86 protein-coding genes, 1 pseudogene and 1 other annotated feature are annotated in these 91,338 nt (G+C 37.9%); of the genes and pseudogenes, 29 read left to right on the top strand and 58 right to left on the bottom strand.

Features of this window, described 5'->3' with window-relative positions:
- Positions 1-161: 161 nt before the first annotated feature.
- Positions 162-674 (top strand): annotated as a pseudogene (locus tag CKK03_RS24185) (peptidoglycan recognition protein family protein); the annotation flags it as partial.
- Positions 675-740: 66 nt separating this feature from the next.
- Complete coding sequence (locus CKK03_RS24180) at positions 741-1,211, top strand: peptidoglycan-binding domain-containing protein (RefSeq protein WP_281254533.1); 471 nt, start codon at positions 741-743, stop codon at positions 1,209-1,211.
- Between the two features lie 113 nt (positions 1,212-1,324).
- Here the strand turns inward: CKK03_RS24180 and larC2 are convergent, their stop codons facing one another.
- The 5 genes from larC2 to CKK03_RS19035 all read right to left on the bottom strand — a co-directional run bounded on the left by larC2 (position 1,325) and on the right by CKK03_RS19035 (position 6,518).
- Positions 1,325-1,798: a nickel pincer cofactor biosynthesis protein LarC2 gene (gene larC2, locus CKK03_RS19055; protein WP_099364105.1), complete on the bottom strand. Its 474-nt coding sequence runs from the start codon at positions 1,796-1,798 to the stop codon at positions 1,325-1,327.
- A 96-nt stretch (positions 1,799-1,894) separates the two neighbouring features.
- A complete protein-coding gene (gene uxaC, locus CKK03_RS19050) occupies positions 1,895-3,295 on the bottom strand; it encodes a glucuronate isomerase (RefSeq protein ID WP_099364104.1) in 1,401 nt (466 codons plus the stop codon).
- Positions 3,296-3,435: 140 nt separating this feature from the next.
- Positions 3,436-4,716: a TRAP transporter large permease gene (locus tag CKK03_RS19045; protein ID WP_099364103.1), complete on the bottom strand. Its 1,281-nt coding sequence runs from the start codon at positions 4,714-4,716 to the stop codon at positions 3,436-3,438.
- A gap of 7 nt (positions 4,717-4,723) precedes the next feature.
- Positions 4,724-5,221, bottom strand: coding sequence for a TRAP transporter small permease (locus CKK03_RS19040; protein ID WP_099364102.1), 498 nt, complete (start codon positions 5,219-5,221; stop codon positions 4,724-4,726).
- A gap of 268 nt (positions 5,222-5,489) precedes the next feature.
- Positions 5,490-6,518 (bottom strand): TRAP transporter substrate-binding protein, encoded by a 1,029-nt coding sequence (locus CKK03_RS19035; protein WP_099364101.1) that lies wholly within the window; start codon positions 6,516-6,518, stop codon positions 5,490-5,492.
- Positions 6,519-6,894: 376 nt separating this feature from the next.
- On the opposite strand from CKK03_RS19035, the gene CKK03_RS19030 reads away from it, so the two are divergent.
- Together CKK03_RS19030 and CKK03_RS19025 are read left to right on the top strand one after the other, a co-directional pair.
- On the top strand, positions 6,895-7,884 hold the full coding sequence (locus CKK03_RS19030) for a LacI family DNA-binding transcriptional regulator (RefSeq protein WP_099364100.1): 990 nt from the start codon (positions 6,895-6,897) through the stop codon (positions 7,882-7,884).
- 54 nt (positions 7,885-7,938) lie between these two features.
- Complete coding sequence (locus tag CKK03_RS19025; RefSeq protein WP_099364099.1) at positions 7,939-9,285, top strand: hypothetical protein; 1,347 nt, start codon at positions 7,939-7,941, stop codon at positions 9,283-9,285.
- Between the two features lie 51 nt (positions 9,286-9,336).
- On the opposite strand, the gene CKK03_RS19020 is transcribed toward CKK03_RS19025, so the two are convergent.
- From CKK03_RS19020 to CKK03_RS18980, 9 genes are all read right to left on the bottom strand, one after another.
- Positions 9,337-10,377 carry a TRAP transporter substrate-binding protein gene (locus CKK03_RS19020; RefSeq protein WP_099364098.1) on the bottom strand — a complete coding sequence of 347 codons (1,041 nt, stop codon included), beginning with the start codon at positions 10,375-10,377 and terminating at the stop codon, positions 9,337-9,339.
- A gap of 257 nt (positions 10,378-10,634) precedes the next feature.
- Complete coding sequence (locus CKK03_RS19015) at positions 10,635-11,660, bottom strand: Gfo/Idh/MocA family protein (RefSeq protein ID WP_099364097.1); 1,026 nt, start codon at positions 11,658-11,660, stop codon at positions 10,635-10,637.
- Positions 11,661-11,760: 100 nt separating this feature from the next.
- Positions 11,761-12,951, bottom strand: a complete 1,191-nt coding sequence (locus tag CKK03_RS19010) for a DEAD/DEAH box helicase (RefSeq protein WP_099364096.1) — start codon at positions 12,949-12,951, stop codon at positions 11,761-11,763.
- A 193-nt stretch (positions 12,952-13,144) separates the two neighbouring features.
- Positions 13,145-13,870 (bottom strand): polymer-forming cytoskeletal protein, encoded by a 726-nt coding sequence (locus CKK03_RS19005; RefSeq protein WP_099364095.1) that lies wholly within the window; start codon positions 13,868-13,870, stop codon positions 13,145-13,147.
- A complete protein-coding gene (locus tag CKK03_RS19000) occupies positions 13,864-14,511 on the bottom strand; it encodes a YhbD family protein (RefSeq protein WP_099364094.1) in 648 nt (215 codons plus the stop codon). Before CKK03_RS19000 ends, CKK03_RS19005 begins: the two co-directional genes overlap by 7 nt.
- Before the next feature lie 156 nt (positions 14,512-14,667).
- Positions 14,668-15,450: a 2-dehydro-3-deoxy-D-gluconate 5-dehydrogenase KduD gene (kduD, locus tag CKK03_RS18995; protein WP_099364093.1), complete on the bottom strand. Its 783-nt coding sequence runs from the start codon at positions 15,448-15,450 to the stop codon at positions 14,668-14,670.
- Between the two features lie 20 nt (positions 15,451-15,470).
- Positions 15,471-16,301: a 5-dehydro-4-deoxy-D-glucuronate isomerase gene (gene kduI / locus CKK03_RS18990; RefSeq protein WP_099364117.1), complete on the bottom strand. Its 831-nt coding sequence runs from the start codon at positions 16,299-16,301 to the stop codon at positions 15,471-15,473.
- 54 nt (positions 16,302-16,355) lie between these two features.
- Positions 16,356-17,372 (bottom strand): sugar kinase, encoded by a 1,017-nt coding sequence (locus tag CKK03_RS18985; protein WP_099364092.1) that lies wholly within the window; start codon positions 17,370-17,372, stop codon positions 16,356-16,358.
- Positions 17,373-17,375: 3 nt separating this feature from the next.
- Positions 17,376-18,020, bottom strand: coding sequence for a bifunctional 4-hydroxy-2-oxoglutarate aldolase/2-dehydro-3-deoxy-phosphogluconate aldolase (locus tag CKK03_RS18980; protein WP_099364091.1), 645 nt, complete (start codon positions 18,018-18,020; stop codon positions 17,376-17,378).
- A 370-nt stretch (positions 18,021-18,390) separates the two neighbouring features.
- Between CKK03_RS18980 and CKK03_RS18975 the strand changes: the two genes are divergently transcribed.
- From CKK03_RS18975 to CKK03_RS18955, 5 genes are all read left to right on the top strand, one after another.
- The gene (locus CKK03_RS18975) at positions 18,391-19,155 is read left to right on the top strand and encodes an IclR family transcriptional regulator (protein WP_099364090.1); all 765 of its coding nucleotides are present in this window, start codon (positions 18,391-18,393) and stop codon (positions 19,153-19,155) included.
- A 146-nt stretch (positions 19,156-19,301) separates the two neighbouring features.
- Positions 19,302-19,548: a binding site (T-box leader), on the top strand.
- Positions 19,549-19,636: 88 nt separating this feature from the next.
- The gene (gene brnQ, locus CKK03_RS18970; protein ID WP_099364089.1) at positions 19,637-20,971 is read left to right on the top strand and encodes a branched-chain amino acid transport system II carrier protein; all 1,335 of its coding nucleotides are present in this window, start codon (positions 19,637-19,639) and stop codon (positions 20,969-20,971) included.
- A gap of 162 nt (positions 20,972-21,133) precedes the next feature.
- On the top strand, positions 21,134-22,129 hold the full coding sequence (locus CKK03_RS18965) for a TRAP transporter substrate-binding protein (protein WP_099364088.1): 996 nt from the start codon (positions 21,134-21,136) through the stop codon (positions 22,127-22,129).
- Positions 22,122-22,604, top strand: a complete 483-nt coding sequence (locus tag CKK03_RS18960; RefSeq protein WP_099364087.1) for a TRAP transporter small permease — start codon at positions 22,122-22,124, stop codon at positions 22,602-22,604. The genes CKK03_RS18965 and CKK03_RS18960 overlap by 8 nt, the downstream gene beginning before the upstream one ends.
- Entirely contained in the window at positions 22,604-23,899 is a 1,296-nt protein-coding gene (locus CKK03_RS18955) for a TRAP transporter large permease (RefSeq protein WP_099364086.1), read from the top strand. Before CKK03_RS18960 ends, CKK03_RS18955 begins: the two co-directional genes overlap by 1 nt.
- 109 nt (positions 23,900-24,008) lie before the next feature.
- Here CKK03_RS18955 and CKK03_RS18950 read toward each other — a convergent pair whose 3' ends face one another.
- Together CKK03_RS18950 and CKK03_RS18945 are read right to left on the bottom strand one after the other, a co-directional pair.
- A complete protein-coding gene (locus CKK03_RS18950; RefSeq protein WP_180271312.1) occupies positions 24,009-25,193 on the bottom strand; it encodes a toxic anion resistance protein in 1,185 nt (394 codons plus the stop codon).
- A gap of 6 nt (positions 25,194-25,199) precedes the next feature.
- On the bottom strand, positions 25,200-25,850 hold the full coding sequence (locus CKK03_RS18945; protein WP_099364084.1) for a 5-bromo-4-chloroindolyl phosphate hydrolysis family protein: 651 nt from the start codon (positions 25,848-25,850) through the stop codon (positions 25,200-25,202).
- A 685-nt stretch (positions 25,851-26,535) separates the two neighbouring features.
- Here CKK03_RS18945 and CKK03_RS18940 point away from each other — a divergent pair.
- Genes CKK03_RS18940 through CKK03_RS18925 form a run of 4 tightly spaced genes read left to right on the top strand, consistent with a single transcriptional unit; the run spans position 26,536 to position 29,227 of the window.
- On the top strand, positions 26,536-26,931 hold the full coding sequence (locus CKK03_RS18940) for a GntR family transcriptional regulator (protein WP_099364083.1): 396 nt from the start codon (positions 26,536-26,538) through the stop codon (positions 26,929-26,931).
- A complete protein-coding gene (locus CKK03_RS18935; RefSeq protein ID WP_099364082.1) occupies positions 26,918-27,814 on the top strand; it encodes an ABC transporter ATP-binding protein in 897 nt (298 codons plus the stop codon). Before CKK03_RS18940 ends, CKK03_RS18935 begins: the two co-directional genes overlap by 14 nt.
- Positions 27,801-28,529: a hypothetical protein gene (locus tag CKK03_RS18930; protein WP_099364081.1), complete on the top strand. Its 729-nt coding sequence runs from the start codon at positions 27,801-27,803 to the stop codon at positions 28,527-28,529. Before CKK03_RS18935 ends, CKK03_RS18930 begins: the two co-directional genes overlap by 14 nt.
- On the top strand, positions 28,529-29,227 hold the full coding sequence (locus CKK03_RS18925) for a hypothetical protein (protein WP_099364080.1): 699 nt from the start codon (positions 28,529-28,531) through the stop codon (positions 29,225-29,227). Before CKK03_RS18930 ends, CKK03_RS18925 begins: the two co-directional genes overlap by 1 nt.
- A 36-nt stretch (positions 29,228-29,263) precedes the next feature.
- On the opposite strand, the gene CKK03_RS18920 is transcribed toward CKK03_RS18925, so the two are convergent.
- The 4 genes from CKK03_RS18920 to CKK03_RS18905 all read right to left on the bottom strand — a co-directional run bounded on the left by CKK03_RS18920 (position 29,264) and on the right by CKK03_RS18905 (position 33,812).
- Positions 29,264-30,406: a glycosyltransferase family 4 protein gene (locus CKK03_RS18920; protein ID WP_099364079.1), complete on the bottom strand. Its 1,143-nt coding sequence runs from the start codon at positions 30,404-30,406 to the stop codon at positions 29,264-29,266.
- Entirely contained in the window at positions 30,403-30,960 is a 558-nt protein-coding gene (locus CKK03_RS18915; RefSeq protein WP_099364078.1) for a phosphatase PAP2 family protein, read from the bottom strand. Before CKK03_RS18915 ends, CKK03_RS18920 begins: the two co-directional genes overlap by 4 nt.
- Before the next feature lie 21 nt (positions 30,961-30,981).
- On the bottom strand, positions 30,982-32,307 hold the full coding sequence (locus tag CKK03_RS18910) for a UDP-glucose dehydrogenase family protein (RefSeq protein WP_099364077.1): 1,326 nt from the start codon (positions 32,305-32,307) through the stop codon (positions 30,982-30,984).
- A 140-nt stretch (positions 32,308-32,447) separates the two neighbouring features.
- The gene (locus tag CKK03_RS18905) at positions 32,448-33,812 is read right to left on the bottom strand and encodes an MATE family efflux transporter (protein WP_099364076.1); all 1,365 of its coding nucleotides are present in this window, start codon (positions 33,810-33,812) and stop codon (positions 32,448-32,450) included.
- A 166-nt stretch (positions 33,813-33,978) separates the two neighbouring features.
- Between CKK03_RS18905 and CKK03_RS18900 the strand changes: the two genes are divergently transcribed.
- From CKK03_RS18900 to CKK03_RS23830, 3 genes are all read left to right on the top strand, one after another.
- Positions 33,979-35,295, top strand: coding sequence for an alkaline phosphatase family protein (locus CKK03_RS18900; protein ID WP_099364075.1), 1,317 nt, complete (start codon positions 33,979-33,981; stop codon positions 35,293-35,295).
- A gap of 133 nt (positions 35,296-35,428) precedes the next feature.
- A complete protein-coding gene (locus tag CKK03_RS18895) occupies positions 35,429-36,682 on the top strand; it encodes an MFS transporter (RefSeq protein WP_099364074.1) in 1,254 nt (417 codons plus the stop codon).
- Between the two features lie 57 nt (positions 36,683-36,739).
- Positions 36,740-36,916 carry an SE1832 family protein gene (locus tag CKK03_RS23830; protein WP_180271311.1) on the top strand — a complete coding sequence of 59 codons (177 nt, stop codon included), beginning with the start codon at positions 36,740-36,742 and terminating at the stop codon, positions 36,914-36,916.
- A 33-nt stretch (positions 36,917-36,949) separates the two neighbouring features.
- Here CKK03_RS23830 and CKK03_RS24025 read toward each other — a convergent pair whose 3' ends face one another.
- Both CKK03_RS24025 and CKK03_RS18890 read right to left on the bottom strand, forming a co-directional pair.
- Positions 36,950-37,384 (bottom strand): peptidase M56, encoded by a 435-nt coding sequence (locus CKK03_RS24025; RefSeq protein WP_245864202.1) that lies wholly within the window; start codon positions 37,382-37,384, stop codon positions 36,950-36,952.
- A complete protein-coding gene (locus tag CKK03_RS18890; RefSeq protein WP_245864201.1) occupies positions 37,347-38,318 on the bottom strand; it encodes a TolB family protein in 972 nt (323 codons plus the stop codon). Before CKK03_RS18890 ends, CKK03_RS24025 begins: the two co-directional genes overlap by 38 nt.
- 160 nt (positions 38,319-38,478) lie before the next feature.
- Here CKK03_RS18890 and CKK03_RS18885 point away from each other — a divergent pair, with 160 nt between their 5' ends.
- Positions 38,479-38,844, top strand: a complete 366-nt coding sequence (locus CKK03_RS18885; RefSeq protein ID WP_099364073.1) for a DoxX family protein — start codon at positions 38,479-38,481, stop codon at positions 38,842-38,844.
- Positions 38,845-39,050: 206 nt separating this feature from the next.
- Positions 39,051-40,544: a peptide MFS transporter gene (locus CKK03_RS18880; RefSeq protein ID WP_099364072.1), complete on the top strand. Its 1,494-nt coding sequence runs from the start codon at positions 39,051-39,053 to the stop codon at positions 40,542-40,544.
- A 484-nt stretch (positions 40,545-41,028) separates the two neighbouring features.
- On the opposite strand, the gene CKK03_RS18875 is transcribed toward CKK03_RS18880, so the two are convergent.
- Positions 41,029-42,195, bottom strand: a complete 1,167-nt coding sequence (locus CKK03_RS18875) for a TraB/GumN family protein (protein ID WP_099364071.1) — start codon at positions 42,193-42,195, stop codon at positions 41,029-41,031.
- A 172-nt stretch (positions 42,196-42,367) separates the two neighbouring features.
- Here CKK03_RS18875 and CKK03_RS18870 point away from each other — a divergent pair, with 172 nt between their 5' ends.
- A complete protein-coding gene (locus CKK03_RS18870; RefSeq protein WP_099364070.1) occupies positions 42,368-43,198 on the top strand; it encodes a DegV family protein in 831 nt (276 codons plus the stop codon).
- A gap of 45 nt (positions 43,199-43,243) precedes the next feature.
- Here the strand turns inward: CKK03_RS18870 and CKK03_RS18865 are convergent, their stop codons facing one another.
- On the bottom strand, positions 43,244-44,734 hold the full coding sequence (locus CKK03_RS18865) for an alanine/glycine:cation symporter family protein (protein WP_502306327.1): 1,491 nt from the start codon (positions 44,732-44,734) through the stop codon (positions 43,244-43,246).
- A 200-nt stretch (positions 44,735-44,934) separates the two neighbouring features.
- Between CKK03_RS18865 and CKK03_RS18860 the strand changes: the two genes are divergently transcribed.
- The gene (locus CKK03_RS18860) at positions 44,935-45,276 is read left to right on the top strand and encodes a cupin domain-containing protein (protein ID WP_099364069.1); all 342 of its coding nucleotides are present in this window, start codon (positions 44,935-44,937) and stop codon (positions 45,274-45,276) included.
- 36 nt (positions 45,277-45,312) lie between these two features.
- On the opposite strand, the gene CKK03_RS18855 is transcribed toward CKK03_RS18860, so the two are convergent.
- Positions 45,313-46,470 carry an ABC transporter permease gene (locus CKK03_RS18855; RefSeq protein WP_099364068.1) on the bottom strand — a complete coding sequence of 386 codons (1,158 nt, stop codon included), beginning with the start codon at positions 46,468-46,470 and terminating at the stop codon, positions 45,313-45,315.
- Positions 46,460-47,212: an ABC transporter ATP-binding protein gene (locus CKK03_RS18850; RefSeq protein ID WP_099364067.1), complete on the bottom strand. Its 753-nt coding sequence runs from the start codon at positions 47,210-47,212 to the stop codon at positions 46,460-46,462. The genes CKK03_RS18855 and CKK03_RS18850 overlap by 11 nt, the downstream gene beginning before the upstream one ends.
- 189 nt (positions 47,213-47,401) lie before the next feature.
- Here CKK03_RS18850 and CKK03_RS18845 point away from each other — a divergent pair, with 189 nt between their 5' ends.
- The gene (locus tag CKK03_RS18845) at positions 47,402-48,100 is read left to right on the top strand and encodes a LytR/AlgR family response regulator transcription factor (protein ID WP_099364066.1); all 699 of its coding nucleotides are present in this window, start codon (positions 47,402-47,404) and stop codon (positions 48,098-48,100) included.
- 19 nt (positions 48,101-48,119) lie between these two features.
- On the top strand, positions 48,120-48,872 hold the full coding sequence (locus tag CKK03_RS18840) for a sensor histidine kinase (RefSeq protein ID WP_099364115.1): 753 nt from the start codon (positions 48,120-48,122) through the stop codon (positions 48,870-48,872).
- A 39-nt stretch (positions 48,873-48,911) separates the two neighbouring features.
- Here CKK03_RS18840 and CKK03_RS18835 read toward each other — a convergent pair whose 3' ends face one another.
- The 22 genes from CKK03_RS18835 to CKK03_RS18735 all read right to left on the bottom strand — a co-directional run bounded on the left by CKK03_RS18835 (position 48,912) and on the right by CKK03_RS18735 (position 70,594).
- Positions 48,912-50,414: a DHA2 family efflux MFS transporter permease subunit gene (locus CKK03_RS18835; protein ID WP_099364065.1), complete on the bottom strand. Its 1,503-nt coding sequence runs from the start codon at positions 50,412-50,414 to the stop codon at positions 48,912-48,914.
- 122 nt (positions 50,415-50,536) lie between these two features.
- Positions 50,537-51,466: a glutaminase A gene (gene glsA, locus CKK03_RS18830; RefSeq protein WP_099364064.1), complete on the bottom strand. Its 930-nt coding sequence runs from the start codon at positions 51,464-51,466 to the stop codon at positions 50,537-50,539.
- 747 nt (positions 51,467-52,213) lie between these two features.
- Complete coding sequence (locus CKK03_RS18825; RefSeq protein ID WP_099364063.1) at positions 52,214-52,912, bottom strand: ABC transporter ATP-binding protein; 699 nt, start codon at positions 52,910-52,912, stop codon at positions 52,214-52,216.
- Positions 52,905-53,669 (bottom strand): ABC transporter ATP-binding protein, encoded by a 765-nt coding sequence (locus CKK03_RS18820; protein WP_099364062.1) that lies wholly within the window; start codon positions 53,667-53,669, stop codon positions 52,905-52,907. Before CKK03_RS18820 ends, CKK03_RS18825 begins: the two co-directional genes overlap by 8 nt.
- Before the next feature lie 11 nt (positions 53,670-53,680).
- Positions 53,681-54,694, bottom strand: a complete 1,014-nt coding sequence (locus CKK03_RS18815) for a branched-chain amino acid ABC transporter permease (RefSeq protein WP_099364061.1) — start codon at positions 54,692-54,694, stop codon at positions 53,681-53,683.
- Complete coding sequence (locus CKK03_RS18810; protein ID WP_099364060.1) at positions 54,695-55,558, bottom strand: branched-chain amino acid ABC transporter permease; 864 nt, start codon at positions 55,556-55,558, stop codon at positions 54,695-54,697.
- Positions 55,559-55,629: 71 nt separating this feature from the next.
- Positions 55,630-56,868: an ABC transporter substrate-binding protein gene (locus CKK03_RS18805; protein ID WP_099364114.1), complete on the bottom strand. Its 1,239-nt coding sequence runs from the start codon at positions 56,866-56,868 to the stop codon at positions 55,630-55,632.
- A gap of 401 nt (positions 56,869-57,269) precedes the next feature.
- Positions 57,270-58,844: a benzoate-CoA ligase family protein gene (locus CKK03_RS18800; RefSeq protein ID WP_099364059.1), complete on the bottom strand. Its 1,575-nt coding sequence runs from the start codon at positions 58,842-58,844 to the stop codon at positions 57,270-57,272.
- A gap of 158 nt (positions 58,845-59,002) precedes the next feature.
- Positions 59,003-59,797, bottom strand: coding sequence for an enoyl-CoA hydratase/isomerase family protein (locus CKK03_RS18795; protein ID WP_099364058.1), 795 nt, complete (start codon positions 59,795-59,797; stop codon positions 59,003-59,005).
- A 45-nt stretch (positions 59,798-59,842) separates the two neighbouring features.
- A complete protein-coding gene (locus tag CKK03_RS18790; RefSeq protein ID WP_099364057.1) occupies positions 59,843-61,327 on the bottom strand; it encodes an aldehyde dehydrogenase family protein in 1,485 nt (494 codons plus the stop codon).
- A gap of 17 nt (positions 61,328-61,344) precedes the next feature.
- Complete coding sequence (locus tag CKK03_RS18785; RefSeq protein ID WP_099364056.1) at positions 61,345-62,544, bottom strand: thiolase family protein; 1,200 nt, start codon at positions 62,542-62,544, stop codon at positions 61,345-61,347.
- Complete coding sequence (locus tag CKK03_RS18780) at positions 62,541-63,290, bottom strand: 3-hydroxyacyl-CoA dehydrogenase family protein (protein WP_099364055.1); 750 nt, start codon at positions 63,288-63,290, stop codon at positions 62,541-62,543. Before CKK03_RS18780 ends, CKK03_RS18785 begins: the two co-directional genes overlap by 4 nt.
- On the bottom strand, positions 63,280-64,140 hold the full coding sequence (locus tag CKK03_RS18775) for a 3-hydroxyacyl-CoA dehydrogenase NAD-binding domain-containing protein (protein ID WP_099364054.1): 861 nt from the start codon (positions 64,138-64,140) through the stop codon (positions 63,280-63,282). Before CKK03_RS18775 ends, CKK03_RS18780 begins: the two co-directional genes overlap by 11 nt.
- A 173-nt stretch (positions 64,141-64,313) precedes the next feature.
- Entirely contained in the window at positions 64,314-64,478 is a 165-nt protein-coding gene (locus CKK03_RS24275; protein ID WP_309101515.1) for a PaaD-like zinc ribbon domain-containing protein, read from the bottom strand.
- Positions 64,468-65,097 carry a Phenylacetic acid catabolic protein gene (locus CKK03_RS18770; protein ID WP_099364053.1) on the bottom strand — a complete coding sequence of 210 codons (630 nt, stop codon included), beginning with the start codon at positions 65,095-65,097 and terminating at the stop codon, positions 64,468-64,470. Before CKK03_RS18770 ends, CKK03_RS24275 begins: the two co-directional genes overlap by 11 nt.
- Positions 65,098-65,102: 5 nt before the next feature.
- Positions 65,103-65,327: a hypothetical protein gene (locus CKK03_RS18765; RefSeq protein ID WP_099352876.1), complete on the bottom strand. Its 225-nt coding sequence runs from the start codon at positions 65,325-65,327 to the stop codon at positions 65,103-65,105.
- A complete protein-coding gene (locus tag CKK03_RS18760) occupies positions 65,324-65,653 on the bottom strand; it encodes a metal-sulfur cluster assembly factor (RefSeq protein WP_180271310.1) in 330 nt (109 codons plus the stop codon). The genes CKK03_RS18765 and CKK03_RS18760 overlap by 4 nt, the downstream gene beginning before the upstream one ends.
- A gap of 2 nt (positions 65,654-65,655) precedes the next feature.
- Entirely contained in the window at positions 65,656-66,597 is a 942-nt protein-coding gene (locus CKK03_RS18755; RefSeq protein WP_425432881.1) for a Phenylacetic acid catabolic protein, read from the bottom strand.
- A 582-nt stretch (positions 66,598-67,179) separates the two neighbouring features.
- Complete coding sequence (locus CKK03_RS18750) at positions 67,180-68,139, bottom strand: MBL fold metallo-hydrolase (protein ID WP_099364052.1); 960 nt, start codon at positions 68,137-68,139, stop codon at positions 67,180-67,182.
- Positions 68,140-68,151: 12 nt separating this feature from the next.
- Complete coding sequence (locus CKK03_RS18745) at positions 68,152-69,024, bottom strand: PaaX family transcriptional regulator (RefSeq protein WP_099364051.1); 873 nt, start codon at positions 69,022-69,024, stop codon at positions 68,152-68,154.
- Between the two features lie 65 nt (positions 69,025-69,089).
- Positions 69,090-69,539: an acyl-CoA thioesterase gene (locus tag CKK03_RS18740; protein ID WP_099364050.1), complete on the bottom strand. Its 450-nt coding sequence runs from the start codon at positions 69,537-69,539 to the stop codon at positions 69,090-69,092.
- A 257-nt stretch (positions 69,540-69,796) separates the two neighbouring features.
- Positions 69,797-70,594 (bottom strand): enoyl-CoA hydratase/isomerase family protein, encoded by a 798-nt coding sequence (locus tag CKK03_RS18735; protein ID WP_099364049.1) that lies wholly within the window; start codon positions 70,592-70,594, stop codon positions 69,797-69,799.
- A 277-nt stretch (positions 70,595-70,871) separates the two neighbouring features.
- Here CKK03_RS18735 and CKK03_RS18730 point away from each other — a divergent pair, with 277 nt between their 5' ends.
- Together CKK03_RS18730 and CKK03_RS18725 are read left to right on the top strand one after the other, a co-directional pair.
- Positions 70,872-72,095 (top strand): benzoate/H(+) symporter BenE family transporter, encoded by a 1,224-nt coding sequence (locus tag CKK03_RS18730; protein WP_099364048.1) that lies wholly within the window; start codon positions 70,872-70,874, stop codon positions 72,093-72,095.
- A 74-nt stretch (positions 72,096-72,169) separates the two neighbouring features.
- Positions 72,170-72,463, top strand: a complete 294-nt coding sequence (locus CKK03_RS18725) for a hypothetical protein (RefSeq protein ID WP_099364047.1) — start codon at positions 72,170-72,172, stop codon at positions 72,461-72,463.
- A gap of 40 nt (positions 72,464-72,503) precedes the next feature.
- Here the strand turns inward: CKK03_RS18725 and CKK03_RS18720 are convergent, their stop codons facing one another.
- Positions 72,504-75,131, bottom strand: a complete 2,628-nt coding sequence (locus CKK03_RS18720; RefSeq protein ID WP_099364046.1) for an EAL domain-containing protein — start codon at positions 75,129-75,131, stop codon at positions 72,504-72,506.
- A gap of 273 nt (positions 75,132-75,404) precedes the next feature.
- Between CKK03_RS18720 and CKK03_RS18715 the strand changes: the two genes are divergently transcribed.
- Positions 75,405-76,934, top strand: a complete 1,530-nt coding sequence (locus CKK03_RS18715) for a glycine betaine uptake BCCT transporter (protein WP_099364045.1) — start codon at positions 75,405-75,407, stop codon at positions 76,932-76,934.
- A 57-nt stretch (positions 76,935-76,991) separates the two neighbouring features.
- On the opposite strand, the gene CKK03_RS18710 is transcribed toward CKK03_RS18715, so the two are convergent.
- The 9 genes from CKK03_RS18710 to CKK03_RS18670 all read right to left on the bottom strand — a co-directional run bounded on the left by CKK03_RS18710 (position 76,992) and on the right by CKK03_RS18670 (position 86,263).
- A complete protein-coding gene (locus CKK03_RS18710; protein WP_099364044.1) occupies positions 76,992-77,960 on the bottom strand; it encodes a cation diffusion facilitator family transporter in 969 nt (322 codons plus the stop codon).
- A 201-nt stretch (positions 77,961-78,161) separates the two neighbouring features.
- Positions 78,162-79,187, bottom strand: coding sequence for a zinc-binding alcohol dehydrogenase family protein (locus CKK03_RS18705; protein WP_099364043.1), 1,026 nt, complete (start codon positions 79,185-79,187; stop codon positions 78,162-78,164).
- Positions 79,188-79,259: 72 nt separating this feature from the next.
- Positions 79,260-80,543, bottom strand: a complete 1,284-nt coding sequence (locus CKK03_RS18700; protein ID WP_099364042.1) for a TRAP transporter large permease — start codon at positions 80,541-80,543, stop codon at positions 79,260-79,262.
- Positions 80,544-80,561: 18 nt separating this feature from the next.
- Positions 80,562-81,119, bottom strand: coding sequence for a TRAP transporter small permease (locus CKK03_RS18695; RefSeq protein ID WP_099364041.1), 558 nt, complete (start codon positions 81,117-81,119; stop codon positions 80,562-80,564).
- Positions 81,120-81,171: 52 nt separating this feature from the next.
- On the bottom strand, positions 81,172-82,191 hold the full coding sequence (locus CKK03_RS18690) for a TRAP transporter substrate-binding protein (protein WP_099364040.1): 1,020 nt from the start codon (positions 82,189-82,191) through the stop codon (positions 81,172-81,174).
- A gap of 129 nt (positions 82,192-82,320) precedes the next feature.
- The gene (locus CKK03_RS18685; protein ID WP_099364039.1) at positions 82,321-82,992 is read right to left on the bottom strand and encodes a GntR family transcriptional regulator; all 672 of its coding nucleotides are present in this window, start codon (positions 82,990-82,992) and stop codon (positions 82,321-82,323) included.
- Positions 82,993-83,311: 319 nt separating this feature from the next.
- The gene (rlmD, locus tag CKK03_RS18680) at positions 83,312-84,676 is read right to left on the bottom strand and encodes a 23S rRNA (uracil(1939)-C(5))-methyltransferase RlmD (protein WP_425432883.1); all 1,365 of its coding nucleotides are present in this window, start codon (positions 84,674-84,676) and stop codon (positions 83,312-83,314) included.
- 323 nt (positions 84,677-84,999) lie between these two features.
- Positions 85,000-85,467 (bottom strand): hypothetical protein, encoded by a 468-nt coding sequence (locus tag CKK03_RS18675; RefSeq protein ID WP_099364037.1) that lies wholly within the window; start codon positions 85,465-85,467, stop codon positions 85,000-85,002.
- 7 nt (positions 85,468-85,474) lie between these two features.
- Positions 85,475-86,263 carry a hypothetical protein gene (locus CKK03_RS18670; protein ID WP_099364036.1) on the bottom strand — a complete coding sequence of 263 codons (789 nt, stop codon included), beginning with the start codon at positions 86,261-86,263 and terminating at the stop codon, positions 85,475-85,477.
- A 206-nt stretch (positions 86,264-86,469) separates the two neighbouring features.
- Between CKK03_RS18670 and CKK03_RS18665 the strand changes: the two genes are divergently transcribed.
- From CKK03_RS18665 to CKK03_RS18650, 4 genes are all read left to right on the top strand, one after another.
- On the top strand, positions 86,470-87,993 hold the full coding sequence (locus tag CKK03_RS18665; RefSeq protein WP_099364035.1) for a spore germination protein: 1,524 nt from the start codon (positions 86,470-86,472) through the stop codon (positions 87,991-87,993).
- Between the two features lie 29 nt (positions 87,994-88,022).
- Positions 88,023-89,111, top strand: coding sequence for a Ger(x)C family spore germination protein (locus CKK03_RS18660; protein WP_099364034.1), 1,089 nt, complete (start codon positions 88,023-88,025; stop codon positions 89,109-89,111).
- A 21-nt stretch (positions 89,112-89,132) separates the two neighbouring features.
- Positions 89,133-90,236 carry a GerAB/ArcD/ProY family transporter gene (locus CKK03_RS18655; RefSeq protein ID WP_099364033.1) on the top strand — a complete coding sequence of 368 codons (1,104 nt, stop codon included), beginning with the start codon at positions 89,133-89,135 and terminating at the stop codon, positions 90,234-90,236.
- A gap of 255 nt (positions 90,237-90,491) precedes the next feature.
- Complete coding sequence (locus tag CKK03_RS18650; protein WP_099364032.1) at positions 90,492-91,106, top strand: PH domain-containing protein; 615 nt, start codon at positions 90,492-90,494, stop codon at positions 91,104-91,106.
- Positions 91,107-91,338 lie beyond the last annotated feature (232 nt).

Raw genomic sequence — 91,338 nt, 5'->3', positions numbered from 1 at the left:
TTAAATGTCCTTTACAAAGGGTACAGTTTAAACGTCCTTCGGTTTTTTTATGTTGAATGCAGTCCCTCCTTCCCTCTAAAACATATTTTTGACACGGTACAAACTTGTTGTGCATACAATAAATCGATTGCCTATACTCACAATTCATGGAGGTGAATGAAATGGAGTATTCAATTACAAGAGATTATATTCGTCTGGGAAATTCACGATCGGGGCAAAAGATTTCAAAGGTGCGTTTTATCGTAAGTCATGATACAGGGAATCCAGGGTCTACTGCCTATGGAAATCGAAACTATTTTGACCGTTCACAGCCAAGTGCTTCTGCCCACACTTTCATTGATGATAAATATATTTTAGAAATAATCCCCCTCAACGAAAAAGCATGGCATGTCCGCTACAATATTACGGCTGACAATCAGCGTTTTGGTGATGATGCAAATGATGCAGCAATTGGTGTAGAGCTTTGTCATGGAGGGAAAATTAATTTCCAGGAGGCATATAATCGATATGTCTGGTACCATGCTTATTTGTGTGACAAATTTAATTTAGATCCGAAAAGACATATTGTGGCACATAGCACTTTAGACCCTTCTAGAAGATCTGATCCACAAAATGCCTTGCGTCCACATGGGGTTTCTTGGGAAGAATTTATTAATGATGTACAAGAGTCATTTAATCGTGATTTTAAAGGGGTTCCTACTAGTAATCCAAAGCCTGTTGTTGCCGGAGTTTCAACGCGATTGCCAATCCGAAGAGGAAATAAGGGTCCATTTGTAAAGGAAATCCAAGAAGACCTAATTAAAGCTGGTTTTTCAATGTCTCCTTATGGTGCTGATGGAAGCTTCGGTCCTGCAACCGAAAGTGCAGTCATGCGCTTCCAAAAACGATATGGGTTAATTGTGGATGGGCTAGTTGGGCCAGCCACATTAAGAAAGCTTGAGGAAGTTATCAAACAGAACAATTCGACTGACGACGAGTTTCCTCTTCCTAACGGAGTTTGGGGCCGTGGCGACACAGGTGAAGAAGTTCGTATGATCCAACGTGCTTTAAAGCATATTAACTTTGATCCTAAAATGATTGATGGCAGCTATGGACCATTAACGGAAGATGCTGTTCGAAGATTTCAATCGATGTACGCTGCTTTAGCAGATGATGGGATTTATGGTCCAAATACTAGGAAATATATTCAGATGGAATTAAATGATATGTAACCCACTGGCTTCAGTGGGTTTTTATTAGGTTATTCAAGCTAGTGGCAGTATTCTACGAATAGCGGCAGTATTTCTCAAATAGTGGCAGTTATCTACACCACTATCATTTGGTTTCACCCTTTATTGATCTCTTTCCAAACCTCTTCATATACTTTTTTCAATGGAATGCCATTTTCTTCAGCGATCCGGCGGCATTCTTCGTATTCAGGAGATTTTTGAACGGATTCCCCTTCGAAAACTCCTTCTTTTACGGTAACTTTGCCCCATTTTGTGATAACTTCTGTAAAAGTTCGTTCAAGTCGATGAACCCTCAAAGGGTAATACCGTAATCCTAGCGTCGTTGTCTCCGAAAACAAAATATCTTTCATTTTGTCTAATTTGCTTTTGGAGCAAAGAAGCTGGAGAAGGACAGCCGGTCGGTTTTTCTTCATATAAATAGGCGTATAATAAACGTCATTTGCTCCTGCATCAAATAATAAATCCATGACATAGCCTAACCATTCACCTGACATATTATCGAGGTTTACTTCGAGCTTGATCATCTCGCTGTCGATATGCTCATGATTTGGAGGAAGCTTCTTTTCCATAATTCCCTACCCTTTCCTACAAAAATAAACTATCGCTAGTATAACATTGGGCGATAAAAATAGCCCGCCAATTGGCGAGCTATCGATTCGTGTATTTTAAAACTCAAAGTAATCTTTAGCGTTTTGGTAGCAGATTCCTTTTACGACATCTCCTAGTAAATCCATGTCATTTGGAATTTCTCCGTCTTCTACCCATTCTCCAATTAAGTTACAAACTAAACGTCGGAAATACTCGTGTCTAGTGTAAGATAGGAAGCTTCTAGAGTCAGTAAGCATACCAATGAAACGGCTGAATAAGCCAAGGTTTGCTAATGCTTTCATTTGCTCAAGCATTCCTTCTTTTTGATCATTGAACCACCAAGCAGTTCCGAATTGCATTTTACCTGGTTTTCCTCCACCTTGGAAGTTTCCAATTGTTGTACCAAGGATGTAGTTATCGTTTGGATTTAATGAGTAAAGAATAGTTTTTGGTAGTGCATCTTCTGTATCTAGTGCGTCTAGTAATTGGTTTAAAGGACGCGCTAATTCACCATCGTTGATGCTGTCATAACCAGTGTCTGCTCCTAATTTTCCAAACATTCTAGTGTTGTTGTTACGTAACGCATGAATATGTAATTGCATCGCCCAGTCGCGTTTTGCATATTCTTTCCCTAAGAAAACGAGTGTATAGGATTTATACTTAATTTCATCTTCGATTGAAACTTTTTCACCTTTGATTGCTTTTTCAAATGACGCTGCAGCTTCTTCTTTTGTTGTATGCTCATACATCATTGTGTTAAGAGCATGGTCAGATACTCGACCACCAAGTGAATGGAAGAATTCAATTCTGTTCTCTAACGCAGTTAAGAAATCATCATAGTTTGAAATCTCAACACCAGATACTTCGCTTAGTTTTTTCACCCAACTAACAAAAGTGTCTTGGTTGATTTCTAAACCTTTGTCTGGACGGAAACTTGGTAATACTTTTACATCAAAGCTTGAATCTTCAGCAATAAGCTTATGATATTCTAATGAGTCAGTTGGATCGTCAGTCGTACAAACGACTTCTACATTAGATTTTTTGATGAGGTCTCTTGCTCCGAACCCTTCACCCGTTAACTTGCTATTTAATTTTTCCCAAATAGCAGGAGCAGATTTTTCGTTTAAGATTTCATGTACATCAAAGAAACGTTGAAGCTCTAAATGAGTCCAATTGAATAATGGATTTCCAATTGTCATTGGAACTGTTTTTGCCCATGCAACAAATTTATCATAATCAGAAGCATTTCCTGTTACGTATTCTTCTTCAATACCATTTGCTCTCATAGCTCTCCACTTATAGTGGTCGCCATACAGCCATGCTTCAGTAATATTTTTGAAAGATTTGTTTTCATAAATTTCCTGTGGGCTTAAGTGGCAGTGATAATCAATGATTGGCATGTCCTTTGCAAAATTATTGTACAAAGCTACCGCAGTGTCGTTTGACAATAAGAATGTTTCATCCATAAATTTTTTCATTTTTGTCCACCTGCTTTTTTAAATTTTACTATTTTATAGTAACCCAATAGTGGGGAGATAATCAATTAATGCCTCTACGTTTTTACCTTATTATTAAAAGTTTCAATGGCAAAGGGGTATCTAAAAAGACACCCCTTTTTTTATTCTATTAGTAAATCTGGTAAGAATAGTGAAAACTGTGGAACGAATGTAACTAAAAGTAAGGTTACAATCATTGCTAAATAGAATGGTGCCATTCCCTTGACTGTTTTCTCTATTGGTATTTGTCCAATTGCACAACCTACAAAGAGACAGGTTCCTACCGGTGGTGTAATTAAGCCAATTGCTAGGTTTAAAATGAGCACAACACCAAACTGTACTGGATCCATACCAGCTGCAGTAGCAACAGGTAAAAGAATAGGAGTCGCAATTAAGATAAGTGGAGCCATGTCCATAAACATACCAAGAACTAGTAAAATTAAGTTAATCAGCAATAATGTTACGATGTCATTAGGAGAGAATGCAAGAAGTCCCTCTGTAACCATTGCTGGAACTTTTAATAATGCTAATAGCCAACCAAACGCTGATGATGATGCGATTAAGAATAGAACCATTGCTAATGTTTTAGATGTTCTAACTAAGATAATACGCATTCTTGAAAGCGGAATATCACGATATACGAAGAATGTAATAATAAATGCATATACTACACCGATCGCAGCTGATTCAGTAGCTGTGAAGATACCACTTACAATACCACCGATGATGATAACAGCCGTTAAAAGACCTAATAAACCTTCGCGAACAATTTTTGGAATCTCTTCTCTTTTAACAGGCTCACCTTTTGGATAATTACGTTTTACCGCAATAACATATGTTACAACCATTAGGATTAATCCCAATAAAATACCAGGGATTATTCCCCCCATAAATAAAGCGCCAACTGAAACCCCACCAGCAGCAGTAGAGTAAATAATCATGTTATGACTTGGTGGAATCATAACCCCTTGTGCCGCACTGGAAATTGTTACGTTTACAGCATAATCAGAATCATATTTTGCCTTTTTCATCATTGGAATTAAAACAGATCCGATTGAAGATACGTCTGCAACTGCAGACCCTGAAATTCCGCCGAAGAATGTACTTGCCAATACGTTAACCATGGCTAATCCACCACGAACCTTACCAATCATCACGTTAGCTAAGTTAATTAGGCGTCTAGAAATACCGCCTTCATTCATAATTTCTCCTGCTAAAATAAAGAATGGAATTGCAAGGAGTGAGAATGAATTGAGTCCGCCTACCATACGTTGTACTAATGCTGCTAAATCTATATCCATATAAATTCCTGTTAAAAATGATGACACTATTAAACTTAGTGCAACAGGAACGCGTATAAGTAAGAGAAGAACAAAGCTTCCTAATAATACTAATACTTCCATTTATAACTCACTCCTCTATCTGTTCATCCCATTCTTGGTGCATACCCTTTTTAAACAATAGCTCGATGCCGTAGATTAGCATTAAAACTCCTGAAACAGGGATCGCTGCGTATAAAACACTTTGTGGTAGCCCAGTTCCTGCCATTGTGGATCCGCCCATCAATGATGTAAATCTAAATCCGTAAACAATAAATATAATTGCAACAATAATTACTAAAAATTTTGCGATAATATCACATAATGTTTGGACCTTTTTTGGAAATAACGCAACTAATGCACCTACACCAATATGGAGCTTATCCCTGAAACCTACAGCGATTCCGATGAAGCTTACCCATACTAGTAGTAGCATTGACACCTCCGAGGACCAACGGGGAGTATAGCTGAAAAAATATCTTGTAAACACTGTTGCAGCAACAATAACGGTCATTAATGCTATGAAAATAACATTAAGATTGTCTATCCCGTTATCAAACATACTTTTGATTTTTTTTAACCGTTCCATTTAACTAGCCTCCTTAAAGCAAACTCGATGATTGTCGAGCCTCAGATGAAAGCAAAGCATTAGTTGCATAATACTTTCTGTATTCGTTAAAAAACTAACGAAGCTTTTCATTACCTTTTTAACTAACCCAAACACATCATTTCTCGTGTTAGAAAATTTATATTCTTTGCTTTCAATTCATGAAGTCTTACTAAACTATATGAGGGGCACCTCTCCCTCAAGACCATCATCTTAAGGGAGAATTTGCCGCCAAAAGCTTGATAGATAATTATTCTACAGCTTCGATTTTTTCAATATTTTCTTTGTATGCGCCACCATGTTTGTCATACACAGGTTGTACAGCTTCACGCCATGGAGCAGTATCAGTAATTTCAACTACTTCATTACCAGCAGCTTCTACTTTTTCTTTTGCTTCATTTTCTAGATCTGCCCAAGCAGTTTTTTGAGCTTCTTGTGATTCCATTGCAGCTTCTTTGATTGCTTTTTGATGTTCTTCACTTAAATCGTTCCATACTTTAGAAGAAATCATTAAAATTTCAGGAACGCGTGAGTGAGCATCTAAAGTAAAGTATTTCGCTACTTCAAAGTGATTTACTGAATAGTAACTTGGATAGTTGTTTTCAGCACCATCGATAACACCTGTTTGAAGTCCAGAATATACCTCTTCGTACGCCATTGGAGTTGCAGATGCACCAAGTGATTCTACCATGTCTACTACTAGAGCAGATTGTTGAACACGAATTTTAAGTCCTTTTAAATCTTCTGGCTTTTCAACTGGATGTTTAGAGTTATAGAAGTTACGGCTACCAGAATCATAGAATACTAGACCTCTCATATTCGCTTCTTCCATACCAGCTAATAAATCCTCACCGATATCACCATTTAATACACTCCACATATGGTCTGCATCTCTAAATAGGTAAGGCATTGAAAGAACACCTAAATCTTTAGAAAATTCAGCGAGTGGACTTGCATTAACACGTGCAAAGTCGATTGTACCTAATTGAACTTGCTCGATAACGCTCTTCTCGTCACCAAGCTGACCACCCGCGTACACTTCAACCTTAACTTGTCCATCTGTTTTTTCTTCTACTAATTTCGCAAACTCTTTATCCCCTACAACTGTTGGATAATCCTCAGGTTGGTTGTCTGCTAATTTTAAAACGATAGGATCTTTTGCATCACTATCTCCACCGCCACTAGTTTTAGTAGCTGAATCATCTCCTCCGCCACAAGCTGCTAATAAGCCCGCAAGCATAAAGGACATAGATAGAACTGCTAAGCCTTTTTTCTTCATAAAAAGCTTCCCCCTCTGGTGTGTTTTTTAATTTTGGGTTCAAAGTCTATAAAACATAACCTTCCATATGAAACGCTTTCATATGTTATGAAAAAAATCGAAAGCAACTGGCAATCGCTTTCATTTGTGTTATAGACTTCGATAAAATAACAACGTTGTTATTTCTCTTACATCATAAATTAAAATATAGTAGTTTTCAAGTCTTTTTTTGTCGAATTCGAAATTTGCAGTTTTGTAAACGTTGACAATATAGGAGAAACCTGTGAAAATGTTAGATAAATAAGCTATAAATTTACTATAAAAATAATAACGTTGTTAAATAAATTTTACATGAAACAACATATTAAAATAAAAAATCAATCTATAGGTGACTTCTATGAATATTACGATTAAGGATGTTGCAAGGGTAGCTGGTGTGAGTTACTCTACTGTTTCAAAAGCGTTGAACGATAGCCCACTAGTAAAACCTGACACAAAGACAAAGATTATGAAAATTGCCAAGGAGTTAGGATATAAACCTAATTTTGCTGCCCAAAGCCTTGTTTCTAAACAAACAAAAGTAATTGGTTTAATTTGGCCGACTCTAGAACGGATTGCACCTTCTACATTGGTTACTAGAATCAATAAGGAAATTAAATCAAAATCCTATTCTATGATATTATCAATTGATTGTATTGAGGATTCGCTTGAGTTGTTCAAACGGTATCAAGTAGATGGGATTCTTGTGTTTGATGAACATAATCATAGTATTTTAGATACGGTTTCGATTCCAATCGTGACGTACGGTGTTGGAAGAAACAAAAAACATACTGTGATTGATGTCAGTTATCAAATGGCTATGAAAATGTCTGTTGAGTATTTATATGATCTGGGGCATCGTAATATCGCCTATCTTGGCGACTTCTCACCTATTGATGATCGACAATTAGAAAAATACTACGGCATTAAAAAAGCGATGAATAGTCTGAACCTACCGATTACAAATGAAAATTTAGTAAACACGGCAGGACTTAATTGGTATGATGGATATGTAGCAACGAAGCGATTGTTGAACTCTTCTAACAGACCTACTGCAATTATTGGTTCAAGTTATGATATTAGCGCAGGGATTGTTCGCGCACTTCGTGAGGCGAACTTAATTATCCCGAAGGATATTTCCGTTATGAGCTATGATAATATCTCACAAATGGGAAATCTGGAGATTCCATTAACCAGTATCGGGGTCCCAGTGGATGAAATCGCCTGTAATATGGTTGATACTCTAATAACTCAAATAAAAACGAAGGATACAACACCTATTCTTAAACAATTAACCCCGAAAATAAATGAACGGGTCTCGTGTGCTCAAGCTGGTATACTACTATGAGATGGCTAGGTTAATTGTCTAGCCATTGTTTATTTTTACAACAAGGAGATAATCATGATTGTTCTGTATAGTCTATTATTTTTGTTTTACTTTTTAAGTTTAATAGTTGATTCCTTATGGCTTACGACAGGGATGGGAATACTAGCCATTCTTGCGTGGCTTTTTTCAATTAAAGGTTCTTCTCTATTATTCAGGGTTATTAGTATTCTATTTGTAGGGATTGGTATTCTAGTATTTTTCCTTGAAGGTAGGGAAATTACAGAGTTACCGATGTATGCTACATCCATGGTTCCCTTATTAGCTATCTTTTATGTACTTCCTTTTATCAACTCGATAATTATCGTGGGACGATACGATCAGCAAGTTAGTAAACTATTAAAAGTCCGGATTCATAATATGGGGCAGTTATTTGGTCGAACATCAATGGTTACCTTTCTTTTGGGAGGTTTTCTTAACCTTGCAACCCTTCCACTCGTTAAGGCAGTTATACAGAGGAATATTTCTCATATGGCAGAAAATCTTCGAAATAAATTTATTTCACGTGCCATGCTAAGGGGATATGTTTTTAGTATTATCATTTCGCCTATGGAGTTATTAGTTATTTTAACTGTGGAATCGACCCATCTTCCATACTTAACGGTCTTACCATGGTTATTACTTTTTACCTTTATTTTAATTCTATTAAATTGGTTGATTGGCTATTTGTCCTTTAAAAAATATGAACTTACGGGAGAAGGCCAAGAGATTGAGGGTGAGGCCGCAAAAAGACAAATGAAACGAAAGGTCATATCTCTTGTCTTCTACCTTGCCTTGTTTATGGTTGTGATTTTAAGTGTGAATCGTATTTTAGATATGGGCTTCCTCCAAACGATTGCAATTGTAATTGTCCCCTTCTCATTTCTTTGGGCCATTTCGATTAAACGTTTGAAGTCATATATAACATTTGCAATTCCGTTATGGAAAAAGCGTACGATTGGTTTAAAAGATAATTTAGTCCTCTTTTTAGGGGTTGGTTTTTTCACAGGAAATTTAGGTGATTCGGGCTTTATCGATTATTTACAGGAGCCTTTTACAGCTTTAAGCCAGTATCCAGTATTCCTGTTTCTGTTCATACAAGTATTATTTCTTGGCCTTGCTTTAACTGGGTTTCATCCGCTAGTGACATTGACTATTCTTATTGCAATTGTTGAACCTGTTTTGCAGATGGTTAATCCGTTAAGTTTGAGTTTAGTCATGATTACTTCTGCATTATCAACTACGATTGCCGGTCCTTTTAATGTGTCTGTTTCGATTACCGGAGATTTATTGCATGTCAATTCTTATAAGGTCTCTCTTTGGAATTTAGGATTTGCCTTTCTGTTTAGTGGTGTCGGTACAATCATGGCGCTATGTTTGTTATAAAAAAAGCCCTACCTTAGGTTAGAGTCAACCTAAGATAGGGCTTTTTTGTGATTATTCTACCGCTTCAATTTTTTCAATCCATTCTTTGTATGCTCCACCATGCTTATCATAGACAGGCTGTACCGCTTCACGCCAAGGTGCAGTATCTGTAATTTCAGTAACTTCATTTCCTGCTGCTTCAACCTTTTCCTTCGCTTCTTCAACTAAAGCAGCCCAAGAATCGATTTGAACCTTTTGAGATTCCATCGCAGCTTCTTTCAATGCTTTTTGATCTTCTGCGCTTAACTCACCCCATACCTTTTTTGATATCATAAGAATCTCCGGTACACGGGAATGTCCATCTAACGTAAAATATTTTGCCACTTCAAAGTGATTTACTGAGTAGTAGCTTGGATAGTTATTCTCAGCACCATCGATAACGCCTGTTTGAAGAGCTGAATATACTTCTTCATATGCCATTGGTGTTGCTGATGCACCTAATGATTCAACCATATCTACGACAAGGGCTGATTGTTGAACACGAATCTTGAGTCCTTTTAAATCTTCTGGCTTTTCGACTGGATGTTTAGAGTTATAAAAGTTACGGCTACCAGAATCGTAGAATACTAGTCCTCTCATATTGGCTTCTTCCATACCAACTAGCAGCTCCTCACCAATCTCTCCATTAAGGACATTCCACATATGATCTGCATCCCTAAATATGTAAGGCATAGAAAGAACACCTAGATTCTTAGAGAATTCAGCAAGTGGGCTTGCACTTACACGCGCAAAATCAATTGTTCCTAATTGAACCTGCTCAATTACGCTTTTTTCATCACCCAGCTGGCCACCTGAATATACTTCAACTTTAATTCTGCCATCTGTTTTTTCTTCTACTAATTTCGCAAACTCCTTGTCTCCGACAACTGTTGGGTAGTCATCTGGTTGATTGTCTGCTAAACGTAACACAATCGGATCTTTCTCTTTTTCATTGCTGTCATTGTTGCCCGGAGCACTAGTCTGCTCCTTTTCTGTTCCTCCGCCACTACAAGCAGCTAATATTCCTGCAAGTACGAAGGAAATGGACAGAAGTGCTAACCATTTTTTCCTCATAAAAATGTCCCCCTTTAATTTTCATTTTCCCGGTCCGTAAACATTGGTAACGTTTACATACTTTGGACCTTCAAACAATTTCATCTTATGATAAAGCCAGCTAGTTTACAAGTATTTTATTGAATTTTCACAATTATAAAATTAATTATACCCAAATAAAAAGCGCCTCAAAAAATGAGACGCTTGGGCCCACACGATGTGGGTCACAAATATGTTGCCGCAGGAAGTGGCTTTCTTAGTCTTTGATCTATAAAAGATTATAGTTTTACAGGTCTTCCTTCTTTTGCTGATTGGTAAATAGCCATTATTAATTCAAGCGGTTTTCTGGCCTCTTCACCAGTCACTAATGGTTTACGATTTTCTACGAGCGCTTGTACAATGTCTGTGTATTGTTTAACGAAAGATGTGTTTGTTTTTAAGACATTAGATGACATGTCATTTTCTATATTGTTTTGTTTGTTCTCGTATTCCAAACCACTCTTGAATTTCCACTCTTTAATATGGTCATTCTCGATGATGACACTTCCGTTTGTGCCGAAGATATCAAGTGTTGTTGAAAAACCAGGAAAGGCAGTCGTATTTCCTTCAATTAGCCCAAGTGCACCTGATTTAAATTTAACTGTTGCAACACCGATATCTTCCACCTCAATGCGCTCATGAGCGCGTGTAGCTGTATATGCATAAACCTCATCAACTGGACCCATTAGATAAAGAAGAAGATCAATATAATGGATTGACTGATTGATTAATGCGCCACCACCGTCCAACTCCCACGTTCCACGCCATGCACCGCTATCATAATATTCCTGAGATCGATAAATAGTTGTTCGAGCAGCTCCAAAATTTAATTGCCCAAACTCGCCTTCATTTAATACTTTTTTAACATCTTGAACGGCCTCGTCAAAACGATGTTGGAAAATACAACTTAATGTAACATTTGCTTCTTTACATGCTTCAATGAGTTTATTCGTTTTCTCTATTGTAATATCAATTGGTTTTTCTACAACGACATGCTTCCCCGCTTTTGCAGCATCAATCCCTAGTTGAGCGTGAGTACCACTTGGTGTAACGATGACAACCATATCGATTCCTGCATTTGTTAAGAATTCCTGGTAGTCTGTGTAGGCTTTTAAAGTATATGTATCTGCTAGATTTTGAACCGTTTCTTTATTGCGCGAGTATATGGCAACAAGTTCAGCATTGTTTACTTCTTGAATGCTTTTGATATGTGTATTCGCAATGCTACCTGAGCCGACTACTCCAATTTTTATGGTTTTTGACATGACAATTCCCCCATCCCCGTAAACGTTATCATCTCTATTATAAAAGTACTTCTTCTTTTTTACCAATTTAAAAAAGGACGAACTGGTGCTGTTCGTCCGATTATCGTTTCGTTTTCTTATGTGACGTTGGTTTTCTTTTTTGGGGTGTTGGGGTTTTCTTTTCCTGCGCGTCTACAATTTCTCCCTTGTAAAAGTCCTTCTTAGTGAACGAAATTCCTAGTTCATGCCCCATTTTTTTCAGGAAGCTTTCTTCACGTGCATTTACGATCGAAATGACAACACCCTTTTTCCCCATTCGTCCTGTACGTCCCGAACGGTGGACATATTGACTGGTTGTTTTCGGAAAGTCAAAATGAATGACATAGGTGACATCTTGAATATCTAGCCCTCTTGCCGCCACGTCTGTTGTTAACAATAGAGGGATTTTTCCCGCCCGGAAATTTTTCAACGATTGTTGTCGTTCTTGTTTTTTTGCTTCTCCAGCAAGAACCGCGACATCAATATGGTTATAGGTTAACTTCGCTTCAATTTCTTCTACCTTATCGAGGCTTTTTATAAAAGCAATGGCCTTGTCCGGCTCTGTGTACATAATTTTTCGTAACACATCAATTTTATCCCGCTGCTCGCATAGAAAATAAATGTGAGTGGTGTTCTCCTGATTGATCGTTTGTTGAACTCGAATGATTTCGGCATTGTTCATCAAGGACTTCGCAACTTTTTCCGTTTGCTCAGAAATGGTTGCTGAGAAGAAGAGAATTTGTCGATCACGTAATGTTGATTTGATAATGCTTTGAATATTCGAAAGATGTTCATTTGAAACGAGCTGGTCCGCCTCATCGACGATTACCGTTGTAACCTCATGCATTTTCATTTTTTTCATTTTGATGAGTTCCATAATACGTCCTGTCGTTCCAATCACAATTTGTGGGCGTTCTTTCAGCTTCTCGACTTGCTTTTTAATGTTTGCACCGCCTATGAATGACGCACTTACGATGTTTGTGCCTTGCGTCCACTTTTTTACTTCATCTGAAATCTGCATGACAAGCTCACGTGATGGAGCGAGTACAACAATTTGGATACCGTTCTTTGTTTCATCGAGCTTTTGTATCGCTGGAAGTAAGTAAGATAGTGTTTTTCCCGTTCCAGTCGGGGATTCGCAAATCACATCTTTTCCCTCTACTATTGCAGGGATGGCCATTTCTTGTATGGCTGTTGGTGCTTCAAAACCTGACTCTTGCCAGTTTTTCTGTATAAAAGGTTTCATTTCTTCTAATTGAGACCATTTTGACATTGTTATGTACCTTCCTTATCAAGTTCACTTTATTTGACTATTGTTTATTCTAACTATCTTTTGGGTAAAGTGCAAAAACAACTTGGTTCGGGGGATTGGAATTGTATTTGAGTGGATGAGTTGGGGACAAGTCGAACGGTTATGTTTTGGGACGATGGGTCTTGGCTTTCGCCCCAAACACAACATTGTTCTATCAAATCTTTCTTGCCTCTTTTACTTTTGCAGATGGGTCTTGTGAGAACGTTCCTGTGTATTCAACAACGTCAATATCACAGTTTGGACCGATATTGATATTTTTCCCTCTGACCATTTTTGCAGTTGTATATTCAATTTCAATTTCATCTGCCTCGATTATTTCTGTTTTCAAGGATACTGGGTAGACCGATTTAAAAAGATTATTAAGGAAGCCAAATATGCCTTTCTTAACCTTGATGGTTTGACCACCGATCTCTTTTGCCCGGCATTCACCAGCAATCGAGATATCGATTACATCTGCATTTAATAACCCTCCGATTGCGAAACCACCTTCTCCCTTGAATGCTTCGGCCTCACAATCCTCTTCTATTGTTGCATTACCTCTAATTTTTATTTCTTCTCCTTTTAAACTGCCCCCGATTTTTCCTTTACCGGAGATTGTCATTTTATTCACTTTTACATTGCCACGAATGCTACCAGTACCATCTATTGTAAAACGATCAAATTCAATGGATCCTTCAATGACTCCACTTCCATTGATTTTCCCATGTTTTCCTTTAATATTCCCAGTCACATTGCCAGTACCATTTATTGAAAAATCATCACAATCCACGTCTCCTTGTACAGTACCTTTTCCGTTAATTAATACTTTATTAAAGGTGCCACCGCCGGATGAACCCATTCCGTTAATCACTAAATTCCCCTTATTTTCTACGTTTACCATACTTTAACCTCCATTAATAGTAATTTTGTTCGCAGTTCTTCAATTTCATTTGCAAATCCGAGATTCACGATTAGCTTCGTTCCTTGTTCAATAACCAAATCTGTGGTACTTGGGACAATTAAACATGTTGAAACACCGAGTTTGCGAGCGATAATTAATTCACCATAGCTTTGCTTTTCTTTTGCAAAGTAATCGTTTGAAACTTGGATACACATTTTTGCTTCATCAAGACTAATGTCACCAGATTGGAGAAGCTTTTCAACGATGTAAACGACCAATATTCCTTCAAAATGAAAAGGTTCAGGGCTTTCCTTGCTGTGTTCTAGGTAGAGATTAATTGTTGTTTCAGAAGCGAGACCTCTATTGACCAATTCCTTTTTACTAAGGTTCAATTCACCAACACTTGGAGAGAACATTTCTGCCAATTCATCGAGAGATAGGTTTTCCTTCATTTTTTGAATCTTATCAATTCGCTCGAGGATCCTTTCTTTTGGGAAAAAGGTTTCTTGCCCTGTAAAGGTGGATTTTCGGATAAACCACTCCTCAGGTATCAAGTCTTTTCGCTTCCATCTATAGAGCTGCCCATACGAAATGCCCGTTACTTCAAGTAATTCCTTTTTCGATAATAATTCTTCACTCATTTCTAAACGGCTCCTTTCTACAAAACAGTGTAACATAACACTGTTACGTTAATCAAGAAATATTATACATAAAATCCCTTTTGGGACGAGGGACTTGTCCCTCTGCCCCATAAAAAAAGCTGAATCGCAATCACGCGATTCAGCTTTGGTTTGTTTTTATCGTGCTAGCCAGCCACCGTCAACTGCTAGTGTGTGGCCGTTTACGTAATTAGATGCATTGCTTGCTAGAAAGACGACTGTTCCCATTAGGTCAGCAGGAGTTGCCCAGCGCGCTGCAGGAATACGTGATAAGATTTCTGCATTACGTTTTTCATCTGCACGGATTTGTGTCGTGTTGTTTGTTGCTACATATCCAGGTGCAATGGCATTTGTTTGAATTCCATATTCAGCAAGTTCGTTTGCAAATGACTTTGTAAGTCCATGAACAGCGTGTTTACTTGCTGTATAAGGAGGAACAAATTTTCCACCTTGGTATGATAGCATAGATGCAACGTTAATGATTTTTCCGCTCTTTTGCTCTACCATTACTTTTGCAGCCTCTTGGCTTAAGAAGTATAGAGAATTTAAGTTCAGGTCAATAACAGCATCCCAGTCCTCTTCCTTATATTCTAGGATTGGAGAACGACGAATTGTACCAGCATTGTTTACTAAAATATCAACTTTTCCAAATGCTTTTACACATTCCGAAACTACTGCTTTCGCATTTTCACGTTTGGATAAATCCGTTTGGAAAAATTCGACACGGCGACCTTCTTTTTCGATTAATTCTCTAGTTTCGTCCCAACTAGTGCCATGTGTCGTAATGAAAAGGTCTGCTCCAGCTTTTGCTAATGCAACTGCAAAGCCTTGACCTAGTCCAGTAGCACCACCAGTCACGATTGCAACCTTCCCTGTCAATGAGAAAAAGTCTAGTGAGAAATCAGACAATTGTGTTGTCATTTTAAAAGTCCTCCAATTCCTTATCGTAAGTCTTCCATAGCTACAACATCCATGTCAGTGTACGTGATGTTTTCTCCACACATACCCCAGATGAATGTATAGTTGCTTGTTGCAGTTCCAGTATGAATAGACCAGCTTGGTGAAATTGCACACTGTTCGTTTTTCATAACAAGATGTCTTGTTTCACTTGGTTGACCCATGAAGTGGAATACACGAGTTTCCGGCTCCATATCAAAGTATAGGTAAACTTCCATTCTACGCTCATGTGTATGACATGGCATTGTGTTCCAAACGCTTCCTGGAGCAAGCATAGTTAGACCCATTTGAAGTTGGTTACTTTCACATACATTTGGATGTACGTATTGATAGATTTTACGTTCGTTCAGTGTTCCAGGCTCGCCTGTTTCGAATGGTTTAATTTCATTAATATCGATTTTCACAGTTGGATATTTGTGATGTGCTGGTGCTGAATTGATATAAAACTTCGCTGGATTATTAGGATCCTTAGAAGTGAATAAAACTTCCTTCGTTCCTTTACCTACATATAATCCATCTTGACGAACCATGTTGTATTCTTCACCATCAAGAATAACCATTCCCTCGCCACCGATGTTAATAATTCCTAATTCACGGCGCTCTAAGAAATACTCTACTCCTAATTCTTTATTAAGTGTTATTGTTAATTCTTTGTCGGTAGGAGTTACTCCACCAAAGATCATACGGTCATTATGTGTATATGTTAACTTTACTTCTCCAGGCTCGAAAATGGTTTCCACCAAAAATTGTTTTCTTAACTCATCAGTATTAAATCTTTTGATTTCCTCTGGGTGATTTGCATAACGTGTTTCCATTTTTGTTTCCATTTCATATTCCTCCTAAAAGTAATATTTATATATTTGAATATCTTATCGGACAATTTTTCCTGAGGCATTTTCAGCAAAAGCTGTGATATCCTCTTCCGAAAAGACATTGCAATCTCCATGTACAGTGTGCTTTAGTGCTGAAGCTGCAGTTCCAAAACTCACAATTTGCTGAGGGTCATTTCCTTCTAAAATTCCAAATATAATACCTGAAGCGAAGGCATCTCCGCCTCCAACTCGGTCTACGATTTGGTCGATGTTATGCACCCTTGATTGGTACAACTCCCCGTTTACAAAGAAATTTCCTTGCAATGTATTATGTGAAGCTGAAATTACTTCTCTAAAAGTAGAAAATAAGTATTTCATATTCGGATACTTTTCCGTTATCTTTTTATAATAAAAAGATAGTTTCCCAGAGTGATCCAAATGTTGATCTGCTTCTTCAATACCTAATAAGTTAAGCGCATCCAATTCTCCACAAGAACATATGTCTACATATGGTAAAAATGGTTGGATTCCACGTGAAGCTTCTTCAAGACTCCATAATTTTGCTCGGTAATTAAAATCAAAGCTTGTAGTGACTCCTAATTCTTTTGCCACTTTTAAGCCTTGTAAGGTTAGCTCCTGTAAGTCTCGCGATAAGGCTGGTGTGATACCTGATACATGGAAAAGATCGGCACCTTGTAAGATTTCTTCAAAATTTATTTCATCCGTTGAAAGCTGTGCAAAGCTAGAAGCTTTTCGGTCATAGGTAACTTGTGCACTTCTTTCACCTACTCCGGTTTCCAAGTAATATGTACCTAGGCGCTCTCCACCTATTAAAAGATAATCGGTATGAACACCGAATGAATGCAAATGTCGCTCATATGCTTGACCAAGTGGATTGTTTGGTACTTTACCAACAAAATAGACATCATAGCCAAAACGTGAAAGGGCTGCACTTACATTTGCTTCCGCTCCACCATAATGCATAGTCAGCTGATCGGTTTGAAAAAGCCGTTCACCCAAGTGAGTTGATAAGCGTAGTAAGGGTTCACCAAATGCAACAATCTTCTTTTTCATCGCTTATTCCCCTCTTGCTTCTCTTACTTTCGCAACATACTGCGCTGCGTATTCAGTTATTTTTGCGTAATCACCTGTTTTTGCAGGGGCAACCAAATTCCCACCTACACCAACAGCTACACATCCATTATTAATCCATTGATCAATGTTATCTAGACTTACTCCACCTGTCGGCATGATATTTACCTGTGGTAATGGAGCCTTAACCGCTTTCACAAAATCCGGACCAAAAGCATTCCCTGGGAAGAGTTTAATAATGTCAGCACCGGATTCAAGTGCACGCTTCATTTCAGTAATAGTCATGCAGCCTGGCATATACGGAATTTGATACAAGTTACATAGTTTAGCAGTTTCTTCATCAAAACTTGGGCTTACAACGAATTGGGCTCCTGCTAAGATTGCAATTCGTGCAGTTGTTGAATCAAGTACTGTTCCAGCACCAATCACAACTTCACTATTTTTGTAGATGGAAGCTAGTTCTTTAATAACCTCGTCAGCACCGTCAACTGTAAAGGTCACCTCGATTCCGATGATCCCACCCTCTACACAGCTTTCTGAGATTTTAACCGCTTCTTCTTTTGTGTCTGCTCGAACAACTGCGACAACGCCGCAATCTGCGATTTTTGAGAGTACATTTATTTTTTTCATAGTTGCCTCCAAAATCTCTTAGACTATTTCCTATTTGGAAATTTATTTTATTATATGGAAACTTACAAGGTAATTATATATAATAGTGAAAGGGATTTCAACCAATAGATTGAATCTTTTTAGAAATTTAACAATAATTGAGATTCAAAAAGGCGGATGAAGAGGACCGCGTCGACAAAGACGCCACTTCCTGTGGCATTGTCGACACTAGCACGTCCTGTGCATCGAAACTTCGAGGCGGCGCGAGCTCCCGAGTACCGGAGCGTATGCAGTTAATACGTGAGGAACTCCAGAAGCAAGCAAACGAAGAAATTCGAAGTATCATATTCACCGCACTTTTTGAACAACCTTTAAAAAGTGAGTGATTACCTTGACACCCGAAAAGAAGCAACCATATGGTACCGTCTTGTTAAAAGCAGATAATATACTAAAATACCTGTCTTCTGTCGATAAACCACAAAGTCTCCAACAAATAGCAAAAGAAACTGAATTAACAAGTTCGACCGCTTTAAAAATCTTAGATACACTCCAATTAATTGGATATGTACAAAAGGACGAAGAAACTAAAAAGTTCCGTCTTGGGATGGCCATTATTAAATACGCCAACAGGGCACTAAATCAAAACGAAATCAAAGATATCGCACAGCCTTATTTAGAGAAACTTAGAAATCAAACAACCGAGACCGTGCACCTCGGTATACTTGAACGATCTAGTATAGTCTATATAACGAAACTAGAGAGTTTCAACCCGGTCTCTTTATACTCACGTGTCGGTAAAGCAATCCCACTCTACTGCTCGGCAATGGGAAAATCTATCTTAGCTGATCAATCTGACCATCTAATAGAGGAGTATTTAAACAACCATACTTTAGAAAAGAAAACTCAAAATACGATTACAACAAAAGAAGACTTTATGAAGGAAATCAATGAAATACGAAAAAGAGGATTCTCCTTTGATAATGAAGAACATGAGGCAGATATCTTTTGTGTCGGGGCTAGTATTACAGTTGATGGAAAAAACCATGGCGCCTTTAGCGTAAGTGTTCCAAAATACCGAATCACCAATGAATTTATCGATCAAATCATCCAAAACGTCCTTGCCTGTAAACAAGGAATCGAAAGCGAACTTCTCTAATGGGACATGGGGACAGGTCCCTTGTCCCACCGTATTTTTACAGGGACAAGGAACCTGTCCCTCCGTCCCAAAAAAAAATTCAATTATAAAAACTATCAAAAAACTTGTTGACTGTTTTTTTCTCTTCTGTTAATATTCTAATATATTAAAAATCGATGAAGAGAAAGAGTACGATTGGAATCCTGTTCCCCAGAGAGTCGACAGTTGCTGAAAGTCGATGTTCAGAGCCATCCGAAAATCATCTCTGAGATGCAAAGCTGAAACAAGTAAGCTTTGACGGGTAGTCCGCCGTTACGAAGGAACACGTATGCTTGTACGTTAGTGAGTGTCGTAGTCTATTTTCTTTGAGACTGCGGAATCAGGGTGGTATCGCGAGTTAACCTCGTCCCTATTTTTAGGGGCGAGGTTTTTTGTTTTTTCTGGGACAGGGGACCTGTCCCTCTATCCCTATTTTAGAATAATTTTTAAGGAGATGATTTTGGTGAAGAGGTTAGATACTTTGTTTATTGGGTTTATGTTATTTTCGATGTTTTTTGGTGCTGGTAATTTGATTTTCCCACCTTTTTTAGGTGCTGGTGCTGGTACTAATTTTTGGACAGGTATGCTTGGCTTTATTGTAACGGGCGTAGGTTTACCGGTGGTTGTTATCTTTGCGGTTTCACTTGTAAAAGGTGGCGCACAGGCAATGGGCGATCGTGTTCATCCTGTTTTTAGCACAGCCTTTATGGTTGCCGTCTACCTTTGTATTGGACCTTTCCTTGCAATTCCTAGAAATGCGAACGTTGCGTTCGAAATGGGCATCACTCCATTTTTACCTGAATCAACAAATGCAGCCCTTGTTCTCTTACTTTTCTCAGTTCTTTTCTTTGGACTTGTCTATTTTATCAGCTTAAATCCTAGTAAAATGGAGAAATATATGGGGCGCCTAATTGCTCCAACCTTATTAATTGCAATTATTACGTTAATCATTGTTGGGTTATTTAAAATCGATACACCATTCCTAAGTCCTTCAGAAGGTTATCAAACTGGTGCTTTCTTCTCTGGTTTCCTTGAGGGTTACAATACAATGGATGCTCTTGCTTCATTAGCATTCGGAATTGTTATCCTAAACTCGATTCAAAAAAAGGGAATCGAAAATCGGTCACAGTTAACAAAATACACCTTTAAAGCTGGGGTCATTGCAGGTATCCTCCTTTCGGCTATTTATGTTGGAATTGGATTAATTGGTGCAAAAATGGCTGGTCAAGGAACATTTGATGATGGTACAGATATCTTATCTTCTGCAGCGACTCTTTTATTTGGACAAAGTGGAACTGTACTCTTAGGCTTAATTTTCACATTAGCTTGTTTCACAACCGTTGTAGGATTAACGACTGCTTGTGGCCAGTATTTTTCAAACTTACTTCCAAAGGCAACCTATAAATCAATTGTACTACTTGTAACATTAGTTGGATTTACCCTATCAAACCTAGGATTAGCACAGATTTTAAAAGTCTCTGTACCATTCCTAGTAATGACTTACCCTCTATTAATTGTGTTAGTTGTATTAACCTTCTTTAATCGCTATTTTAAAAATACGAAAGCCGTATATGGCTCAGCTATGCTATTTACTGGCGTTTTTGCACTCATCAGCGGATTAAATGCATTTGGCCTTGATCTTGGACCCATTCAAGATATGAAAAATATGCTGCCTTTAGCATCCGTTGGCTTAGAGTGGATTGTTCCAGCCCTGGTCGGAACAGCTTTAGGACTTGTGATGAGCCAATTCAGTAAAAACGCAAAATTTGTCGAAAATGCAAAAATAAAAACATTTTAGTGATTGATTTTAAGAGGGTACTTATGGTACCCTTTTAAAAGTTATAATTTGTTTGTTTTCTAAACAAATAAATTATTATATTCCATTTTTAGGATAAGTTTTATGAACAAACACAGAATAATAAAAATGGAACCGCTTATTTTTAACTTAGGAGGTAGCAGCATGAGAATGATAGCCCAATTTCTATTTGTTTTCGTAACCGCTTTATTACTTGTGGGGTGTAACAATGAAGCTGGTGTTAAAGAAATAAAGCTTGCCCACAACCAAACTTTAGATCACCCAGTTCATCTATCACTTGTCGAATTCGGCAGATTAGTTGAAGAAAAATCAAATAATAAAATCCAGGTGGAAATCTATCCAAATGGGCAACTAGGAAGTGAACGTGAAGTACTCGAATTAACACAATCCGGTGCTGTAGATGTCGCAAAAGTTAGTGCAAGTGCCTTAGAAGGATTTGAATCCGATTACTCCATATTCAGCTTGCCATATGTCTTTGAGGATTACGAAGAGTTCGAGAAAAAAATGAATGATAAAACGATAACCGATCAGCTTTATTACAAAACTGAGGATATTGGTATTATTGCATTAACTTACTACAATGCAGGTTCACGTAATTTATATACGAAAGATCGTGAAGTGCATACTGTAGAGGATGTCGCAGGATTAAAAACCAGGGTTCAACCAAGTCAAACGAGTGTAAATATGATTGAGGCATTTGGTGGACTCCCTACTCCGATGGCGTACGGAGAAGTTTATACGGCTCTTCAATCAGGAGTTATTGACGCTGCTGAGAATAATGAAACCGCTCTAGTGGGTAATAACCACGGTGAGGTTGCTAAATATTACATGTATACAGGCCACCAAATCGTACCTGATATGCTCATCATTAATGCCAAACGTTTCAATGATTTAACAGACGATGAAAAAGACATTATTCAGGAGGCGGCAAAGGAATCTACCCTTTATCACGAGACTGTTTGGGGAAAAACCATTAAAGAACAAACTGAAACCGCTAAAAATAAAATGGGCGTACATTTCATTGAGGTTGACAAAACCTCCTTCATCGATGCTGTAAAGCCACTCCATGAGGCTTATGCAAAAGATGAAAAAACAAAAGATATTTACCAATTAATAAAGGGGAATTCGTCTAATGAATAAGGTTAAACAAGTTCTCGACAAAGTATTGATTGTCTTCTCAAGTTTATTACTTGTTTCTATGGTTGCGATGTCAACCTGGCAAGTGTTAGCACGGTATGTGTTTAACATCTCCTCTCCTGGAACGGAGGAGTTAACTAGATATATGTTAATTTGGTTTGGACTTATGTCAGCTGCCTATGTATTTGGCGCAAAAAAGCATATTGGGATCCTTTTTATTAGAGAAAAATTTAGCCCAAAAGTGCAGCTTCAAATTGAATTTATTACTGATATTATTGTTCTTTTAACTGCTGCAATTTTAATGGTGTACGGTGGTATACGAATTGTAATGCTAACTTCCGCTCAAACGGCGGCAGCTACTGGTCTTTCTATGGGAGTGGTTTATTCTGCTATTCTCGTTAGTGGGATTTGCATTATTATCTATCAAATTCACAGTTTGACGTCTTATAAGGAACGAAAAAGAGAGGTGATTCTATAATGGGAACTATTGCTGGAATCATCCTATTTGTAACCTTTTTCTTTCTCTTATTGTTTGGGGCGCCGATTGCGATTGCAATCATTTTAAGCTCTGTTATTACCTTTCTATTCGTGTTGCCGTTTGATGTAGCCATTTTAACATCCGCTCAAAGAATGGTAACGGGAATTGATAATTTTACAATGTTGGCGATACCTTTATTTGTTCTATCAGGGATTATCATGAATAATGGTGGAATTGCTTTCCGACTAGTGAATTTTGCGAAGGTCTTGGTTGGAAAACTTCCAGGATCATTGGCACATACGAATGCTGTTGGGAATATGCTGTTTGGTTCAATATCCGGCTCAAGTGTTGCCTCTGCTGCAGCGATGGGACGAATCATGACGCCTATGCAAACGAATCAAGGCTACAAACTAACCTATTCAGCAGCGGTTAACATTGCTTCTGCGCCTACAGGACTAATTATCCCGCCAAGTTCAGTACTGATTGTGTACTCATTGGTGAGTGGAGGTACTTCAGTTGCTGCACTATTTATGGCTGGATATATACCGGGCATTTTATGGGGCTTAGCGGTAATGGTTGTTGCCTATTTTATGGCTAAAAAAGAAAACTACCCTGTTTCGAAGTTACCTAGTGCAAAAGATACCTTCTATATTATCGTTAGTGCAATCCCGAGTTTATTGTTAATTGTCATCGTAATTGGCGGAATTGTTGCTGGTATTTTTACGGCTACAGAAGGTGCTGCTGTTGCAGTTATATATTCAGTCATTCTGTCGATTATTTATAAAAACTTTAAGCTGAAAGATTTACCAGCCATTTTTATCGAAACGATTGAAATTACTGGAATGATTCTCTTCTTGATTACGGCTTCTGCTCTGTTTTCACTTGTGATGTCATATATGAAATTACCGGAGGCAATAAGTAGTGCCCTATTATCGATCACCGATAATCAATACGGGATTATTCTTATTATCATTTTTATCTTATTACTTGTTGGTACTTTTATGGATATCACACCGGCTGTACTAATTTTCACGCCAATCTTCTTACCTGTTGCACAAAGCTTCGGTATGGATCCAATTCATTTCGGGATGCTTATCTGCTTCGGTTTATGTATTGGAAATATGACACCACCAGTGGGAAGTGCTCTATTTGTTGGTTGTAGTGTCGCGAAGGTTAAAATTGAAGAAGTGGTACCAACGTTATTACCATATTTCGGGGTCGTTATTCTCGTGCTATTACTCGTAGCATTTGTCCCTCAAATCTCGTTGTTCTTACCACAATTATTTGGATTGTAAATTGAAAAGCGTAAAGCGCGAATGGCTTGTACCTCGAGCTGTTTGTGCATGAAGCTAGGCATAATAAAAAGGATAGGTACCTGATTTCGGTACCTATCCTTTTCTTACTTTAGTCAGTCTTGATATCTAAAAGCTTTTGGCGAAGTTCAGTTTCCATCGAAGCAAGCTCAAGCTCAGCTTGGCGACGCTTGTTACGACCTTCCTCTTGAATACGTAATGTTTCTTCTAATGTAGAAATGAGATTTTCTTTCGTTTTCTTCAATGTTTCTACATCGACTAAACCACGCTCATTTTCTCTTGCCGTTTCAAGCGTATTGCTTTTTAGCATTTCAGCATTCTTCAATAAAAGTTCATTCGTTGTTTTGGAAACTTGTTTTTGCGCCTCTACTGCATGACGCTGTCTAATTAAGGTTAGCGCAATGGCGACTTGGTTTTTCCATAATGGAATTGCCGTCATGATGGATGATTGAACTTTTTCCACAAGCGCTTGGTTTGTGTTTTGGATCAAACGAATTTGTGGTGCGCTTTGAATCGTAATTTCCCTACTTAACTTCAGGTCATGTACACGTTTTTCAAGGCGGTCTGCAAATTGAACCATGTCATTTACTTCTTGCACCTTCATTTGGTCATTGGAAGCTTCTGCTTGTTTCTTTAATTCTGGGATAACCTTTTGATGCATTTCCTCAAGCTTTAATTCGCCCGCTGCAATGTAGACGTTTAACGCATCAAAATAGTCCTTATTGTTGTCATAAAGCTTTTCAAGGATCGCAATGTCTGATAAAAGAACATTCTTACTTCTTTCAAGCTTCACACTAATTCGGTCAATTTGTGCTCCTGTTTTTTGATATTTTGAAAGTACCTCTTGAACGGAATTCGAAATCTTCCCAAACATCCGAGCAATAACAGAGCGTTTTTCAGGATTTAACTCCTCAGGCTTCATCTCATCAAGACGCTTCATGAGGTCTGAGATGATTTGCCCAACCTCACCTACATCATTTTTTTGAACATGCTCAAGCATTGTATTTGAAAATGATAGGAGCTTGTTTTGAGCAGGTGTTCCGTATGAAATCATCGCTTGATGATTAGTTGGGTCAATTTGTTTCGCTAGCTGAAGTGCTTTTTCCTTATTTTCTTCAGGTAGCACATCCACTAAACGTACAGGCTTTTTCTCTTCTTCTTGTGTTAAGATAATTGGATTTTCCTGTTCATCTTTCTTCACATCAAATGGATTTGCAAGTAATTCATCCATTAAATTCGCAGGTTCTTTATACTTTGGAGAAAACTGTTCACTCATACTCATTTACCTCCTATTTTGATCAATGAAATGAGAATCATTTGCTTGTTTATTCGAATTTTTGGCTACATCAATTTCGAAATGCAAATCATCTATATCATTCGAGAGCATTTTGTGTAAATCCTTTTCAATCGTTTCCGTCAATTCTTCGAGCACTCTTCGTGTTTCATGCAGTGACCTCTCTAGCTCACTATTTTTCTTCGGTTGGGATGAAAGAAACGCATACTTCTCTGTTAATTCCACAACTGAATCCAAATGTGAAAAATAAAAGCGTTCCGCTAGATAGAAGCGTCTCGGTTCACTCTTCGATAACCGGTAGATTTTCTTTGTAACACGATGCAAATCTACTCTTTGTTTCAATGACGGGATGTGACGAACGGTAAAAAGGGACTTATTTAGTCTAGCAAGTTTTTTCTTTGCTTCTTTTAAATTTCTCTCAATATATTGATATTCCTTCCTCGTTAACCGATGTTTTCGTAAAAAGGCTTGTTTCATTATGACAGACGTTCCAAAATAGGCAATTCCGCCACCTAATAAGGCATACCCAGACGAAAGTAGGAAGGTTTGGTCAAACGCAAACATACTTATTAACCAGACAGTAACCGTTGTCGGCACTGAAATGAACGATTTAACAATAAAAGCAAGCAATTGATTCATACAATCGACTCCTAACATTCTGTCTTACTATTATATACGAACCAGCTCAAACGTTGGTTTCAAAAACTTTTGAGGGAAAATCTGGTGTGATCTTATAGTTTTAGTTTTGCGAAATTTGTGGATGAAGGACTTTGCTGCGGTTTATTCTCTGCGTTCGGGTCTTCATCAGCTCGATGAAGGACTTTACTACGGTCCTAGCGCTACGTTCGGGTCTTCATAACCGCGATGAAGGACTTTACTACTGTGCTAGCGCTACGTTCGGGTCTTCATCGCCTCTATGAAGAGAATTTCCACGAAGTTCAACCAGCGTTTTCCCCTTGATCACTTCTATGAAGAGGATTTCCGCTCAATTTACCCAACGTTTTCCCCTTCATACACTCGATAAAGGGGATATCTACCACACTCGCGCCTCGTTTTCCTCTTCATCAATCTGTTCTTCCTCACGTTAACTATACTATAAGATATGTATTCGAACTATGGACCTAGAAATTACAAGAATCTAAGACTTGAGGCGTATTTTTACGTTTTTCCTGAAAATGAATTTGGTTCTTTTTCCTTTACTAGCCTAATTATGGTCATTTTTTCAAAATTATAGTAAATAATCTGGAATTTTTACATAGTATGTAGTATAGTACATTATATTACTAATGCACTAAGGTACATAATCACCTAAGGAGGTGTTTATATGAAGTTTAAGCAGGATGGCACAAAGCCAATCTATGTGCAAATTTCAGAATGGATTGAGACAGAAATCTTAAGTGGCGCGATACCAGAGGATCACAAGGTGTTTTCTCAGTATCAGCTTGCAGAAATGTTCAATATTAATCCCGCTACTGCTGCAAAGGGACTGAATCTCCTTGCAGATGAAAACATTCTATATAAAAAGCGTGGCTTAGGCATGTTTGTAACACCGAACGCCAAACAATTTATTTTAGAGAAAAGGAAAAGTCAAACAATGAAAAATCTCATTTTCGAACTTGTGATGGAGTCTGAGCGATTAGGGGTTAATGAAGAAGAATTAGTCAATTTGATTAAGGCAGAAAAAGAACGGCAAAGGGGGAATCATGATGAACGCAATTGAGTTTCAAAATGTATCTAAACTTTACGGAGGCTTTAAAGCATTAGATAATCTGACTTTTACAATTGAGCCAAATACGATAACGGGGGTTATTGGTAGAAATGGAGCAGGAAAAACAACTCTTTTAAAAATAATCGCTGGTTATTACCCAGTTTCTTCAGGAGAGGTTCGTGTTTTTTCGGAGGACCCGTTTAATAATTTAAAGATATCTTCCAATCTTATTTTTATTGATGATAATATGGCCTTCCCTCCTTGGCTGAACTTAACTGAACTATTAGATGCTAGTGCAAAGTTCTATCCTAATTGGGACGGTGAATTGGCAAAACGGCTATTCGATTATTTCGATTTTAATCCAAAGCAACTTCACCATCATCTTTCAAAAGGTATGAAAAGTACATTTAATATGATCATCGGTCTCTCTTCCCACTGCCCAATTACAATCTTTGATGAACCTACAACAGGAATGGATGCGGCCATTCGTAAAGATTTTTACAAGGCGTTATTGAAAGATTACATCGCACACCCTAGAACCATCCTCTTTTCTAGCCACCTGCTAAACGAAATTGATAGTATTTTGGAAAATGTTCTCCTCATACGGAACGGAAGTGTTGCGCTTCATGAATCGATCGATGATTTGAAGGAGTTTGCAGTTGGACTACGTGGGAAATCAACCGTCATTAAAAAAGTAACAAATGGTATGGAGGTCATTTATGTAGAGGATTTCGGGAATGATTACACGTATTCCGTTGTAAAGGATGTTTACCCAGAAGCAACATGGTTGGAAGCGAAGAAACTCGGAATTGAGCTCACCCCGGTTGCAACTGAAGACCTTTGTGTATATCTCACCGCAAAGAATAAAGGGGGTATAAATGATGTATTTAACTAATGCTAGTTTACTTGATATCGTAAAAAATCAGCTATTTTTTAAGGTGAAGGCTTATTATGGTACGTTTACAAGCCTTGCAACTGTTCAGGCGATTGCGCTTTTGTTTTCTTTTAATGGAGTAGGACAGATGGGGCTTGGTGGGAATGTGTCAATTTCAAGTTACTCCGGAAGCATGATTTTTGTTTTTACCGCCTTTTGGGCTTTTATTACAGCAATCACACTATCCACAAAACCCTATCATTATATTGATTTTTCATTTGTAACAAACAGAATGAGTAGTCATCTTTCAACAATTGGGATGTTGATCATTTATTCATTTATTGCCAGCATCACTTCCACTTTTGCTGGGATTCTTTTACGGGTAATCTTGTATTTCAATGGAAGCAATAAGATTATTGCGAACCATTTTTTCCTCCCATTCTCTGATATGCTTGTTGGCATATATATCGGTACATTATATCTGCTTTTGTTTGCAACACTCGGTTATCTAATCGGGATGTTTACGCAAATAAACAAACTTTTTGGCTTTGCGATTCCTGCCCTTGTAATTGGTTGGGCTATTTATGAAATACAATCATTTGATACGTTTACAGGGTTTACGTTTTTTGCACACGAATCATCTATCCTTGTATTTACACTTAAGATTGTTGTTACAGTCGCAGTTATGATGTGGATTGTAATAGCTGCAACTAATCGATTGGAGGTTCGAAAATAATGTCAGCAATCGGTACATTGATACTTCCTATCATTATTTTATTTATCCTTGCGACTATTTTAATATCTGTATTTTTCGGTAAAAAATTCAAAGGTGTAAAGAGTACCAAAATTTTACTAGGAACATATTTAATCATGTTAACAGCGTCTGTGATTGTTTATTATTGTATCCCTACATCCAGCTTTGAAAAATCTGAAAATAGTACTCAGGATTTGACTTATGAACAAATAAATCAAGCGATTCACCAAGGGAGAATTGAAAATTTTGAAACCATAAAAGAAAAAGAAAAATGGGAAATTCCATTCGATCATGACGAACTTAATATTAAACCATTGGATAATCTGAACATGCAGACCGTTTTTGACCGTAACGAAAATGACGATAACATCATTGAAGTCATCTATTATGTAGCAAATACAAATTTCAACGGTTACGATTTTTATGAAGAAATCCCATCGCCCACTGTTTCGATCGAAAATAACCATTTGCTAGTCATTTCTCCAATGGATTATTCGATTAAACTAAATAGCTTTCATAATGATTTTGTAATCTCACAATTTAAAGGTGGCGGCATTATGGATGAATTTGATAATAGGTTCAACGATGATAAACCACTGAATTATGATTTTCTTTTAATCAGAGTTCCGAAAAACCTCGAAATAACGGGGAGCGAGTTTGTTAACTTTATCGGAGAATAAGTCCACAAGAAAAGGAAGGGCTCTCCCTTCCTTTTTTTAGGCATACTTCTGTTTGTTTGGTTCTTTTAATACGGTTGAATAGCTATAAAGCAGATTCTTAAAAATCGCATCCCATTTTTGAGATAGTGCATATTTTCTTCCTTCCAAGCCCATTCGATTTCGAACCCCATCATTTTCTAACAGTTGTTGAATGGTATTCATCATTTCAGCTGATTGACCAGGTTCACACAAATAACCTGTAATTCCTTCTTGAACAATATTCCTAACGCCTCCTGCATTCACCCCAACAACTGGTGTACCACTTGCCAGTGCTTCAAGTACGACATTTCCAAAGGTTTCAGAAGAAGACGGGAAGATAAACAAATCCGATGCCGCATACACCTCAGCCAATTCCTCCCCCTTTAAAAAGCCTGTAAAACTCATATTTGATGGTGCTACATCCTCCATTTTTCTGCGCGAAGGTCCATCACCAACAATAACCCATTGGATCTGTTCACTCCACTCTTCCGGTAAAGACTTAGCCATTTCAACTAACAAATCTATATTTTTTTCCGGCGCTAATCGCCCCACATAAGTTAACATAAACTTTTTGGAGACCTGATATCTTTCTCGAACAATGTTCTTATTATAGTAAGGATTGAATAATTCGCAATCAACCCCATGAGTCCATATTTCTATATCTGAAAATCCTTTGTCTTCAAGCTGATTTTTTGTCACAAGTGATGGAACATACAGCTTTTGAAATGGCCGATGAAACCATTTCATATAAGACCATAACGGATTAGATAAAAATTGCAAATCATAATACTGTAGATAATAATCAAAATCTGTATGATAGGAGCCTACAAGCGGAATATTTAACTTCTTTGCATAATAGCTTCCACACCATCCAATATTGAAAGGAGTCGCGACATGTATGATATCGGGTGAAAATCGTTCTAACTCCGCACGAATTTTGTGCATATTTGGAAATGCAAGTCTGCACTCTGGATACAAGAAAAAGGATAAGCTTTTAAATCGGTGGATATGGCTAGATACATATTCCTTTGAGTCAGACATTGGAGCAAATACCTTAACTTCAATTTCTTGTTCATTTAAGTAATCAGTGAACCTTTTTAATGTACGAGCAACACCATTCACCTCTGGATAATAAGTATCTGTAAATATCGCTATTTTCATAAGATCCCCCTTAAGGTAGATTCCATTAATTGATTAACGAAAGAAAAGCTAATAATCCCAGCTGTGGTTCCTAGAATTCCACCGACCATTACGTCAGAAGGATAATGTAACCCTAGGAAGATTCTCGACATCCCAACACAGATTCCGATTGGAAGAAGGATGATTGAAAGGGTTGGCATATATAAAATAAATGGAATAATAACTGAAAAAATGGCCGTTGTATGTCCAGAAGGAAAAGAGTGATCTTTTAATGCTTTTATAGGAAACTTTGATTTTTCCAAGATTAAATAGGGTCTTTTCCTAGGGTACAGTTTCTTAATGGCTTGAACAGGTATATGACTAATGGCAAGGGAAAGTGCACTAGCCATCGCCGTTAACCTTGATTGATTTGTTGTTAAAAAGGCCAATGCAAGACAAGTAACTATTGTAAAAGTAGCACCGCCTAAAAATGTGATTCTAGTAAAGAAAAAATGGAGCAGTTTTTTATCATAATGTTGGTTTACCTTTTGAAAAATTCGGCAATCAGCATTATAGATAGAAAGAAAAAGCTTCATGATTCAAATCTCCCCTTAGTTTTACAGCCTTTTTGTTAAATTATTGACCACTTTGGGTCTGCCAATCGAGACATATAACAGTGGATATTTCTGTACCTCTTCTAGTGAGTAGCAATTTCTTCCGTCGATCACTTTCGGTTCATTCATATATAAGCTGTATAGGTGTAAGGGATATTGTTTAATTTGCTCCCATTCTGTTGCAATGATCGCTAGGTCGGCCCCTTGAATCGCACTTGAAATGTCATCCGTATAATCAATGGCATTTCCAAACACTTCTATCGCATTTTTAATTGCGACAGGATCATATGCCATGACACTAGCGCCATTCATCAGTAATTCTTTAATAATTGTGATTGAAGCCGCTTCTCGAATGTCATCTGTATCTGGTTTGAAAGAAAGACCTAATACGGCAACCCTGCTTCCCTTTACAGATTTCAAAATCTCTTTTGCCTTCACAACAGGAAATGACTTTTGACGGTTGTTAACTCCAATAACGGCTTCAAGTAATTCAAAATGATGTCCCAAACTTCCTGATGTATGCATCAATGCTCTTGTATCTTTTGGAAAACAGGAACCTCCATAGCCAAGCCCCGCTTTTAAGAAATAAGGTCCAATCCGTTGATCCTTCCCGATTCCGTACGTTACATCATCGATATTTGCTCCTACCTTTTCACACATTCTAGCAATCTCATTTATAAAGCTTATTTTTGTTGCAAGAAAGGCATTTGAGGCATATTTAATCATTTCTGCACTGTTTATATCTGTTTTAACGATTGGAATTTTTAAAGGGAGATAGATTCTTTCGAGTACTGTTGCAACCTCATCGTTATCTGCTCCAATTACAATTCGATCTCCATAGAAAAAATCAAAAACTGCGGATCCTTCACGAAGGAATTCTGGATTCGAAACGATCTCCACCTTAAGAGTTGGAAGCTTTTTAGAATCAATGATTCGTTTCATTTTTTCATTTGTTCCCACAGGAACGGTGCTTTTTGTGCATATGATTACATCTTTCTCAACATGAACTGCGATTGTTTCGATAACATCATAGACAAAAGTAAGGTTTGCAGTACCATCTTCATTTTGTGGAGTACCTACTGCGATAAAAATAAGATCAGCCTGGGTGTAGGCGTAGCGTGGATTTGTCGTAAAATACAGCCTCCCTTCTATCAGGTTTTTCTGTAGAAGTGGCTCTAACTCTGGTTCATAGATGGGAGAATACCCTTCTTGCAGCTTTGCTATTTTGTCAACTTGGATATCTATGCAAATGACTTCATGCCCAAGTTCTGCTAAACAAACACTTGTAACTAGCCCCACATACCCTGCACCTGCAATCGTAATCTTCATCTAACCCCTCCATTAGCCTTTTACTTCATCTTATCGAAAAATTGCGATTATTTAATTTAGCCAGAGTTAAGAATTTGTAAAGTTTTGGTATAGAGTGCAGGTATGAAAAAAAGGAAGGGGGAGCCCCCTTCCTTTTAGTTCTAACTAACCATCTTTTCCTCCACAAAGCGAGTACGTTGGATGTGAATGAGTCTAGCTGATAACCCGACACCCGCTGCAAGTAAGCCAAATGTCAAGCCAAGCCAGTAACCGGCAGCTCCTAAATCCGTGAAGTGAGCAAGCCCCCAGCCAGCAGGTAAGCAGACGAGCCAATAGGCTACCAAAGTCATTACGAATGCAATATTAACATCCTTGTATCCCCTTAGCGCAGCCTGCGCTGTTGCTTGAATAGCATCGGATACTTGGAAGAATAAAGCGTAAATTAAGAATTGTGCCGTTAACGTGATGACCGCTGTTTCTGTTGAATAAAGTCCCGCCACTTCAAAGCGGAAGACAATTACAAATAGCCCAGTTATTAGCGCAATGATCATCGAAAGAGCGACCCCTAGCCAACTATAAATTTTCGCATCTTTAAATCGCTTTGCCCCTACCTCAAATCCAACTAGAACGGTTAACGCCATTGAAATGCTCACCGGAATCATATAGAGGAACGAAACAATATTCAGTGCGGATTGATAGGCTGCAACGGTTGTAACTGAAAATTTACTAATTAATATCGTTACAACGGCAAACATACTTGTTTCAAAAAAAGTGGATAACCCCATCGGGATACCAATTTTTAAAATTTCCTTACTTTCTTTAAATGTAAAACCTCTAAGTCCCACAAATACTTTATAGGAAGAAAATGGTTCCTTCGTAATGACGATAAAAGCTGTTATCCCAACAATCACCCAATACGTAATGGAAGTCGCTAAACCAGCTCCCCCACCACCAAGTGCCGGAAAGCCCCAAGCACCAAAGATTAACACATAGTTTAAGAATAGATTAATAGGTACAGATACCAATAAAACAAACATAACGACTCTTGTAATCCCTAATGCATAGATAAATGACCGCAGTACATTAAAGATGAACAAGGGAATGATTCCAAAGCTCAACCCAACTAAGTAGTCATGTGCTGTCTGATGAACACTATCTTGCAAATTCATCATTGATAACAACGGATTTAAAAAGAGAACCCCTGCTAAAATTACCACAAAGCCAATAATGAAGCTTAAATAGATTCCACTTGAAACAACTGTCGATACTTCATTACTTTTCTTTTCACCAAATTTTTGCGCAGCAATAGGTGAGACTGCAAGCAAAATGGCACTTATCCCTGTAAAAATCGGATTCCATATGGATGATCCAATCGCAACCCCGGCCAAATCAGAGGAATTAAATCTACCAGTCATAATTGTATTAAAAAATACCATTGAAAACATACTTAACTGTGTGATTAAAATGGGAATCAACATGATAAAAATCAATTTTATTTTTTCTCGAATGGTGTTTGTTTCGTACATGATTTTTCTCCTTCAACAAAATCGAGCACATAACCATAATTATATTCCATCTCACATTGAAATGAATACTTTTTTACTTTGCCTTTACATTGTTTTCATATTTTAATTGCCAATTTTCTGTTATATTGTAAGTAGATTACAAGACTTTCGTAGGATGGAGGGCCATATGTCAAGACTCACAGATTATTTACTGGTCATCTCATTTGACTGCTTATCATCACTTGATTTTCCAATTATTAAAGAGCTTCCCAATTTTAAGAAACTACTAGAGCACGCATCGTTTTGCAGGAATGTTGAAACCATCTATCCTTCTGTAACCTATCCATGCCATGCAACGATAGTGACTGGGAGATATCCAAAAAATCATGGAATCGTGAATAATACATTTCTTCAGCCCGGTCGCCTATCTCCAGATTGGTATTGGCACAGACAACATGTAAAAGGAACGACCCTTTACGATGAAGCTAAAAAGGCTGGGATGAAGACTGCTGCCCTTTTATGGCCCGTTACTGCAAAGGCAAAAATCGATTACAATATGCCAGAGATTTTTGCAAATCGACCATGGCATAATCAAATCTTTGTTTCTTTATTTAATGGCAGTCCGCTATATCAATTGGACATGAATCGGAAGTTTGGACATCTTCGTAAAGGGCTTAGTCAGCCTGAGCTCGATGATTTCGTACTGGAGTCAACCGTTGAAACCATTAAAACGAGAAAACCTAATCTCATGCTTGTCCATTTTGTCGACTTGGATTCACAACGCCATTATCATGGATTTTCATCTGATGAAGCAATGGCAGCCCTTCGTCGCCATGACGAAAGACTGGGTAGGATCATGAATGCACTAAAAGAAAGTGGAACCTATGAAAAAACTACAATCATTGCATTAGGTGACCATAGTGCATTGGATGAATCCAGGGCGGTTAAGCTGAATGTTTTATTCAGGAAGGCAGGTCTTATTACCGTAAATACGGATGGTAAAGTAATAGATTGGAAGGCATACTGCAAAAGCTGTGATGGCTCTGCATATATTTATCTTAAAGAGAAAAACGATACAAAAACAAAAGAACAGGTTAGAACCCTTTTAACAGAGCTAATTGAACATGCGGACAACGGAATCGAACGAATTCTTTCAAGTAGTGAAGCGAAGGAAAAAGGGGCAGATGACAATGCTGCGTTCATGATCGAAGCACGGCTTGGCTACTATTTCAAGGAGCAGCTAGATGGTGAGTATATCGATGAAATTCAAGCTGAGGATGTACGTGAAAAACGCTATACCTTCGCAAGCCATGGCTACTCACCCGAAAAGGAGAACTACACAACCGTTCTCATCGCCTCCGGAAAAGGAATTCGCCCAAACATTGAAATACCTGCTATGCATCTAGTAGATGAAGGGCCAACATTTGCCAGACTATTAGGCCTAGATTTAGGAAAAACAGACGGTCATGCGATTGAGGAACTACTAGCGGACCATGGGGGTTGACCATGGGTGACCATGGGGACGGTTCTCCTGGTTCCTTAAAATTGTTTAAAGGTGACTTGAGAGACTGACACTTTAAGTGGGGACCACAAGAACCGTCCCTCTGGTTTCACAAAATTAAAAAGGGGGTTATGGGATGAGATCGTTTACGAAAGAGGAATCGAGTTGGATGTATTATGATTGGGCTAATTCAGCTTATTCAATTATTATTACAACGGCTGTTTTTCCGATTTTTTACAAAGCTGCTGCCACAAATGCTGGTGTGAATGCTGCAGATTCGACAGCATATCTTGGCTATACAATCGCCATTTTTACCTTTATCTTAGCGATGATTGGACCCATTTTAGGAACAATCGCAGATTATCAAGGCTACAAAAAGAAATTTTTCACTTTCTTCTTTGCATTAGGCGTTTCGGCAACGGCCTTATTAGCTTTTGTACCAAGTGATAATTGGTTGCTCTTATTAATCGTTTATACGTTTGCTGCATTAGGTTCAACAGGGGCCAATGTTTTCTATGATGCCTTTCTCGTTGACGTCACAACTGAAGATAAAATGGACCGTGTTTCTGCACGTGGATATGGGTTAGGCTATATTGGTAGTACCATTCCGTTTTTACTTGCAATCGCCATTATCCTACTTGCACAAAAAGAAATTTTACCGATTTCAGCAACGGTTGCTAGCAAAATAGCATTTATCATTACAGCCATTTGGTGGGGCCTTTTTTCCATCCCATTATTTAAAAATGTTCATCAACGCTACTATATTGAACGAGAACCTAATCCAATCGCCAGTAGTTTCAAACGACTTGGAACAACCTTTAAGGAAATCAAAAAATACCGAGCTGTGTTTTTGTTCTTAGTTGCTTACTTCTTTTATATCGACGGGGTTGGTACAGTTATTTCCATGTCAACAGCATATGGAACAGACCTAGGAATCAGTGCTACAAATTTATTAATTGTGTTATTTGTGACACAGGTTGTGGCTGCACCATTCGCGGTCCTTTATGGTCGATTGGCACAAAAATTCACAGGTAAAAAGATGTTGTATGTCGGCATTTTCGTTTATATCATTGTCTGTGTGTATGCCTTTTTCTTAAAAACAACTCTTGATTTCTGGATCCTCGCCATGCTTGTTGCCACTTCTCAGGGAGGAATCCAGGCATTAAGCCGTTCTTATTTTGCAAAGCTTGTCCCTAAACAAAAGGCAAATGAGTTTTTTGGATTCTATAATATTTTTGGAAAGTTCGCATCTATTATGGGTCCGTTACTAGTCGGAGTAACCGCTCAAATGACAGGTCATTCCAATATGGGTGTATTCAGCTTAGTTATCCTCTTTATCATTGGTTTTATCGTATTAACACGAGTTCCAGCACCTAGTGAGGTTAAGTAAAGCAAATCCTCATTCTCAATGTTATAATGAAAAAAACATGAGAAATGGGGACAAATAATGGATAAGAAAGAACTTGAATACAAAATTCGGGAACTAAAATTAGACTATGTACGCCTTCAAAATGATTTAGAAAAGTTAGATTCTGTGAATGGCAACATCTCACCACTGGAACGTCAAATCGCAGAAATTGAGGATGAGATTAGCACCCTATCTAGAAAATTGCGCGAATTGTAAAAGGAGTTGCAACCAATTGGTTGCAACTCTCTTTTATATAAACGAAATGGTTCTTGCAATCGAATTCAGATGGGCATCATCCGCCCATAAAATGAAATAATTGTAGGTTGAACCTTCAATTTGAACTGGGGTAGGATATCTGACTATAGCAGCTGCCTGACGGTTCATTTCAGGCGGTTGGTCTGAAGATGGATAGATCAGACAAGCCTCTTGTCCACGAATTCTCGTCTGGAAAATACGAGGTGATGAGCCATATGGCATCAATTTGTGAAAGGCTTCCCCCCTACACACTTCATGAATATCATCCCCACCACCAATTGCTGAAATTTGAAAGAAACCATCCACTCCTTCATATCTCTCCGTATCTACCTGCTGCCAGTGTGATGGATATTGAAACCGAACTCTATACGTTTTATTTGTATATACCCCTTTAGTAGGACGAACATTCCCTGAAGACCAGCTTAGCAATTTGAGGTTCCTTAGTCAGGATGATAGGATTCGGATTTTGTATTGCGATCAACCACATTTCAGTTGCAAATTCTTGTTCTGAGCAACCTGATAAATAGGCAATTGACTGGGAATCTTGAGACCATGTAACAGGTGTTGCAAAGCAAGAAGATGTTGTAAGAATTCGTTCATTGTCACCACGTTTTCCTACTATACGAATTTGATTATAATATCCTGTTCCTTCGCTATAAGCAGTCGCACTAAATGCGATCATCTGAGAGTCCGGGGACCATGTTGGATCATAATTTTTTGCTTGTTCTCCACCTTGAATTTCGTACACCTCACCTGATGTCACATCCACTGTACGGATAAGTGAAATACTAGCTCCTGGTGTTGTATAAAGGACAAATGTTCCGTCAGGTGAAAGGGAAACCTCATTTAATGGCCCTTCTGTATTATTTGTAATTTGTCTCCTCTTAGATCCATTTGTCTCAATACGGAATAATTGCTGATTACCTGAAGAGTCAACTCCTTGAAACAATAGCTCTCGCCCGCTTGGAAACCACTGGGCATCTGAAGCACCAGGTTCTGAAATACTTGTTGCTCGATAAGTCAAAATATCATACATCATAATGTGGTTTCGCGTTGTATAGGCTAGCATCCGATGATTGGGAGCCCAATCAAGTGTAATGTCCTCATTAGGACCGATTTGGTCAATAGCCGCGATTCTGCCAGTTGAAAGATCAATCACATACACAATTCGATTTTTCCCTACAAATGCAATTTTTCGATTATCACCTGACCAAATAGGCTTAGAAAAGGAATCGGCTAATCCGTTTGTAAGCTGCACCCTATTTCCACTTTGAACATGAAAAAGCCATATATCATATTGCCCAACACGACCTGCAGTATATGCAATCATTCCAGTTGGTCGTACTCTGTAATTTACAGACAAAAGACAAACCTCCTACCTATAGATATCTTTTGCCTATTTTATTCATACAGCCTGAATAGGTTCATCTATACTACTTTCGTCTATATATTTATTTACGCACATTCCCTGAGAATAGTTTGTCCTCCCTAGCCATAGAGTTATAGAAAAGGAGGAGAGTAAAATGAATCAAACATTGTCTACTATGAAACTTATACGCTATGTAGTAGCATTTGTATTTATTACATCTGGGACCATGAAGCTTCTTAGCAGTGAACTAAGCTCCGTCTTTCTAAATCTACCATTACCTGCACCCGAACTTATCATGTATGTTGTCGCTATTCTTGAAATCGTTTGTGGGATCCTTCTAGCTATCAATAAGGAAGTTAAAAAAGCAACGATTCCATTACTTATCATAATCCTTGCAGCAATCCTTTTGGTTAAAATTCCCATCCTACATACAGGCTTTCTACAATTTGCCTTTGCTGTAAGACTTGATATTGTGTTGCTGGCATTATTATACATTCTTTATAAATCACACCATAAATAATTGAGAAATTATCCTTGAATGGAAACATTAAACAGATTGCAAACGCAATCTGTTTATTTTTTGAATATAATGACTCCAAAAACCCTGTCAATTAACCTAAGATTTAAAACCTTATAAAGTATTGACGCAACTTAGAATTTTCTTATGTTTGACATAGTGTAACAATTTCAATTATTATACCAATATACTATTTTGGAGGTTATGTTATGTCAGACTATAATAGACAGAAAATTGTGGACAGTGTTCCTCAAAAGGGATTCTTCGGACACCCTAAAGGGCTATTCACTCTTTTCTTCACGGAATTCTGGGAGCGATTCTCATACTATGGTATGAGAGCCATTCTATTATTCTACATGTATTATGAAGTATCTGATGGAGGCCTTGGACTTGATCAACATACAGCTATGGCGATTATGTCTATTTATGGGTCACTTGTTTATATGTCAGGGGTTATCGGTGGATGGTTAGCAGACCGAATCTTTGGTACTTCTAAAGCGGTATTTTATGGTGGTATTCTAATCATGCTAGGTCATATTGCTCTTGCAATTCCTGGTAACATTTCACTATTCTTTGTGTCAATGGTTCTGATTGTCCTTGGTACAGGTTTACTAAAACCTAACGTTTCTAGTGTTGTTGGGGAAATATACAGTGAAAAAGATACACGTCGTGATGCTGGATTTAGTATCTTCTATATGAGTATTAACCTCGGTGGATTCCTTTCTCCACTTATTGTAGGTGAAGTTGGATTAAGGCATAATTTCCATTGGGGCTTCGGAATTGCTGCAATCGGGATGTTCTTCGGATTACTATTCTTTGTTTTCACAAAGAAAAAGAATCTTGGTCTTGCAGGTACAATTGTTCCAAATCCACTTGCAGCAAATGAAAAGAAAAAAGTGTATACACAGATTGCTGTTGGTATAGTTATAGTTGCAATTTTAATTGCTGTTGGAATTCCAGCCGGTTTCCTAACATTTGATTCATTTATCGCACTTATTGGTATTCTTGGTTTCTTAATTCCTACTATTTATTTTGTTACGATGTATCGTAGTTCAAAAACATCAGATGTTGAGCGTTCAAGAGTATTAGCGTATATTCCTTTATTCTTAGCTGCCGTTATGTTCTGGTCTATCCAAGAGCAAGGAGCAACGATTCTTGCCAATTATGCTGATACACGAACACAATTACAATTTGCAGGCTTTAATATTTCTCCAGCCTGGTTCCAATCTTTAAACCCATTATTCATTATTATGTTTGCGCCTGTTTTTGCATGGTTATGGGTTAAGCTTGGAAATCGTCAACCTTCTGTTCCGAAAAAGTTCTCATTAGGTTTGCTTTTTGCTGGTCTTTCTTTCCTTGTGATTCTATTACCAGCATATTTTGGTGGAACAGATTCATTAGTTAATCCACTTTGGTTAGTGCTAAGTTACTTCATTGTTGTTATTGGGGAATTATTAATTTCACCTGTCGGACTTTCCGCTACAACAAAATTAGCTCCTGCAGCTTTTACGGCTCAGATGATGAGTTTATGGATGCTTTCAAACGCCGCTGCACAAGCACTTAACGCACAACTTGTTAAATTCTATACACCTGAAACAGAAATGACTTATTTTGGAGTAATTGGTGGGGCATCAATCGTTTTAGGTATTATCCTATTATTCGTATCACCTAAGATTCAAAAGTTCATGAAGGGTGTTAACTAATAATTAGTTCTTTTTTATAAAAAAAAACGACATATCAAGTAGCGTGAGAGTTAACTCACGCTACTTTTTTATTTAATGAAGATTACTTTATTGAGAGGCTAAGTTCAAGTAGTATAGTACGAATTGGAAATTCTTTTTGGGACTCACTCTCTGCTTTTTCTGGTTTATGCTGTCAGAATCTACCCTGGATTCCGACTCACTTTCTGCTTTTTCTGGTTCATGCTGTCAGAATCTACCTTGGTTTACGACTCACTCTCTATTTTTTCCGCTCGTGCTGTCAGAATCAACCATGGTTTCCGACTCACTCCATGCTTTTTTCCTCTCATGCTGTCAGAATCAACCCTGGATTCCGACTAATACTCTGCTTTTTTCCGCTCGTTCTGTCAGAATCACCTATACTTTTGAACTCGCTTCAGGCCATATTTAATCGATTTATTCGTATACAAAAAAAAGACCTGTTCGCATCTGAACAGGTCTTTTTGTATCATAAGTTTTTTATAAACAATCTCACAACATCTGCACCGCCGATAAATAGGCCGAGAGATGTGCCTAGGTTACACAAAACAATAATTAACAAAATCCGAGTTACTTTGTTATGCCAGAAGCCCTTTACACTATAGACATCTGTTGAAAGTGTTTCAAAGTCTTTTACACTAGGACGGCGTAGAAAAGCTTGGACAAATCCCGCTATCCATCCTGCAGCAATTAGAGGATGCATAACCCCGATTGGTGCTGCAAAAAAGGCGGTCACAATCGTAAGGGGATGTCCTAAAGCAATCGCAGCACCAATAGCTGAAAAAGAGCCTGTCCACAAGACTAAGCTTATGGTTTGCTGCATGCCTGCTTCTGGGTTAGCAATAAAGGTATAGGCAATGATGGCCACGATTAAAATCGGAATCGCCCAACCAATAATTTTTGGCGCCTTTGATTTAGGCGGCAACTGCGTAAGCTTCTTCAAATCATGTTCTCTTTTAATTTCTTCCTTGATACCAGGTACGTGTGCCGCCCCAAGTACGGCTACTACTTTTTCTCCTGGAGCCTGTTTGATCTTCTGTGCCAAATACTGATCACGCTCATCAATGAGTGGCGTTTTTAATTTGGGAAAGCTCGTCGAAAATTCGGTAAGCATTGAATTCAGCATATCCTTGGATTTCATTTTTTCAAGTTCTTCCTCAGTAATCGTTTCGTTGCTGAAAATGCTATAAATAATGGACATTAATAATTTCATTTTTCCTGTAAATCCGACCGCATTCCAAATCCGTGAAAATGTTATTTGAATGTTTCGGTCTGCTAAAACTAATTCGGCCCCTACTTCTTTCGCGGACTCGATTCCCTGCATCATTTCTTGTCCGGCATTGATTCCAAATTGACTAGCCATTCGCTTTTGGAATGAGGAAATCGCTAGGTTCATGAGAAGCAAAGTGGCCTTCTTCTCTTTGATGACCTTAAAGATGTCCGTTTCTTTCCATTTGTTACCTTCCATCATGGATTGATATCTTTGTTCATCAAGTTCAATACAAACCGAATCAGGCTTTTCTGCTTCGATAACTTCCTTAACCTGTTCAGCGCTATGCTTGGAAACGTGAGCTGTTCCGATTAATATGTATTCCTTACCATCTAATTCGATCCTTATAATATTTTCTTCAGACATAATGACCTTCCTTATAAATGCTCAATTTGTGTATATGTTTAATTCTAAACTAGAATGGCATAGATTTAAATTCTTTTATTTCATAAAACGGCTCGAAGTGTTGAAAACGTAGATTTCATTTGGAAATGATATACTTTAAATAAGAGTTAATTAATAATGTGAGGGATTTATAGTGATTAAAATAGTAACAGATAGCTCAGCAGATCTTCCAAATGAGTTGCTAAAAAAATATAATATAACAGCTGTTCCCATGAACGTTTCGATTGAAGGTGTTGATTACAGAGAAGGTGTTGATTTAACACCAAAAGAATTCTTTAATAAAATGTTTGCGACAGCACAACTACCAAAGACTTCTCAGCCATCTCCTGCTATTTTTGCAGAAGCGTATTCCAAGTTCCCAGTTGATTCAGAGATTCTATGTTTGACAATTTCATCCGGATTAAGTGGCACCTATCAATCAGCAACCATAGCAAAGGGCCTTACTGAGAATAAAGTAACTGTCTTTGATACTCTAGCAGGCTCTTTAGGGCATGGCATACAAATTATAAGAGCTGCTGAACTAGCTGAAAATGGACTTTCAATTGAGGAAATCGTCGCAAACCTTACCAAATACCGCGAAAACATGAATATTTTCATTTTGCTTGATACGCTAGAGAATATAGTAAAAGGCGGTCGATTAAGCAAATTTCAAGGCTCTCTTGCCAAGCTCTTAAATATAAAGGTTTTATTACAAAGAGGAGATGGCGGCACCGTAGAAACTCTTGAAAAAATCCGTGGGAAAAAGAAATCCCAAAAAGCATTAATGGAAATAATTAAAGAATCAAAAAAGGACTTCTCTGAAACCATTTTTGGTATCACTCACACAGGTAACATTGAAGAAGCCGAGGCAATAAAAAATGAAATCATTGCCCAGTTTCATCCAAAAGAAGTCATGGTAAATTATATGGGTGCAACAATGGGAACTTACGCGGGTAGGGGTGGCATGATTATTTCGTATTCATAATAAAAAGGGACCTAGCATGAACATGCTTTCGGTCCCTTTCCCCTTTTATCCTGGGAACGACTTATCGTTTTCTGTTAACGAGCCTGAAGGATTATCTTCGTGCTTGTAATCATTCACCCAATAGTCAGCATTCTTAATTCCAAGCTTAACTGGATCAAAGACTGGATCTAGTCCTGCCTTACGTTGCTTCTCGTAGTCCTTCAATGTGACCAATGCAGGTTTTGCTAATATGAGAATGGCAATAACATTCAGCCAAACCATTAAACCTAATCCAACATCACCAAATGCCCAAGCAAGTTTAGCCTCATTCACAGTTCCGTAGGTCATCGATCCTAATAAAACAATTTTTAATATAAACATGGCTACCCTACTATCCCTACCTCTTATTAAATAAGCGATATTTGTTTCTGCCATGTAGTAGTATGCCATAATTGTTGTAAAGGCAAAGAAGAATAAGGCAATCGCTGTAAATCCAGCACCAAACCCTGGTAGTGCAGTTTCAACAGCTGCTTGTGTAAACGCTGGCCCCGCTTCAACCGTTTCTCCTAAGTTATTTACAATGAATGATTTATCTTCCGCCTGAACATTATACATTCCTGTAAATAAAATCATAAATGCTGTCGCTGAACAAACTAATAATGTATCAATGTAGACAGCAGAAGCTTGAACTAAACCTTGTTTAGCCGGATGGGATACTTCCGCAGCTGCTGCTGCGTGTGGCCCTGTACCTTGACCAGCTTCATTTGAGTAAATACCACGTTTTACTCCCCATGCGATTGCCATCCCAATAATCCCGCCAAATGCTTGCTCAGCTCCGAATGCGCTCTTAAAAATTAAAGCAATTACTGCTGGTAACTGACCGATGTTCATAATCATAATAATGATTGCCATAATAATATAACCGATAGCCATAAATGGTACCACATACTGTGCAACGTTTGCTATCCTCTTAATACCACCAAAAATAATGGCACCAATTAACACAACCAAGATAGCTGCAGTTACCCATTTATTAATTCCAAATGCATTGTCCAATCCAGCAGCAATCGAATTCGATTGGATTCCTGGCATTAGAAATGCCATTGCGAGAAGTGCAGCAAGAGCAAATATAATACCATACCATTTCCAACCGATTCCTTTTTCTATGTAATACGCTGGTCCACCACGATATTGACCATCTTGCTTTTCTTTGTAAATCTGTGCTAATGTCGATTCAATGAATGAAGTTGATGCCCCAATAAAGGCAATCGCCCACATCCAGAAAACGGCACCTGGTCCACCAAATGCAATAGCGGTAGCTGTTCCTGCTATGTTACCTGTTCCAACACGACCTGATAGAGAAACAGCCAATGCTTGGAAGGATGAAACCCCCGCATCAGAGCTTTTTCCTTTGAACATAAGGGATGTCATATCTTTGATGTGCCTTACCTGTAAAAAACGAGTTAAAATTGAAAATAAAAGTCCTACACCAAGCATTCCATAAATCATGACCGGGCTCCAAAGGATACCATTCAACCAATCAGTAAAAGCCTGCACTTACATTCCCCCTTTATCGTTTTAGAAAATTCTCTATATTACGAATTATAAATCATGTGTATAGACAACTCAATATTATTGTTGTATAACAGTATAAAAAACGTCCATTTATAGATCATGATATATATCACAGACTGACTTTTATTCCTACATTATAATGGGTATAGATAATCTAGAAAATATAAAAAGGGGCGATTCAATTGAGGAAAGAAATGCTCAATCATTTTATAGAATATAATGAGGAAAGACTAACAAAACGTGTCATCTTTAAAGAAGGTGGTAGTACCGTTTTTATGTTAAATTTCATGCCAAATCAAGCGCTACCTGCTCACAAGCATCCAGGGTCTAATGTATATCTACTCGTTCTTTCAGGTGAAGGTACTTTTACAATTGATGAGCAAGACGTTAAAGTGAAAAAGGACGATGTGATCGTTTGTAATGGAGAAGAAAACTTAAGCTTTGTAAATGATGGTTCAGAAAATGTAAGTTTATATGTCACACTTACAAAAATTCCTGATGAGAGATACGCACAAGATGTGTAAAAAAACTGCCAGCCCTAAAGGGTTGGCAGTTTTTCATTAGTTCATTACCCATTTATCTTTCATAAACAAGATACGGCCAATCACAAAGAAGATAATCATACAAGCGATGTTGCTACCGAAAGCAAGTAGAATATGTTCATAGTCAATGATTCCAAACATCAATTCTTTTAATAAAGTAAATAAATTCATAATTGGCACAGCGAAGTGATAATTCGTAAGTTCATTCACTCCTACCCCTACTATAATCATTGCAGGGAACATGGCAATCATCATTACAGGGCTACTATAGCTACCTGCTTCCTTAATCGTCTTCGCGACTATACTTGTAGTCATGATTAATGATGCGGTGAATGCAGCATAGATAACTGACAGTAAAATTCCGATTCCAATGATTAAATAAGCGTCATCTCCAAATGATACAGCATTTTTGAGATTTTCAGTTAACAAACTAATCTCCAATGCAACTACAGCCAATGTAATAATGCCGATTACCGACCCAATTGTTGCAATCGTTAGCCATTTTGCAAGTAGCAAGGTAGATCGTTTAACAGGTGTCATTAACAGAGCTTCCATCGTTTTCTTTTCTTTTTCACCCGCAAATAAATCGGCTGCAGAAGGACCTGAACCAACTCCGATTGCAATTGATAAGATTAACGGAATTAAAAATGCAAGCATGTCAACATTTGGATCCTCATTTGTCATTTCTTCTTGTTTAATCGTAAAAGGTTGCATGATAGAAGGATCGATTCCGCCTGCCTGAAGGTTCCCGACAACCACTGTTTTCTCAAAAACTGTTAAGGCATTCAAGATAATTGCATTTAATTGAGTAGACTTTTGACTAAATGAATCCCCAACGAGAGTGACCGAAGCTTCCTCCCCATTTTGTGTCGCCTCAACGAAATTTGGAGTTAATTCCAACCCTACTTGTGCATCTCCGTCCTGAATGGATCGCTCGAGGTTAGACGATTCAATGAGCTCAACATTCTCTACTCCTGAAAGTATCCTTTCTGCTTCAATCATGGAAGATTCTTCAACTGCAAGCTGGAAAGTATCACCTTCGCCATCTGAAATCATATTTTCATAGAAAAACGTCATTCCGGACATCATGATAATTGGTAATAAGACAGTGAGTATTAATGTGCGACGATCGCGAAAGCAATCTTTTAATTCTTTCAAATATATTTTACGAAGCATATGTTTCGTTCCCCCTAACAAGTTTACTCATGAAAATATAATTCAAATCCTGGCTTCCTTCTGATTTATAAAGCTCATCTAAATCACCATGATAGACGAGTTCTCCCTTATGCATCATTGCGACTGAATCACAAAGCATGGAAACTTCCTCCATAATATGACTAGAGAATATAATCGTCTTACCATCACGCTTTAACTGGTGAACAAGCTGTCTGAATACATTTGATGACGTAATATCTAATCCGGTCGTTGGCTCATCAAAGAGAATAATCTCTGGATTATGAATGAGTGTTCTCGCAATCGCTACCTTCTGTCTCATACCTTTTGAGAACCCACCGACCTTACGATTCAAGTAATCTCGCATTCCAAACATTCGTGCTAATTCATCTATCCTTACTTTCGTTTCATGTTTGCTTAATCCATATAAAGCTGCAAAAAATTCGAGATTCTCTCGTGCAGTGAGGCGATCATACAATCCTGTTTCGCCACCAAATAATACTCCGATTCTTTTTTTTACTTCTTCTGGATTTTTTTGAGTATCATAGCCTGCCACTTTAACATTTCCATCCGTCGGAGTTAATAAAGTCGCAATGGTTCGTAGAAGAGTTGTTTTTCCCGCACCATTTTCCCCTAACAATCCAACAACTTGCCCTTTTTCAACAGTAAATTCCACATGCTTTAATGCTGTTATAGAAGTCTTTTTATCTTTGAATCTTTTTGTCACTTCATTAATTTCGATCATTTTTTCCACCTCGTCTTGTTCTTATGTCTATATCATAGCCATCCTTTTTGAGAAAATCTCTAGATATGTCGCGAATGTTCCTTTTTTTGTCGCGAAAAGGTCAAATTTTCCTATAAAGGTGTTAAAATAGAAAGATACTATATTTGGAAATTATCATTTAAATGTTGGTAATGTGAGGTAGATTTGAAAATGAAGGTTGGTCTTGTAGATGACCGTTTGATTGATTTGGATAAATTAAAAGCAATTGTAAGTGGCATTCCAGATATTGAGGTTATCTTCTCTACATTATCCGCCGAGGAAGCCTATGAACAAATCAAAAAAGAGGAAATCGATTTGTTGATTGCTGACATTGAGATGCCAAATTTATCAGGCTATGAACTTGCCGATATTATACACACGCATGCACTGAATATTTCAGTGATTTTTGTAACAGGAAATAGTGGCTATGCTGTTCATGCATTTGAACTAAATGTTCATGATTATATAATGAAGCCTTATCCGAAGGAACGTTTAGTTAAATCAATTGAGCGATTACTCGAAAAAACAAAGTCGGCTGAAATTCATGGAAGACTTTATTTAAAACAAAAAAATGAAATCCATATTCTCCAAAAAAAGGATATTATTTTTATTGAACGTTCTGGGCGTTCGACAACCATTTATACAAAATCAGGACCGATAAAAACCTATCAAACTCTGGGTGAGCTAGAGGGAGAATTACGAGAAAGAGACTTCATTCGGTCACACCGGTCGTTTATCATCAATATTCACTATGTAAAAAATTTTTCGCTTTATGCAAAGAACTCCTATATTGTCACTTTCGAAGGCATCGAAGAACAGGCAATGATCACAAAAGAAAAAGTAGACTTTTTACAACAAAATTATTTTTAAGGTGGCGTAATGTTTGATCATGCTTTATTGGGGACTCATCGTGGTATTGGCGATTTTATGCATTTATGCATGTTTATCACGACTTTCAATTTCAAGAAAAATGAATACTTTATTAGAAGAGGCCAAACATTTTGATGAACAACGCGCTCAATTCAATGAAACCTTCCGAGTCGTTCGTAGTGAACGGCATGACTTTTTAAAGCATGTTTCCGCCATTCACTTTATGCTTGAAAATGGAAAAGACAAGGAAGCAAAACATTATTTGGATGAATTGGTTGAGGGCTATAAAGAAACAAATCTTTCAATAAAAGGCGAACGCGGTGTGGTAGCAGGTATTCTCCATCAAATGTATCGCAAAGCAAGAGCACTTGATATTTCAATTGTGTATGATTTTGATTTGCCACTTTCATCCTTACCATTGTCGGACCAGCAAATTGTGACCTTAATTGGAAATCTCTTAACCAATAGTATTGATGCGTGTGAAGAATGGCAAAAAGAGCATAAGTGCCATGCCTTCCTTACCTTGCAATGTTATAAGCGAAGTGGATTGTATATTTTAACATGTAAAAATAGTACTCTTCCAATTCCAGCGTCCATCTTAGATCACTTGTTTGAAACCTTTGGAAAAACGACTAAAGGTGATGGTCACGAAGGACTTGGTACAAAGTTAATTCATGATGTTGTAGATGAAGCAAATGGATTTTTGGACTTTGTATGTAAAGACGAGGAATTCACCGTCAAAATTAAAATACCTGCCATAAAAGGAAAGTAAAAAGGAGAAATCAATCCAATTGGACGATTTCTCCTTTTTTTAATTCTTTGCTAATGAAGGCTGAACACCTTGTTTTGTGTTTTTCTTACCCGTAATATCTTCTTCCTGTTTCGCTCGTTTAATAAAGAACGCGAGAATAAACGCAAGAAGTATTAAGAAGGTTGAAACGAAAAAGGTGAAATTAATTCCGTCAAGCATGGCTTGTAACTGAATTTGTAGAGCTTGTGCCTCTGTAGGCTGCCCTTGAATATTCTTTAGTAAATTTGCTGCAGATGTCTCTTCTCTTAATGACATCAATGTAATTAAAAATCCTGTACCAATGGCGGCTGAAACCTGATTTAATGTATTATTAACAGCTGTACCATGTGGGTATAAATTACGCGGCAACTGATTTAAACCATTTGTTGAAACAGGCATAAAGACCATGGACATACCAAACATTCTCACCGCATGTAAAATCATAAGATACGTATAGGACGTTTCAAAGGTCAGTTGGCTGAAAAGATATGTTGTTACAGTTGTAATGGCCAATCCCAGAGTTGCCAAGATACGTCCACCAAATTTATCAAATAAACGTCCATTGATCGGTGACATAAATGCATTTAATATTGCTCCAGGTAAAAGTAAAAGTCCAGTATTCATAGGCGAAATACCTAATATCGTTTGTAAATAAATTGGTAGCAATAAAAACCCTGAAAACATGGCCATATTAACAACCATCGTAATCCCTGAAGCCAATGCAAACATCGGATAACGATAGACACCAAAATTAAGCATTGGGATATCAAGCTTTGATTGACGAACGATAAACCAAGTTAACGAGATTATTCCTATAATAATGGATCCAAATACAAATGGACTTCCCCACCCCATATTGCCTGCTGAACTAAATCCATATAATAATCCACCAAATCCTATACTTGATAAGACTAAAGAGAAAAAGTCCAGTTTTAGGATTACTTTTTCCTTTTTATCCTTCAGCATGATAAAGCCAAGTATGAACACAATAGCTGCTATTGGTGTGATGAAGTGGAAAAGCATTCTCCAATCATAGTGCTCAATAATCCAACCCGAAAGTGTGGGCCCAATCGCCGGTGCGAACATGAGGATTAAGCCGAAAACCCCCATCGCTGTTCCCCTTTTTTCAACAGGGAAGCTTACCAACATTACATTCATTAGGAGCGGCATCATAATTGCCGAACCTGATGCTTGGATCATCCGACCTGCAAGCAGAACAGAAAATACATGGGCGGTACCCGAAAGTATCGTACCGATTGTAAATAATCCCATTGCAACGATAAATAATCGGCGAACGGTATATTTTTCGATTAAAAAGGCTGTAGTCGGAATTAAGATTCCATTGACTAGCATAAAGCCCGTGGTTAACCACTGTACTGTCGATGGGTCAACCTTTAATTCCGTCATAATAGAAGGTAATGCGACATTTAATAATGTATTATTTAAAAATGAAATAAAGGCACCAACCATCAAGACGGCAAGAATACCGTATTGAGGGCGTACTTGTTTTTCGGAAAAATCCATAAAACTCCCCCCACATTAGACGTTAAGTTCATAATTTTATACCATTGTTTTATTTAGTCATAAGATATATCTTATAACACGCCTTTTTGGATTGCAATGAAAATATCTCAGTTTGGGAACTGTTAGAACATGCTAAGGTTATAGGTTTTAGATAGGAGCTCAAGAAGCCTTATTCCACCTATGCTATTTCCTTTTTCATCTAAGGCCGGACCTAATATTCCAATTCCAAATTTACCTGGAACCGCCCCCATGATTCCACCGGATACACCACTTTTTGCTGGAATCCCGATCTTTATGGCAAATTCACCAGAGGCATTGTACATTCCGCAGGTCACCATGAACGTTTTACAGATACGCGCAACATTTTCCGGCATAATTTGTTTACCTGTTGCCGGATCAACACCATCAAGAGCAAAAACAACCCCTATCCTAGATAAATCAAGGCAATTCATTTCGATCGCACATTGTTTTGTATAAAGATCGATAAGCTCTTCAACATTTTCCTCAATGATGTGATGCTGCTTTAAGAAATAACACAAGGCTCGATTGAGATGTGCCGTGTCATATTCAGATTGGGCAATTTCCTCATTGTAATGGATCGTGTCATTGTTTGCTAATTCACGAATGAATGTGAGTAATCGTTGAAATCTCTCATCTACTGTGTTCCCTTTTATCATATGGGTAACAGCAAGTGCGCCAGCATTAATCATCGGGTTTAGTGGCTTTGATGGAACCATTGTTTCTAGCTTTGCAATCGAGTTAAACGGGTCTCCAGTCGGCTCCATTCCGACACGCTCAAAAACATATTGTTTGCTCCTATCCATCAAAACGAGAGCAAGCGTTACGACTTTGGAGATACTTTGTAACGAGATCTTTTTTTCAATATCCCCTGCGGAAAAACAACGTCCATCCGGAAAGTTGATTGCAATAGACAGGTCATTCGGGTTCGCTTTCCCAAGTGCGGGTATATAATCTGCTACACGCCCATTTTTAGTTATTTTGCGCGCTTCTTTCACTAATTCCTTTAATTCATCATTTGATTTACAAGGCATTTTCATCACCACTAGTAGTCTTTACCAAAGGGGGTTTTACTATTTATAGATAAGGTTAATTTTATGTTCGATAGTTAGTCTATTGACTTGGTTGGATATGCATATGTAATCTTCAGATTTTTAAAGCGCCTTTTAAAATGGGGTGGAGTGATGCGACACCTAGAAACTGGATAGTGGCGACTCTCTAAGCCGGCTGAAGTGTTATCAACCTCCTAGTAACTGGAAAGTGACGACTCTCTAAACGGGCTGGAGTGCCTTCAACCTCCTAGTAACTGGAATGTAGCAACTCTCTAAAATGGCTGGAGTGCCTTCAACCTCCTAGATACTGGAAGGTGGCGGCTCTCTAAACTGGCTGGAGTGCCTTCAACCTCCTAGTAACTGGATAGTGATGACTCTCTAAACTGGCTGGAGTGCTATCAACCTCTAGTAACTGGATAGTGGCGACTCTCTAAACTGGCTGGAGTTCCATTAACCTCCTAGTAACTGGATAGTGGCGACTCTCTAAACTGGCTGGAGTCTCATCAACCTCCTAATAACTGGAAATGACGACTCTCTATACTGGCTGGAGTGCCAGCAATCTCCCAGAAACTGGATAGTGGCGAATCTCTAAGCTGGCTGAAGTGTTATCAACCTCCTAGCAACTGGAAAGTGACGACTCTCTACGCAAGCTGGTGCCTACACGAAATTGTCTACCCCCCTGAAATCCAATAGAAAATAGCCCATTCCCGGGAATGGGAAGGGCTATTGTTAGCTGCTTAACGCGAGATGCTGGTACGCGATATCCATATTGTTTTTTAGTTCTTCCGGATTGTCGTGATAGACTACCTTCCCTTTACTTAAAATATAAACATCATCTGCTATTCGTAAGGCAGTTGAGATATTTTGTTCAACTAGAAGCATCGACATTCCAGATTCTTTTAATTTTAAAAGGACGTCCATCACTTCACTGACCATTAAGGGAGAGAGTCCCTCTGTCGGTTCATCGAGCAATAAGATTTTTGGATTTCTCATCAACGCTCTTCCGATTGATAGCATCGATTGTTCCCCACCACTTAAGGTGCCAGCATGAGATTTTTCACGTTCCTTTAGGCGTGGAAAATAGTGAAAGATCTTCTCTAGATTCCAATCTCCTTTTTTCAGATCAGCGAAAACGGTTAGATTTTCTGTTACGGTCAGGTTCGGAAATATTCTTCTCCCCTGTGGAACGATGCCAATTCCCTTTCTTGCAATTTGGTGACTTTGGAGCGAGGCAATATTTTTACCTTCAAATAGGATTTCACCTTGTACTTTATTAACAAAGCCAATAATTGAATGCATGGTTGTCGTTTTCCCCATACCATTTCTTCCTAACAGGGTCACAACCTGGCCTTCTTTCACTTCAAGGTTCACTCCATGAAGGATGTGACTTGAGCCATAGAAGCTATTAACATCTTTCAACTTAAGCATGTGCAGCCTCCTCCCGCCCTAAGTAAATTTCCTTAACCTCCTCATTTTCGCGAACCGATTCTGGTGTACCATCAGCAATTAGTTTGCCTGTATGTAGGACAATCACTCGGTCCATATTACCGAATAACACATCAATATCATGCTCAATCATACAAATCGTTACTTCTTTTGGCAGCTTATTAATTAGAGCAATAATTTGGTCGGTTTCAACCTGTGACATTCCTGCTGTCGGTTCGTCTAACAGTAGAATCTTTGGCTTTCCAGCAATGGCCATGACAATTTCAATTTGTCTCTGCACACCATAAGATAGCTCTTGTACCTTTTTATCGCTATACTGCTCAAGATTCCATTCCTGTAAAAGGGCATCCGTTTCTTCATGCAACGCTTGATAATTTTTGAGACTTACCTTCTTCCACCATTGCGTATGCTCTTTCCTCATTTTCTGTAAAACCAGGAGAACATTCTCTTTCACTGTTAATCCAAACATTAGATTGTTCTTCTGGAACGTTCGAACAATTCCATTTTCTGTCCTTTTATAGTTTGGTACCTTTGTAATATCTCGATCATAATAAGCAATTGTTCCGCCTGTTGGGTTCAAGTCTCCAGCGATCATATTGAAAAAGGTTGTCTTACCCGCGCCATTTGGACCAATTAATCCGACACGTTCTCCAACTGTCACATCCAACGTAATATCTTCAATTACTTTTAACCCACCAAAATGCTTTGATAGATTTTGAATTGAAAGAATTGTAGTCATCACTTTCCCCCCTATCCATTTATTTTTGATTGCTGTTTAATAGGTTCAATCGGTTGCTCAACATAATCTTCCTCTATAGGTTTGGACTTTGGTTTAAAAATGCTTCCTGTTAGATTTGAGAACAACCCTGCAATTCCGGAAGGAGCGAAGATTGTGAATAGGATGAAGGCAGTACCAATAATCATCATCCAGCTTTCTGTATAAGAACTAATAATTGTCTCCAACACAACGATAAACGCCGCTCCAATAACAGGTCCCCAAAGTGTTCCTGCTCCTCCAACTAACACCATGATCAGTACAGAGCCAGACACTGTCCAGTACACATCTGTTGGGGCTACGAAGCCATTGAAAAATACATATAAACTTCCAGCCAATCCACCTAAAGTACCCGCAATCAAAAAGCTAATGTTTTTATAGAAGGTTGTGTTATAGCCAATCGACTTCATTCGGTCTTCATTTTCTTTTATTCCAATGAACACATACCCAAGAGGGGAATGAAGAAGTCTGTTAATAACAATCATAACGATTGCAAATACGACTAATACAAAGTAATAAATAAACACTTGATTGGATAGGAGAAAATCTCCAAACAGACTTGGAGCAGGAATTCCTGACAATCCATTTGATCCACCCGTTATATCTGTCCATTGGTAAATGATGGAGTAAACCATTTGGGAACAGGCAAGTGTTAGCATCAAAAAGTAAAAACCGTGTGCCTTTGTTGATACAAAACCTATTAAAATGGCTAATAAAAAGGCAAGCAGCATTCCAATTGCAATCGTTAGAAATACATTTGTAGATAAATGACTTGCCGCTAGACCAGTTGCATAAGCACCAGCACCGAAAAATGCAGCATGCCCTAAGGATACCAACCCAGTCTGACCAACTAGGATATTTAAACTAATGGCGAATATCCCAAAAATCAAGATTTCCGTAAAAATGTTTACGTAATAGAGAGAAACAAAAAATGGAGCAGCAACCATTAATAAGAATAATAAACTTCCTTTCATCCACTGTTTGCTCATTTATGCCCTCCTTCCTATCAATCCTTGCGGACGGATAATTAATACAGCAGCCATCAAAGCAAATGTAATGATTAAGCTTAGTTCTGGGACATAGAAACGACTAAATGTTTCAACCATACCCACTAAGAGACTCGCAACAATCGTTCCACTTACTGACCCAAGTCCTCCTACAACTAGAACAACAAGAGATAAAATGAGGATATTAAATTCCATTCCAGGGGCTACTCCTAGGATTGGGGAGCCAAGTACCCCACCGATTCCGGCTAGGAAGCTTCCAAAGAAAAATACAAGTGTAAACACGAGGTGGATGTTGATTCCTAGTCCACCGACCATTTCTTTATCAGATAACCCCGCACGGATAACAGCGCCCCATTTTGTTTTTTCCTGTGTATACCAAAGGGCTACAGCGATGATGATACCGACTACAATTAAAGCTAGACGGTATGAAGGGATCATATTCCCCATCACTTCAACCGATTGGCTTAGGAAATTTGGTGGAGTTACGGTCATGATGTTTTTCCCCCAAATGATGGAGAAGAGATCATGGAAGATGTATGCTAGACCAAAAGTTAACAATACCTGGGAAAGATGACCAAGCTTATAGGTTGGCCGAAGTAGGATTACTTCTAAAATCAATCCGATGACGGCAATAATAAAAGGCACAACCAAGAGTGCAACCCAAAATGGTAGTCCTGATTTTACAACGATTGAATAACCCATGTACGATCCTAATAAATATAGGGAACCATGCGCTAAATTTAATACCCCTAAAATACCAAAAACGAGACTTATCCCACATGTAATAATGAATAGGAGAAACCCGTAGCTAAGCGCATTCATCAATTGCAAAACTAATGTATCCATTCCTTTCCTCCCATCAAATGAAAAGAAAGAGGCAACACCTGTTACCTTTGCCTCCTTCTTTAATTATTTTCTTATTTTCCTGGGTCGACAACTTCTGGTACTGTGTCGATTACTTTATTTTCCGTCTTGTCACCATCAAGGTACGTTTCTACGATATAAAGGTTTTGGATGATTTGATGAGTTTCTGGGTCAAACTTGATTGGGCCTCTTGGGCTATTCAGTTCAACCTTTGAGATTTCCTCTACTAGTTTATCAGGGTCTGAAACATCCCCGTTTAATGCTTCGATTGCTTTTGCCATAATCGCCGCTGCATCATAACCTTCTGCAGATTCGATACTTGGTCTCGCATCGTACTTCGCTTCATACGCTTCAACGAATTTTTTATTTTCAGGAGTATCTAGACTATAATCCCAGAAAATTGAAGCAATAATGCCTTCAGGAGCAGTTCCTTGCTGTGGACGAGTATCCTCAGCAGTAAGCCATCCAGAACCAATTAAAGGAATCTTACCTTTTAATCCATATTGCTCGTATTGTTGAACGAAGCGAATTGCGTCTGTACCCGCAAAGAATGCATAGATTCCATCAATGTCATCACGATTCATTTTTGCTAGGTAAGAAGAGAAATCGTTATTTCCTAGTGGAGCGAATACTTCCTCAACAATTTCTCCACCTGCTGCCGTATAAGCATCCTTAAATGCTGCCGTAGCTTCATGACCAAATGCATAGTCAGCAGCTGTTAAATAGATTTTTCCACCAATATTGTCATATGCCCATTGGCCCATAGAGTGTCCAATTTGGTAGGAAGAGAAAGACGAACGCCAGATATAATCACTACGCTTTGTTCTTGTTAAATCATTTCCACCAGCATGAGAAACAAGGAATGGTAATTTGTTCTTATCAACCTCGTCACGAATCGCATAAGCAACTGCAGTACTGATTGGACCAGTCAAAATGTCAATTTTGTCCTGTTCCATTAATTTACGAAGCTTACGTAAGGAAACTTGTGGGTCTGCCTCCGTATCTTCATGAACAATCTCAATTTTCTTACCGGCGACTTCCCAACCGATTTCTTCAAAATAGAGCTCCATACCGTTCTTAACATTTTCCCCAAGTGAAGCATATACACCTGTTGAAGGTAGTAAAGCACCAATTTTAATTGGCTCGTCACTTGAAGAATCAGTTGTAGTTGGTTCCTCATTTTCTTCTTTTTTGTTATTTTCCGTAGTTGTACTGATTGCCCCTGAGCTACATGCTGAGAGCAATAGAACAAATGCCAACATGATCAACCAATTTCTTTTTACTAGTTTCATAGGTAACCCTCCCTTTAATGGAAACGCATTCAATATTGACCCTCTTTGGTGAATACACTTTTTACACTAACAGGACTTTTGGATTATGTATGGATACCCCCTTTCCAAAATTTTTAGTATTTTGAATATTATTATAGTTATAACTACTTAAATATTCAATACATATTTTTGACTTCCATAAAAAAAACGTAATAGACTTCTTCGGAATTTCATGCAAAAAAAATGGAGGAGGGTTGGAATAACGGCTTACATTTTCTGCCTTTAGTACCAACACGACCTCTATTTAATCAACACATACTGTAAATTAAGCTTTTTTGTTAAATTGAAAAAATACTTTTTTTACGAAGTTAGCCTCTCTTAATTTATTACGTTAATTTTACTTCCGCACCAAAAACCACTGATTATTGTCTTAATTTAAAACGTTGCATCTTCCCAGAAGCCGTTTTTGGGATTTCATCCATAAACTCTATGATTCTAGGATACTTATAAGGGGCTAAGTTTGCTTTTACATAAGCTTTTAATTCTGCTTTCAATTCTTCAGATGGGACAACCCCTTCTTTAAGCACAATACAAGCTTTTGGAAGATCTAGATTATCCTCTGTCTTGACGCCGATTACTGCGACCTCTAGAACGGAGTCATGTTTGAGTAGAGTTGATTCTACTTCAATTGGAGAAACCCAGATTCCGCCTACCTTCAGCATGTCATCTGAACGCCCTGAATACCAAAAATAACCTTCTTCATCCTTGTAATATTTATCCCCGGTATACATCCATTCGCCTTTGAGTTTTTTCTGATTTTCAGCGATATTTGCCCAATAACCACCAGTTAGGCTTTCCCCTTTAATAACTAAGTCCCCAACTTCATTTGGTTCTACTTCCACGAAATCGTCATTAACAATTTTCGCCTCATATCCAGGGACAGGCTTCCCTGTGCTTCCAGGACGAATATCTCCGACCCGATTCGAAATAAAAATATGTAGTGCTTCTGTTAATCCAATACCATCCAAAATATCAAGATTAAAGAGTTGCTTCCATTTGTTCACAAATGTATCAGGGAGCGCCTCACCAGCAGATACACATACTCTCACTGATGATAAGTCAGGAATTTTTCCTGTACGCTCAACATAGTTAATCAAACTACCATAAAGTGTTGGAACACCAAAAAAGATCGTTGGTTTTGTCTTTTCAAGTGTTTCAAACACTTTATCAGGCGTAGGACGATCCTTTAATAAAACAGTTGTGGCTCCAGCTCCTAACGGGAAATACATCCCATTTCCAAGCCCATACGCAAAAAAGAGCTTTGAAGCGGAGAAGGTAACATCATTTTCACTTATCCCCAAAACTTGTTTCCCATACGTGTTATACGCTGCTTCCATGCTTCGTTGATGGTGAATAACACCTTTTGGATTTCCAGTGCTACCAGAACTGTATAGCCAGAATGCAGGGTCATCCTTCACTGATAAAAACGACTCAAGCTCTGTTGAAGCATTACTTATCAGGTCATGGTAATCAATTTCATTTGCATCTACTGTTGTGTTTTCTGTTACGACGATAACATGCTGAAGGAAGACAAATCGATCTCTATTTGCCTTAATTTTGCTCCAAAGATCCTCGTGAATAACAAGTACTTTCGAACGACTGTGGTTTAATAGATATTCATAATCCCCAGGCTGTAGCATGGTGTTAGATGGGATTGGAAGTGCACCAATTTTTATCGCCCCATAAAAGGAAACGATATTCTCAACCGTGTCATGCATAACCATCAGCATACGGTTTTCATTTTCAACACCCAACTTTTTGAGAGCGTTACCAAATTGGTTCACACGATTAAGAAGTTCTTGATAAGAGACTTGTTCGTCTCCACTTATTATGGCTATTTTTTCCCCTAGTCCGTTTCGTACATTTTCTTCAATAAATCGATCGGCTGCATTGTACTTCGTTGCAATTCCCTTTAAATCCGAAGCTACCTTTATCACACTTTTCCTCCTTACCTATCTTGTAGATAGAAAAAATTTAAGATAGTGGAGGTAATCGTTACCTCCACCTTTTTCGGAGTAATTCATAGTTGATATTTTGACATTGACACTGTGAATATAGTGTTAATAAACCGAAATGAAGAATAACAAATTATTTCTTACTTACCTGACCAGTTTGGTTCGCGCTTTTCAATGAATGCACTTAAACCTTCTTGTGCATCTTGAGAACGGAATAATAGGTTTTGAAGCTCACCCTCATAACGAATCGCTACGTTAAGTGGCATTTCTTTTCCATTCATGATCGATAGCTTAATATTAGAAGTTGCATACGTTGCGCTGTTTGCAATTTTTTGTGCATATTCTAATGTTTTCGCTCTTGTTTCTTCTTGCGGATATACACGATCTACTAGTTTAATAGCTAATGCTTCTTGTGGTGTTAATGTTTCACCTGTGATATTTAAATCTAGGGCTTTAGAGTGTCCAACTTGACGAGCTAGACGCTGAGTTCCACCTGTACCTGCTAATACGCCAAGAGATACTTCTGGAAGTCCAATCTTACCTGCTTGGTCTCCCATGAAACGTAAATCACAAGCAAGAGCCATTTCTAGTCCCCCACCAACAGTATGACCTTCTAAGCAAGCTATCCAAATTTGTGGTGAACGTGCAATTTTATCTAAAGTTTCGTTACAGAATAAGCAGAACTGTGTTTTAAAACGTGGTTCAGCAGATTTTAAGAAATTGATATTCGCTCCTGCTGAGAAGAACTTTGGCATATCACTCATTAGTACAGCTACTTTAATGTCATTATCAAAACGAATGTCATCAATTGCCGCATTTAACTCTTTGTAATACTCAAGGTCATATGAGTTTGTTTTATTTACATGAATGTGAACTTCAGCGATCCCGTCGACTTTTTTTACAGTAAGATTTTTTGTTTCTAAATTAATTGACATGTTTACATTCCTCCATTTGTTTTATTGGAAAATTATTTATATATACTATATTCTGAAAATATTTAGTGGACGCTCTCCATTATATGAGACAACACTCTTTGTCTCTGAATACAGATCAAGTGTTTCTACACTCAATTCTCTTCCAAACCCTGATTGCTTGTAACCACCAAATGGTGTTCCAGGGAAGGCTGAAATTGGGCAATTTATCATGACAATACCTGCACGAATGCCTTCTGCAATTCGATGTGCTTTACCGTGATCCTTTGTCCAGACAGCTGAACCAAGTCCAAAAATAGAATCATTTGATTGCTCAAGGACTTCAGCTTCATCTTTAAACTTCATGATAACAACAACTGGACCGAAGACTTCTTCTTGAGCAATTCTCATGTCGTTTGTGACATTTCCGATAACAGTTGGTAAATACCAATACCCTTTATCAAATTCGCCGCCTTCTGGTCTTTTTCCTCCATATAGAACTTCTCCGCCCTCTTCAATTGCAAGTTTTACATAGCCGTCTACAACTTCTTCATGGTCTTTAGAAATCAGGGCTCCCATATGTGTTTCCTTATCGAATGGGTCACCAACCTTAAGTTTTTGGGCCTTTTCAATAAATTTTTCGACAAATTCATCATAAATGTTTTCATGTACGAATAATCTTGAACGGGCCTCACATGATTGACCGGTGTTATAGAAGATTCCATAAATAGAACCTGCTACTGCGCCGTCAATATCAGCATCATCAAATACGATATTAGGGGATTTCCCACCTAACTCTAAAGTAACACGCTTTAAGGTCGTTGAAGCTTTCGCCATAATGTCTTTCCCGGTTTCTGTTTCGCCTGTGAAGGCTACTTTATCGACACCAGGGTGAGTCGTTAAGTAAGGACCAATTACCGAACCGCTTCCTGTGATAACATTCACGACGCCAGCTGGAACCCCTGCTTCATGGCAGATATCTGCAAGCATATAAGCAGTAATCGGTGTATGTGATGCTGGCTTTAGAATAACTGGACATCCTGCTGCAATGGCAGGTGCGATTTTCCAAGCAGCCATCATTAATGGATAGTTCCATGGAATAATTTGCGCACAAACTCCTACAGGTTCTTTTACGGTGTAGTTAAAAAATCCATTCGGAACTGGATTCGTACGTCCTCCAAAGGTTGTGATGGCCCCTGCATAAAATTCAAAGTCTTCAATAGCTTGACCAATTTGCCCCTTGGCAGCAGCAACTGTTTTTCCACTATTTAATACTTCTGCTTCAACAAGATCATTGAAACGTTCACGCATAATTGCTGCAATATTGTTAAGTACTCTTGCTCTTCTTGCTTGAGGCAATTTCGGCCACTTTCCGTTTTCAAATGCGTTTCTTGCTGCGTCAACAGCACGATCCACATCTTCTTTTGTCGCTTTTGCTACTTTTGCGATAACCTCACCAGTTGCTGGGTTATAAGTCTCGAAAAATTCATTATTGCTACTATTTGAGTATTCTCCATTAATCAATAGTTGGTACGTTTCTTTTAATTCCACCATAGATGTTGTTTCACTCCCTACATTTTCTCTATAATCGTTGCGATTCCTTGACCGACACCGATGCACATAGTGGCTAAGCCATAACGCACATCACGTTTTTGCATCTCATGAACAAGTGTAGTAACAATACGCGCACCGCTGCATCCTAGTGGATGGCCTAAAGCAATTGCACCACCATTGACATTCACTTTCTCCATATCTAGTTCGAGTTCTTTAATACATGCAACAGATTGTGCTGCAAATGCTTCATTAATTTCTATCAAATCAAGGTCATCAACAGTTAAACCTGCTCTTTGTAATGCTTTTCTTGTCGCTGGAATCGGGCCGATTCCCATAAAGTCCGGATGGACACCACTAACAGCAGATGTCACTACTCTAGCAATTGGCTTTAATCCAAGCCTTTCTGCAAGCTCCTTTTCCATTACGAGGATGGCACTAGATCCATCATTAATACCAGATGAATTTCCAGCAGTAACCGTCCCATTCTTTCGGAAAACCGGCTTAAGTTTAGACAGCGTTTCCAAAGTGGTTCCAGGTCGAACATGTTCATCCTCGCTGAAAAGAAGAGGCTCTCCTTTTCTTTGTGGTATTTCAATCGGCACAATCTCATCATTAAATCTTCCACTTTGAATCGCTGCGGCTGCCTTTTGCTGACTTAAAAGGGCAAGATCATCCTGTTCTGCTCTTGAAATCCCATATTTCTCTGCTACATTTTCAGCCGTTTCTCCTAAACTAATTGGAGGATACATTTCATTCATGGTTGGATTAACAAGTCTCCAGCCGAGCATCGTATCATGCAAAGTCTGATTCCCCTTTGCACTTGTAACTTGTGGTTTCATCATTACATACGGAGCACGGGTCATACTTTCCGTTCCTCCTGCAATAAAGACATCTCCTAGGCCTGACTTAATCGAAGCGGCTGCCTGATTAACTGCCTCTAATCCAGAACCACAAAGTCTATTAACCGTTACTCCCGGAATCGAAATAGGAAGCCCAGCTAATAACAATCCCATTCTTGCAACATTTCGATTATCTTCACCTGCTTGATTCGCACAACCGAATAACACATCTTCAACTTGAGACGAATCCAGGTCAACACGAGCCATTAATTGCTTGATCACATGGGCTGCAAGATCATCAGGTCGTACACTCGTAAGCGAACCGTTAAGTTTTCCTATTGGTGTCCGAACTGCATCAATTATTACAGCTTCTCTCATACTGAAAGCTCCTTATTTTTGCGGTTTTGATAATGGTAAAAGCATTTATCGGTTTCTCCACCAATCCAGCCGGCGTATACAAGCTTTCGAATAAGTGGAGCTGGGCGATAACGTTCCTCCCCTAATTCACGATATAATCCACTTAACACTGCAAATATATCATCAACCCCAATTTCTCCTGCCCACTCAAGCGGACCCATTGGATAATTAGTGCCTTTTTTCATTGCAACATCAATTGCCTCAGCCTCTGCCGTTTGCTCTGATAATGCATAGGCCGCTTCATTGACAATCATTGATAAGATCCTTGGGAAAACAAATCCTACCTCATCCTCAACAACTTCAATATCCTGATTGATTAATGAAAAAGTGTCTGCGGCAGCTTGAAGATTACTTGCATCAGCTTGTAATGGTAATGCCACTTCAATTAAACTGCCCTTTCTAAAATTAGCGAAAGTCCCAAATCCTATTAATCTTTCAGGATGAAAAAGCCATGAAGCAACCTCAGTCGCTGTCACGCCGAGGGTAGTTGATAAAATCAAGGTAGTAGGTGAAACACTTGCCTCAATTTCCCCGATTCTACGCTTTTTTTCTTCCTTATCAAGATTCATCGTTTCAATGACGACATCCACCTGATCATTCAAAGCTTTCGTATCAACCAAATGAACGCGTGGGTTGTCTTGAAAAGAGTTGGAGAGTTCTTTTGCAATAAGGTTATCCCCTACGACTGAGACTGTTTTAATTGTCATAATCAAAGAACCCTCCTTTTGTTTTTCTTCCTAAGCTACCTGATTGGACCATCCGCTCTTGGTAGTAATGAGGGCGGAATCTGCTTTCTCCGTGAAATCCTTCATATACAGATTTTGTCGTCGCAAAATTGATATCAATTCCGATGAGGTCCTGCAATTCAAAAGGACCCATTTTAAAATTGCCGGCATTCTTCATAATTCGATCGATTTGACTTGGCGTTGCAATCTTATCATTCATAATTCGCAATGCTTCGTTATAAAATGGCCTTGCCACTCGATTCACAATAAAACCAGGGGTATCCTTACACATCACAGGACTTTTATTAATTGTTTGAGCAAATTGGACAAGAGTTTCAACAGTTGAGGAAGCTGTTTTTAACCCTTTTACTACTTCAACAAGTGGCATGATTGGTGCCGGATTGAAAAAGTGCAAGCCTGCGATTCGTTCTGGATTTGCGCTTTGACCTGAAATTTCTGTAATCGAAAGTGAGGAAGTATTCGACGCCAATATCGAATCTTTCGAACAGATTTCTTCCAGTTGTGAAAAGATGGACCGTTTAATTTCCAGCCTTTCTGGCGCTGCCTCAATGACCAATTGGCATTCGGCAAATGAGTTCATATCCGTTGTGATGCCCAAGTTCTTTTTTGCTTGTTCTGCTGTGGCATGGGTAATTTTTTCTTTGACTACTAATCTATCTAACTTTGACTTTATTGCCTCTTTCGCACGTGTTACAGTTGCTTCATCGATATCAAAAAGAATGACAGGGTATCCGTTTTGGACGAGTAATTGAGCAATCCCTGCCCCCATTGTTCCTGAACCTATTACACCTACTGTTTTTATTTGCTGCATAAGATTCGATCCTTTCTAGAGGATGTCAAAAAGTCCGGTGAATATGACGCATCCAATTTCTGTGTTGGCTTGCTTCTCCGTTCCTCACGTATTAACTACATACGCTCCGGTACTCAAAGCTGCGCCGCCTTGAAATTCTTGGTCCTCTTCATCCTCCTTTTTGAGCGCGCATTCTATTTAGCCGCATCTTCCTTTTGCCATCGAATGTATTCGAATACACTTTTACACTCATTACAATAGTATTGTCGAACTAATTGGGCTGTACCAAAGGATGAAATCTTCTTTACATCTTCAGATGAGCAAAATGAACATTGAGCGTTCTCTTTTTTAGCCGACATGTTGCTTTGCCACATCCTTTAAGACTTCTTGGATTGTTGCATCAAATTGCTCTACCAATCTAGCATCCTTCGGAATAATATTTTCTGTGACAAAGTACATATCATTTTCTACTTTAATTAACCATTCTTTCGCATCTTGTGCTGTTTTCGAAATGGCTTCTTTCGTTCTTCTCGGAATTGAACCTTTATCAAGTAGAAGTTGCTCACACCAACTCCGTGAATAAATGAGATGTTCTTGCTGCTCCTTTAACATTTTTGTGAAAGGAGGATTCACATTTGGATTATTCGCCTCAATCATGGCTCTCATAACTAAATCAACTGCTACATTTGTTACGTAGATTCCAGCGATTAGTTCAATCCAATTCCGAATCTCAACATTTTGTTGAAATGCTTTTCCGGTTTGATGCTTAACTTCGGACTTAACACCCGATAAATCAGAAACCCAGCGATAAAGCAGTCTTGAATGTCCTAGTTCCTGCTGCGCCATTGCAATCGATGAAAGCGTTCCTTCTAATGTTGGTCCGCTGATACCGATTTCAACTAATCGGTCACCTAAAATAAACTTATTATCAGCAATTGTTTCACCAAGTTCTATTAATGAAATATGTTCCTTAGACATTAGTCTCACTCCTTTGCAAATAATGGTTCTGGGCTTCGAACACAAACAAGAGCTTCTTTTTTAACAACATACATTTCTACCCAGTCTTCTTCGTCATAAATATGTTGGGCATAAATCTTGGCTAAATCATCATTAACTGCCTTGAATGTTCCCACATGAATAAGTTCATCTCCACGATTGATTCGAGTGAGAAGAAGGTAATCATGTTTTTTTGCAACGTCTACCGTCATGAACTTACCCCCCAGTGCTTTAATTTTTTCTTTCCTTCTTCGCTTAGGTTTGCTGTCGTCCAAGGTGGATCCCAAACGACCTGAATCTTAACTTCCTCCACCTCTTCTTCTTTCAACAAACGTTCTTTGATATCGTTTTCAATCCACTGCATACAAGCGCAACCAGTGGAGGTGTATGTCATTTCAACTTCTAATTCACTTTCGTTTTGGGTAATGTTATAAATTAGCCCCATATCCACAACACTGATTGGAAACTCAGGATCCATTACTTCTTTAAGAGCATCCCAATACTTTGTTGTTTGTTCTTTTTGGATAATTCCACTCATGTTTATGCCTCCTCTGCTCTCATTGCTTCTAACTCCCAAACTCCCTTTTGGATGCGAGTAACAAATTCTTGGTTCTGAGGACCTCTTTGCTTAAAGCGCTCGATTGCACCTTCCCATGTATCCGGTTGGTCTGTTAACCATTTCTTGTTTTCAGCATCAAATTTACAAGGGAATGGTACATCAATCACATATTTTCCTTGGTCTTCATCGTAATGAGCTGGAACTTTCACTCCGATTGACTCACAGAACGGAACAGCCGTTGACAACCATTTTTGTCTTAGTTCATCATTGGTTCGCCCTTTTAATCGGTAATCCAATTGCGCTGAACGGCTCTTTAGGTTATCTGCAACACCGAAGAATTCGAGTGCCATTAGGAACATCCAATCCACAGCTTTTTGTACTTGCTTCGCTGTTTCCGGGTTCTTCATCGCATTTTTCATAATGATCTCACCATTACGAAGGTGGAATAATTCCTCCTTATCAACCTTTACAAGTGCACGTTTCCAAGGTCCATAGGAGGTGTGTTCGTATGCATCACCTAAAAGCGTATATCCAGAACGATCAAATAATCCGTTAAAGACGCCTAATTCAACCCAGTTGTCTAATTTAAAATCAAACGCGTATGGATTTTTCCAACGGTTGGCCGGTCGGCGGTAGAGCATTTCATCAATATCTTCACCAAGGTCTTCCAACAAACGGTAAGCGATATGAGCATGACCGATTTCATCTTGCATAACTGCTAGAGCGGTAATTTTATAGTTTAAGTTTGGGGCTTGATCGTAGACTGTTAATAATGGTGGGACACTAAGAAGTTCTGTATCTCCTACAATCGCGAGTGTTTGTTTTAGCGCTTTCAAATATTCGTCATTCATATCCTCCATGCGCTCCACAATAAATCCATTTTGAACCTTTTCCAGTAATACCTCAGCCTCTTTTATACTCATCAATGAACACCTCTTTGTATTACGTTTTTTTAACTATCGTTTATAATATGTAATATAGAATATTTTAAATTGTTTGTCAACATATTTATAATGTTTTTTAGACGTTAAATTAAAATTCGTAATGAATGGTGATGTAGTTTGTTGTTATGGTAGTTGTTTTGTATGCCCGCGGGTTGTTCTTGGGATGAAGGGGATTGGGCACGGGAAGTCGTTACGGTTTCCTCTTCATTGGGGTTATGAAGAGGATTTGGGCTGAAGGTCGCTGGGTTTTCCTCTTCATCGAGGTTATGAAGGGGACTTGATATGAATTTTCGAATCGCTTTCCTCTTCATCAAGGCTATGAAGAGGATTTCGTGCGTAGATCAGATGCGTTTTCCCCTTCATCGGCGGGAAGGACTTTACGTGTACGCACTCGTTCCGCCCGGGCCTTCATCACGGCTATGAAGGACTTTCCGAACGAGTAACTATTCCGTTCAGGTCTTCACTCAAAACTCTATTTCAAAACAAAAACCCAAGATTGTTATTCTACTAACAACCTTGGGTTCCTACCTAATCTATATTTGATATTTTCCTAGTAGTGCATCAACTTTGAATATAAATTATAGGATCTTGCTTAAGTTTCGCAACTCTGCCTTCGCGTTCTAAATAGTTTAAGTGCGCAATCGTTTCTGCAATAGCAAAACGCCATTGGTGAGGGTTGAGTTCTCTATGGGAGAACAAAACCTTCGCAATCTCATATGTCGTTTTATGGTCGGCCAAACTTTCAATATAATCTAGACGCTCTTCGTGATGCTGGATGAGCTCGTCAATTCGTTCAGTTACATTTAGAACCGGCGAATGATGAGCAGAGTATATTTTTTTTATCGGATATTTCCTAACTTTACGTAATGAATCAATATATTCATGTAATGGATGCTGGCTAGCACCGGGCCATACACTAATATTCGGTGTGATTTTTTCGAGTATATGATCGCCGCCAATTAAGATACCTTCTTTTTCATGAAAAAAACAAACATGACCCTCACTATGTCCAGGCGTGTGGATCACAGACCATTGTTGATCACCAAACTCAATTGTAGCTCCAATTGGTTTTACAACAGGTAGTGGGAGAACATTCTTATGTAATTTATCCATATGGTCTGCGATTCCATTAGCTAAATCTTCAGGAACTCCATGCTGCAAGACCATTTCTTTCATTCTCGCAACCTGGATGCTCCCCTCACCCCAAACACGCTCAATCATGGCTGCATCCACTTCATTCATAAAAAGGTCAGCACCTGTTTGTTCTTGCATCCAGCCGGAAAGACCAGAGTGATCTGGATGGAAGTGTGTGAGATAAATTGTATGAACATCACTAAAAGTAATTCCTAAGTGATCAAAAACCTCTTGCCAAGCATCTCGTGCAGCAGAGTAATTTAACCCTATATCAATCAGACAATAGCCATCATTTTGTTTAAAAAGATAACAGTAAACATACTTCATCGGAAACGGAACTGGAATCCCAATCCGATAGCCGCCAAATTCAATTTTTTCAATATTCATGGCTCACCCCTGTTAAATGTAGATTTCTCCAAAAGGATTGATTGCTTTATCACGTTCAATATGGATTTCACGATCTGGAGCTCCCTCAAAGACAGACTCAAAATAGCGGATTGATGGAATAGATAAAAGCTGATGTATATTCCAGAATAACTCTCGAGCCTTTATGCCAATCCATCCTTCTGGGAGTAAATCTCTTGGGAAACCTGGATCCTGGAAAAGGAATTTCCGATACTCATGCACTAACACCGTTTTCTCAATAAAACATTCCTCATCCTTTAAAGTGTTGTTTAATGCTTTTTCACGAAGTTCCTCAAATTTAGGTGTAAACTTATCAATAAAAGTTTGATATTCATCTTTCACCAAATTTAAATCCCAACCGATATCGATAATACTTTGGTTATCATGTGAAACAATTGAGGATGACGTAAATAAAAACACATATTCCTCAATTCCGTTTGCCTTAATCATTTCTGTCACTTGGTCCTCAACTGGATTAGGCGTCACCAATGTACTATTCGTAAGGTTGCCAAATCCGGTCCAAATCAGTTCTTTGCGGATTTTATTTCGAATCTCTCGCTTTTCCTCAGGAAACGAATACGTAAGTATTCTCCACTGCTGATCCCAAATGTGGTTTTGAGTGGCATATACCCTATTTACCCCCTCATCAACTCGACCTTTTGAAGTAGCGGAATAATAGCTTTTCTTTCCTACTTTTCGTACTTCCAGTAAATTATTTTGGACCATCCGAAATAACGCGCCTCTTACAGACGATTCGGAGATCCCAAACTGTTTCATCAATTCAATTAAGCTACCAACCCAAATTTCTCCTCCATAATATTTAATATATTCACCATATAATGTAAACATTAAGGACCTTGGTTTCATCGAACGTCACCACACTTATTATTATTTTTCAATATTTTTACTTTTATTATAGAGGATTTTGGAGATTATGCATTAAAAAGTGGTCTTTTTCCTGATTCATTTGTGTGGAGGTCTTCTTTAAGAATGGCTAATACGTCCTCAGGTATTGGGACTGCTTTAATTTCAGATGGCGTTTGTTTTACCCACCCTCTAATTTCATATCCATGTCCTGTTCGTGTTTCCCCTCTATATACCTCATGCCGTAGCTTGATTGTTTTTGTTTTAATTTCTTCAACCTGAGTTTTAATGGTAATAATATCATCATATAATAATGTTTTTTCAAAGCTACATCTTGCATCAAGCATTGGCAGGATAATTTGACGTTCTTCTTCTAATGTGTTCGGTGACAAGCCACAGCTTCTAAAAAATTGGTGACCCGCGATGTCGAACCATTTAAAGTAATTTGGGTAGTATACAATACCCGCTTTATCTGTGTCTCCCCAGTTTACAATAACTTGAAATTCATTTGATCTCACATTTCATCCCCCTATTAGAAAAGTGCAAGGCGCTCAGCTTTAGGCGACAAGCATAAGACGAGCGCTGACAGAAGGTGCCTTTTACCTTCCGAAGCGATTGGCTTAGACCAGAGAGCCGATGGCGCCTGAAACTAGACATTATAAACTAAAAGGCTCGCGAAGGTCGCCGAGCCTTAAAGATAATTAATTTGAAGTTAGTAGGCTATTTTAAAAGAGCGATACCGGAATTTCCGGCATCGCTATAGATTCAGTTGGATTTATTTTCCACTCCAGTTCGCTTCACGCTTTTCGATGAACGCACTTAAGCCTTCCTGAGCATCTTGTGAACGGAATAATAAGTTTTGAAGCTCACCCTCATAACGGATGGCTACGTTTAGCGGCATTTCCTTTCCATTCATGATTGATAGCTTAATGTTAGAAGTTGCATAACTTGCGCTGTTCGCGATCTTTTCTGCGTATTCTAATGTTTTCGCTCTTGTTTCTTCTTGTGGAAACACGCGATCTACTAGCTTAATATCTAGTGCTTCTTGAGGTGTTAACGTTTCACCTGTGATATTCAGATCAAGAGCTTTTGAGTGTCCAACTTGACGAGCAAGACGTTGAGTACCACCTGTACCTGCTAATACACCAAGAGAAACTTCAGGAAGTCCAATTTTACCTGCTTGGTCTCCCATGAAACGAAGGTCACAAGCTAGAGCCATTTCTAAACCGCCACCAACTGTGTGGCCCTCTAAACAAGCAATCCAGATTTGCGGAGAGCGTGCAATTTTATCTAATGTTTCGTTACAGAATAAGCAGAACTGTGTTTTAAATCGTGGTTCAGCTGATTTTAAGAAATTAATGTTAGCTCCTGCTGAGAAGAATTTTGGCATATCACTCATTAGTACTGCTACTTTAATGTCGTTGTCAAAACGAATGTCATCAATCGCAGCATTTAATTCTTTGTAATAGTCGAGGTCATAAGAGTTTGTTTTGTTTACATGAATGTGAACTTCAGCGATCCCATTAGCTTTCTTTACTGTTAATGTTTTTGTTTCATTTACTGTAGTTGTCATTCTTCATTACCTCCTAGAATTATGTATTACGTTTTTTAATCTTTCGTAATTAATTTAAAATATACTGAATCTTTTTTAAATTATCAAACCTGTAAATGACTCATTTTCGCGGAAAAATAATATCTTTTCTCTTAAATACTCTTCCATTCTACCTTTTTGAAGGTTTTTAAAACGTTCGTAAAAAATACGTAATTTTTATTTTAGATTGTGGTATTATGAAACTAAATACATAAGCTCTATTAGAAACGTGGATATCTTGAGAATCAAGGAGGTTAAAATGAAAAGTAGAGTTAAGGATCTTTACGGTAATCTAAACATTAATACGATTAGTTCAGGGGTTGTTGCAGCTATTTTCGGGTGTACAGGTCCTGCACTGATTATTATCGGAGGTGCATCAAGCGGTGGTTTAACCCATGAACAAACGATCAGCTGGTTATTTGCCGTTTATTTTTTCGGAGGTTTATTGGGTCTATTTTTATCTTTAAAATATAAACAACCGATTGCTGGGGCATATTCAATTGCTGGTGCTGTGCTAGTGGCAGGTGCTTTGTCGCATTTTTCATTACAAGAAGCAATTGGCGCCTATCTTGTAGCAAACCTCATTGTTCTTATACTAGGTGTTACAGGATTAATTGATAAAGTGATGAATTGGATACCTGTTCCAATCGTTATGGGAATGATTGTTGGTGTCATGATGCGATTTGCGATTGAGATGATTACTTCTGTTGAAGTGTCCCCTCTGTTAGCAGGTTCGGCCGTCTTAGTCTATTTGTTATCCTCACGATACATCAAAAAAATACCACCTGTTTTATCAGCGTTAGTCGTCTCGGTACTCCTTGCCGTTGTCATTAATGAGTTTAATTTTTCAAATGTACAAAGTTCGTTTGTGCTTCCTCAACTAGAACTTCCAACCTTTAGCTTCAACGCCATTATTTCTCTTTCTATCCCCCTTGCAATCTTGATTATTTGTACAGAGAATGCACAAACAACAGGAATTCTAATGGCAAAGGGATATAAACCGCCAATTAGTGCTATGGCCATCATTGGCGCAATTTTTGGTTTTATTGCCTCTTTTTTCGGAGCTCATGCGATTAACACTGCGGGGCCAATGACTGCGATTTGCGCATCTGACGAATCCGGTAAAAAAGAAGGCCGATATGCTGCTTCTGTATCAAATGGAGTTTTATTTGCAAGCTTCGGTGTGTTTGCAGCGTTTGTTGTTCCTTTTGTAATTGCGATGCCAGGTGTAATTGTGAGTACCATTGCAGGCTTAGCGATGATAGGTGTACTCTTATCATCACTTAAGATTGCTTTTTCCGATACAAAGTTTCAAATGGGTGCCTTTTTCGCATTCATTATTGGAATGTCTGGAGTGAATTTCTTTCATATCGGTGCCCCATTATGGGCGATTGTAGGTAGTGTTCTTGTCTCCCTTTTAATCGAAAAAAATGATTTTGAAAGAAAGATAAAAGTAGAAAAAAATCTCAAGCATGGTGCATAGCTATCATGATGGATGTGTTGTAAATAGATGGACATACTAATCACATCCAAAAATCTCATGAGAGGTGAATCAACATGAACATTGATATAACATCTATTTATGACAACATGCCAGATTTTTCGAATCATATGGAAGCTAGAGAGTGGTTTAAAAATGAGTTTAAGGACAGATTTTTCTTAAGGACACATAGTGATAGCGAGGGAAAAATGACGTATTTCTATCACATCGTCAAGGATCCAGAAACGTATCAAAGATATATGGAAAGCTTCGCAAGTAATGAGAAACGTGACATCACAGAAATGTCGACATTTGAAAGCTATACAACCGTTGAAATTACAGAAGACGGGGATGTAAATATTACATTATAAGAAAAAAGGAGGTTTCCAAAATGGAACCCTCCTTTCCTTTTTAGTCTATTTCTCCTATGACAGCCTCTTTAAACTTTATTGATTTTTTATTATGGATAAATTCAACCATATCAACTTTATTGATTGGTCGACTGAATAAATAGCCTTGTATCTCGTCACAGCCCATGTTTACAAGGATCTCACATTCATCCCAGGTTTCTACACCCTCTGCCACCACGTTCAACTTAAGTCCATGTGCAATATCAAAAATCGATTTTACTAATAACGCTTTTTTCTCCTCTTTATCGATATTATGGATAAATTGTCTGTCGATTTTTATTTCGTCAATTGGAAGCTTCAATAATTGATAGAGAGACGAGTATCCCTTTCCGAAATCATCAATTGAAATCTGGACTCCTAGCCCTTTCAGATTTCGAATTCGATCAGCAACATGCTGTTGATCCTTAATAAACACACTTTCTGTAATTTCAAGCTTTAAATATTTCGGCTCTAATCCCGAATCATATAATGCCTTTTGAACCATTGAAACAAGATAATCTTGTTGAAAATGCTTGGCCGATAGGTTGACTGAAATCGGAACATATAAAAGGTTTTCCAGTTGCCATTGTTTGTTTTGTCTACAAGCCTGGCTGAGAGACCACTCATCAATTTGCGAAATGAGACCGATTTCCTCAGCCACATCAATAAAGACTCCAGGAGAGACCACCCCTAATGTGGGATCATCCCAGCGAATCAAGGCTTCAATACTTGTAATTTTACCTGCGATCGTCTTCGGCTGATAAAATTGTTCAAACTGTTCCTTATCCACTGCTGTACGCAGAGCATTTTCGATTTCTAATCGCTCTTGAAATTTATTTTTCATGGATTCATTGAAAAACTGAACAGTATTGCCACCTTTCTCCTTCGAGGTGTACATCGCAATGTCCGCATATTTTACTAATGTATCTAAATCTTTACCATCTTCCGGGTACACACTGACCCCAATACTTGCGGTTATATAGTGATTTTGACCGGTTATTGTATAATAGGATGAAAATTCTTTGACAATCATGTCTAGTGTTTTATTTAGGTCTTCCCTGTTATCAATGGAATGGACGACAACAAACTCGTCCCCTCCAAGTCTGAAAACCTGTCTAGTGTTCTCTTGTAATTTCTTAAGCTTATTACCAGTTGCTTTTAGAAGTGTATCCCCTGCATCATGACCTAATGTATCATTGATTTGTTTAAACTGATTAAGATCGATAAAAATAATCGCAATCTTTTGGTCATGGTTATTTCGAATCAGCTCACGTACATATTTTTGGAAAAAATAACGATTGGGTAAGTATGTCAAACTGTCGTAAAAGGCAAGTTTATGAAGCTTGTCCTCGGATTCCTTCAATCTTGAAGTTTGTTCTCTTAGAATGCGGTTCATCTCAATACTCTCTTGAAATAACTCCTTCAGCTTATCTGCCATCTTCTTTAAGTTTTTACTCAGGATGCGAAGCTCTGATATTGTACCTTGCGGCCATTCAATATTTTCTAGAGAACGGAGCTTTTGTGGTAATCCTGTTGTAATTGTTGTCAGCTGTCTTAGGTTATTCGTGAGCATTCGGCTGACGGCCATAACAAATAATATGGCTGAAACAGCTAGGATTAGTAAATACTTTAGCTGATCGAGTGAAATATTAAAAATTTGCTGTTGATACCCAGCGATTGGGTATTGCAACATAATTCGGTAAGAACCTGTATCCCTTGTATAAAAATAAAAAGCATCGTCCCATCTCGTAATTGGCTGCATATCATTGTTAGCAACCGGTAAAGCCTCAAAAACATTAGGAGAAATCTTCCGAATCTCATACTTATTAGGATCAAAATCCATCACGACTGTCGAAGAAATGACATGATTTTTATTGTCAAATACAATAATATCGATGTTTTGGTTCTTATTCCGCCATATAATTTCTTCAATTTGATTGACGTCGCCACTCCCGTTTGCATTTTCCAGTTGAATCAGGTCATTTTCAATCCGACTTACTCTCGTTTCACTAATTTGAACTAGATCCTTTTTAATGACTTCAAATGTATTCAGCGTATTCGTGATTACACTAATAAAAAACGGTACAAGAATCGTTAAAATCGTAATTTGCGATAAAAACTGGTGGACCGAAACATTATTTTTACTGATTCGATTGTTTTTAACAAACTTGTAGAATGGGAAATAAGCCAGAAGCATATCTGCAACTAATACATTGAAAAGTCCATTTGCAACATCTTTGCAGATTTGAAAATAGAGCGCACTTCCTGACAGTGATTCTCGACAGAATATAAAAAGCAGTGCTATTCCAATAAAAATCCAGAAAAAAAAGTCTACGAAAAACATTTTTGCTTTTCGCCCTCGTAAGAAAAAGGCACCAACAAAAACAATTTCAACAAGCATGATAATTGCATAATAAGGACTGTTTGAAAAGAATATGGCAATAAAGATAGCAATTAGACCCGTTACAATTGCGGCGGTATACCCAAAAATACGGAGTATTAAAAACATCGAAATACTCGCAAATGTAAAAGTAATTCCATATAACAGCGTTAATTTGAAATGAGAGGCTAATAATACGAATCCTACCAGGGTTACTAATAGGATTAAATCAGTATTTATTTTGCCTTTTATCTGCGAAAATCCTATCATAATGTCTCCCCTGATTATATATATATGTATATCAATATTTTCACTATGGTTATGATAATAATATCATAAATTCTATATCTTTTTTTCTGTTTTTACTTAACCAAATCATACCGTTTTAGATCGGATCGAACAATCTACTTCCTTTTCCCTATAGACAATAATAAGTTAGGGTTATTGGCAATAAGTGATAAATTCTGCTACCCTAATATTGGCAAACTTTTATGGGAAACCTATTTGGTACATAAAAGTTAATGTAAAAGAAAGGGTTTTATGATGAAGCAAATATCAAACGTTTTTTGGATTTCGGTTGCTATCGTTCTTGCAGCTGTCATATTTGGTGTTGCAGCACCAAAAAGTTTCGAAGAAGTAACAGGTAATATTCAATCATTTATTACATCAGCCTTTGGATGGTATTACCTAATTTTAGTTACAATCATTGTGATATTCTGCGTTTTCCTTATTTTTAGCCCGGTTGGGGCGATTCGATTAGGAAAACCTGATGAAAAACCTGAGTACTCAAATATATCGTGGTTTGCGATGTTATTTAGTGCAGGGATGGGGATTGGACTTGTCTTCTGGGGGGCTGCAGAACCACTTTCCCATTATATGTCGCCACCTTTAGCAGAGGGTGCTACTAATGCTTCCCAAAAAGAAGCCATGCGCTATACATTTTTCCATTGGGGGATTCATGCATGGGGGATTTATGCACTCGTTGCACTTGCCTTAGCCTATTTTAACTTTCGAAAAGGTGAACCAGGTTTAATTTCTGCTACATTAAAGCCTGTTTTGGGCAAAAAAGCAATGGAAGGAAAACTAGGTACCTTGGTTGATGTACTAGCCGTATTTGCAACGGTTGTAGGTGTTGCAACAACGCTAGGGTTTGGTGCGGCACAAATTAATGGAGGTTTAGCCTATTTACTTGATATACCGATTAGTTTCTTCATTCAACTAATCATTATTGCTATTGTTACCGTCTTATTTATGATTTCCGCATGGTCCGGATTAAGTAAAGGGATTAAATATTTAAGTAATGCAAATATGATTTTAGCACTTGCCCTTCTCATTTTAATGTTCGTGGCAGGCCCTACAGTTCTAATTCTTGATATGTTTACAGATACACTTGGTGGATATATACAAAATATTGTACAGATGAGTTTTAGAATTGCTCCACTTAATGAAGAACACCGTTCTTGGATTAACGGTTGGACTATTTTCTACTGGGCTTGGTGGATTTCTTGGTCACCGTTTGTAGGTATTTTTATTGCACGTGTATCCAGAGGAAGAACAATTCGCCAATTTATTATCGGTGTATTATTGCTTCCTGCACTGGTAAGCTTTATATGGTTTTCGGTATTTGGTACTTCCGCAATAGAAGTACAAAAGGAAGGAAATGTAGATCTCTCACAATTTGCTACAGAAGAAGTTCTTTTTGCTATCTTTAATGAATCTTCTCTGTCGGTTGTTTTATCAGTGGTTGCGATTGTACTTGTTGCTACATTCTTTATTACATCTGCTGACTCAGCTACATTTGTACTTGGCATGCAAACCACATATGGGTCACTTACCCCATCAAACTCTGTAAAACTAACGTGGGGAATTCTACAATCAACAGTTGCAGCCATTTTATTATATAGCGGTGGTCTACAGGCATTACAAAATGCTCTCATTGCAGCAGCTTTTCCCTTTTCAATTATAATGGTGCTGATGATGATTTCACTGTATCGTTCATTAACTAAAGAGAAAAAAGAACTTGGTTTATATTTGAAGCCAAAGCCAAAGAAAAAATCTACTGCTCCTCAGTAGTAAAAGCAAAAAAACCGGCATATGCCGGTTTTTTGCTTTGTAAAATCTTTTCGGTATCTACTTAGTAGCTAACCCTTGCGACCATGATTTAACCCCATCATCTTCTACAAATTCAATGATGACATCCGTCACTCCATTCATTGCTTGGATTTTTTCCTCAATACGTTCTTTAATTTTAATCGCCTCTTGAACAGTTATACTGCAGTCAATTTCCAGCTTCATTTCGATATGGAAATCTTCTCCTTCCTTCATTGCAAACAATGCGTTTATATCTTTTATTTCGGGATTTGTATAAATGAGCTCAGCAATTTTGTTTTCTAGCTCTTCATCCGCTTCACCAAGTACTCCTTTGGCATTATCCAAGAATACTCTACCCACTACGTAAAACATCATTAATCCAATTATGATTGATGCAATTCCTTCAGCAGCATGCCAACCTCCATAATAGGAGAGTAATATTCCAATGATTGCAATGACTCCACCGAGGGTTGCTACTAAATCCTCCATGAATACCAGTTTTGTGGCAGGTGTAGCTTTTCCTAAATTATTGAAACTTTTGGCGATTGCTCCAAATCCTTTAGCTTCCACCTGTGCTTCATGAAGGACTTCTTTCATTGCCTTAAAAAGAACATAACACTCCAAAATGACAGCTAAGCCTAAAACAGAAAGATTAATGGCAATCCCAGTTGATTCGGTTGGGTGTTTAATATGGTGATATCCCTCTTTTATTGTTTCATAACTCATAATTCCAACGATAATAACTGCACCCAGTAAAACCAGGTTTACGAGTCGTCCAAACCCGTTCGGATATTTTTCAGAAGGCCTTTTTTTACTTAATGCACTTCCGATGAACACGAAAAATTGATTAGCTGCGTCGCCTAAAGAATGCATCGTTTCAGCAAACATCGCAACATTCCCCGTGAAGAAATAGGCAACCCCTTTAATAATTGCAATAATCGTATTTACAATTGCAGCAATTAAAGATGACTTATTTCCATTCTTTAATAAACCTTGTTTTTTTGACATAGAGACCTCCAAAGGATGATTCTTTTGGTAATACTTGTAGTATTTATTACTTTTAATAAATTTATCAGAGGAATTGAGGTAAAAAAAGTGACTGTTACTTTTGGCACGTTACATTTTTAGTGCGAAATCGGACAAACTCTAGTTCAGAGCATAGTAAAAGCCTTCCGGTTCACCCGGAAGGCCGACTAACATATTTTAAGTTTAGGCGTCAAAATTTAATACAATCTTACATACTTCAGCTTGGTTGTTTTTCAAGAACTCAAAGGCTTCTGCAATTTCTGTAAAATGGAAGGTATGTGTTTTCATTTTTTCTGGTTGCACAGCCCGAGTTTCAAATAATTCGATTACGTGAGGGAAACGATAATTATTTAATCTAGAACCTAAAACATCTATTCCTTTTTTCGTAAATGCAACTTGAGGAACTGAAGAAGGTATATTCCCAGTACCAAGTGTCACAATACGTCCTGATGGAGCAACTAGCTCTAAAGCTTCCTCGAGACTTTGTGGTGAACATACAGAATCAATGATTACATGTGCCCCGTCACCTTCTGTAAATTCCTGCACAACTTCTTCTAGGCTTTCATTCTTTACATTTACTACTCTGTCTGCTCCCATATCCTTTGCACGGTCTAGGCGTTTATCCACAATATCCGTCATCATTACAATAGCCCCACGTGATTTTGCCACTTGCATTACAGCAATACCAATTGGCCCGGAACCCATAACCAATACTTTATCTCCAGTTGTTGTACGGCCGCGCTCATTCGCCTCAACACCAATTGAATAAGGTTCTACTAATGCTGCACTTTCTCTATCTATTTGTGATTCATCCAGTTTATATGCATTTTTTTCAGTCGTTTTTACGTATTCTGCAAAACCACCATCACGATGAACACCTGTTACTTCAACAGTATCACACACATTATGATGACCAGTTCTACATGCATAGCAATATCCACAGCTATTCACATTGTCTACTGCTACAAGGTCACCAACTTTTATGTTTGTTACGCTTGTACCAACCTCTTCTATAATACCAGCAAATTCATGCCCGATAATTCGAGGATACGTAGCTAATGAATTTGTTCCATTATAGATCCCTACATCGGAACCACATATTCCACCCGAAACAACTTTAATGATGACATCATGCTCATCCTCAATGACTGGTTTCGGAACTTCTTTAATTTCAACTTCAAATGGTTTATTTATTACTACCGCTTTCATGTCAATTCCCCCTGATGTGAATTTTAGCCATCTTTATTTAATGTTCTGCTCTACGATGTTGTTTGTTATCTTTTATTCACCTGAGAACCATTCTATTGGTACTGTCACTAGCTCAGGAACAAGAATTAGTAGGAATAACAATACAATCTCAACGATAAGAAAAGGCATTATTGCTTTCACGAGACGTCCAATACTAATCTTTCCTGCCCCAGCGGCAACATTAAGCACAGTACCTACTGGTGGCGTTAATAGACCAATAACATTATTTAAAATAAATAATAGACCAAAGTATACAGGGTCAATACCCGCTGCATTAATAACAGGCATTAATACTGGTGTTAAGATCAAGATTGTTGGGTTAACATCCATAGCCATTCCAACTAGGATGACAATAATATTAATAACGATTAATAGTAACAATGGATTATCAACCAATGGACTTAAAATATTTGTCACGGTTTCCGGAATGTTTCCAATTGTCATTAACCATGCTGAAACCATTGCTGCTGCAGCTAAAAACATGATTACGCTTGATGTTTTAGCAGAACTAATTAAACTCTCTAAGATATCTTTTGGTTTTAATTCACGATAAACAAAAACACCAATAAATAATGCATAAACCACAGCAATTACCCCAGCTTCTGTCGGAGTAAAGAATCCACCTCTAAGTCCAGTTAAGATACCAACTGGCATTAAAATTGCCCAAATTGCATCAACACAGGATTTTACCATTACTTTGAAGCTAGCTCGTGGAAGTTTATCTACTTTATCTTTTCTCGCAATAATTGCCCAGACGATACATAAAGCAATTGAAATGTAGATTGCAGGTGCAATACCCGCGATAAAAAGTTTTGTAATCGATACACCCGCAGTAACACCAAACAAGATCATTGGTACCGATGGTGGCATAATAGGTGAAACAATGTTACCAGCTGCAATTAATGCAGTTGAACGATCACGGTTATAACCAGCTTTCGCCATCATAGGAATCAGAATTGCTCCTAGCGCTGCAGTTGAAGCAACCGCTGAACCTACTAAACTAGCAAAAAGTACAATTGCCAAAATAGCTACATATCCTAAACCACCGCGTATATGCCCAACTAATGAGGTTGCGGCAACAATGATACGTTTAGTTAATCCACCGCGGTTCATTAAATCTCCACATAAAATAAAGAATGGGATCGCCATCATTGCAAAACTATCCGAACCGACCATTAAATTTTGTGCAAGGATTTGTGTATCAAAATCTCCTAAGTATAACATCATAAATACGCCGCTAAGTAGTAGCGCAAATGCGATTGGAATCCCAATTGCCATTGCTCCTAATAATGCGACTAAGAAGATAACCATTGTCATTTGTTCGACCTCCCTTGACTACTTTTCCTCGTTGTTTTCATCGTCATTTTTCATTTTTTCTAACACATCATCTTCATCCGATTCATGTAAGGTGATGAGTTTATTAATTGATTCAGGCTCTTTTACGACCTTAATAATGTTCGAAATACAAATAATCGCAATACAGATTCCTGTCAGCATTCCTACCCCATAGATGATGGATAGTGGGATGCCAGTTGCTGCCGCACGTGCTTCCACGCTTTGTAGCGTCATTGTATACGCACCGTGTGTAAGCATTGCCATTATGATAATGATGATGATTTGTGCAAAAATGTAAGTTATGCGCTTTAAGCCTTTTGGCAATTTATGCATAACTGAATCCATTCCTAAATGTACATTCGATCTCATGGCACCAATTGCTCCAATATATGTAATATAAACGAATAAATATCTTGCAATTTCTTCAGACCATGTTAAACCGGAATTAAATACCGTACGTAAGACGACATTTAAAAAGACAAATAAAACAATTAAGGCAAGCATAATGCCGAGTAGATAATCTATCCCTTTAAAAAGCCTGTCATTAAACTTGGACATGTGTTTCCCTCCATAAAAATGATTTTCAAAAAATAAGGTTGCGTTTACATTTTCACTCAACTGAGCGAATCCGATTTATCATATCTTCAGCCCAATCATATTTTTCGTACAGCATTTCATATACTGGTTGAGCCGCGTCGATAAGTTGTTGTCTTTCCTCTTCAGATGGAGTCTCCACAACAATTCCTTGTTCTTCTAGGAAATTCCGATCATCTTCAATACTATTTTCATAGATATCCCATGTTCTATTAGAGGTTTGTAGGGAAACTTCTTCAAATATTTTTTGGTCTTCTTCAGACAATGTGTCCCAAAATTCTTTACTCATCATTAGTTGATTTGATGAAACCATATGGTTCGTTTCATAAATATAATCTTGAACCTCGAACCAACCTTCTTGTCTAAAAGTAGACATCGGGTTATCCTGTCCATCAACAACACCTTGCTCTAGAGCAGTAAACACTTCACCCAGGTCCATAATTACAACGTTAGCACCTAAAGATTCAGCTAATTTAACATGGATTGGATTATTTGGCATTCTCACTTTTTGACCTTTTAAATCTTCTGGAGATTCAATTGGATAGCTTGAACTAAAAACACGCGCACCGTTTGGATTCCATGAAAGAAACTTAATTGGTTCCTGTTCTTCAAAATTCTTTGCTATATACTCTCCAACTTCTCCTTGATACACTCTTCTTGCATGTGCAACATCCTTAAAAACAAATGGAAAATCGGGAGTTGCCATCATCGGAACCTCACTCCACATTACTGTGCCGATTGCAGTCATTTCTACAATTCCACTTCGAGTAAAGTCATATAATTGTTTTTCTCCACCAAGTTGACCAGAATCATAGATTTCTACATTGTATCTACCATTTGTTCGTTTTTCAATTTCTGGTTCAAATACCTCTTTTAAGGCTACATTGACTGGGTTAGAAGGTGAAAGTGTAGTTCCAACCTTAACCAAGATTCCCTTATCCGCGCTAGCTGCTTCTGAGCAACCTGATAGAATGATAGCGAGCATCGCAACTATAAGGAATGTTATTGTTTTTTTACCAACATTCAGTTTTTTCATTTAATATTACCTCCTTATATATCACATAAAACCCTTACATATTAGTTTGATAAGTTCATAACGCTTACATTAATATACCAGTATACTTGTCGACAAGTTGATTCTAAAAAAATATAGTTATACCGATAATTACAATATTGTATCCTTCACTGTTTCACGAGTATCTTCAAAATGGTCATGAACTACTCTTTTTATATATTCCAGATCCTTTGAGACGATAGATTCAATTAATACACGGTGTTTCTCTATTAATGGCTCAATCTCATTTGACTTTTCAAGGAATCTTTTTTTTGTAGTGACTAGCAATGCTGTGAAGACAATGTCTCGAATATTATTCCATAGATGAAGCATTCTTTTATGATTTGCCGCCTCTATCATTACCTCATGAAACTTCAAATCTGAAATTGTAAATTCAATATGTTGATTATACTTAGCGGCAATAATCATCTCATCAAGTATTTTATTAAGTTTTCCGACAATATGCTGATGTTCCATTTTAGAGAGACGTTCGATAACAAATGTTTCAATGATATATCGCACATCATACAATTCCTCGATATCTTTTGGAGACAATCCAATCACTACAGCACCCATGCGCTCTAACCGAATCAAACCTTCATTTGATAAAGTTTTAAGGGCCTCTCGTACAGGGGACCTGCTAGTCCCAAATTCTTCAGCAATAGAGTTTTCAGATAAAACTGTTCCAGGAGTAATGCTTTTGTTGATTATTTTCAAACGTAATTCACTTGATATCATTTCTCCAAGAGAAGTCCCTTTTAAAGCGATAGAAGGAAATTCCAATACGATCAACTCACTTTTATAGATGTCTTATACTATTCATATTAGGATTCTGTATCTTCCTTTCAATTATAGTTGTATACTTGTACACAAGTTTGTCATAAATTAATATATACTCAAAATGTCTCCTTGTAAAGAGAAAACGTATTCAAATTTACAAAAATTCGACAAATAATTTTAAATGAAAATACTTTAATTAATCTTGACTATGGTGATGAAAGACTTTTCGAAGCGATTTTGCACTCGTTTTGTCCTTCATTCAAGGTATTAAAAAACTGCCCTCCGTAAGTTAATCTTTACATTACGGGGGACAGGCAACACATTATTCTTTCACAAGCAGTGCAACTGCTTCAACGTGAACAGTATGTGGAAATAGGTCCACTGGTTGAACGCCTTTTAAGGTATATCCAAATGGTTCAAGTTCTTTAATATCCGTTGCGAACGTTTCTGGGTTACAAGAAACATAGACAATTCTTTCTGGCTGAGAGCGGCCAATTCTTCTCATTACTTTACCGCCAGCACCTGAACGTGGAGGATCAAGTAAAAGTAACTCTGGTCTTCCAAAGCTTTCTAACACTTCATCAATTCCTTTTCTTGCATCCTTTGCTAAGAAGTACGTGTTTGATAAGCCATTATCTTTTGCATTACGTTTTGCAGATTCAATTGAGCTTTCAACAATTTCAATTCCTGCAAGCTTTTGAACGCGACTTGCAAAAGGAAGGGAGAATGTTCCTACTCCACAGAAAAGATCAATCATTTTTTCTGATTTCTTCGGTTCCCCCATTTCAACAGCTAAGTCGACTAATTTTTGAGCTTGAGTTGGGTTGGTTTGGAAGAATGTATCAAACCAAACACGGAAACGATATCCGTCCATTTCATCATAAATGAAATCGCGTCCCGCTAATAAATGTGTTTTTTCTGATTGAGTGCGGTCAGCCCAGTCTGTATTTTCAAGCCATAATAAGCTTTTAACCTCTGGGAATTTTTCTTCAATGCGCTTTACTAGATCATCTGCAGCATTTTTTAGTTTTCCTTCTGGTGCTTCAGTTGCAAAAAGAGCTAGCATAACTTCACCAGTTGCAAAGGATTGTCTCACCATAAGATGGCGAAGAAGACCTTCATGCTTATCTTTGTTATAGCCAGGTAGCTGATGGTCTTTTGCCCACTGCGCTACTTCCATTGCACCTTCCACCATTTTTTCAGCTGCAATTAGACATGTTTCAAGGGAAATGATTTTTCGGAAGTTTCCTTGTTCATGTAAACCTAGTTCCCCCTCGGGTGAGAAAGTAAATTCCATTTTATTGCGGTAATGCCATGGCTCGTCCATTCCGATTGTATCCTTCACAAGTTCCGGATTGAAACCTTGCGATTCAACTTGTCGTTTCACATAATCCGTTTTGTATTGAAGCTGACCCTTGTAATCCCAGTGTTGCCATACACAGCCACCGCATTTTTCAAAATGAGGGCATGGTGGTGCAAGACGTAGGTCATTCGCTGTTAAGATTTCCTCAGCCATTGCTTTTCTTCGTTTTCGGTCAGGCTGGTCAACGGTTACACGAACCTGCTCGCCAATTAAGGTTTGCGGAATAGTGAGTTTTAGCTTCTTTTTATTGCCGTGCTCATTTTCACGCCACACAACTCCCCGTCCTGAACCTTTTTCATCTAAACTTTTTATATCAACAATCATCGTTTCTGGATTTGTTACTGCCAATTATTGTTCCTCCCTCGGTAAACCTTTTTGTCTATATTGAAGTTATAATATCTTGAGTTTTTGGTTTCTGAAAAAATATAAGTATAGTCCATTTCTATCCTATTTTACAACATACTAACCCAGTATAAAGCACAACTCACAAATTTGGAATTCCTACAACCCTAGAAAGTATTAACATTCTACCAAAGATGCTTTTTTCAAGAGGGAGTTCACTCCTATTAAAATAGCAAAAAAGTCACTGGCTTTTTTCAAAAGCAAAATAACCTGTTCTTCAATAAAACAGGTTTTAGTAGTGTCATTTATGTATTCACTTTAACTTTTGCAACCCCCAATGCGTGGTACTCCCATAAAATAAATTCTATTTGTTTTGCTTGTGGTTCTTCACATTCGATAATAAGGATGATTTCAGTACTATTTCCCTTTTGGGACCTCTTTTTCTTTTTAGACACAAGCTCTACACATAATCTAATCGCAAAACCAATCATGAATCCAACTGCTGCACCAATTAATCCCCAATAGATTGGCCCCCAAGTCAGGTTAAATCCGATACTTGCTCCAATTACAGAAAATGCCGTAGCAAGTGCGGCCCCAATATCAAAAAGAGTGGTGCCATCTGACCGATTCAAGGTATCAAATAGTCTCACGTCCTCTTTTCGTTTATCAAGCGGAACTGCAAAAATATCTTCGCTTTTTATCCCCGTTTTTTCTATTTCCGCGATGGCAATTTCCATATAATCATTACTTTTAAACGTTGCAAATACCTGCATTCATTAATCACTTCACTTTTAGTCCCTTGAGAACTTGAAATTGGCTTGACTGGTACTTTTCCCTTAAGAAGTTCCGTTGGTCCCGTTCAAATAGCTTATTATTTTCAACTGCATTAATATAAGAATCATAAATAGCAAAACCAAAAACTGACGGCAAAAATAGGAACCACTCTGGATCTAAAACTTCTGTAGCCTCGTTTACTTTACCTAAAAACAATAGAGATACAGCTTCTAATGCATGTGAAAAAAAGAAAAAGATTACACAGCAAATGATGAGAAAAAAAGCCGTAACCGTCTTATGATTATAGAGATGTCCTAGCCCAGGCATGAACAATGACCATATAATAACCAAAATTGGATTTCTTTTATCCAAATAGTTCATACCAGCAGCCCCCATGCTAAAAGTGTTAAATCGGTGGTTTTCATGGTCAGCAAGTATATACATCTTATTCATATCAATTGTTGATCGGTAGCTGTCCCAAATCGCAAATATGTAGACAGGGATGTACATAATGAGCCATCTCGTGTCCAATATGTTCTTGGCCATCTCTATATTTCCACTAAATGAGTGGATCATTGCAAGGTTTACGTTAGCATTTATATTTACAATAACTTCCCAAATAATTAGCAGATATCCCCGGTGGTATTTGTCTAATAACAAATGGCCAAACCCCGGAAAAGCTGCCGACCACCAAGCAATAATATATGGGTTCCTCAAATGAATGATAGATGTACCAAACATACTGACATTGGCTATATAACGTCTTGCCGTATTATCATTCGTGTAATTGTTCATGATGTAAAGGATTGCCCCCATCCACTTGTTTCAATTAAAAAATAAAAACTGGTATAAGAGGTAATCTTCCCTAACCTGATTCGAAATATCAAAAATGGAAATAGATACTTTTTGTAAAAGTCATCGGAATTTGGTGAATATTTCCTTCCATGTCGTTAAATACTAACTGAAAGATTTTGCAACTTTGTATAGGGTTAGGTGGAGGTATGTTTTGGAAAAAGAAGGATAGCAAAAACACTGTTAAAAGTTATGAAACGAAAGAAAAAACTATAGATGAAGTATTCGAAAAGGCGAGAAAATCGAGTGATTTTACAACAGTCTCACCTATTGAAAAAAATGATAATTTTTCAATAAGTTATTTTCAAACGTTAGTTGATACTAAGATTCTGCAACAGTCTCTATTACCTAGTTTAAAGGAGAAAGTTACAGAAATCGAAAAACTTACTGATTTGAAAAATATTATCCCAATAGAGGAAATTAAATTTTCAAAGAATCCATTGGAACTCGAAAAAGCCTTCCATCAAGGGGTATTAGCGGTATATTTCAAAAACCAAATGGATGAATTCGCTCTATTTACGATCGGAAACGCGAGGTTAGGTCAACGGGAAACAAATGATACACAAAATGAATTTAGTGTGATTGGGCCGAAGATTGGTTTTATAGAAGATATTGGAACAAATCTTCATATGCTAAGAGAACATCTTGATACGCCGGACCTAATCTACGAAGAATTGACCGTTGGGACAAGAACTCATACAAAGGTTGTCATTGCATACGTAGATGGTGTTACGAATCCCGAGTTTGTAAAAACTGCAAAACAAAGATTAGATAACCTTGATGTTGATGTAGTGTTTGACAATACTCAGCTTGAGCAAATGATTTCCGATCATTCGTCATCTCCATTTCCACTATTTGTGACTACAGAAAGATTAGATCGGACTGTAGGAGCACTTTTATTAGGACAAATTGTACTGATTACTGATAAGTCCTCCTACGCCGTAGTAGGCCCAGTAAATCTAATGGACTTTTTTTCAAATCCAGAAGATTTTTATCTTCCATCCTTGATTGCATCTTTTTTTAAATTAATTCGGATATTTGGAATGTTGTTCTCCATATTTGCAACTTCCTTTTATGTAGCAATATTAACATTCCATTTTGAGGTTATACCGAAGGATCTGCTTGGTCCTCTCATTAACTCAAGAGCCAATGTTCCCTTTCCCCCTGTTCTTGAAGTTTTATTCTTAGAAGTGACCATTGATTTACTCAGGGAAGCCGGAGCACGTCTACCCACCAAAATTGGACAGACACTAGGAATAGTTGGAGGAATTGTAATCGGACAGGCAACTGTTGATGCAGCACTTACGAGTAATATTTTATTAATCATTGTTGCACTTTCAGCATTGGCCTCGTTTACAACGCCAATTTATAAAATGTCTAATGCTGTTAGGATGTTAAGATATCCTTTCATCATACTTGCTGCAATTTGGGGTGGTTTAGGTATTTATGTAGGTGTTCTTTTTATAATCGGACATTTGACTCGACTCAAATCATTAGGAGTTCCCTATATGATTCCGCTATACCCCTACCGAAAAGGGTGGGCACTTGGTTCCTTCATAAGACCTAATTTCGCAAATCTAAATAAACGTCCATCGATCTTTAGACCATTAAGTAACAAACGATATTCTCCAGCTTCAACTCAAGACACAGAAGATGGACTGAACTCAGAATAAAACTCTCTAAATATGAAAGTGGAGATTATATGGGTAAATGGAGAAAAGTAAAACTAGTTGTCATTGTATTCATATGTATCGTAAGCCTAGTTGGATGTACGAGAACCAAGATTGTCGATAAATTGAGTATTGTTCATGTTTTCGGATTTGATTTAGACGATAACGGGAATGTGATTGGAAGCGCTTTGTTCCCTGAATATACAAAAAGCAAAGGGAGCGATAAAAGTCAATATTTAGAAGCGAAAACAGATGCAGTTGCACTATTAAGACCTAAAATGTCAACACACACGAGTACGCCAGTTGCTTTATCGAAAATAAGGGTTTTAGTATTGGGTAATGAATTTGCAACAACTGGTGTTAACGATGTAGTAGAACGGCTTCTTTTGACACCTGAAATCGCGACCAATATACAGATTGCCGTTTCTTCCCACAGTGCGAAGGAAACACTTAACACCCTAAAAAAAGGGGACCTGACTCTGGCTGATCAAATCAAACAAAATATGACGGGTCAACAACTTCCAAGGATGAACCTGCATGTTTTCTTAAACCACTTCTATGGTGAAGGTATGGATCCGTATGTACCAATGGTGACCATCGACGAAAACGATAAGATACAGGTGGATCGAGTTGGGATTTTTAAAGATGATAAATTCAAACTTCACTTGAATGAGCAAGAAACCTTTATTTTCTCGATTTTAGAGAATTATCGTTCACAAGCCATTTATGAAATTGTCCTTGACAAGGAGAATCGGGCAGATGTCATTATAATTCAAGCGTTTCGAAATAAAAGGAAGTGGGAATGGGTAAAAGATGAGCAGCAATTAAATCTTTCTTTAAAACTCGTATGGACGATTACACATCATCCGGACCGCTTTAACCTGGAAAATCCAGATGATCTTGAAATGATAAAAAGATTAATTAAAAAAGAAGTAAAAAAAGATATCGAGGAACTATTAAATACCTTCAAAGAAAAAGGGGTCGATCCACTCGGAATTGGAAATATTGTGCGATCCCAAGATCGAGATTGGGATGAGAATTCCTTTTATGAACAATACCCTACTTTACCTATCAATATTGATATAAATTTAGAAATCATACATTCTGGCCTTCAGGGCTAGGCTAGACTAGGATGGTTAATAATGAACAGTCAGATTAACGAAAATAAACAAGTTTCTCCCTATTTCCTATTCTTTTTAATACATGGCTCTCAAACAGGAATTGCAGTATTAAGATTTCAAGGAAATGTAAGTAAAGGGGCTGGCAATGAAGCATGGATGTCCGTACTTGTTTTGGGTTTAAGCTTTCAGATATTATTTATAATGATGCTATATATCTTAAAACAGTCTACCGCAGGGGATATTCTTTCCTTTCATAAAGACCTATTGGGAAAGAAACTGGGAGGCGCTTTAAATTTAGTATTGGCATGTTACTTTTCACTAGCCGGAGTATCAGTTGTATATGGTTATATTGATCTCCTTCAAGTATGGGTTTTCGATGGGATTCCTAGTTGGGAGTACGCTCTTCTTCTTTGTTGCCTCATTTTTTATCTGGTATCAGGGGGATTTCGAGTGATAACTGGAGTTGCATTTTGGGGTGTCGTGATACCAGCTATCTTGCTAATCTCCTTTTTTTCCATCGCTAACTATTTGGAGGTTTCATACCTTCAACCACTTTTCGATCATAGTTTAAAAGACCATTTTATCTCGGCTAAAGCAGCTGTCCCTTTATTCTTAGGATTTGAGACAGTTCTTGTTTATTTGCCTTTTATAAAAAACGGAAATAAGACAAGCAAATGGGGGCATTGGGCTTTATTGTTTTCAACTATCTTGTATACGTCCATAACGTTTATCACTTTTATGTTCTTTGCACAAGGAAAAATACACCACTTAACATGGCCAACCTTAACAATGATTAAAATCATCCAGTTTCCTTTTTTGGAACGCTTTGAGTTTATCTTTATCTTTACCTGGCTCTTAGTCATCATACCTGTGATTTGTTTATATCTTTGGTCAGCTATTAGAGCTATAAAAGTTACTCTACCAAAGATAAAGCCAACTTATATTCTACTTTTTTTACTAGTTGGCTTTGTTTTTGTAAATAGCCAACTCATTGACATTTATTACACGCGACTCATTCAAAAAATGGTCAATGTAAGTGGTACAGCTATCATGTTTGGCTATATCCCTGTCATATTTATAATTAGTTTCATTCGCCAGTTCATCAAAAAACAAAAGAAAGGATGAGTTTTCACAAAAGTGCATTCATCGTGAAAGCTCAACCTGTTTTGTTCCATGTTATTTTAACAACTTTAGTTTCATTATTTGAAAGGATGTTTTGTAGAGCATAATATTGAAGTTTATAGGCACTATGGCCATCAAGTGTTTCGTGTCTTTATACATTACCAGAACCATTTTTTAGAAACTTCGGGTTATACTCCTTCCACAAACGCGATATAATGAGTTTGGAGTAACAAGTTTTCGTATGGAGGGGAAGTTAATATGTTAAAAAAATTTGCAGCCGATGCTTTAGGTTTATCGGATATCGGAAAAATTATTGGCCCTGAGGACTATGATAAAACAGACGCAGATGATTACATTAGACATGAAGATAATGAAAAGATTTACTTCTTAATTAAGACAAAAGCAGATGAATATTGCTTCACAAACATTGCTTTCATCCATGTTGATGGCGCCAATGCCGTTTCTTCGAAAAGGATGCTAAAACGCTATCCGTATTCACAGCATAAAATCACAAATGTTTTTCTCGAAACGGCTGGTCGAGTCGACTTAGATATCGAAATTAAATTCAACTTAGGTAATCAAGCGTTTAGTATTGATGTGGATAAAAGACAGATTGATAAATTAAATGATTTATATAAAGCACTCGTTTATATTTCCGAAATTATTCATGAAAATAACGTGATGTATGATATGGCAATTAATAGCTTGGACAAAGCGGTAACGGTATTGCACAACTCCCGACCAGCAGAAATCCAGCTAGCTGAGGAATACAAACAATTAACTGAATACGGCTTCTCTTGGCTATCATCAGCTCGTGATCAATACCTCAGGAAAGACTTTGGTGAGGTTTTTGAGAAGTATATAAATAATTAATAGAAAAGACGGCGTTCAGAATTATTCTGATGCCGTCTTTGTTTTTGTGATTTTGGCTAAGGCAGCAATGAAAGACCTTTGCAAGATTCTATCGCATTTTTGGGCGATTCATTTGTTTATGAAGGACTTTGGGGGGCGGCGATCGTGGCATTCGGGACTTCATTCAGCTTATGAAGGACTTTGGGTGACGGCCACCGACGCGTTCGGGACTTCATCCGGCTTATGAAGGACT

The organism is Fredinandcohnia onubensis (assembly GCF_002734215.1).
In the GTDB taxonomy this organism is placed as follows: domain Bacteria; phylum Bacillota; class Bacilli; order Bacillales; family Bacillaceae_L; genus Ferdinandcohnia; species Ferdinandcohnia onubensis.
Note: the sequence above shows the minus strand (reverse complement) of the source record. Positions and strands in the feature narration are given on the sequence as shown.

What these genes read in the sequence shown, in the direction of transcription:
- larC2 (WP_099364105.1), bottom strand. Translation starts at nt 1,798, where the DNA reads ATGGAAAAGAAGCTTCCTCCAAATCATGAGCATATCGACAGCGAGATG.
- uxaC (WP_099364104.1), bottom strand. Translation starts at nt 3,295, where the DNA reads ATGAAAAAATTTATGGATGAAACATTCTTATTGTCAAACGACACTGCG.
- CKK03_RS19045 (WP_099364103.1), bottom strand. Translation starts at nt 4,716, where the DNA reads ATGGAAGTATTAGTATTATTAGGAAGCTTTGTTCTTCTCTTACTTATA.
- CKK03_RS19040 (WP_099364102.1), bottom strand. Translation starts at nt 5,221, where the DNA reads ATGGAACGGTTAAAAAAAATCAAAAGTATGTTTGATAACGGGATAGAC.
- CKK03_RS19035 (WP_099364101.1), bottom strand. Translation starts at nt 6,518, where the DNA reads ATGAAGAAAAAAGGCTTAGCAGTTCTATCTATGTCCTTTATGCTTGCG.
- CKK03_RS19030 (WP_099364100.1), top strand. Translation starts at nt 6,895, where the DNA reads ATGAATATTACGATTAAGGATGTTGCAAGGGTAGCTGGTGTGAGTTAC.
- CKK03_RS19025 (WP_099364099.1), top strand. Translation starts at nt 7,939, where the DNA reads ATGATTGTTCTGTATAGTCTATTATTTTTGTTTTACTTTTTAAGTTTA.
- CKK03_RS19020 (WP_099364098.1), bottom strand. Translation starts at nt 10,377, where the DNA reads ATGAGGAAAAAATGGTTAGCACTTCTGTCCATTTCCTTCGTACTTGCA.
- CKK03_RS19015 (WP_099364097.1), bottom strand. Translation starts at nt 11,660, where the DNA reads ATGTCAAAAACCATAAAAATTGGAGTAGTCGGCTCAGGTAGCATTGCG.
- CKK03_RS19010 (WP_099364096.1), bottom strand. Translation starts at nt 12,951, where the DNA reads ATGTCAAAATGGTCTCAATTAGAAGAAATGAAACCTTTTATACAGAAA.
- CKK03_RS19005 (WP_099364095.1), bottom strand. Translation starts at nt 13,870, where the DNA reads ATGGTAAACGTAGAAAATAAGGGGAATTTAGTGATTAACGGAATGGGT.
- CKK03_RS19000 (WP_099364094.1), bottom strand. Translation starts at nt 14,511, where the DNA reads ATGAGTGAAGAATTATTATCGAAAAAGGAATTACTTGAAGTAACGGGC.
- kduD (WP_099364093.1), bottom strand. Translation starts at nt 15,450, where the DNA reads ATGACAACACAATTGTCTGATTTCTCACTAGACTTTTTCTCATTGACA.
- kduI (WP_099364117.1), bottom strand. Translation starts at nt 16,301, where the DNA reads ATGGAAACACGTTATGCAAATCACCCAGAGGAAATCAAAAGATTTAAT.
- CKK03_RS18985 (WP_099364092.1), bottom strand. Translation starts at nt 17,372, where the DNA reads ATGAAAAAGAAGATTGTTGCATTTGGTGAACCCTTACTACGCTTATCA.
- CKK03_RS18980 (WP_099364091.1), bottom strand. Translation starts at nt 18,020, where the DNA reads ATGAAAAAAATAAATGTACTCTCAAAAATCGCAGATTGCGGCGTTGTC.
- CKK03_RS18965 (WP_099364088.1), top strand. Translation starts at nt 21,134, where the DNA reads ATGAGAATGATAGCCCAATTTCTATTTGTTTTCGTAACCGCTTTATTA.
- CKK03_RS18960 (WP_099364087.1), top strand. Translation starts at nt 22,122, where the DNA reads ATGAATAAGGTTAAACAAGTTCTCGACAAAGTATTGATTGTCTTCTCA.
- CKK03_RS18955 (WP_099364086.1), top strand. Translation starts at nt 22,604, where the DNA reads ATGGGAACTATTGCTGGAATCATCCTATTTGTAACCTTTTTCTTTCTC.
- CKK03_RS18950 (WP_180271312.1), bottom strand. Translation starts at nt 25,193, where the DNA reads ATGAGTGAACAGTTTTCTCCAAAGTATAAAGAACCTGCGAATTTAATG.
- CKK03_RS18945 (WP_099364084.1), bottom strand. Translation starts at nt 25,850, where the DNA reads ATGAATCAATTGCTTGCTTTTATTGTTAAATCGTTCATTTCAGTGCCG.
- CKK03_RS18940 (WP_099364083.1), top strand. Translation starts at nt 26,536, where the DNA reads ATGAAGTTTAAGCAGGATGGCACAAAGCCAATCTATGTGCAAATTTCA.
- CKK03_RS18935 (WP_099364082.1), top strand. Translation starts at nt 26,918, where the DNA reads ATGAACGCAATTGAGTTTCAAAATGTATCTAAACTTTACGGAGGCTTT.
- CKK03_RS18930 (WP_099364081.1), top strand. Translation starts at nt 27,801, where the DNA reads ATGTATTTAACTAATGCTAGTTTACTTGATATCGTAAAAAATCAGCTA.
- CKK03_RS18925 (WP_099364080.1), top strand. Translation starts at nt 28,529, where the DNA reads ATGTCAGCAATCGGTACATTGATACTTCCTATCATTATTTTATTTATC.
- CKK03_RS18920 (WP_099364079.1), bottom strand. Translation starts at nt 30,406, where the DNA reads ATGAAAATAGCGATATTTACAGATACTTATTATCCAGAGGTGAATGGT.
- CKK03_RS18915 (WP_099364078.1), bottom strand. Translation starts at nt 30,960, where the DNA reads ATGAAGCTTTTTCTTTCTATCTATAATGCTGATTGCCGAATTTTTCAA.
- CKK03_RS18910 (WP_099364077.1), bottom strand. Translation starts at nt 32,307, where the DNA reads ATGAAGATTACGATTGCAGGTGCAGGGTATGTGGGGCTAGTTACAAGT.
- CKK03_RS18905 (WP_099364076.1), bottom strand. Translation starts at nt 33,812, where the DNA reads ATGTACGAAACAAACACCATTCGAGAAAAAATAAAATTGATTTTTATC.
- CKK03_RS18900 (WP_099364075.1), top strand. Translation starts at nt 33,979, where the DNA reads ATGTCAAGACTCACAGATTATTTACTGGTCATCTCATTTGACTGCTTA.
- CKK03_RS18895 (WP_099364074.1), top strand. Translation starts at nt 35,429, where the DNA reads ATGAGATCGTTTACGAAAGAGGAATCGAGTTGGATGTATTATGATTGG.
- CKK03_RS23830 (WP_180271311.1), top strand. Translation starts at nt 36,740, where the DNA reads ATGGATAAGAAAGAACTTGAATACAAAATTCGGGAACTAAAATTAGAC.
- CKK03_RS18885 (WP_099364073.1), top strand. Translation starts at nt 38,479, where the DNA reads ATGAATCAAACATTGTCTACTATGAAACTTATACGCTATGTAGTAGCA.
- CKK03_RS18880 (WP_099364072.1), top strand. Translation starts at nt 39,051, where the DNA reads ATGTCAGACTATAATAGACAGAAAATTGTGGACAGTGTTCCTCAAAAG.
- CKK03_RS18875 (WP_099364071.1), bottom strand. Translation starts at nt 42,195, where the DNA reads ATGTCTGAAGAAAATATTATAAGGATCGAATTAGATGGTAAGGAATAC.
- CKK03_RS18855 (WP_099364068.1), bottom strand. Translation starts at nt 46,470, where the DNA reads ATGCTTCGTAAAATATATTTGAAAGAATTAAAAGATTGCTTTCGCGAT.
- CKK03_RS18850 (WP_099364067.1), bottom strand. Translation starts at nt 47,212, where the DNA reads ATGATCGAAATTAATGAAGTGACAAAAAGATTCAAAGATAAAAAGACT.
- CKK03_RS18845 (WP_099364066.1), top strand. Translation starts at nt 47,402, where the DNA reads ATGAAGGTTGGTCTTGTAGATGACCGTTTGATTGATTTGGATAAATTA.
- CKK03_RS18840 (WP_099364115.1), top strand. Translation starts at nt 48,120, where the DNA reads ATGCTTTATTGGGGACTCATCGTGGTATTGGCGATTTTATGCATTTAT.
- CKK03_RS18835 (WP_099364065.1), bottom strand. Translation starts at nt 50,414, where the DNA reads ATGGATTTTTCCGAAAAACAAGTACGCCCTCAATACGGTATTCTTGCC.
- glsA (WP_099364064.1), bottom strand. Translation starts at nt 51,466, where the DNA reads ATGCCTTGTAAATCAAATGATGAATTAAAGGAATTAGTGAAAGAAGCG.
- CKK03_RS18825 (WP_099364063.1), bottom strand. Translation starts at nt 52,912, where the DNA reads ATGCTTAAGTTGAAAGATGTTAATAGCTTCTATGGCTCAAGTCACATC.
- CKK03_RS18820 (WP_099364062.1), bottom strand. Translation starts at nt 53,669, where the DNA reads ATGACTACAATTCTTTCAATTCAAAATCTATCAAAGCATTTTGGTGGG.
- CKK03_RS18815 (WP_099364061.1), bottom strand. Translation starts at nt 54,694, where the DNA reads ATGAGCAAACAGTGGATGAAAGGAAGTTTATTATTCTTATTAATGGTT.
- CKK03_RS18810 (WP_099364060.1), bottom strand. Translation starts at nt 55,558, where the DNA reads ATGGATACATTAGTTTTGCAATTGATGAATGCGCTTAGCTACGGGTTT.
- CKK03_RS18805 (WP_099364114.1), bottom strand. Translation starts at nt 56,868, where the DNA reads ATGAAACTAGTAAAAAGAAATTGGTTGATCATGTTGGCATTTGTTCTA.
- CKK03_RS18795 (WP_099364058.1), bottom strand. Translation starts at nt 59,797, where the DNA reads ATGTCAATTAATTTAGAAACAAAAAATCTTACTGTAAAAAAAGTCGAC.
- CKK03_RS18790 (WP_099364057.1), bottom strand. Translation starts at nt 61,327, where the DNA reads ATGGTGGAATTAAAAGAAACGTACCAACTATTGATTAATGGAGAATAC.
- CKK03_RS18785 (WP_099364056.1), bottom strand. Translation starts at nt 62,544, where the DNA reads ATGAGAGAAGCTGTAATAATTGATGCAGTTCGGACACCAATAGGAAAA.
- CKK03_RS18780 (WP_099364055.1), bottom strand. Translation starts at nt 63,290, where the DNA reads ATGACAATTAAAACAGTCTCAGTCGTAGGGGATAACCTTATTGCAAAA.
- CKK03_RS18775 (WP_099364054.1), bottom strand. Translation starts at nt 64,140, where the DNA reads ATGCAGCAAATAAAAACAGTAGGTGTAATAGGTTCAGGAACAATGGGG.
- CKK03_RS24275 (WP_309101515.1), bottom strand. Translation starts at nt 64,478, where the DNA reads ATGTCGGCTAAAAAAGAGAACGCTCAATGTTCATTTTGCTCATCTGAA.
- CKK03_RS18770 (WP_099364053.1), bottom strand. Translation starts at nt 65,097, where the DNA reads ATGTCTAAGGAACATATTTCATTAATAGAACTTGGTGAAACAATTGCT.
- CKK03_RS18765 (WP_099352876.1), bottom strand. Translation starts at nt 65,327, where the DNA reads ATGACGGTAGACGTTGCAAAAAAACATGATTACCTTCTTCTCACTCGA.
- CKK03_RS18760 (WP_180271310.1), bottom strand. Translation starts at nt 65,653, where the DNA reads ATGAGTGGAATTATCCAAAAAGAACAAACAACAAAGTATTGGGATGCT.
- CKK03_RS18755 (WP_425432881.1), bottom strand. Translation starts at nt 66,597, where the DNA reads ATGAGTATAAAAGAGGCTGAGGTATTACTGGAAAAGGTTCAAAATGGA.
- CKK03_RS18750 (WP_099364052.1), bottom strand. Translation starts at nt 68,139, where the DNA reads ATGAATATTGAAAAAATTGAATTTGGCGGCTATCGGATTGGGATTCCA.
- CKK03_RS18745 (WP_099364051.1), bottom strand. Translation starts at nt 69,024, where the DNA reads ATGAAACCAAGGTCCTTAATGTTTACATTATATGGTGAATATATTAAA.
- CKK03_RS18735 (WP_099364049.1), bottom strand. Translation starts at nt 70,594, where the DNA reads ATGACAACTACAGTAAATGAAACAAAAACATTAACAGTAAAGAAAGCT.
- CKK03_RS18730 (WP_099364048.1), top strand. Translation starts at nt 70,872, where the DNA reads ATGAAAAGTAGAGTTAAGGATCTTTACGGTAATCTAAACATTAATACG.
- CKK03_RS18725 (WP_099364047.1), top strand. Translation starts at nt 72,170, where the DNA reads ATGAACATTGATATAACATCTATTTATGACAACATGCCAGATTTTTCG.
- CKK03_RS18720 (WP_099364046.1), bottom strand. Translation starts at nt 75,131, where the DNA reads ATGATAGGATTTTCGCAGATAAAAGGCAAAATAAATACTGATTTAATC.
- CKK03_RS18715 (WP_099364045.1), top strand. Translation starts at nt 75,405, where the DNA reads ATGAAGCAAATATCAAACGTTTTTTGGATTTCGGTTGCTATCGTTCTT.
- CKK03_RS18710 (WP_099364044.1), bottom strand. Translation starts at nt 77,960, where the DNA reads ATGTCAAAAAAACAAGGTTTATTAAAGAATGGAAATAAGTCATCTTTA.
- CKK03_RS18705 (WP_099364043.1), bottom strand. Translation starts at nt 79,187, where the DNA reads ATGAAAGCGGTAGTAATAAATAAACCATTTGAAGTTGAAATTAAAGAA.
- CKK03_RS18700 (WP_099364042.1), bottom strand. Translation starts at nt 80,543, where the DNA reads ATGACAATGGTTATCTTCTTAGTCGCATTATTAGGAGCAATGGCAATT.
- CKK03_RS18695 (WP_099364041.1), bottom strand. Translation starts at nt 81,119, where the DNA reads ATGTCCAAGTTTAATGACAGGCTTTTTAAAGGGATAGATTATCTACTC.
- CKK03_RS18690 (WP_099364040.1), bottom strand. Translation starts at nt 82,191, where the DNA reads ATGAAAAAACTGAATGTTGGTAAAAAAACAATAACATTCCTTATAGTT.
- rlmD (WP_425432883.1), bottom strand. Translation starts at nt 84,676, where the DNA reads ATGATTGTTGATATAAAAAGTTTAGATGAAAAAGGTTCAGGACGGGGA.
- CKK03_RS18675 (WP_099364037.1), bottom strand. Translation starts at nt 85,467, where the DNA reads ATGCAGGTATTTGCAACGTTTAAAAGTAATGATTATATGGAAATTGCC.
- CKK03_RS18670 (WP_099364036.1), bottom strand. Translation starts at nt 86,263, where the DNA reads ATGAACAATTACACGAATGATAATACGGCAAGACGTTATATAGCCAAT.
- CKK03_RS18665 (WP_099364035.1), top strand. Translation starts at nt 86,470, where the DNA reads ATGTTTTGGAAAAAGAAGGATAGCAAAAACACTGTTAAAAGTTATGAA.
- CKK03_RS18660 (WP_099364034.1), top strand. Translation starts at nt 88,023, where the DNA reads ATGGGTAAATGGAGAAAAGTAAAACTAGTTGTCATTGTATTCATATGT.
- CKK03_RS18655 (WP_099364033.1), top strand. Translation starts at nt 89,133, where the DNA reads ATGAACAGTCAGATTAACGAAAATAAACAAGTTTCTCCCTATTTCCTA.
- CKK03_RS18650 (WP_099364032.1), top strand. Translation starts at nt 90,492, where the DNA reads ATGTTAAAAAAATTTGCAGCCGATGCTTTAGGTTTATCGGATATCGGA.